Genomic DNA, 115,343 nt, shown 5'->3' on the forward strand with positions numbered 1-115,343 from the left:
CTGCAATCCAGCAGGGCTTCTGCGCGTCTGTATGACGCCCCTAATCGGGCCGAAGGCGGTACATCTGCTGTGGGGGCCCAGACGTCTTAGGGCTGCCCGCGAGCAGACACAATTACAGAAGGGGATGCGGGAAGGCTCATAGTCAGCTTGCCAAGAGCCACACCAGCAAACACATGCCGCCTATCTCGGCTCAATGATGATGTTACGTTGAAGACCAGCTTTGCGAGGTCTGGCGCTGTTTGCGTCATCGCGATTGCCTTCTCGACTTCTGCCTTAAGCCCACCTCTCACAATCTTGGGAGTCGCATTCAGTCTGTAAATGAGCGAGTGGTTATTGCGGCTCAACAACAGACAAGCATTCTGGAAGCGCTGTAACCTCGACAGAGAAACACGATCGAAAGGTACATCATACGGCCATCCTCGCATGTTGTGTCAGGTCCAACGTGTTTCGCGCAAAAGCGGAACTGCCACTTTTTCGATGGCCGGCTTTAGCCTTAATGGAATTGTTGTGAGTAACTCGAACGTTCTGGCCGCCGTTGCGGATCTCATTGGCTCAAGTGAAGCGCTTTGAGAGAGTTCCCCCTTCAGCTCCGCTAATTGGCTACGTCCGACGAAGGTCTGCTCGGAAAAAGAGTGCAAAAAGTGAAGATTTCTTCCATTCAAAAGCGAGCAGAAGCTTCCGCATTCCATAACAAGGCTACCTCCGTCGAAAGCCTCTTTGTGCAATTGCGCCGTAAGACCGCATTTTTTCTCCGCCGTCCGGCATCCAGCCTAGCCCTCCGCGTTTTCATCATGAATGCGGCAGAGCCCTTCGCAAATAGATGCTGCGGGAATTACGACGGACTGGTTTCGTCCGAACTGGCAGGATCGTCTAGCTCCAGCTCCTGCGATGTCGCCATCGGCGTTGTGCGCGGCAGGTTCTGAAAGGCCTGCTGGTCTTCTGCCGGAACCGCTTGGGCAATGAACAAACGCCAGAAGCCGAAAGCCGTCACAAAGAACGCGACCAGGCCAATGGCGCCGAACAATCCGCCAGCGCCGAAGCTTCCGATTCCGATTGAGCCGACAACCGGCCCCACCATCGCGCCTGCCGAATAGGCCAGCACCAATCCGCCGGTTGCCCCAACGCGCTCGCTTTCCTTTATGTGATCGTTGGTGTGCGCGACACATAGGGGGTAAAGTGCGAAGGTCATTCCGCCGAAAAGCGCGCCGAGTGGAAACAGCAGCAGACGGCTGTCCAAGCTGCATACGATCGCAGTGCACACCAACACCGCACCTACGAACGTCCCGACAATCACGCGCCGTCTGTCGAACCGGTCGGACAACATGCCAAGCGGCCATTGCAGCGCCACGCCGCCCGCGATGACGCATGAGGTGAAAAACGCCACGTCAGACAGGTCCATCCCCAAACGCCGGATGAAAACTGCACCCAGTGCATAGAATGCGCCGAGCATCAGGCCTGTCGCGGTGACCCCGACGACACCAAGCGGGGATATTCGGTAGAGCTTCTTTACCGCCAGAGGCTTCAAATCCTCGATCGTCGGCTGCACATCCTTGGTCAGGACCACCGGCAGCACCGCGATTGAAAGCAGGATCGCCGAATACATGAAGGGCAGGGCGGGCGATTCCTCCCCAAGATTGAGCAGGAACTGGCCGATCGCCTGCCCGGAATACAGCGCCACCATGTACCCGGCCAGAACGCTGCTGCGATTGGCTGGCTCGGCCTTTTCGTTCAGCCAGCTTTCAAGGCAGATATAGATGCCGGCAATTACCAAGCCGTCTATGAACCGCAGCACCAGCCAGATTGCTGCGCTCTCGTGCAAGGCATAGGCAAGGCTGCTGGCGGAAAATACCGAAACGAATGCCGCAAACGAGCGGATATGGCCAACATTGCCGATCAGTTTCGACACGGTCAGCGATCCGGCAAACAGACCAGTAAAATACGCTGTCGCTGCGAGGCCGATCACCAGCGCGCTGGCACCGGCAGCCTCCAGCCGGACTGCAATCAGAGTGGACAGGAAACCGCTGCCCGCCATGATCAGGAAGATTGCGAGCAGGAAGGTCCTGACATTGAGTAGCGAAGCGAGCATAATTCGCGCGCTTATCAGCGAAGGTCAGGGTTTGACCAGCGGCAAGTCTTCAGTCTGTGTAACCCAGTGCAGAACGCAGCGGCCCCAGCCACGGCTCAAACGGTTTCCACGCAGCTACACCGTCCCGGTTGATCGGCCGCCTCACCTGTTCAGAACTGGCAGTTCGAACCGCGCGCTTGCTCTTGTGGAACTCCAGGCAGGATTGTTCGAAAGGCAAGCCAAGATAGTCGAGCATCCGGCTGACCTGGCCTTCCAGATCGTCGAGAACATCCTCGTGCTGAACCCGCAAGACCGCGCCCGGCAAAACCGTGTCCCAATGGTCCATCAGGGAAACATAGTCGCTGTAATACCGCCCGATTTCTTCGAGCCCGTAGGTGAATTCCTGTCCCTCTGCGAACAGCTGTTTGAAGCCGGAGAAGCAGCAATCCATCGGATCGCGGCGGGCATCGATGATCCGGGCATTCGGCAGGATGAGCTTGATAAGGCCGATATGGCGAAAATTGTTCGGCATCTTGTCGATGAACATCGGCGCGCCCTGCCGGTGGATGCGGGTGTTCTCGAGAAAGTTCTCGCCCATTTCAGCCAGCTGCTCCGAGCTTAAATCATGCAGGACCGCAGGATAAAGCGTTTCGCCAGCTTTCCGCCCGCGCAGCCGGTGGGCAAGGGCAAGGATGTTGGGCAATTCAAGCGTCCCGTCGATCTGGCTGTGCGAAGCCAGTATCTGTTCGAGCAAGGTTGAACCTGCACGCGGGAGGCCAAGGATGAAGATCGGGTCGGGTGCGGGATGCCCGGCGCCGTCGTGCTTCTCGAACAGATCGGGAGTGCAGATTTGCGCCTGTAGGGCGAGTTCTGCGCTCATTGTATCAGCATCATATCGTGTCTGGCGGCGTTTCAGCGTGTTACCGGCATCGTAATGGCGGAATGATGCCTCGTATTCTTCGCGGTCCTCGAACGCTTTGCCCAGCGCGAAGGACATGTGCACCCGGTCCATGAACGCAAGCTCATGGCGGTCGATCTGCGCGAGCATCGCGGCAATCTCATCATCTGCGAACCGATAGGTCTTCAGATTGGCAAGTGCGTAATATGCATCCCCATGGTCCGGCTTCGCGGCTAATGCGCTGCGGTAGGATGCGATCGCATCATCCTGAGCGCCCGTGGTTTTCAGTGCATGGCCTCGCGAAGTCAGCGTGGCCGGGTCGTTGGGCAGCTTTTCCAGAACCTGATCAAACAGTTCGAAAGCGCGGTCGTATTCGCCGGTTTGCATGGCCTCGATCGCAAGGTGCGACTGGAAGAGCGGGCTTTCCGGATCGCGCGCGTACAGGGCTTCCGCCTGGGCCTTCGCTTCGGCAAATTTCTGCCGCCTGCGCAGGGCATCGATGTAATCGAGGCGAACCTGGATATTGTCGGGCTCGAACTCCGCGGCGCTTTCCAGCAGAAATTCCGCATCGTCGAGGATGCCCAGCTTGATCCCGATCTGCGCCAGAAGGCGCATACCCTCGGTGCTGCGCGGGCTGTGGCGCAGATAGTGCCGGCAGAATTCCTCTGCCTTCAACAGCCGGCCCTCTGCCAGATGGTTAGTCACTGCCAGCAATTCGCGCGGCATCAAACGGATGCGGTCTGCCTGCGCCTGCGAAGATGCGGCCTCAGCAGTGTTGCCGGCTGCTGCCTGCAATTCTGCCAGCGTCCGCCAGCTTGCCTCCAGCGCGGGGTTGAACTGTACCGCGCGCGTGAACGCAGCGATCGCGCCATTCTGATTGCCTTCCGCGCGGGCGAGATGACCGGCTTCCTGCCAGGCGCGCCCGAATTCGGGTGAGGCGGCTTGCAACTGGCTCAAATAACCCTGCGCAGCGGCAAAGTCGGACAGGTAGCGGCTGGCAACAGCGGCCAGATACAGGCTTTCGGCATCCTCGGGCCCGCTTTGGATCAGTGTCTGGGCAATCGCCAAGGCGGAACCGAAATCACCCGAACGAAGGGCATCCTGCCCCGATTTGAGCTGCGCTGAACGTTCATCGCGTGTGTCTGCCATGACGATGCCTTTGCCAGAAAAGAGAAACGGCGGGCAAGGCAGTTAAGCCCTGTCCGCCGTTTCGATCAATGTGAGGTCAGACGATCAGTAATCGAAGCTGACGCGCATACCCACGGTCAGTGGGCGGTTTGTGGTGATCCGCTCGCGATCGTTGATGTAATTGCCTGCGATTTCCGCACGCGTATCGGTCAGGTTCTCACCGAAGATTTCAAGCGACCACTGGTTGGTCTTGACCCCTGCGCTGAGCGCGAAGGTTGTGTAGCTTTCCAGTTTGAACTTGTTGATTTCGATGATGTCGGTGAACTTCGAACCGGAATGGACGAGCTGCGGCTGGATGTGCGCGCTGAGATCGTCGTTGAGATCCCATTCGTAACGAACGCGCAGGTTGCCCTGGAATTCCGGAGCATAAGCAAGCGGTTCGCCCTTGATCACATCGTTGGTCGGCGTGAGGACCTTGGTGATTTCCGTATCGAGGAATGAAAACGCCCCGGAAACCGTCAGGCCTTCAATGCTGTACGGTGCCCACGTGATCTCGCCTTCGACGCCCTTGATCTCTGCATCCGCGGCATTGTCCGAGAAGAACAGATTGGTGATGCTAGGATCGAAGATCGTCGTTTGCAGACGGCTGATGTCGACGAAGAACGCACTGCCGTTCAGTCGCAGCTGGCCGTCGATCAGGTCCATCTTCCAGCCGAGTTCGTAGTTCTTCACTTCATCGGTTTCGAGTTCGAATGGAACCGTGAAGCCTGCACCGTTTCCGGCACCGCCGGGGCGGTTCAGCAGGCCAGGGCGGAAGCCCTCCGAATAGGTCGCGTAGAACAGCAGGTCCTCGCTTGGCGTCAGGGTTACGGTGCCTTTTAGGATCGTGCCCTTGGCCTTGGCGACGTCAGGTGCGTTCAGCGAATTGAACACCTGCTGTGCCTGTGCAGCGGTCAGGCCGGCAGCCTGAATATCTGCCAGCGTATCGCCCTGGCTGAATGTCTGGCGAAGTGCCGCATTACAGCTTCCAACGAAGGTGAACTGGCCATCGCCATCATACAGGTCGGAAACATTGGTGCCGAACGCGTCGGCATCCTGCGCAGCGCCCGAGTTGCAGAACGAGCTGTTGGCATCGCCTTCAAAGTCGACTTCGATGTTGTAGTAACGCGCGCCGAGCGTGACGGTCAGCAGATCGGGCACGACGTCGAAGCTGGCTTCGCCAAACAGGCCGAACTGTTCATCGGTCCGCTTGATGTCGTTCCGGAAAATCACGCCAGCCGGGAACGGTCCGGCATCACTCTGGAAACCGCCCGGGAACGGGAAGTTCGGAGCGAAGGCGCCAAATGGTGCAGCGGCGACGCTACCCGGATAGGTGAAGTCGTTACGCTCCTGAAGTTCCAGATCGGAATAGAACGCACCCAGAGTTGCGCGAATACGCTCTTCCTGAGGAGTGTTGACCCGGAATTCCTGCGTGAAGACCTTGGTCTTGGAAGACGAGGTCACAAACAGGTTTGGTGCCTGACAGGTGCCGCTCGGCACCGCTGCACCCGGATAGCTGACGGAGCCGTCGCAGATGTAATAAGGCAGGTATTGGCCGACAAACAGATAGTCGGTGTAATCGACCCGCTGTTCGGTTTCGCGGTCGGTATATGCACCGGTGTAGACCACATCGAGCATCGCCAGGCGGCCTTCGACCGTCCAACTGGTGTTGGAGAAATCGTCTTCGATCCGGTCCTGTTCGTAACGCTGGATTTCCAGATCATCGAGGTCGAGATCGGGATCGGCGAAGAACACACCGTCAGATTCAATTGACTGGCGTGCATGCGAAACGGTCAGGCGCCAGTCGGGTGTGAATTCGTACAAAGCCGATGCGCGGAAACCAGAATACTGGGTGTCGTTGAAATCTTCTTCCACAAGACCCGAATTGTCGGCGGCGATGAAGTTCACGTTGGCATCGATTTGTGCCAGCGTTGCCGGGTCGGACTGGAAACCGGCGCGCTGCGTGTTCACCGGCACACCGTTTGAACGGACGGTTCCGGCCGGACGGAAGCGGGCGCTGTCACGTGCGGTGATCGTGCCTGCAACATTGTCGATATAACCGCCCTGGCTGTCGAGATAGAATACCCCGCGAACGGCGAAATTGTCGGTGACCGGGATGTTGAGCATCGCTTCAGCGTTGTAGCTGGCTTCGCCGCCCTTGGTGAAGGAAACACCGGCCTTTGCGCCAGCGTCAAAGCCGCTCAGCGAAGGCTTGTTGGTGATCAGGCGGACAACACCTGCCTGCGAGCTTGCGCCGAACAGCGTGCCCTGTGGTCCTGCGAGAACCTCGATACGTTCAAGGTCGGCAGCATAGACGTCGAGGTTGCGGCCCGGCTGTGCGAGCGGCTGATCGTCGAGATAAAGCGCAACGTTGGGCGCGAGGCCAGCCACACCGGCGGTGGTCAGGTTGGGCGTGGTCGAGGCGAGGCCGCGAATATAGATCGTGCTCTGGCCCGGACCGCTGCCGCCTGCAGTAACGGTGGGAAGCTGATCAAGGTAATCGGAGAACGTGTCGATCGCGAGCTCGTCCAGCGCTTCCTCGCCAATTGCGTTTACCGAGATCGGAACGTCCTGCAGGTTTTCGGAAACCTTGGTTGCAGTTACCACGATTTCACCGACGCCCCCGGTGCGCGGCTGAGCGTCCTGCGCGGAGGCTGCTGTTGCCGTAAAGGCGGCGATCGCCACGATCGACGTGCCGCTTGTAAATTTGATCATCTGGATTTTTTCCCTGTCGACTTCGAAGGTCTGGCTTTGGATCTCGCCGCAATAAATCACGCCTGAGCGGATTGATTTTGCGCACGGTGGCGGGCGAATAACAAAGTCACCCAGAGCTGGCCACCGCAGGAGGCCAATAATTACGAAGCGAAAAGAGTCTGTGATATTATCATCACAGGAAAACAATAAATCAAATAAAGGCAAATATATATATCTTCGAGCCGATATACATTGCACTTTTACTGGTTCATTATTTCAATCTTACCATGTAATCGGGCAGTATTTATAGTTAACTCAAATAGGCGTCATAAAATACTTGTCACGCGCAAGTCGAAATCAAGTTGCTATCGGACGTTCCCGGCGATCGCCGGGGTCGCTATACTGAACTTGCTGCGGCTGGGTTCTCGATCACTTCGCTGGCGTGGGCGGTGCATGCAACGCCCTGACGTTTGCGGATGAGATCGTAGATCACTGCCTTTATGATCGAAATGCCCATAAGGGCGACAACGAACGAGAATGGCAGTGCGCCGATGATCATGGTGATGCGGATCGCCTCTATCCCGCCCAGCAGCAACATGCTGCCGACCACAAATGCGATGGCGGCGCCCCAGAAAATAATATGGTGACGGCGGTCAGATGCGCTGCTGTCTTCTCCGGCCCCGTTGATCGTGTTGACGATCAGGATCGCGCTGTCGGCCGATGTGATTAGATAGGTCATCAGCAGGATCACCACGAGGCCCGACATAACCAGCGCAATTGCCGGATCGAACATCACGGCCAGCGTGGCATAGAGTTGGTCGGAAATGCCGGATGAGAGAATTGTGCCTTGCGCAGCTCCGCTCAGTTCCAGATCGATCGCGGTTCCGCCGACAATCGCCATCCAGACAAAGCACATCAGCGAAGGGACAAGGATTACGCCCAGAACGTATTCGCGCACTGTCCGTCCGCGCGACACGCGCGCAATGAACATGCCGACGAAGGGGGCGAAGGCGATCCACCAGGCCCAATAGAAAACCGACCAGTCGAGTTGCCACTGTGCCAGCGCGTCACCGGACGTAGTTCCATCGGCGGACCAGAGGGTAAGCGCCAGTCCGGGCAAATTCACGATGTAATCATATATGCCGGTCAGCAGGAGCTCAAATCCGAGCAGACCCGATCCGAGGATGACGAAGACTGCCAGCAACAGGAAAGACAGGCCCATATTCAGATTGGACAGCCATTTGATACCGCGGCCGACACCGGAAAGCGCGGATATCGTCGATGCGCCGACCAGCAGGATCAGCGCGACAACAATGGCCGCAGACGAAGCGGTGCCTTCTGGACCGATCAACCAGTCGCCAAGGCCAAGCCGGTGCAACCCGGTCACGAATTGTTCGACCCCCAGGCCCATCGTTACGGCAACGCCCAAAACCGTTGCAACAACCGCAACGATATCGACAATGTGACCGGCAGGGCCGGACATTGCCTTGCCAAACAGCGGAGCGAGTGCCGACCGGATCGTCAGCGGCAAGTTGCGGCGATAGGCGACATAGCCGACTGCCAGGCCGACCAGCGCATAGGTGGCCCATGCGGCGAAGCCCCAATGCAGGAAAGTGTAAATATAGGCCGGGCGGATAGCCTCGGCAGAAACCGGTTCGATCATCCCGCGGATGATGTCCGGATTGTTCTGAAAATGGGCCAAAGGCTCACCGGTGGAATAGGTCAGCATGCCGATCCCGATCCCAGCCCCGAACAGCATAGCAAACCACGAGAAGCGCGAGAATTCCGGTTTCTCGCCATGAGAACCGAGGCGCAGTGTTCCGGTTTTTGGGATCACCGCAAGAATGAATGCAATGAGCATGAGGAATGCCACCAGGTAAACATACCAACCAGCGAAATCGCGAATGATCGTATCGTTGGCGAGCGCCAGTACTTCGTTTGCCTGCACCGGGAACAGTATGGCCCACAGGATCAGAAGGGTGACGATCACCTTGGACGGAACAGTCACAATCGTGCTGAAACCGTTGTAAAACCCCTTACTCGCAGTCTTGATGGGCAGATGCACCAATGGCGGATCAATCGAATTTCCGTCAGCGGTGTCACTCATAGATTTGCTCTGCTTTCCATCGGGTACGGTTTTCCCGCGATGCCGAAGCACATTTTGCAAGGCACGGTTTGTCAGGGAAAAAGGTGTGCCACATGCCTAAAGCCTACGGCGAGCATTGCAAGGGTAGCAGGGGAGATGATCGCCGGAGGAAGTAATGGCCCCGTTGCTCAACCCTGCGCGCGGAAAGGCGCCTTGTGGTCCGGCATCGCTGCAACGATGGCGCCCAGATCGCTGGCGATCCGCCCGAGGACCGGCACCAGTTTCTGCATATCCAGTGTCAGCGCCAGCGGGTCGCACCGATCCGGTATCAGTCCAAATCCAATGAACAGGTCTATCCATTCCTGTTCGTCGGTGATTTCATGCTCGAAAGTCACCAGCCGCCCTCTGGCAGCAAACTGATCCATCCTGATGCGCAGGCTTCCCGGCACATCCACCTCTCGGCAAGCGGTCCACGCCGCGTCGGTTCTGTGGTTCAGCAAAAACGGCGCAAGCACGCGATCTCGAACTTGACTGAATGAGGCTGCTTGCCGCGCATTATATGCCTGCGCTTCTGCAGCCATGTTGGCCGAGGCGGGTAACAGTTCGGCGAAATGCAAAGCTTGTTCCAGCAGCAGCAGCCGGTCTGCCGAATGGTACGGACCGAGCGCGCACGCCGCTGTGCCCATGCGGACCAAATTGCCGCTCCACGGATCAGCGGTCGAAAACATCCGGAAATCTGCGCACGTCATGTCGCTGGCGGGAAGATTGCCAATGCCGGCAGCCTCGTGACCGGTTTCGCTAACGAGCGCTTCTATGATGGTGCCGGATGGAAGTGTCGTACGCATTATGAGGCCGCCTTCGATCGCCTCCGCGGCAGGATTGAAGCTACGCTGCCCTTCCGCCGCCGGAATGAAGCCCGAACGCAGCTGACTGAATGGGAATTCAAATACCGACTGCTTCGGCTGCGTACCCTGCTCCAGCACCGCAAAATCTGAAATCTCGCCGGATAAGTCGATGAAAATGTCTGCAGCAATTTCGCGGCCGTCTTCCAGCAAGACGGAGCGGACAGTATTCTCACCGCCAGTCGCGACTGCAGAGGCTATTCCTTGTAAAGTTTCGAACCGGTCGCGAGTGGATCGCCCGCGCAGGTATTCGGCAAACGCGGCCACCCCGATCTGGATCTGCGGACCGAGCATTTGCTTGGGCGAGCCGGCCTCTCCGGCGGGCCAACTGAGTTTTCCTGCGGCTGCGGCGCGCGAAGGCAGGCGGAATGGTTCGAGCAGATGTGCCAGCCGCCTTCGATCATCATGCAGCATCGCTGCGCGGAGCATGATCTGGTGAAGCGGCACTCCGTTAATCTTTGGCATTGAACCGGACGGTCCGAGAAACAGTTCACTTCCCGCACCGAGCCAGCCGAGATGCGTGATGCCGATACCGACCGACGCGTCGGAGCGTTTGAGGAGGTCAGCTATGTCTATCTGCGACCGCTCGAAATATCGGTGTGCCGCAGGGACTACCATTGCACCATTGGTGCCGCTGCCGCTTCCGGATGTCTCGACGATCGTCAGCTTTGTCTGTTCGGGCAGGCTGCACGCCAGCAATGCGGCTACCGGCCAGACATCAGCGGAAGTGCCGAATAGAGCGATTTTTGCAAGATGCGGATGATCGGTCATTGGCGCTGACCTGCCTCTGGCGGCTGGAAAGCGGCACCGGATTCGGCGATGAACCGGGAGTGGGTTCTCATCGCGTCCACGCCTTTGCGGATAGTTGCGGAAACCTGGCCCAGTTTTGTTTCAAGCTCTTGTTTGGGCAGGATGCCGGCGCGCGGGTCCCACGTTTCGGGCATCACGTTCTGGCCGATAAAGACGGATAGCCAGCTGGGCGCCAGAAACAGCCCTTGCGTGAAATCCGGAACCAGCCCGCGCGATTTGAACGCGTCGATTTTCGCAGCAAGGCTATCTGGCATCTGGCTCTCGCGAAAATCACGCCACATAGGCGAATCCTCGCGCTGGTTTGCGACATAATGGAGCATCAGGAAATCGCGGATCCGGGCATACTCGGCATCCATCAGGCGGTTGTATTCATCCGCGTCGCTGACAGCGCATTCCTGTTCCGGGAACAGCGCCACGAGATTGTCGATACCGCTCTGAATCAAATCGATGCTGGTCGATTCCAGCGGCTCCAGAAAACCGCCGGACAAACCGATTGCGACGCAATTCCTGCTCCACATCTTGCGCCTCTTGCCAGTCGCGAAGAACAGCTGCTTGGGTTCAGCCAGAGGCTTCCCTTCCAGCGTGGTCATCAGCTGGTCGAGCGCGTCCTGGTCGCTGATATAGCTGTCGCAATAGACATGGCCGTTGCCAACCCGGTGCTGCAGCGGGATACGCCACTGCCATCCGGCTTCGCGCGCTGTCGCGCGTGTATATGGCGATAGTGGTCCCATCATTTCGCAGGGCACTGCATAGGCGCGGTTATTGGGGAGGAATTCGCTCCAGTCTTCATACCCGGTCTTCAGTTCCTGTTCGATCAAAACGCCGCGAAAACCGGAGCAGTCGATAAACAGGTCCGCCCCGAAAGTTTCGCCAGACTCAAGGCTGACAGAACGGATAAAACCGTTTTCACCGTCCAATGCTGCGGACACGATCTTGCCCTCTACGCGCCGGACGCCGCGCTGCTGTGCAAAGCGGCCCAGAAATGCGGCATAGAGGCTCGCATCGAACTGGAAGGCATAGGAATAGGCGGTCGGCCCGTCTTCATTCTGCGGACCTGGGAGGTCGAACTTTCCCGCTTCGGCAGCGACAATCGGGAAGCTGAAATTTCCGAACGGTTCGCAGCCGGAGCGGCCAGCCTGCCTGACCCAGTAGTGATGAAAATCTGCTGGGCCGATGGTGTCACCATACGCGCCGAAAGGATGGAAATAGCTGTCCCCTATCCGGCCCCAATCGCAGAACTGGATGCCCAGCTTGATCGTGGCGCTGGTGGCGGTCATCAACTCGGTTTCGTCAATGCCGAGCGCTTGATTGAAATATCGGATCTGCGGCAGCGTCGCCTCGCCCACACCAACTGTGCCGATTTCGGCGGATTCGATTAGCGTTATGTCCAAGCCGAGCCCGCACAGGCGGTGCGACAAGGCGGCTGCAGTCATCCAGCCAGCCGTGCCGCCGCCAACGATCACGATTTTGCGGACTAGCCTGTCAGACCGATCTTTCAACGTTCACTCCCAATTGATGGGAGCATTCGCAGATTGTCATGGAAGATCAACCGGACGCGGCAATCGCGATGCGGTGCTGATCGGCAGCGTGGCGGAAATGAAACGGGCGGACACGCCGAAGCCTGCCCGCCCACATAGAACATAGGCTGTCTTCGGTCAGGCAGGCTTGCGGGCGAAAATCCCGAAGCCGGCAATCACCGCATAGCAGATCGCAGGAATGACCAGCGAAAATGCCAATGTGGTCGCATCGGCAACAGCTCCGACAAGCAGCGGAACAACCGCGCCGCCGCAGATCGCGACATTGATGATGCCCGATCCGTCCGCTGCGCGGGTACCCAGCTTCTCGCATGCGAGCGAGAAGATCGTCGGGAACATGATCGCGTTCATCAGGCCGATTGCGAGCAGGCTATAGGCAGAAAGCTCGCCGGTGGTGTTGGCGGAAATCACGATCAATGTGATTGCCCCCGCGGCCACGGTTGCCAGCAGGAGCCCCGGGCTGACGATCCGCAGCAAGCCCGAACCGATCAGTCGGCCAACCATTGCACCGCCCCAATACAATGCGACCATCCAGCCGATCACGCTTTCAGGCTGCCCCAGAACGAAGTCCTGCGACAGGTAATTGATGATGATCGAACCGATGGCGACTTCACCGCCGACATAGAGGAAGATCGATAGCGCGCCGAAACGGAAGCGGGGCCGCGTCAGCAGATCCAGTCCGGCAAGGCCAGCGCTCGCTTCGTGCTTTTCTGACTTCAGGCGGTTGCGGAACATCCATACGACCGCGGCCACGATCGCCAGCGCAATCGCCAGACCGACATAGGTGTTCACGATCACTGCCGATTCCAGCGAGCGGTAGGCGTCGAGTTCAGCACCCGAGAGGTCTTCTGCGCTGACATTGGCCAGACTGCCGAGGATCAGGCCAGCACCAACCAGCGGGAAAATGAAAGTACCGAAGGAATTGAATGCCTGCGCGAAAGTCAGCCGGCTGTGGGTGGTTTTCGCCGGGCCAAGCAGGCTGATCAGCGGGTTGGCCACGACCTGCACCACCACGACCCCGCTGGCGAGGACGAACAGGGCAAACAGAAACAGGCTGTATGTCGCGGTCTGCGATGCGGGGATGAACAGCAGGCAGCCGGTCATCATGATCAACAGGCCAGCAACCGCGCCGCGCATGTATCCGATCCGTTTCACCAGCTTTGCGCCGGGTATTCCGATCACGAAATAGGCCGCGAAGAAGCAGAACTGAACCAGCATCGCCTGCGTGTAATTGAGGGTGAACAGTTCCTTCAGCTTCGGAATGATCACGTCATTGAGCGAAGTGATACCGCCGAAAATGAAAAACAGCGCGAACACGAACCATTGCAGACCCGGCTCGTTTACATGGATGTCTTCTGCCTCGATCGGATTCGGATCGGTGCTCGACGCAACGTCTGGCGCTAGAGCCATGGTGTATTCCCTCCCTTGTCCAGCCTTAGAACGGGCCGGTACATTTCTGATCATTCGCTTGCGGCACAATTCCGGCGATTTCCATCTCGAACTCGTATGCGGATGAAGATTCCAGTGTGAAACCGGCCAGTTCGCCGTCCGACAAGCAGCTCAGCGGTATCTGCATTGTCCGCCAGCCAAGGTTCGCCGCGAGTGCGACGGTCGATGTCAGGTCGATCGCATCGTCGCATCCTTCGCATTGCGGCTTCAGCAGCAATTGCCCCTGCGGCCGTGCGCCGACCTTGTAGGTCAGGTTGAGTGCGCCAGCTTCAGGCAACGCCTGCTGTTTCCAGTCGAAAACGACCGTTCCCGGCGCGCTCCATGTAATCCGGCGCGCATCTTCCTGAGCATCCTTATCGAAGGCTGCGATGCTAACTGCATTTTCCGGGCTTTTGCCGACCAGGTTGGTCAAGTCCGCTTGCCCGCCTCTATCGGCTGCGCTGGCGGTGATTGCCTGGTTGAGGCCGCGTTCGAAAATGCGCAGTCCATTTGAGAAGTCCTGATTCAGCAACGCGCATTCAAGATCGAGCGCCGGCAAGGCGGGTGAAGCGGCATAGCTGCCGCCTTGTCCGAATTCGAACAGGTTGCCGCTGTTGGGGGCGCAGTTTGACGGCCAGCCAAAGGCGAGCTTTCCGGTAAAGTCATAGCGCGGCGACCCGTCAGTGTTTCCGACCAGGACATCGGCGATGCCGGCGCCCTCGGTCCCGGGGAGCCATGCGGCAACAAACGCGTCGGCAAGCGATATCTCGCGGTTCACCCATAGCGGTCTGCCGGACAGGAATACGGCGACAGTAGGGACGCCGCGTTCCTTGTATTCGCGCAGCAGTTCCAGCCCCTCTTCATCGCGGAAGGCCAGATCTTCGCGGTCGCCCACGAATTCGGCATAAGGTTCTTCGCCAAACACGACGATTGCTGCATCGGGCTTTGCGCCTGCCGCAGAATCGGAGACTAGCCGGGCAGTGCCGCCGGCCTCCGCCATCGCCTTCGCCAGTCCGGCAAAGATCGAAGTCGCGCCGGGGAAATCGCTGTTGGTCAGTTCGCCGCCGCCCTGCCAGGTGATCGACCAGCCGCCCGATTGAATGGCAATTGAGTCCGCGCCCGCCCCGGCAACTTCGATCGCCGCGTTCGGTTTCAGCGGCAGGACACCGTTATTCTTCAGCAGTACAAGCGATTTTCGCACGGCTTCGCGGGCGACGGCGCGGTGCGCATCAGCCCCGATCACCGAATAATCACCGGCAAGGCTGCGTTCCGAAGGCCTGGGTCTGCTGAACAGGCCGTAATTCTGTTTGACCTTGAGAATGCGGATAACCGCTTCATCGAGGCGTTCCATCGGAATGGTGCCATCGTTCACTTGCGACAGGAGCGACTGGTAAAGACCCTTCCAGTCTTCCGGAACCATGAAGATGTCGAGCCCGGCCATCAGCGATTGCGGGCAATCGGTATTCGTGCAGCCGTCCAGTTCCCCGTGACCGTTCCAGTCACCAACCACGAGCCCGCCAAAGCCGAGCTCGCCGCGAAGAACATCGGTCAGCAAACGCTTGCTGCCGTGCATCTTTTCTCCGTTAACGGAGGAGAATGATGCCATGACCGTTTGTGCGCCTGCGCCGATTGCCGGCTTGTAAGGTGCAAGGTGCACGCTGCGCAGGAATTCATCGGAACCGGCAGTATTACCGCGATCGATGCCGCCCGTCCCGCCGTCGCCGTAGAAATGCTTGGCAGTCGCGATTACCCGCGTCTGGTCGAGAAAACCCTCGCTTCCAGGCCGGCCTTGCAGACCCCAAATGGTGCTTTCGCCCAGTTTGCTGACCAACTGCGGATCTTCAGAGAAACTCTCATAGGTGCGGCCCCAGCGATCGTCAGTTGCGACCGCCAGTGTCGGGGCAAACGTCCAGTCGATTCCAGTTGCGGCGATTTCAGCTGCCGTCGCCTCGCCGATCCGCTCCATCAGCTCTGCATCGCGCGTCGCGCCAAGGGCAATATTGTGCGGGAAGATCGTTGCGCCGGGAATGTTGCTGTGACCATGCACTGCATCGGTGGCCCATAGTGCGGGGACCGCCGGTTCACCGTTCGCAAGCGGCGCGGAAGAAGCCTCCCAGACAGCGTCGGCCAGCGCCAGCCATTCAGGCGCCGGCGCCAGATCATCGCCGCCGGGCCCGCTATTGCCGCCATTCAGGATCGATCCGAAGCGATAGGTGCGCACATCGTCCGGCGTAATCGTTGAAATGTCGGGCATGATAAGCTGCGCGACTTTCCGTTCGACCGACATCGCCTGAACTATCTGTTCTGCAGACATTGCGGAAAGCGGCACCGCCGATTGTTCGGCGGCTGGCGGCGCATCGGACGCGGCGCTCTGCACCGGCCCCGTATTGCTGCAAGCCGAAAGGGCGACTGCCCCTGCAAGTGTAAGAAATCGCACCCTCATCCCATCCTCTTTAACGTACTGACGCCGTGTTCTTTGAAACCGTCTGGCGCATTGTGTGAACGTTCTCAAAAAGGGGTTTTACAGAGGCGAGATTCAAAAGCAAGCGGCTATCTGGGGCGGGGCAGACTGGCGAGCAGGAACGCGGCCAGCAGGGCTAGGCCGGCAAGCAGGTAAAACAGTCCGGAAAATCCGAACACCGGAACGAGTGCAATCGCCATCCACGGCACAATCAGCGAAGGGCCGGTATTGGTCAGGTTGAAAATCCCCAGATCACGCCCGCGCGTTTGCGGTTTCGGCAAAACGCGCAGTGTCTGCCCGGTGTGCAGCGAGAGGAATACGGATGTTGCTATGCCGAACAGCACATAACCGGCAATGGCAGTTTCGAGGCTGAACGATAGCGCCATAGCGACCAGTCCTGCACTGCCGAGCGCGGCGGTCACGGGCAGGGGCAGGATGGGCCGCCCGGTCCTGTCGGCCCACCGGCCGGTCCACAATGCGACCGGTATCGATGCGATGAGAATCACGCTGAAGATGCGCGCAACCGAACTGTCGGTCATCGATCCATCGACCGAACGGAACCAGAAATACAGATAGGCAAACAGCGCGGCTTCGGAAATCTGGATCAGCAGCCGCGCGAGCCACATCCTGACCACGACAGAGCGGGCGGTTTCGGTGGTCTGGATCAGTTTTTCATCGCTCGCGGTGGGCCGGTTGAGTTCGGGAAACTCAGTCGGGGCACCAAACAGGATTGCCGGCAATACGCATGCCGCAACGATCACCGCCACGATGACCAACCGTGCATCGGGCCCAGCCAGTCCGGGATAGGTCACAATTGCTGCGGCAAGTGCACCTGCAGCTGGCGAAAATGCCAGTAACCCGCCCAATATGCCCTTCTGCCCGTCGGGCACACAGTCACCCGCCCATGCGGCAAGCGGAGCCAGCATCATGTTCAGGAAAACCTGCCACAGCACGATCAGGCCGATCAGCGTTTCCATATCGCGCGCGTGGGACATGGACACCAGCACTGCGCTGGACAGCCCCAGACCGGCGAGCATCCATGATTTCCGGTTGCGGGTGGCATCGCTGAACCAGCCGAACGCGATGTTGGCGATGCTTGCGGCTACCGCCCCGGCAAAGGCGCAATAGGCGAGCCATTCGACATCCGCAGAACCGACCAGCGAGGTTACCTGCATAGGCAGCAGGATCGTTAAAAAAGGGACGTAAGCGATCGCCCCTCCGGCTGCCGCAAGCGCGTAGAGGATCAGGAACCGCGGCGACTGGAAGCGGGGGCGGTCCACCCGTTAGTTGCTGTTGGCAGCCGACCGGTCTGCTGCCGGTCCGGTGGAATCGCGCTCGATCAGTTCTGCCGGGATCACCGTGGGGGCATCGGGCAGGTCTTCGCCGCGTTTGGCGGAGATGATCAGTTCGACCGCACGCGATGATGTGGCGGCGATGGGCTGGTCGATTGCAGTGATCGGCGGCTGCGCGAACCGGGTTGCCGGAGTGTTGTCGAAACTGATGATCGAAAGGTCAGCGGGGACACCGAGGCCAAGTTCCTTCGCAACTTTCAGCACAGCCAGAGCCATTTGATCATTGCTGGCGATGATCGCGGTGGGGCGGGCTGGCTGATCCAGCAATTTACGCGCCGCTTCTAGACCGGACTTGAAAGTGAAATTGCCTTCCGCGCATAGTCCGTCGGTGGGAAGACCGGCGTTATCCATCGCCCCGCGCCACCCGTCTTCGCGCCATTTGCTCAGGAGGTATTCTGCCGATCCGGTGATGAAACCGATCTTTTTGTGCCCAAGCCGCACCAAATGGTTTGTTGCCAGATGCGCTGCGCCTTCATCGCCCATGATCAGCGGTATTCCGCCGCCCGCGCCTTCCGAACCGATCTGGGCGAATGGAATATTGTGCTCGCGCAGAACGCCGGTGATCAGCGGATTGTCGGAATGGGGCGGGGTCAGGATCACACCGTCTGGTTGCAGCGCGGCAATCGCGGCCTGAAGTTCGCGCTCGACATGATCATTGTGCGTGTCGACCAGTTCGAAAATCAGGCGATAGCCGTATTCGGCGCATTTCAGCATGCCACCATACAGCATCTGGTCGACCCAGTCCGAACCCTGACGCGAACGCCAGTCTTCGATTGTCCGCTCGCGGTCGTTCAGCGCAAGAATCAGGTATGACCGCGACCCGCTCATCCGCTGTGCCGCGATCGAGGGGATGTAACCCAGCTTGTCGATTGATGCCTGCACACGCTCCTTCATCTGGGGCCGCACATTGGCTTCGTTATTGATGACACGGCTGACGGTTTGCAGGGAAACGCCCGCATCCGCAGCTACGTGTTTGATCGTTACCGACTGACGTCGCCGCGCCATGTCATTCCTCCGCTGCTTGGGAACACGTGCCTTCCACGCCAGGGGAGGCATCACATTCCCATACGCGCACCCAGTCAATTTCGAAGCGTTTTGGAAAATCGCTCTCCGACACGCCGCCGACGCCCCTTCTTTCCGGCAGTCCGCCGCCAATCGCAAGGTTCAATATCAAATGAAAGGGCTTGTCGAAGGGGGCGTTCGCTTTATCCGAATTGGCGCTCCACCAGCTTTCCGCTTCCTTCACCGCGAATACCGCCCCGTCAAAAGTCCATTCGATCCGGCCCGGCGTCCACACAATGCCATAGGTGTGAAATCCGTCCAGCACGGCGGGCGCGTGCATTTCGGAACTGTTGAGGGAATTGTTCGGCCACAGTCCGCCGAAGTGCAGCGTGCCCAGGATGGTGTCTTCCCTGCCGTCCGGACATTCGGCGCATTCCACACCGAGATTGACGGCTTCCATGATGTCGATTTCGCCCGATGCGGCCCACGAACCATAGGCGCTGTCTTCTGGCAGCATCCAGATGGCGGGCCAGGTTCCCTGACCCTGCGGCAATTTCGCTCGCACTTCGATCCGGCCATATTGCCATGCGGCCTTGCCCCGGGTTGCGAGCCGCGCCGATGTGAACGGCTTTGTCGCCAGCGCGTCGGGATCTTCCATCGAACCCCGGATATGCGGTGGATATGCAGGGCCAGTATGCTCCTGCTTGCGGGCCGTGATCACCAGCTTGCCGTCTTCGATCGAGGCATTTGCCGGATCATCCACATAGCATTGGCGCTCTTCATTTCCGCCGCCCCAGCAATCCACATCGAACGCCCAATTGCCGCGGTCGATCGCTACGCCGTCGAATTCGTCCGACCAGACCATTTGCCAGCCGCTTTCGTCCCCGGGAATGCGCGCGGTGGAGCGGTCAGGCAGTTGGACGGACGAGATCACTTCGCTCTTCTGCGGCCCGGCCGCACTGCAGGCGGCTAATGAAGCACCGAGGATTCCCGCGGCGAGACAGGTCAGTTTGTTGTTCATCAGACGGGCATCCCTTAAATTCGCTGCAAATGGAAGCGGGCCCCAGTCATCAAGACAGGGGCCCGCAGGATAGATCACAACATTGGCAGGATTTTTAAAAGTCGAAACGTGCCAGGAAGGTGAAGCGGCGGTCGTTCCGGAACGCCGAACGGGTTACGCGGGTACCGTCAAAGTCGACCACCTGCGTGGTTTCCGTAACTTCGTCGAGCAGGTTAACGCCCTGGATGCCCAGTTTGATGTTGTCGGTCACCGAATAGAAGATCGACGCGTCAAGCTGCCCGGTAGATTCCTGCCAGATTGGCGAGAACGGGAAGATATCGTCACGCGGGGTGATCAGGAAGTCGGAGCGCCAGTTGTATGCCGCACGCAATGCCAGTGAACCCTTCTCGTAGAAGACCGTGGCATTGATCGTGTGTTCGGACAGTCCGGCCACTGGCTGCGCCCCGGTAAAGGCACCGCCGCCGAGTTCGTTGATGCCCGTCGTTACAGAGGACTGACCAACTGCTGCGAGGTTCGGGTTCGAGAAGTCCCCGCCGTCGACGTAGGTATAAGTCAACTGCGTGCCCAGACCGCTGAGCAATCCTGGCAGGAAGTCATACGTCTGCTGATAGGCAAGTTCGAAGCCCTTCAGATCGCCGCCCTGGTCGTTGACCGGGCCTTTGACCTGAACATCGGTCGATGCACCGCTTGGGCTGGTGTAGTTCACCACTTCAAAGCCGTCATTAACGATGCCCTGAATATCTTTCAGGAAGACCGAGAATGTCAGCGAGCCCACTTCGTCGAAATACCATTCCGCCGAGAGGTCGTAGTTCCACGACGTGATCGGCTTCAGGTTGCGGTTGCCTGTCTCCAGGGCAAACAGCGGGCCTGACTCCAAATTGTTTGCCGCATTCAGAGCAACAGTGTTGTCACTGATGCCGCCACCCGCGCGGAACAATTGCAGGTCAGGGCGCGAGATGCCCTTGGAAACTGCTGCACGGAACAGCAGGCCGCCGCCGACATCAAGCTTTGCATTGAAGCTGGGCAGCCAGTTGTCGAAGCGGATCTTGCGGCTATCGTCGAGGATTTCACCGGTGAAGGCAGCGGCAAATTCAGCCAATCTTGCATCGGACAATTGACAGATACCGACGAGGCTTACCGGGACCACAGCGTTCGGGTTGCTTGGATCGGGGCAGCCGACAGTCAGTTCTGAAACCTGGACAACGCCGTCGCCGTTTCCGCCGCCAACCTGAACGCCATTTTCGATCACAGGCGTGTCGAAACGGCCCGCGTCAGGGAAGCCGATCCGGCCGCCGCTGGTGACGGAAGTTTCAACATAGCGAAGACCGAAATTGCCGACCAAGCTCATGCCGTTGTCAAAATCGTGTCCAAAATCGACCCGGGCATAGGCTGCCTTGGTAGTCTCGGAAACGGTCGAAACTTCGCCGGGGCAATAGACGCCTTCGATGTCACACGGGATAACTTCACCGGTGAGTTCGTCGACCCGGGTCCGGCCGTTCACGCCATAGTTGAAGCGTTCTGGCGACTGGCCGAAGGTCTGAATTTCGTCGAATTGCTGGTCAGTGATTCCATCCAGATATTCGCCGAGGAAATCGTCACCGCCGAAGAACCAGCCGGCACCGTTTTCAATCGGCAGCGGGGTGTTGCCGCGCTGGAAACCGTCATTGAAGGGTGCGCGGTACTGCGAATAATCAGGGAATTCGTCGGTGAAGGCACCGCCTGCAATGGCGAAGTCCTGGCCCGGAAGGCCGGTGAACCAGCGCCCCGGAACGAAGCCGCCGGTTGCTGCGCAGCCAGGGCCATCATTCCATGGCGCACAGCCCGCACGGCCAGCCCACGGAGCGGACAGATTGCCCCATGTGCTGAAGTTCGTGTTGCGCGTAGTACGGTCACGTTCTGCCCAGCGTGCGCCGAAACGTGCCTGGCGGAAAAAGCCGTCATCGCTGATGTCGTATTCGGCATCGAAGCGCAGGCTGTCGAGATCGCCTTCGTTCTTCTCACGGCTGTCGAGGCCGAACCAGTAATAGGTGCTTTCACCCGAGGAGAAATAATCCGCTGGTGAGCCCGGAGGCGCGAGGAACTGCACGCTCGGCGTTTTGCCGGACAGGTCGAGGTCGATATTGGCAAAGGTGCTGAGTGCACCGAACACCGAATCCCGGCTGAGCTTGGAATCGATATGCTGTGCTTCGAAGTTGAAGCGCAGGCGATCGGTCGCCTCGAATTTCAGATCGAGCGAGAAGTCTTCGGTTACCGATTTTGCGCTGCGCAGGAAGCGGAGCGAGTCAATCGGAATGCCGCCGCGACCGAACGGGGTTGCGTAGGCATCGCCGAAACGCTGGGTCAGTACGCCGCTTTCGAACACGCCGTTTTCGTCGAACTGCCAGGTGCTGCCATCTGCCGGTGTCGGGAACAGCAGTTCGTCGTCCACACGGGCGATCAGGGCAAATTCTTCGGTGTCGAAATTGGTTTCGGAACGAAGCCATTCAACAGTCGCAAGGAACCGGCCATCGGCGCTTTCATACTGGCCGACCGCAGAGAACGCTTCGCGGTCACGATCAAGATCGGTCGTGCGAACGCCTGCGCCCTTGGGCACGACCAGCGAGCCTGCTGGCGGGAAATTGGCTTCATCGAAGTTCGGATCACCGACAAAGCCGCCCGATCCGACAGTCAGTGCACGAAGGCACGGCCCATCGAATGTGTCAGCGCGGTAGCAAGGGTCTGCGACTTGCGATGCGTCGGTGCGGCTCTTCAGTTCCGAGTAGGCATAGCCGAGCTGAAGGCCGAAGGAACCACCGTCTGTATTCCAGCTGTTCGAGATCAGTCCGGAAAACTCTGGCGACCATTCTTCGCGAAGGTCGCCGTAATTGGCGCCGATCGTTCCCGCGACCTTGAGGCCGTTTGTATCCAGCGGCTTGCGGGTAACCAGATTGACCGTACCGGCAATCGCGCCTTCGACCATGTCTGCAGTGACGTTCTTGAACACTTCGACGCGGCCCAGAAGTTCCGGCGAAATGTCGTTGAAGCTGAGAACGCGGCCACCCGTGGCGGAGAAAATCTCGCGGCCATTCAGTTCCGACCGGACATAGGGGAGGCCGCGGATGATGACGCCGGTGCCTTCGACCGAGAAACGGTCAGGGTCAGTGGTTTTTTCGAAACGGCCGATATTGACACCAGGTACGCGCTGCAAAGCCTCTGCGACCGAACGGTCAGGGAGAGCGCCAATGTCTTCTGCACTAATGGCATCGACAAAAGTGTCTGCGTCGCGCTTGACCGTTTGCGCTGTTCCAAGCGATGCACGGTAGCCGCTGACGACAATGACGGTATCGTCATCCGCCTGAGCCGTTGCTTCTGCTTCGTCAGCTGGAGCGGTGTCCTGCGCCATGGCAGTTCCGGTCATCGCCAGAGTCATGGCGAGCGAAGATGCAGTCCCCAACGCAAAATTACGCAAGGTGGAATTCTTCCGGTCGATCAGGATTTCGCTAGACAATTTTCTCTCCCCAAATGTCATTGCGACGCAATTCATGCGCTCTTGTGGCAGTATGACTAGGCTCAAATGTGAGCGTTCACAAGTAATAAAATGAACGTTCACAAGCGGGCATTCGAATGCTAACACTCAAGCGTTTCTGCGGACTTGCAGCCTGTCCAGACACGGCGCTTTGGATTTCAGTGCTCCGGGTGTTGTGCAATTGCAACAGCGAGGTGGCCGTCACCTTGCCGTCTGCTAGATCATGGATAGAGCCATCGATTCGCAGAAGCGGACCGGCATTGAGGGCGATTGGGAGAGGGACTGGAAATGGCGATCAAACGGATCGTAATCGTTGGCGGCGGAACAGCAGGCTGGATGGCCGCTGCTGCGCTTTCGCGGCTCAAGACCGGACATGATCTGGATATCGTCCTGATCGAATCCGAGGCCATCGGGACAGTAGGCGTCGGCGAGGCCACGATCCCGCCATTTGTCGAATTCAACCAGTTGATCGGCGTCGACGAGCAGGATTTGCTCGCTGCATCGCAAGGGTCGTTCAAGCTCGGCATCCAGTTCGAGAACTGGGGCAGGAAGGGCGACAGCTACATCCACCCGTTCGGTGCATATGGTTACCAAATGGGCGGCATCGCCTTTCACCAGGTGTGGCACAAGTTTCGCGGTGATGGCGACAAGCGCCCTATCCAGGTCTTCAACGTCGAAACCATGGCTGCCTATTTCGGCAAGTTCGCGCGCAGTGCCGATTTCCAGCGCGACGATGTCCCGCCCATTAATTATGCCTATCACCTTGATGCAGGGCGCTATGCCGCGCTGCTGCGGCGGGTTTCGGAAGGGCGCGGCGTGGTCCGCAAGGAAGGCCGGATCGGCGACGTAAAGCTGGACGGCGAAACGGGCCATGTCGCCTCTGTCGTTATGGAAAGCGGCGAAGACGTGTCCGGCGACCTCTTCATCGACTGTTCGGGTTTCCGCGGATTGCTGATCGAGCAGGCGCTGGAAACAGGGTACGAAGAATGGGCCCACTGGCTGCCTTGCAACCGGGCGGTTGCGCTGCCTTGCGGCCGTGACGACGGGGCCCCGCCGCCGCCTTTCACGAAGGCAACGGCGCATGATGCGGGTTGGCAGTGGCAGGTTCCGCTGCAGCACCGCAACGGCAATGGGCACGTCTATTGCAGCGATTATATGAGCGATGATCAGGCGCTCGATATTCTGGTCGGCAATCTGGCGGGCAAGCCTGCCGCCGATCCCAATTTCCTTCGGTTCGTGACCGGCCGGCGCAAGAAGTTCTGGAACAAGAACGTGATCGCTCTGGGCCTGTCAGCCGGATTTATGGAGCCGCTTGAATCCACATCGATCCACCTGATCCATACCGGGATCAACAAAATGATGGCGCTGCTTTCGCTGGACGGGATCAGCCAGACGCAGGAAGATTCCTTCAACCGTCTGACTGCGAAGGAATATGCGCGTATTCGCGACTTCCTGATCCTGCATTACAACGCGACGGAACGCGACGACACCGAGTTCTGGAATTATTGCCGCACGATGGACGTGCCTGACTCGCTGACGGAGAAGGTCGAGCTCTTCCGCCTGAATGGCCAGATTTTCCGCGAGGAAGACGAACTGTTCACGGAAACCAGCTGGGCTGCGGTGATGATGGGGCAGCGCATCGGCATGGGCGGCAACAATGCCATCGCCAACACTCTGGATGTTGCAGACACGCGCAAGGAACTCGACGAAATGGAAAAGTCGATCAAATTCCTGGTCCAGAAAATGCCTGGCCACGGCGAATACCTGCAACGCTATTGCCCCGCGCCCGCCTGATCACTGCGGCAGAAAGCAGGGGGAGGGCTTGCATTCGCCTGAACGCCGAGCAATGACCGCGGCGAATGGGTGTGGAGAGAACATGACACGTACCGCGAGCCGTCACCGCGTGACGTCGTTCGACGTTGCCGAGAAAGCCGGTGTGAGCCAGTCGACCGTGTCGCGCGCCCTTGCGGGTTCCAGCGCGATAACGGAACCAACGCGGGCGAAAGTCATGCAAGCAGCCGAAGAACTCGGCTATGTGGTTGACGAACGGGCTGCGCGGCTGCGCCGGGGTAAAACCGGCACTATCGCGGTAGTGGTCATTGGTCGGCCCGACGAAGCGGCAAGCGATGTGAACCCGTTCTATTTCTCGCTGCTCGGCAGTGTGTGCGCGGCGGCAGCAGCGCAGGGGTATGAAACACTCGTTTCGTTCCAGTCCGAGGCAGAGCAAATATTCGGCCGGTATGAAGAACGCGGCCAGGCGGATGCGGTTATCGTGATCGGCACGACGATCAACGAGGCGGCCTGGGAATATTTTCACGATCTTGCCGGTGATGGCCGGGCTGTCGCTTTCTGGGGCTCTCCGTTCGATGATCTCGAATGGGTGCGGTCGGACAATTACGAAGGCGGCATGCTTGCGACACGCGAATTGATCAATGCCGGGTGCCGCAAGATTGTCCATATCGGGGCGATAGATTCGCCCCAGCAGCAATTCCGCGAGCGATACGAGGGATACTTGGCCGCGATGAAGGAAAGCGGGCTTGAACCGGTCCTGCAGTCGGTCGACGACACGCTGGAACGCGAAGATCAGGGCCGCCGCGCTGCTTCGCTGCTGGCCGATAGCGATACCGAATTCGACGCGTTGTTTATCGCCTGCGATTCCATCGCGCTTGGCGCGCTGGATGAATTGAATGATCGAGGCATCTCGGTTCCGGGTGACTGCTCGCTGATCGGTTTCGACGGCATCCGGGCCGGTCAGCACAGCAACCCGCCGCTAACCTCGATCGAACCCGATTTCGACGTAGCCGGTGCAATGCTGGTGCGCACCGCACTGGGTGAAGACCAGGCGGCCGAACGCCGCGTGCCGGTGCGTCTCGTCCATCGCAGCAGCGTTCGCCGCGGCTGAATTCGGCCTTTCGCCGTCAGCCCTTAACGGTCAGCTTCATTTCCGCCTGCGGCATCCCGAAAATGCCCATCACCGGGTGCGGTTCATAGGCCGCCTCGAGCCGCTTGATCTCGTCTTTGGACAACGAAACGTCGAGCGCCGCAACCGCATCTTCGATATGTTTAGGCTTCGTCGCGCCGATGATCGGGCTGGTGACCTCTGGTTTGTGCAGCACCCATGCCAGCGCGATCTGGGCCATGGGCAGCCCGCGTTCCTTCGCAAGAGCCTCCACCGCCTCCACAACCTTGCGGTCGTTTTCCTGCCTACGCGCATACAGCGCCTTGCCGACCAGGTCGCTTTCGCTGCGATTGGTGGTGCTGTCCCACGGCCGGGTCAGCTTGCCGCGCGCCATCGGGCTCCACGGCATCACCGCAGTTCCCCTGTCGGCGCACAGGGGCAGCATTTCTCGCTCCTCCTCGCGGTAGATCAGGTTCACGTAATTCTGCATCGAAACGAACTGCTTCAGCCCCGCCTGTTCGGCAATGTGCAGCATTTTCTGGAACTGCCAGGCGTACATGGATGACGCTCCGACATAGCGGACCTTGCCAGAACGGACGATTGCGTCGAGCGTCTCGACAATCTCTTCCATCGGTGTGTTCGGGTCCAGCCGGTGGATCTGATAAAGATCGATGTAGTCGGTCCCCAGCCGGCGCAGGCTGTCATCCACTGCATGCATCAGCGCCTTGGCAGACAGGCCGCCAGTGTTGGGTGCCTGACGCCAGCGGAAGAACCCCTTGGTCGCGATAACCACTTCATCGCGGTTGGCCATTTCCTTCAGCAGTTTGCCGACATATTCTTCCGACGTGCCGCCAGAATAGGCATTGGCGGTGTCGAAGAAATTGATCCCGGCTTCCAGCGCCTGCCGGATGAATGGGCGCGAACTGTCCAGATCCATCGCCCAGTCATGCCCTTCGGCCGCTGCATCGCCAAAGCTCATGCAGCCGAGGCACAGGCGTGAAACGGTAAGGCCGGTGTTTCCGAACTGGACGTATTTCATGGTGGTCTCTCTCTAGATTGTTCGCACAGCCTAGCACGCGGTGCCAGACATCCAAGCGCATTGAATCGGACTTGCGGATATAACAATATCTTTATATGCGCTGATCCATGCAGATTGAAACGACCATGCGCGCGCTTGCCGATCCGACCAGACTACGGGTGATGCGGCTGCTATCCGCGATGGAGCTTGCAGTCGGTGAACTGGCGCAGGTCCTGGGTCAGAGTCAGCCGCGCGTTTCACGCCACGTTGCGATTCTGTGCGATGCTGGCCTGGCGGAACGTCACCGGGAAGGCAGCTGGGTGTTCTTGCGCGCAGCGGTCGGCAATGAACGCGGCAATCCGGTGGGCGAAGCGGTGTCGCGCCTGCTGGCCACGGCGGAGCGGGAAGACCCGGATTTCGCTGCGGTGTGTGCGGACGACAGGCGCCAGCTTTCCAGCATACGCGGCGCGCGCGAGTTGAACGCTGCCAACTATTTCGCCAAACATGCCGATGACTGGGACGAATTGCGGCAATTGCACAGCCCCGACAAATTGGTCGAGGATAGCCTGGTCGAGGCGCTGGGCACTCATTCGCTGGGCCAATTGCTGGATATCGGAACCGGCAGCGGCCGCATGGCTGAACTGTTTGCACCCAATGCGGACCATATCGTAGCGCTCGACAAGAGCCTCGACATGCTGCGTGTTGCCCGTGCGAAGCTGCAAAACCTGCCCGCCGACGCGGTGGAACTGGTGCAGGGCGATTTTGTATCTCTGCCGTTTGCAGCGCACCGTTTCGATACCATCCTGCTGCATCAGGTGCTTCATTTCGCGCAGGATCCGGCTGCCGCATTGGCGGAAGCGGCGCGTGTCACCCGCCCCGCCGGGCGCATCGCGATCGTCGATTTCGCTGCGCATGACCGCGAGGAATTGCGTGACCGTCATGCCCATGCGCGGCTTGGTTTCACCGACAAGGCCATTCGCGAATTGCTGAAAGAGGCAGGCTTTACGCCGGCCAAGCCGATCTCCCTCGACGAGGGCGAGCTTACCGTGAAGATCTGGCTCGGTACCCGCCAGGGCGGGCCTTCCTCTACCGATCTGCAAAAGGTTGCCTCATGACCGACACGCTCGATCCAATCCACGAGGCGCAGACCGCTGCCGACACCCCTCTGTTTTCAGGGTTGCCGGGAGATATCGAGGCGTCGTTCGAATTCTTTCCGCCCAAGACCGAAAAGATGGAGATCAAGCTGTGGGACGCGGTGCAGGAACTTGCCCCGCTTGAACCGAGCTTTGTTTCCGTAACCTATGGTGCTGGCGGCTCCACCCGCGAGCGGACGCATAACACCGTTGCCCGGATCATCCGCGAGGCTCACCTTCCCGCAGCAGCGCACCTGACCTGCGTCGCCGCGAGCAAGGATGAAATTCGCGAGGTTGCAGAACAATATTGGGAAGCCGGCGTTCGCCATATCGTTGCCTTGCGCGGCGATGCGGGCGAGCCAGGTGCGCCGTTCGAACCGCATCCGGAAGGATATCGGAACGCGGCCGAACTGGTGGCCGGACTGAAGGGTATTGCAGACTTTGAAATTTCGGTCGCTGCCTATCCAGAAACCCACCCCGATGCCGACTGTCCGCAGGCTGATCTCGACAACCTCAAGCGCAAGTTGGATGCCGGCGCAACCCGCGCCATCAGCCAGTTCTTCTTCTCCGCCGACACGTTCTTCCGGTTTCGCGACGAAGCGGCGAAAAACGGTATCGATGCGCCGATCTTGCCGGGCATATTGCCGGTGACCAACGTGGCCCAGGCGCGCAAGTTCGCCGGTGCGTGCGGCGCCGAAATTCCCCAATGGATGGACGGCCTGTTCGAAGGGCTTGATGAACGGCCAGCTGCCCGGCAACTGGTCGCGGCGACCGTCGCGGCGGAACTGTGCCGCAGGCTGTACGCTGGCGGCGTACGCAATTTTCACTTCTACACGCTGAACCGTGCGGACCTCGCCTATGCGATCTGCCACATGCTCGGCATGCGTCCGAAAGGAGATGTCCGATGACACCGCGTGAAAGCCTGAAGGCACAGGCCGCAGAACGTATCCTGATTTTCGACGGTGCGTTCGGAACCCAGATTCAGAACCGCAAGCTGGATGAGAGCGATTATGCTGGCGATCTGGGGCTGAAGGCCGACCAGAAGGGCAATAACGATATCCTCGCGCTGACCCGCCCCGATGTGATCGGCGACATCACCCGCGCCTATCTCGATTCCGGGGCCGACGTCGTCTCCACCAACACGTTTTCAGCCAACCGGATCAGCCAGGCCGATTACGCGGCAGAGCATCTTGTCCGGGACATCAATCTGGCATCGGCCAAGATCGCGCGCGAACTGGCCGATGAGTATGCACGGCGAGATGGCAGACCCCGTTTCGTAGCGGGTGCGATCGGGCCGACCAACAAGACGCTATCGCTTTCGCCGGATGTCGAAGACCCCGGTTTCCGCGAGATCGATTTCGACTTTCTGACAGAGGTGTATCACGAACAGGCCGCCGCATTGGTGGAAGGCGGGGCGGATTTCATCCTGATCGAGACAATCTTCGACACGCTGAACGCCAAGGCCGGCATCATGGCGGTCAAGCAGCTGGAGCGGGAACTTGGCCGCGATGTGCCGATCATGCTGTCCATGACGCTCACCGATCTTTCCGGACGGAACCTGTCGGGTCACACGGTGGAGGCATTCTGGTATGCGGTGCGCCATGCGAACCCGGTCACGATTGGTCTCAACTGCAGCTTCGGCGCGGAACAGCTGCGCCCGCATGTTCAAATGTTGAGCAAGATCGCTGATACGCTCATCCTCGCCTATCCCAATGCCGGGCTGCCCAATGAACTGGGCGAATATGATGAAGCCCCGGCCACCACGGCATCGCTGGTGCAGGAATGGGCGGAGCATGGACAGGCCAATATTCTGGGCGGATGCTGCGGCTCCACCCCGGATCACATCGCTGAAATAGCCAAGGCGGTGCAGGGTCTTTCCCCGCGAAGAATCCCCCGGCGCGACACGCAGATGCAACTTGCCGGCCTCGAACCCTTTACGATTGCAGCGTAAACGATGGACATGAATATTTTTGCCGACGTTGTTCAGGTTGTGACCGCGATCGGGGCGCTTTTTGTCGCAGGTTGGTCATTTCTTACTTCGAGAAAAATGGCCAGCATCCAGAGAACACATAATCACCAGAGCTTTCGCCCAATCCCCTATCTTCGACAGGGAAATTTCAAGAGTGGATTTTCCCTTGAACTGGCAAACGAGGGGGTGGGGCCGCTCATAATCGACAGAGTAATGGTAAGGCTTGCTGCCGAAAACCTGAACGTCCCGGATTTTGTCTCGCTGCTCGAGCCTGAAAAGGATCCGGTTTTTTGGGATCGATACGCCCAAAAGCTAAAGGGTCGGACGGTCCCACCCCAGAAAGCCATCACCTTGCTGTCTTTGTTCAATGAAGGACGGGAAAACGATCCGGAATATGATGCCCAATTTAATGCGGTATCCAAAGCCGCGAGAACCAGATTGTCGAAAACGCTATTCCGTCTTGAATATAGCGACATCTACGGAAACCCTTTCACATACCATGTCGCGCTGGACTGGATGGCACCGGAAAATGCCGGCTTGGTCGATCAAGGCGCGCTCGAAGCGGATCGCGACGAGCTTGGCAGCGACATAAGAACAAAGACCGCTTCAGTCGTACAGCCCCGTGACAAAGCCTAGATATATGAACGACACCTCAACAGCCCGCTTCGTTAATATCGGCGAACGCACCAATGTGACCGGATCGGCCCGTTTCAAGAAGCTGATCATGGCCGACGATTACGATGCGGCAGTCGAAGTTGCCCGCCAGCAGGTGGAGAACGGCGCGCAGGTGATCGACGTCAACATGGATGAAGGGCTGCTCGATGCTGTCCATGCCATGACGACGTTTCTGAAACTGATCGCCGCGGAACCCGATATTGCCCGCGTTCCGGTGATGATCGACAGTTCCAAATGGAACGTGATCGAGGCAGGTCTGAAATGCGTTTCGGGCAAGCCGATCGTCAATTCAATTTCCATGAAAGAGGGGGAGGACCAGTTCCTCGAACAAGCCCGCAAATGCATGGATTATGGCGCCGCCGTGGTGGTGATGGCCTTCGATGAAGCGGGTCAGGCTGACACCAAGGCGCGCAAGGTCGAGATATGCAAACGCGCCTATGATTTGCTGACCGGGATCGGTTTCCCGGCAGAAGACATTATCTTCGATCCGAACGTCTTCGCGGTCGCCACAGGGATTGAGGAACACGACCGTTACGGGCTGGATTTCATAGAGGCGGTGCGCGAAATCAAGGCCGCCTGTCCGCTTGCCAAGACCAGCGGCGGCCTGTCCAACCTGTCGTTCAGTTTCCGCGGGAACGAGACTGTTCGACGCGCGATGCACTCCGTCTTTCTGTATCACGCGATACCGGCGGGCCTCGACATGGCCATCGTAAATGCGGGTCAGCTGGATGTTTACGACCAGATCGATCCGGTGCTGCGCGAGGCGTGCGAAGATGTGATCCTGATGCGCGACGTTGCCGGAGGCGAAGAGACCGCGACAGAACGGCTGATCAACCTTGCGGAAAGCTACAAGGGCAAGAGCAAGGAAGATGAAAAGGCGACTGCCGAATGGCGGGGGTGGCCGGTCGCAAAGCGGCTGGAGCACGCACTGGTCAAAGGCATCGATGCCGATATCGTAGCCGACACAGAGGAAATGCGTGCCGCGACGCAAGCCGCTGGCGGGCGCCCGATCGAAGTTATCGAAGGCCCGCTGATGGACGGCATGAACGTGGTCGGCGACCTGTTCGGCAGCGGCAAGATGTTCTTGCCCCAGGTTGTTAAATCCGCCCGCGTTATGAAAAAGGCGGTGGCGCACCTGATCCCCTATATCGAGGCGGAAAAGGCGGATGGCGCAAAAGCCAAGGGCAAGATCGTAATGGCGACCGTCAAGGGCGACGTGCACGATATCGGCAAGAACATCGTCGGCGTCGTTCTGCAATGCAACGGTTATGAAGTGATCGACCTCGGCGTGATGGTTCCGTGGTCGAAAATCATCGAGACTGCGAAATCCGAAGGTGCGGACATGATTGGATTGTCCGGTCTGATCACCCCGTCGCTGGATGAAATGGTGACGGTTGCGGAAGAAATGCAGCGCGCCGGAATGGACATACCGCTGCTGATCGGCGGCGCGACCACCAGCAAGGTTCACACGGCGCTGCGGATTGATGAGGCGTATGACGGTCCGGTGATCCACGTGCTCGATGCCAGCCGCGCGGTCGGTGTGGCCAGCAAGCTGTTGTCCGACACGCTGCGCGATGATTTCGTAACCGAAACGGCTGCGGAATATGAACGGGTGCGCGATGTGCGTGCAGGCAAGGGTCAGAGTGAGCTGCTCAGCATCGAGGATGCGCGCGCGAATTACTACGACGCCTATCTCAGCGACAAGGCCGCTCCGCCGCTGCAGCCCGGAGTTCACGTGTTCGATGACTGGTCGCTCGAGGATTTGCGCGGCTGCATCGACTGGACCCCGTTCTTCCGCGCGTGGGAATTGCACGGCACCTATCCCGCGATCCTGCAGGATGACGTGGTCGGCGAAAGCGCCCGCTCGCTGTGGGACGATGCGCAGGCGATGCTCGAGCAGATCATTAGCGATAAATGGCTGACGGCCAGGGGCGTATGCGGTTTCTGGCCCTGCGCGCGCGATGGCGACGACGTGACCATTCACCGGGTAAACCGGGAGGAACACGTGGTCCTGCCGTTCCTGCGCCAGCAAGTGAAGAAAAGCCGTGACCGGGCAAATATGTGTCTTGCCGATTTTATCGATCCGGCGGGCGACTGGATCGGCGGTTTCGCGGTCGGCATCCACGGGATCGAGAGCCACCTTGCCCGCTTCAGGGCCGACAATGACGACTATTCGGACATTCTGCTGAAGGCGCTGGCAGACCGGTTTGCTGAGGCATTCGCAGAGCGGCTTCACCAGCATGTCCGCACCGATCTGTGGGGTTATGCGCCGGGCGAACAGCTGACCAACGAAGCGCTGATCAAGGAAAAGTATCGCGGCATCCGTCCGGCACCCGGATATCCCGCATGCCCCGATCACAGCCTGAAACCGATCCTGTTCGACCTGCTCGATGCGCCGGAAAATGCAGGCCTGACTCTGACGGAAAGCTTTGCCATGTGGCCGACAGCCGCCGTCAGCGGGTTCTATTTCGGACACCCGGAAAGCCAGTATTTCGGCGTTGCCCGGATTGGACGTGATCAGTTGGAGGAATACGCGCAGCGTCGCGGCGTGGATTTGCAGACGGCAGAGCGCTGGCTACGCCCCAATCTCGACTGATGACGCTTCCCGCCGGACGACTGGTGTGGATTGGCGGGCTGGTGCTGCTGACCTGCTATGCTGCTTTGTGGGCCGTGGTTCCTACGGGGCCGGCATGGCCTGAAGTGTTGTTTGCCCTGCCGATTGTCGGTGTGATCGGTGCAATCATCGCCAACACCTCGGGCACTGGCGGCGGGGTTGTATTCGTACCGGTGTTCAATGCGCTGAGCGATCATGGCGTGATGCAAATCGATCCGCTGCGGGTGACCGCTGTTTCGATGATGATCCAGGCATTCGGCATGACCATGGGCGCGCTGCGCTGGACCGACCGTCTGTTGCATCAGCCCCGGCCGCTCGACAACGAAGCCGCCGTTCGCCCGCGCGATTACTGGTTACTGGCGGTGCTTGTGCTGGGGTTGTCCCTGCCCGCGATGCTGGCGGTGCAGCGGCTTGCCGTGTTCGATCCGCAAATGGTGCTGCTGGGGTATAAGGGTTTTTCAATCGTACTGGGACTGGCGCTGATTGCGGCCACATGGACCATCAACCGCGATTTGCCGGAGCGCGGCAGTCTGGCACCGATCGATCTCGCGGTATTGCTGATGATTGCGGTGCCCGGCGGCGCGATTACTGCGCTGTTTTCGGTCGGAATTGGCGAACTTGTCGCGTTCTACCTGTTCCTGCGGCACTATCCGGTGTTGCTGTGCGTCGGAACAGCGTGCGTGATTTCGTCGGTCAGCATGATTGCGGGCAGCGTCTGGCATATCCAGCAAGGTACGCTGATCTGGGAGGTCGCGCTGCTCGCCATACCCGGTGCGGTGCTGGGCGGGTTTCTGGCCCGGCCAATTGCCATCCGGCTGGGCGCACGGCGACTGAAAACACTGGGCGGTGCGTGGATCCTGCTTTCGGCGTGCTATTTATTGTGGCTCAATTGGCGCTGAAGCGCTTCTTGGGATTGACGCACGCACGGGGTTGAGCGAATGCCGACCGGTCGCCGGGCGTCTACCGATTCCCGGCCATTACGCGGGAGAGACCGCCGGCTATCGGACTTGCTCCGTGGCTGTCGGCACCGAAGGAGCAACCGCCCCGGAAACTCTCAGGTACCAGGGACCGCGTATTGGCAGACACTCTGGAAAGCGTCTCATGCAAATGGGGCCACCGAAGGGGTAAGCGTTGGGCCGAGTTATTGGCCTGCGTAAAAACTCTCAGGTCTTCCCGACAGAGGGGGTGCAGGAACGACGCCTTGTTTTGAGGCGTATGCACTCGTGTCAGGAATTTTTGATGAGCGAAGATACCGAAATCCATCCAGACGACATGCCGGAAGAGCAAGTGCTCCCGCTGGATGCCTGGCACCGCGAGCAGGGCGGCCGGATGGTGCCGTTTGCCGGTTACGAAATGCCGATCCAGTACGAAGGCATCGTGGCCGAACACGAGTGGACCCGTGGTTCGACCAGCCTGTTCGACGTAAGCCATATGGGCCAGCTTTCGGTCGAAGGTCCGGACGGCGATATGACCGCCGCCGCACAAGCGCTTGAGGCGCTGCTGCCGGGCGATATTTCCAGCCTTGGCGAAGGGCGGATGCGCTATTCGCTGCTGATCAATGAAGAAGGCGGCATTCTGGACGATCTGATCGTGACCAATGCCGGTTCGCACTATGCCCTGGTCGTCAACGGTGCGTGCAAATGGGACGACATCGCCCATCTGCGCGAACATTTGCCGGACGAGATTACGCTGACCCACTATCAGGATCAGGCCCTGCTGGCGCTGCAAGGGCCGAAGGCGGGCGCGGTGCTGGATGAATTGATTCCGGGCACGGGGAAGCTGGTGTTCATGACCGCCGGAATGTTTGAATGGAACGGCATTCCGCTTTGGGTCAGCCGCGCAGGCTATACCGGCGAAGACGGGTTCGAAATCTCCATTCCTGCGGACCATGCCGGAGCGTTGGCCAATGCGCTTGTGGCAGACGAACGGGTTAAGCCGGCCGGTCTAGGCGCGCGCGACAGCCTGCGGCTTGAGGCCGGGCTGCCGCTATACGGACATGATCTGGACGATGTGACCGATCCGGTATCTGCGGGCCTGCTGTTCGCGCTGACCAAATCGCGTCGGGAAAGCGGCGGCTGGATGGGTCATGGACCGGTTGCCGAGAAACTGGCTGGCGGCACGCAGAGCAAGCGGGTCGGCCTGAAAATCGATGGCCGGCTCCCCGCGCGCGAGGGTTCGCTGGTGTTCGTCGGCGATACAGAGGTTGGCCGCGTGACCAGTGGCGGATTTTCGCCCACGCTGGGTCACCCGATTGCGATGGCATACATCCAGAAAGAACATGCCAGCAAAGATACCGCGTTGCAGGTGGAGGTTCGCGGCAAGCGTCTCGATGCCACCGTGACGCCGATGCCCTTCGTTCCGCAGAATTATTACCGAGGAGAATGAACCGATGGCCCGTTACTTCACCGATGAGCATGAATGGATCGACGTAGAAGGCGATACCGCCACCGTCGGCATTACCGATTACGCACAGGAACAGCTGGGCGATATCGTATTCGTGGAACTGCCCGAAGTGGGTGCCATGGTCGACAAGGGCGGCGATGCGGCTGTCGTTGAATCGGTGAAGGCTGCCAGCGATGTGTACGCGCCGATTACCGGCGAAGTGGTTGAAGGCAACCCGGCGCTGGAAGAAGATCCCGCGCTGGTCAACACTTCGCCCGAAGAAGACGGCTGGTTCTTCAAAATGACGATTGGCGACAAGTCAGAGCTGGAAGGCCTGATGGATGCCAAGGCATACCAGGCTTTCGTCGACGGACTTTAAGCACCGACCCTTCGCAGGCGCGGAGGAAGAAGGATTTTTGCAATGCGCTATCTGCCACTGACCGACACTGACCGTTCGGCAATGCTTGAAACTATCGGTGCCGCTTCGGTCGACGATCTGTTCGTCGATGTACCCGAAGTGGCGCGGCTCGACGGGCCTATTCGCGACCTGCCGATGCACGCCAGCGAAATGGCGGTTGAAAAGCATATGCGCGGCCTGTCGAAGCAGAATCTGGCGGCGGCAGATGCAGCCTTCTTCCTCGGTGCGGGCGCATATCGACACCATGTTCCGGCCAGCGTCGATCACATCATCCAGCGCGGCGAATTCCTGACAGCTTACACACCGTACCAGCCCGAAATCGCGCAAGGCACGCTTCAGATGCTGTTCGAGTTTCAGAGCCAGGTCGCGCGTCTTTATGGCTGCGCGGTGGCCAATGCCTCGATGTATGACGGATCGACCGCGTGCTGGGAAGCGGTCGCGATGGCGGGGCGCGTCACCAGGCGCAAGCGGGTGGTAATGTCGGGCGCGCTGCACCCGCATTATGCCGAAGTCGTCAAGACAATGGCCAAGTTCACCGAAGATGTGATCGCGGACGCGAAGCCTGCAATCCAGGCGGAGCCGGACAATGACGGGCTGATTTCCCGGATCGACGATGAAACGTCCTGCGTCGTGGTGCAGTATCCCGATATCCTGGGCCGTCTGCCCAATCTGGAGGAAATTGCCGAGGCAGCCCATGCCAAGGGCGCGCTGTTGATTGCAGTCAACACGGAACCGGTAGCGCTGGGCGCGATCAAGTCACCCGGCGAACTGGGCGCCGATATCGTCGTTGGCGAAGGCCAGTCGATCGGTGTCGGTCTACAATTCGGCGGGCCGTATCTTGGCCTGTTCGCAGTGCGCGACAAGAAACATGTCCGCCAGATGCCGGGCCGGCTGTGCGGCGAAACCGTGGATGCAGATGGCAAGCGCGGCTTTGTCCTGACCCTGTCGACGCGCGAACAGCATATTCGCCGCGAGAAGGCGACTTCCAACATCTGCACCAATTCGGGCCTGTGCGCGCTGGCGTTCAGCGTCCACATGACCCTGCTCGGCGAGAAGGGGCTGCGCCAACTGGCGGCGGAAAATCACCGTCTGGCGTGCATTGCCGCTGACAAGCTGTCTGCGGTGCCGGGCGTGACATTGCTGAACAACAGCTTCTTCAACGAGTTCACTCTCCTGCTGGACGGCGATGCGCGGCAGATTGTGCGCGACCTGTCGCAGCAGAACATCCTGGCCGGTGTTTCGCTGGCCCGGCTCTATCCTGACGTAGAGGAATTTTCGGGCGGGTTGCTGGTCGCGCTGACCGAAACGACGACAGAGGAAGATATTGAAACACTCTGCTCCGCTCTGAAGGAGAAACTGTCATGAACGCCCCGAACAAGAGCGGATGGAAGCCAACCTCACCGGCACAGGGTGCGCCCAAACATGGCGGCCCTGCCACCACCACCGGCAATTATGCGCTGATGCTGGAGGAGGACCTGATCTTCGATATCGGCACGTCCGACACGACCGGAGTCGATCTGCCCGATGCGGTTATTGGCGAAGGTAACCGGCTGGCGGGCATGATCCGTGATGACGCGATCGACCTGCCCGGCCTGTCTGAACCGGAGGCGGTGCGTCACTACACCCGCCTCAGTCGCCAGAATTACGGGATCGATCTAGGGTTCTTCCCGCTCGGTTCGTGCACCATGAAACACAACCCGCGGCTCAACGAAAAAGTCGCCCGGATGCCGGGTTTCGCTGACGTCCATCCCCTGCAACCAGTCGATACGGTGCGCGGAGCGTTGGGCGTGATCAATGAACTGGCCCATTGGCTGATTAAGCTGACCGGCATGCATGGCGTGGCGATGAGCCCCAAGGCGGGCGCGCATGGCGAGCTGTGCGGTATTCTCTGCATTCGCGCCGCTCTGGAAGCCCGCGGCGATGCGCGTGAAGTCGTTCTTGTGCCGGAAAGTGCGCATGGCACCAATCCGGCCACCGCTGCCTTTGCCGGTTATCGCGTAGAGAACATCCCTGCCACATCTGGTGGCCGCGTTGATCTGGAAGCGCTGAAAACACGGTTGGGACCCGACGTTGCAGCGGTGATGATCACCAACCCCAACACCTGCGGCCTGTTCGAGCCCGATATGCGCGCCATTTCGGATGCGGTGCATGAGGCTGGCGGTTTCGTCTATTGCGATGGCGCGAACTTCAACGCGATTGTTGGCCGTGTGCGTCCGGGCGATCTCGGCGTTGATGCGATGCATATCAATCTGCACAAGACATTCTCCACCCCGCATGGTGGTGGCGGTCCGGGTTCAGGCCCCGTTGTCCTGTCCGAAGCGCTCAGCCCGTTCGGCCCGCTGCCTTATACAGCGCGCACAGCAGACGGCGTTGTGCATCTGGTCGAGGAGGAAGATGCCGAATCTTTCGCCAAGGAACATTTCGGCGGACCCCTCCAGCACTTTGGCCGGATGACCGCGTTCCACGGCCAGATGGGTATGTATACGCGCGCTCTGACTTACATGCTCAGCCATGGCGCAGACGGTTTGAAGCAGGTATCCGAAGATGCCGTGCTTAACGCCAATTACATCCTGCGCGCGATGGAGGATGTGTTGCACGCACCCTATGCCCACAGCGGGCCGTGCATGCATGAGGCGCTGTTCGGGGATAAGGGTTTTGCCGAAGGTATTTCGACGCTGGACCTTGCGAAGGGGCTGATTGACGAAGGGTATCATCCGATGACGATGTATTTCCCGCTGGTCGTCCACGGCGCGATGCTGGTCGAACCGACCGAGACTGAAAGCAAGGCTACCATTGACCAGTTCATCACCGCATTTCGCAGTGTGGCGGAACGGGCAAAGGCTGGCGATGACAGTCTGAAAACCGCGCCGCATTACGCGCCGCGCAGCAGGCTGGATGAAACGATGGCCGCGCGCAAGCCGCTGCTCAGCTACACCGGGTTGGACGCAGAGTAATACAGGAGCTGGGCGGGCTGCGCTCCTACCGCGCGCCTGCCGCTTTTTTACAAGCGGATCGCTCTGGCTTAGGCTACCACTCTGTCAGTCCGGCGTAAGGTCCAGACTGGCAGAGGGGGGTACTCTTGTCCGAAAGCGGCAGTGAAAGTTTCATCGTACGCGGCTGGCGCAATGTCCGCGAGGCGGGGCCGCGCCGACTTGCGCTGACGGTTTTGCTCGTCGTGATCGCGCTGATCATCGCCCGGTTTGGCTGGTCGATGCCGATCATCGCGCAGGCAGAGACCGGAATGTACGATTTGCGCGCTTACGAAGTCGCCGGGCGCAATGCGGTGGAACAGGACGACCGGATCATCATGGTCGTCTATGACGAACAGACGCTGATCAAGGCCCGCAAGCGGTCCCCTCTTGACCGGGGGATCCTGATCCAGACACTGCAAAATCTGGATGCCATGGGTGCGAAGGCGATCGGGATTGATATCTTGTTCGACCAGCCGCAGGATGAAGATGCGCAATTGATTGAAACCCTGCGGGCGATGCAGACCCCGCTATCGGTTGCCTACGTTCTGCAGGATGCGAACGAAGGCGATATCGTTTACGATCAGCAGCAATATCTGGAAGAATTCCTGGCCCAATTGGAAGGCAGCAATGCCCGCCCGGCCAGCATCCAGTTAAGCGATGAATTCGGGGTTACGCGCCTCTGGCCGACTGCAGATGAACGCCTGCCGCCCACTCTGACCCGCTCGATGCTGGCTGCCGCCGGGCAGCAGGCGGCGTTGATGCCTGGCTATGAAGGCGCGATACGGTACCGTCTTGGCCTGCGCAGCGGGCAGAACGACGAAGTTTCCGGCGGGCAGAATGCAGTGAGAGAGGACCTCTTCCCGAAATTCCCGATCGATTTCTTTGCCGACCCCGAAACTGCCGAGTTCGCCAGCGAATTGGTTGCCGGCAAATACATTCTGATCGGCGGCGATCTGGTCGATTATGACCGCGTCGCAACCACCATGACCGAAGCGACCGGCTTTGAACCGCCGGGTTTGCAGGTTCATGCGGAAATGATGGCGCAGATGCTCGACGGGGCGAAGCTTCCCAAACCATTGCCTGCAACTCTGTGGGCTTTCGCAATCCTGTTCGTCAGCACCGCCGTTCTGACCGGGCTGCTGGAATGGGGCAGCTGGCGCATCTACGCCTTGCTCGGGGTGCAATTCCTGATCATGCTCGGAATCCCGTTCGTAATGCACTTCCGAGGGGCCGATACTTACGGGCTGCCAGCGGTCGGCTGGCTGGCCGGATGGATCATCGCATTCACCGCCGTAACTTCCGCAGCGCGTGCCGCCGGCGCAGTCCAGCGCAATTTTGCGCAAGGCGCGCTAGGCAAATACCTGCCGCGCGAAATGGCGAAAGAGATCATCGACAACCCCAAGCTGCTTGCCTTGCACGGCGAGAAAAAGTCGATCTTCGTGCTGTTCAGCGATCTCGAAGGGTTCACCAAGATGAGCCATGCAATCTCGCCGGAAATGGTCGCCAAACTGCTCAACCGTTATCTTGAAATGCTTAGCCAGGTGGTGCTCGATCATGGCGGCGTGATTGATAAATTCGTGGGCGATGCGGTGGTCGCGTTCTGGGGTGCGCCGATTGCGCGTCCGGACGATGCTGAACGCGCGGCCAGGGCCGGGTATGCAATCTGGCAAGCGGGGGAGGCGTTCCGGGCGGAAGTGGCGGCAATGGACCCTAACCTGCCCAAGATCGGCAAGACGCGCGTGGGCCTGCATTATGGAGAGGCGGTTGTCGGCAATTTCGGCGGCGAAACGCGTATCCAGTATACTGCGCTGGGCGATAGCATGAATACAGCGGCCCGGCTCGAAGCAGCCAATAAGGCGCTGGGGTCGAGCGTCATGGCAAGCCGTGAGTTCGCACAGAAGTCCGGACTCGACTGGTGGCGCCCCATGGGACGGGTGGTTTTGCGCGGGCGGGCAAGGCCGGTCGACATCATGGAACCGGCTCCCGACTTCCCCGAGGAAGACCGGAAGAAACTGCATCAGGCAGAAATTTTGTCGGAAACTAACAATACCGAGGCTGCGGCGGTGATAGAAGAAGTGCTTCAGAACCACCCGGATGACGCGGCCTTGCGTAATCTGCTACATAGAATGAATAATCTGAACGAGGGGAGGGCTTATGTTCTCGGTTAAATCACGAACGATCTCAGCTGCGCTGCTTGCTTCGGCGGCATTCATGGGGCTTTCGGGCACCGCCAATGCCGGCGTGGTGATCAAATCCAGCGGGCCGTCTGCCAGCGCATATCCGGTGGGCAAGAAACTGCCGGACAGCAGCACCGTGACCCTCAGAGAAGGTGATACGATCACCATCATGGCCGATGGCGGCACGCGGGTAATCCGCGGCCCGGGCACCCACCGCGTTGCCGCGCGGGGGTCCAGCAAACGTTCGACGTTTGCTGCGCTGACCCGGCAAAGGTCGAAGGCCCGGGTGCGTACAGGTGCGACGCGGGCGCCATCAATGTCGCGCCCCAATATCTGGATGGTCGATGTTTCGCGGTCGGGAACCATGTGTGTCCCTGATTTCGGCTCGGTCCAGATATGGCGGCCCGGATTCGATCAGGGCGCGACCTATGTTCTGGCCAATTCCAGCTCGGCAGCACATGTGCACGTCAGTTTCGAACCAAAGCAGATGGTTGCGGATTGGGACAATGCCCGGATGCCGCTGGCTGACGGGGCGAGTTACCAGATTACCGGTCCTGGCGGCGGCGACCCTGCAACGGTGACGTTTGCTGAAATGGGCGAGATGCCGCAATCACCTGAAGCCCTGGCAGAATTGCTGCTGGAAAAGGGATGCAGCGGCCAGTTGGACCTGTTGGCTGACACGATGATGTAACGATGTAATAAACTTGGTGCCAAACCGGGTCGCAAGATCGGCGGACAAGTCACAAGGCTGCCTCCGATACGTGGTTTGAATGCCCTCAAGGGGGGCGGCGGGTCCATACGGTTCCGGCGGTCGGGGAAGGCAGAAGCGATGATCGCATCTTTGCGGTATTTTCAATGCTTTGGCGGCGGGCTGCGCGCGCAAGCACGGCCATGCCGCGCCATTGTACACAATCTGCCTGCCATTCGCCTCTTGCACCCGCCCCGCGAAGCCGTAGGTTGTTTTGCAGGGGAGGGGCTTTCGTGATGGAGCTGCGCAAGAATTCATGGGGCGGCCGGGCGATGGCATTGCTGGCCATTCCGGCACTGGCTGTCGCGGCGCAGTGGGCCGGGATATTCGCCTCTACCGGTGCGCAGGCCGCAAGCAGCGGCGCTCGTTTCGAAGGGGTCGCCACTTGCGCAGGCTCGACCTGTCACGGCCGGGCAGAAGGTAATGGCGAAGCCGTCCGCCAGGATGAGATCGCCACTTGGCAGGAGCCTTCTTCGTCCACCGGCGCGCACAGCAGGGCCTACGCCGTTCTCGCATCTCCGCGCGGCAGGCAAATTGCATCCAGCCTTGGCCTGGGCGCTGCAACGTCTGCGCCCGCCTGCCTCGGTTGCCATGCGACCTACGTTCCGCAAAACAAGCGCGGCCCGCGTTTCCAGACGTCCGACGGGGTCGGTTGCGAGACGTGTCATGGCGCGTCGAGCGGCTGGCTCGCCGTTCACTATGCGAAACCGGCAACCCATGCCTCAAATGTCGCGAATGGCCTGATCCCGCTGGAGAAGCCGCAGGTTCGGGCGAAGGTGTGCCTCGATTGCCATTTCGGCAGCGCTGACGGCAACCAGTTCGTCAGTCATTCGATGATGGCGGCCGGCCATCCGCGTGTCGCGTTTGAACTCGACCTGTTTTCCGCCCTCCAGCAGCATCACGACGAGGATGCCGATTATGCCGCCCGTAAGGGCAAGACGGATTCGGTGCGCCTTTGGGCAGTCGGTCAGGCAGAGGCGGTGCGCCGTTCAACCGATCTTTTCGCCCGGCCCAAGTTCGGCATGGAGGGGGTTTTCCCGGAATATTATTTCTATGACTGCCACAGTTGCCACCGCCAGATCACGGACGGGCCGCAGCGCAAGCTGACCTTCGAGACAAATCCGGGGCGCCCGATCCCGTTCGGTCTTGCGCCCTACAACGACGAAAACATCATCATGCTGTCAGCAGTTTCACGGGCGCTCGCGCCTGGCCGGGCCGCTGCATTCGATGGTGCGAGCAAGGATTTCCACCGCGCAATGGGACAGGGCCGGACCGAGGCAGTGGCCGCCGCCCAGCGGCTGAGGGGGGAAGCTGCGGCTTTGTCTGATTCACTGGCTGCGCGCGGATATTCCGGCAGCGATGCGTTTACCGTTGTCCAGAAAATCACCGACACGGCCACGAGCCCTCGCTTTACCGATTATGCCGGTTCTGCGCAGGCGGTTATGGCAGTTGATACCTTGCTGAACGCCATGGTGCGCGAAGGGCGCGTGACGATGGGGGCTGCTGCTGGCATCCGCGCGAATATCAATCGTGCATACGCCGCGGTGCGTAGCCCGCAGGGTTATAATCCGGCGCAGTTCCGCAGTGCCCTTGGCCAGGCGGCGCGTGCCATCGGGGCGCTCCGCTGATGCGCGGCGCTTTCGGCAATTCATCCTGTCTGGCGGCTGCGCTGGCATTGGCACTGGCCGGGTGCGGCGGCGGTGATGGTGGATCGGCCCCGTCGCCCATCGGTGGAACGCCGACCCCAACGCCGGTTCCGCCGCCATCTGGCCGCGTCTTTGCCGACCCTGCTGCAGAATCGCTGTCGGTTGCCGACGTTCAGCAAATCATCGCTCAGGCGGTGGGCGAGGCGCAGGCACGCGGCCTTCCATCTACGGTGGCGGTGACCGACCGCGTCGGCAATGTGCTGGCGGTATTCAATATGACCGGGGCCCCTGCGCAGGCGGCGCTCAGCACCAGAACGATCGCAGGCAATGCCGCGCCGGGTGACGAAGTCGGCTTGCAAGGTGCGATGGTGCCCAACGCTGCAGCCGCGATCGCAAAGGCGATAACCGGGGCTTATCTGTCGAGCGGGGGCAACGCATTTTCATCCCGCACGGCGAGCCAGATCGTGCAGGAACATTTCCCGCCTGCACCGACCACGGTGGGGCTGGAAAGCGGCCCGTTGTTCGGCGTCCAGTTCAGCCAGCTGCCATGTTCAGACTTGTCTGCCCGCTTTTCAGCAGCAGGGCCGGGCGCGTTGATTGGCCCCAAACGTTCGCCGCTGGGATTGGCAGCCGATCCTGGCGGGTTTCCGCTATATAAAAACGGCGTGGTCGTCGGCGGCATAGGGATCGCCGGCGATGGCGATTATGGTTTCGACCCGAATATTCTGGACGTCGATGTCGATGACGAGGAAGCGATAGCGCTGGCGGGTATCCAGGGCTTTACCCCGCCCACTGCGATCGCTGCTGATCGGATACCGGTCGACGGTACAACGCTGCGTTTCAGTGATATGACTGTCAATGATCTGTCGCCGCTGCAGACCAGCTTTGGCGCTATCAATGGCCCGGCAGGCGGGCTGGTCGCGGTGACCGGTTATGCTGCCGCAGTGGTCCGGGCAGGCACCACTTACGGCAGTGAAGCGTCGGGCATCCGCCGCAGCACCAATGCGGAATTCGCCAATCCCGATGCCTATATTCTGACCGATGGAGACGGCGCGGGCCGCTATCCGATCCGCGCAGGTACGGACGGCGCGAGCGTTACCCAGCCGCTTAGCGCGGCAGAAGCGCAGGCCATTCTCGAAGAGGCGTTCAACGTGCTGTCGCGCGCGCGCGCGCAGATCAGGCGCCCGCTCGACAGCCGGATGCAGGCGACCATCAGTCTGGTGGATACGCATGGGCAGGTTCTCGGCATCGTCCGTTCGCCGGACGGTCCGATCTTCGGGACCGATGTCTCACTGCAGAAAGCCCGCACGGCGGCATTTTTCTCCAACCCGGCAGCTGCGCAGCAATTGCTGGGAACGCCGGTGGTCCCGGGCCTCACTAATGTGCCGGCCTATGTTCAGCGCGTACGCGCCTTTCTGGGCGATCCAAATGCGCTGACAGGCACGTTCGCGTTTGCCGACCGGTCTGGCGGCAACCTTTCGCGGCCCTATTTCCCAGATGGACAAGTCGGCCCGATTGCCGGCCCTTTATCGGTTGAAACGCCTGGTGATTTCAGCCCGTTTGCGGTTGGATTGCAGACTGATCTGATTGTCCCGAATGTCGGTGCGCATCTGGCTTTCGTGGCCAGCAATGGCGCCAGTGCCGACACGCCGCAGCAATGCACACAGGTGCCCGACGCACCGGGCGGTAGCAAACGCATCGCAAACGGCATCCAGATTTTCCCCGGATCCGTGCCGGTTTACAGAGGCAATCAACTGATCGGGGGTATCGGAGTTTCCGGGGACGGTATCGATCAGGATGACATGGTCAGCTTCCTCGGGCTGCACAATGCAGGCTTGCGGATCGGCGGCATCGGGAATGCGCCAAACGATATTAGGGCTGATCGTATACAGGTGGCTGTTGGCGGCAGAACGGTCCGCCTGCGCTATGTCAGTTGCCCGTTCGCGCCGTTCCTTGATGACCCTGCGCAGAATGTTTGCGAGGGTCTGTGAGCGCGTTTTACGCCATTCCTCTTGTTCTCCAATCGGCCCCTGTGGCGGACAATCTGCCGCTCGGCCCGGCTGAGTTTGCTGCTCTGAATGGCGTAGAGGCTATAAGCCTCACGAGTGCTTCGCTGCAGCAGCCGGCGGCCGGGCGGCAAAGGCCGGGTGCGGATGCTGCGGAAACGGAAGCTGAACAAACGATCGAGGTGGAGCCGCCAGAACCGCCGGCGGTGGACAATGAATCGATCGATGGGCGCAGGCGGCCAGGTTACAATGATCCGCTGCCTGACCTGGTGACGCAGGAGAACGAGGGCGCTTTCAGGGCACCCCCGCCAGAGGCGTTTCCGACGGACCAATTGCCGATCCCTGACCGCTGGAGATTGATCGAATCTCTGGGGCTGGTGACGGAAAAATGGTGGGACCCGTATAACCAGAACACCTACAAGGGCGATCGACCGATCAACCGTGACAAGGTTCCGTGGCTGCCGATCAAGGGCGATGACTGGTTCTTCGTCGCTAACGCAATCAGCGATACGGTGGTGGAGGCACGCACATTCCCGATCCCTGTCGGTGTCCAGACCACACAGGACCCGGACCGGCTCGACGTGTTCGGCGATCCTGCCAGCCTTGTTCTGTCGCAGACTTTCATCACCGGCTTCGCCTTGCTCAAGGGCAATACCGCGTACAAGCCGCCAGATGTCGAATACCGTGCGACGCTGGCCTTCAACGTAAACTATGTCGACGTGCCGGAACGCCGGGTGCTGTTCGTTGAGCCGACCAAGCCGACCCACCGGCTGGACCATTTCGTCGGCGTGCAGGAACTGTTTTTCGATTACCACATCCGCAACACTTCCGACCGGTACGATTTCGACAGTTTCCGCATCGGCATCCAGCCGTTTCAGGCGGATTTCCGCGGCTTTCTGTTTCAGGATCAGCAATTGGGGCTGCGCTTTTTCGGGACGCGGGACAATAATCGTTTCCAGTATAACGTCGCGGCGTTCTGGCGGCTTGAGAAAGACACCAATAGCGGGCTGAATGCGGTTACGCAGACACCGCGTGACGACTTTCTGTTTATCGCCAACGCATATCGGCAGGATTTCCTGATCCCTGCGCTGACCAGCCAGATCACGCTGGCATACAACCGCAACCGCGAAGCTGATGATGTTGAAATCGACGATAACGGGTTTCCTGTTCGACCCGCCTTGCTCGGCACCTTGCGAGGGCGCGAATATGATGTGCTTTATGTCGGATACAATGCCGATGGCCGCATTGGCCGGATTAACCTGACGGCATCCGCCTATGGCGCGTTCGGCGAAGACCGGAACAGTTTCTTCACCGATCGGCCTGCCGATATTCGCGCCTTCTTCGCCGCAGCTGAGGCAAGCTATGATCGCGACTGGATGCGGTTCCGTCTGTCGGGTGCCTATGCCAGCGGCGATGGCGATCCTTATGACGACGTTGAAACAGGCTATGATGCGGTGTTCGAAAACCCGATCTTTGCCGGTGCCGACACGTCGTACTGGATCAGACAGACGATCCCCTTTGCTGGCGGGGGGCGCGCGATCAGCGTGAATGGCCGCAACGGTATTCTCAACTCCCTGCGCAGTTCGAAGGAACAGGGGCAGTCGAACTTCAACAATCCCGGCCTGATCCTGGCGGGTGCCGGGGCGGATTTCGACCTGACCCCAGAGTTTCGCCTGTCTGCAAATGCCAACCATTTATGGTTCGAAAACACCGCCACGATCGAAGCGCTGCGGAATGAAGGTTCGATCCCCAAGGACATCGGTTGGGACCTTTCGGCCGCAGCTATCTGGCGGCCAAAGGCAACACAGAACATCGTCCTGCGCCTGTCAGGTGCGGCGCTGCTATCGGGGGACGGATTCGATGATCTGTTCGACCGGCTTGGCGATAGCGGCACCTATTATTCCCTGCTTGCAAATGTGGTGCTGACTTACTGATGCGTATTATCCGCCTTCTCGCCTTGTGGTCAGCGATCCTGTGTGCCGGGGCGGCGATGCTGCTGGGCGACCAGACATATGCCGCATCGGGTGAGAAACCGGTCAAACGCGATTACAGCCGGGTGACTGCGCCGCCTGCACCTGCCAGGCAGACGCTGGAAGAAATGATGGCCAAATCGGATGGCTGCTATTCCTGTCATGTGCAGACAGATGCGCCAACCATGCATGAAACCCCGGCTGTCCGGCTGGGCTGTGTCGATTGCCATGGCGGCGACCCAAGCGTGACCGGCAACAGCGAGCTGGCGCATGACGACCCCGCCTATATCGCGGCCCGCGAACTGGCGCATGTGCTGCCGAAATATCCAGAAAGCTGGCACTATCCGTCATCCGCCAATCCCAAGCGGACCTACACCTTGCTTAACAAGGAATCGCCCGAGTTCGTCCGTTTCGTGAACCCCAGCGATTACCGCGTCGCACGCGAAAGCTGCGGCGCCTGCCACATGGATGTGATCGAGGCGGGCGAACGTTCGATCATGGCGACCGGAGCGATGCTGTGGGGCGGTGCGTCGTATAATAACGGGATCGCCCCCTACAAGAATTACGTGTTTGGCGAAGCGTTTACCCGCGATGGCCAGCCGGCGAAGATACTTTCACCGGGTGCGCCCCCCGGTACGGTGACGGAGAACCAGCGCAAGCGCGGCGCGCTGGCGGAAATGTACCCGCTGCCGACATGGCAGGTTATTCCGCCGGGTGATGTTTTCCGCGTATTCGAGCGCGGCGGTCGCACCATCAATACCCAGTTCCCAGAGATCGGCCTGCCCAGCCCGACCGGCAGCATTCAGCGGCTGGAGGAGCCGGGACGTCCCGATATCAAGCAATCGAACCGGGGCATGGGAACGGGGCTGCGTGTCGCGATCCCAGTGCTCAATATTCACAAGACGCGGCTCAATGATCCTTTCATGTGGTACATGGGCACGAACGATCAGCCGGGCGACTATCGCCATTCAGGCTGCGCGGCGTGCCACGTGGTATATGCCAATGACCGGGAACCGAGGCACAGCCTGACCTACGCCAAATACGGGCGTGACGGGCAGACGATTACCGTTGACCCGACGATCGCGAACAAACTGGAACCTGACCACGGCGATGGTCATGGCCATGATGGCGAAAGCGATGACAGCAGCGGCCATGGCGCTTTGAAACAGCCCGGCGATGACCACGCTGATGGTCACGGTGAAGATCAAAACGGGGACGATGCGCCGATGAAGGAGAAAGGGCATCCGCTGCGCCACGTCTTCACCCGTTCCATCCCCACGGCGCAATGCATGAATTGCCATATGCACCAGCCCAATATCTTCCTGAACTCCTATCTCGGCTACACCATGTGGGATTACGAATCCGACGCGCCAGCCATGTGGCCCAAGGAACAGAAATACCCGACGGCAGAGGAGGTCCGGAAGGTGCTGGACCGCAATCCAGAAGGTGCATCGCCCAAGGGCAAATGGGCGGACCTGGATTTTCTGCGGAATGTCTACGATCTCAACAAGGATCTGAACGACACCCAGTTCGCCGATTATCACGGCCATGGCTGGAATTTCCGCGGCATCTTCAAGCGGGACCGCGAGGGCAATCTGCTGGATGCAGAGGGGGAAATCGTCGCCAATGATGATCCCGAAAAGTGGCGCAAGGAAGGCGAAGGCAAGTTCGTTGAACCGGGCGTCAATCCGGGCAAGGCGGTGCACCTCATGTCGATCCATGCTGAGGTCGGGATGCAATGCGCAGACTGCCACTATGCGCAGGACAGCCACGGCAACGGAATGATTTATGGCGAGGTCGCCAATGCGATCGAAATCGGGTGCAAGGATTGCCACGGCACCGCCGATGCCTATCCCACCCTACGCACCAGCGGCCCGGCTGCACCGCCCAAAGGCAACAATCTGGCGCTGCTGCGTAACCCCGATGGTAAGCGCCGCTTTGAATGGTCGTGGGATAATATGGGGCGGCAGAAACTGATCCAGCGGTCCATCGTCGATCCGGAACTGGAATGGGAAGTCAGCCTGGTAAAAGACAGCGTCGACAACACCTCCCCGCATTTCAATGCCAAGTCTGCCCGGGCGAAGCTGATGGCCAAAACGGGTGCGGAAACGGGCAAGTTCGAATTTGGCGCCGGTATCGCGGCAGGTGACCGAGCGCATGAAGAAGGCGAGATGGCCTGTTTCACCTGTCACCTTAGCTGGACCACCAGTTGCGGTGGGTGCCATTTGCCGATCGAAGCGAACTGGAAGACAGAGGATCACCACTACGAAAACGGAACGACGCGTAACTTTGCGACCTACAATCCGCAGGTCGCGCGCGATCAGATGTTCCAGCTGGGCAAGCACCAGACGACCAAGGGCAATCAGGTTGCGCCGGTTCGTTCGACTTCAGCGCTGGTGCTTTCCTCGACCAACATCAACCGCGAACGGATTTACGTGCAGCAGCCGCCGGTTTCCGCGATCGGTTTCAGCTCTCAGGCGTTCGCGCCGCATTTCCCGCACACCGTCCGCACGACCGAGACGAAACAGTGTTCGGACTGCCACCTGTCCGAGGCTGACGACAACAATGCAATCATGGCGCAGCTGCTGCTACTTGGCACGAATTACGTCAATTTCGTCGGCCTGAATGCGTGGACCGGGCTGGAAGGCGGGTTCGAGGCGGTGCGCGTGACTGAATGGGACGAACCGCAGGCAGTGCTCGGTTCCTATCTGCACAAATATGCCTATCCGGATTATTACAGGCAGTTCGTGGAGGACAACGAACGCGAACTGAAAGACTGGGTGCGCGGCAAGGCATTTGATGATGACCTTTCGGGGGAAACAAAGGCATTCGAAGAATTTGCCAATGTCCACGAGGGAACCAGCGACCGGGTCGGCTGCCTGCAATTGCGCGGGGAATACATGTATGTGGCAGAGGGCAAGGGCGGCTTCCGCGTCTATGACGTGGCCAGCATAGCCAATAAGGGCGTAAGCGAACGCATCATCACTGCGCCATTCAGTTCGCTCGGTCATGATACGATTGTCGACACCAAGAACGCGACCTGCATGGCGCTGCCAACCAATCAGCCGATCAATCCGCTACGCAACACACAGCAGATGCGCGATGAAAATGAAGAGCAGCCCTTCCTGCCGATCTACAATTATGCGGCCATCACCGACAGCGAAGAGGGGCTGATCCTCGTCAACGTCAACACGATGAATGACGGCGAATTTCGCAACAACAAGCTGAAGCGAGCGCTGACCTGGAATGAAGGCGGTGTGCTCGACGGCGCGCGGCACATCCAGCTGGCCGGTGAATTGGCCTTCATCACCGCGAAGCGCGGGCTGGTGGTGGTTGATCTGGCTGACCCGATGGCACCGCAGGTGGCTGCCGTGCGCGAGCTCACCGATGCCCGCTCCAGCACGATCCAGTTCCGTTATCTGTGGGTTACCGATGCAGACGGTGTGAAGCTGTTCGATGTCACCAATATGCGCAATCCGGTGCCGCTGCCGCATGCGACGGTGCCGCTGGCCAATGCGCAGCGCGTCTATGTCGCGCGCACCTATGCCTATGTCGCGGCGAAGCAGGACGGGCTGGTGATCCTCGATGTTACGCGGCCCGAAGCGCCGTCGATCTACAAGCGCGAAACATTGGGCGGCACGCTCAACGATGCGGAGGATGTGATCGTCGGATCGACCAACGCCTCGCTATTCGCCTATGTCGCAGACGGCGTGAACGGGATGAAAGTGCTGCAATTGACCAGCCCGGACAGCCAGCCCAATTTTTACGGCTTCAGCCCCAAACCAGTGCCCGAACTGATCGCTTGGGCGAAGACCAAATCGCCCGCCATTTCGCTCAGCAAAGGCCTCGATCGTGATCGCGCGGTGGACGAAACGGGCGGCCAAATGGCGGTGTTCGGCCGCCTCGGCTCGCGCCCCTTTACCCGCGCCGAAATGGAGCGCCTGTTCCTGACCAGCGGCGGCGTCCCGTGGAAGGTCAGCGACGAACCCGATATGAGTGCATGGGTGGATGGGCCGTTCAGGCGAGATGCGGTGATGCTGGGTGAGTGATGAGCCTCTCACGCGAGCCTTTGCCTGCGGACAAAGTAGTGATTGCCTTGCGTGTGGAAGCGGCAAAACTAGCTAGGAGAGGCTAGCCTACTCCCGCTCGGCAAACATCTCTTGGATCATGCCCTGCAAGTTCGGATCGTACCGCGCCAGCACCATCCAGTCGCTGACCTTTTCGTAATGCGTCAGCAGTTCGCCGCCCGACCAGCGGTGGACCGCGTAGGTCGGCGGTTCGGTGGTGATCAGATCGCGGTGATCGGGATTTTCCGGGTCGATCGGGCGCAAGTCCATTGCCACCAGCGGCGCGACCGAGGGGGTTACGCTCAGCGGCACCCCGCGGAAAGTCGTGGTGATCGGGCGGTGCAGATGGCCGCAATGGATTGCGCGGATCTGGCTATGCCCCTCTATCGCCTCACCGAAGCGCAGCATCCATCCTTCGTCGGGTCCCGGGTCCATCCATCCGATGCCTGAGATAACCGGTGGGTGATGCATGAATATCAGGGTCGGCGTGTCAGGGTGCGCGTTAAGTTCTGCGCTTAACCATGCCGCGCGCTGTTCGCAGAAAGCACCACCGTGCCTCCCTATTTCCAGCGTATCAAGAAACAGGATGCGCAGCCCCTCTTGCTCGACCGCATATTGGATAAATCCGTTTGTATCGACCGGAGTATCGGGGAAGGCGTGCAGCAACCCCTCGCGCGTGTCGTGATTGCCGACGATTGAATAAATCGGAACCGGGCATTTTTCGAGCAGGGCTGCGGTCTTCTCGAAGCTCGCCTTGTCGCCGTGGTCGGTCAAATCGCCGGTCAGCACCAGCATATCGATCGCGTTCGGCCCTTCGAGCAATCGGTCCAGCGTCGCTCGAAAGCGAATCCGGTTCAGCTCCTCCGGCTTGGCGTCCGGATCGAAGCCGATATGGATATCGGTCATCTGCGCTATCAGCATTGCGATACGCTCAATTTCGCCCCCTCGTCCCCCACGCCTATTCAGCTCTCCGGCTGATCAGCGCAACGCGGTCTGTTGTGCCCTGCTTATCCTTCTCAGGCAATCCCGCGGGCGAGGGGTGGTAGGAATGGCACATTGCGCAGCTTGATGGCACCTCCGCCTGCTTCGCCTTTTCCCCAAGATGGCAATCGCGGCAGATTGCGATGCCCGGCATCAGCAGGTCCTCCGAAGTCTTCGATGTCTCTGCTGCATGGCAGGTCGTGCAATCCTCCTGCTCGTGCGCCTTGTGATCGAACCAGCCATTGACGATGTAGTGGTCCTGCAAATGCACCGGCATCACGTCCGGCTTACCGTCGGTGGTGGTCGGAATATGGCATTCGCCGCACACACCGTCGCTGGCCAATGCGCGGTTTACAGCGATGTATGACCGCGCCGGCCGCCCGAAATTCTGATAATACAGTCCGCCCCGCGCATATTCGCCGGGCCGCCTGCGTCCGGTGGTGATGGGCCGCCGGGGTGCACGATCCATCGCCCGAAGATCGGCTTGCATCTGCGATACATCGCCGTGCCGCAGGGTCCGGAATGTGCTGCCGACCTTGTCGTAGACCAGGCTGTGGCAGCTCTCGCAATTCTCCTCCATATTGACCGGGAGGAAGCTCGATCTGTCCGCTGTCGGCGTGTGGCAATCCGAACAGACCAGCGTGTCCCCATACCCCTGTTTGGCCCCGATATTGCCAGCCATCCGGGCTACACCGCCGCGCGGGTCCATATGCAGTTCGTGCGGAAATTTCAGGCCATGCTGTTCGCGCGGATTGTCGGCCAGAGACATGCGCTTTGTTTTGTCACTACCAAGATCAGGGTGAAACACTGCCTTGAACTGCGGGTGAGCGTCACCGAAATCGGCGGCATTTTCCAGCTTGGTATCGGTCAGGCGGGTGTCCATCCCATCGTGGCATTCGGCGCAGAATTTCTGGGCTGTCGGCTCCATCCGTCCGGCACCTTCGTGTTCGGTGTGGCAGGTGGTGCATGATCCCGGGCCTTCCTTGCCGAACATGTCAGCAACCGCCCACTGGATTTCGTCGCCAGCCGACATCGGGCCGCGCCCGGTCAGCTGCCGGTCGATAGCGGCATGATCGCCGATGCTTTCGTGGCAGGTGAGGCAGGTTTCATCGCGAACGGATTCGAACGGTTCGACGTGGCAAGCCTCGCAATTGTTCTCCAGCCCGTGATGCGCCAGACTGAGCGCGCCAGTGCTCCAGCTGGCATCCATCGCAACCTGACCCTTGGAATCGTAGTCCGGCTCGACCCGTTCGCGGGTGAGGTGGCTGTATATCGGCACCATGAGGAACGCGATCAGGATCGCACCAAGGCCGATCCATGCCATGACGCGCTTCGATGGCAGGGCGGCCGCCAGTTCGAAGCCTGAGGTCTCCTCGCCAGCACCAGCCTGTTCTTCGATCTGGTTGATGGTGATGAGAACGGGGCCGTCCGGCTCTCTGGAAAATGAAAGCCGGTAACTGCCAAAACCCAGTTCACCGCCGCTGGCTGGATCGAAATTCGCGGCGGTCGACTTGCGCCCGTCATGGGTGAAGGCGAGTGTGCTGAGCGCGCTAGCCTCAATACTTCCGGTCTCGGTCAGTTCCAGCCGGGCATGGTGTTGTTCGACCGCCAGGTCGGGCAGGTGAATATCGTTCTCGGCTGCACGGCCCACTGTAAGAACAGTGCCGTCAACCTGGCGGTCGCGAATGATCTCTCGCCCGCTCGAGGTGTAGTCAATGGTGCGGATCAGGAACTTGGTCATCGCCGCCTCACCAATAGTAGAACACGCTGATGACATGCGCCAACAGGGCGGCAATCAACGCGATTGTTGCTGGAATGTGGATGTAGAGCCAGACTTGCAAAAGCGCCTTGTAGCGCATCTGCCGGCGGATCTGGCTGAGCTGGGATTTGCGACGGGATAGCAGCGAAGCAACCTTTTGTTCGGCTTTGTTCAGCGACCCTTCCGGGAATGCCCGCAAAGCCCGCGCCGTGGCGCAGCGCGGATAGCTGCCGGTCAGGCGGGCGAGGAGGCCGGCCTTGAAAACGTCCTGGTCCAGCGCGGCGATGACTGCATCGGATTCGCTTCTGCCAAGCGGCTGCGCTGCGGCTTCGAGCTGCCGGTCGATCGCCGCCAATGCTTCGATCATCTGGCCCCTAGTCATTTCCCGGCGATTGGTGCTGAGCGAACGGGGCAGGGCGGCGTAAACCGAGATGCCGTAAATGCCTGACACGATCACCAGCATCATCAGCGCCCAGGCAAGCGTGTGCACGTTCCAGCCTAGCTGGAAACCGGTATGCATTGTGCCGACAACAGTTAGTGCCAACCCCAGATAGACATGGGCGCTGGTCCATGCCTTCAGGCTCCACCGGCCATCGGTGATGTTGCGTTTGCGGATACCAAGCAGTGATAACCACACGATCAGCCCGGCACCGATCGTGCCCAGCGTATATCCATACCAGCTGCCGCCATTGTGACGCGGTTCGACATCGACGAGGAAATAACTGACGATTACGATCAGGCAGATTGCGGACGAAACTTTCAGCCACCGCATCCGCGCATGAGAGAGGAAGCTTTCATGATCGGTATCACGGCGTTTTTCAGCGAATGCAAAGTCGACCTTGCTGGAATCTCTCGGCGTGGAGGCCATCAGTCGACGTCCTCCGCCAGCTTGGTGAAGGTCAGGAATTTTTCCGGAGCGACGCGAATGGCTGCGCCGGTCGGGCAGGCGCGAACACAGGCGGGACCGCCTTCGATCCCGGCGCACATGTCGCATTTGATCGCGAGTTTTGCCTGCTCGAGACCGCGTTTTTCAGCAGTCGTTTTGCGCCAGCTGTAACTCGCCTCTCCCGGGCCGGGGCCAGCGCCGAACAACAGCCAGGAAAACAGTGACGGCTTTTTCGGCGGCTTGGGGTCCATGCGGATCACGCCGTAAGGGCAATTGCGCTGGCAATTCCCGCAGCCAATGCAGGTGTCGTCGATGAATACTTCGCCGTCGGGGCCGCGCTTGATCGCATTTGGCGGGCAGTCGGCCATGCAATGCGGGTGTTCGCAGTGGCGGCATGACGTTGGCACGTGAATATGCGCGTAGGTGCGCCCTGCTTCGCGGTCGAGCCTGCTCAATCCTTCGTGGCTGTCGGCGCATGCCTTCTCGCAATTGTCGCAGCCCACGCACAGGGTCTCGTCGATCAGGAGAACATCGGTTGCCTCGCCAATCCCGTTGTCGATCAAGAATTTTGCGGTTTCCGAATACATGTCGACAGCGCTGGAGAAACTTTCCTTGCGTTCTTCGACGAAGGAATTGACCTTGCGGCGCGAAGCCATGTCAGCCTTCGCACGTTCACGCAGTTTGGGATTGCGGTCGAGCAGGCGGGTGAATGCTTCGCCCGGAAATTTCACCACTTCAGACTTGATCGCGGCCTTAACCGTAGCGGTGCGTTTGCTGTGGTCGATGACCGCCATTTCCCCGAAATAGGACCCCGCCGGCAGGTAAGAGAGGAAGATCGGCTTGCCGCCCAGGCTCTTCTCCACGATCATGGAGCCTTGCTGGATAACGTATATATCCTTGTCGTCGCCGCCTTCCTCGATAACGTTCTGACCCGCGCGTACTTCCACCGTTTCGGCAGACTGGACCAGTTCGGCCACGTCCTGCGATGTCAGGCCGGCGCCGAACATTTGCAGCAATTGGCGCTCAATCGTGATCTGGTTCACAGCCCGATTGGCGCTGGGCACGGTAGCCAGCAGTTTTAGCGCGGCATTGCGGGTGAGTTCCAGCGTGACGACAGGTTCCGCCGCACGGATTGTCGACCCGCGGCGGCGCCCCGATATCAGGCCGACCTCGCCAAAGATCGATCCTTGCTCAATCGGGACGGTGACAGATGGATCGTCTGGGTTAACCTCCACCAGAACGGACCCTTCGGCGATCGCGAACATTGAAGAGCCCGGATCGTTGCGGACGAAGATAATTTCGCCCGCGCTGAATGCGGCAACATCGCTGTCGAGCATCAATTCGCGCATCTGTAGCGGCGACAATTCGCGCAGGATGGTGATGTTGTTGCGGAAAATTTCCAGCCATTCGTCAACCGAACGATTGCCGGGCAGGGCAGCGAACTTGTCCGCCAGGATTGGCTCGTCAGCGGGTTTGAGTTCCTGATTGCCGTTCAGGAATTCGATAACATCGTACCCCTGATTCATGCAGTGTTTGATCAGCGGATACCCTGCCAGAGCCCCGATAACGTGGATGCCCGACTGGGTGGTTTCAAAACTCGGCGACAATTTCGGAAAAGCGCCGCGATCCTCTCCGGTAAATTCGATTCCGCACCCTTCGACGAACCCGCGGGGCGGCTGCGAACCGGTGCGTGCGATTATCCGGTCGCACTTTATGGTTTCCTGCCCGTCGCGGGTTTCCAGAACCAGTTCGTTTTCGCGCACCTCCGCAGGGCTGGTTTCGCGGCGCACGGAAATGCGGCCATCCTTCTCGGCTTCTTCCAGAAGCGCAACATTGGCGGCCTTGGCGCGGGCGAAATCTGCCCGCCGGTTCAAAATGGTAACAACATTGCGCTGTGCCGGATCGGCGGCAAGGCCGAGGGCGTTCTCGATTCCGGCATCGCCTGAACCAACCACGGTGATGTGTTCGTCGAAATACTCGCCCGGATCATCCAGCTGATACTGGATCAACGGCAAATCCGCGCCGGGGCAACGCAATTTGTTGGGATTGCCCTGCGTGCCGATGGCCATGACTACGGCTTCGGCCTGAATTGTCTCTCCATCCTTCAACTCGATCTGGAAACTTCCCGTTTCCCCGGAAATGGCGGTAACTTCCGAATTGAGACGCACATTCACCTTGTTGTCGGCGATCTGGGTGTCCCATGTGTCGAGAATGAATTCGCGCTTGCCCGCGTCGAAGTCGATGTCGCTGCGCAGCACTAAGTTGCTGGGCGTCGCCATCACGTGCTTGCCCTTTTGGTATTTGTAGATCGTGTCGGAAAGGTGATCGGTCTTTTCGAGCAGGATGTGGCTCATGCCCAAGGCAGCCGCGCGCGCAGCGGCAGACAGGCCTGCGGGTCCGGATCCGACAATTGCTACGCGATACTGATCCGGCATCTTTCCCCCCGAATGACGCTCGCGACCCTAACTATGTTATGCGGGGATCATAGGCAAATCGCGACAAACCGCCAGAGCCAATTGCCGCTTATGCTCACCGATGCTAGCCAGTCCGCATGGCAGAACCAACTGACAGCGGGCAAAAGGCCGGCGGCATCTCTCGAATTGGACTGGTTGCGCTCGTCGTCGGGGCGATCATTGTGGCGGCGGCCGTCGGATACCGTGCGTTTGGTGAAGGCGAAGCAGACCAAGACGCGATCATAGCTGACGGCGGACCGCCGAGCATCGAACAGTTGAAAGCTGCGGCTGAAAAAGACCCGCTGAACGCCGGGGCGTGGCAGGAATTGGGCTTCGCCTATTACGAGACTGGCCAGTTTTCCGAAGCGGTCAGGGCGTATCGTCAGGCGGTAGAAGGCGATGACAAGAATGCTGTCCTGTGGTCCTCACTTGGTGAGGCGAGGCTGATGGCCAGCGAGACCGACCCCATGCCGTCTGCTGCAATCACGGCATTCGAAAAGGCAATAGCGCTGGACCCTACCGATGCCCGGGCGCGGTATTTCCTCGCCGTGCGCAAGGATCTGAGCGGTGATCATCAGGGGGCGATCAATGATTGGCTTGCCTTGCTGAAAGACACCCCGCCCGGCGCGCCGTGGGAGCAGAATTTGCGCCAAACGATCGAACAGGTCGGAAAAATCAACAACATCGCTACCGATACGCAGCTGGCGGCTGCCGACAGCGCGCGGCCCAAGGCCCCGCAGCTGACTGCAGGCAATGCCATCCCGGGCCCCTCGCGCGAACAGATCGCGGCGGCGGGTGCAATGGCCCCGGGTGAACAGCGCGAAATGGCGGAGGGGATGGTTGGTAGCCTGGCAGAAAAGCTACGCGCAAATCCGGCAAACCCGGATGGATGGGTCATGCTGATGCGCAGCCGGATGACGCTGGGTCAGCCGGATCAGGCGGCGCAGGCGCTGAAAGATGCGATTGCGGCCAATCCGGGCGAGGCCGAGCGGCTGACGCGCGAAGCAGCCGCTCTGGGCGTGCCCAACTGAATTTCGCCGCTAGGGTGTATCGTTCTGCTTGCCGGTTTCCGGCTTCGCTGGCTCCAGCACGATGCGTATCTGCTGCAGCGAAAGGATTGCCACCCAGAAACCGATCACGGCCACCGCGCTTGATCCCAGCATGGCAAAAGCCGCGCCTTTCACGCCCTGCCAGTTCATCGCGGATTCGAGCAACGCAAACGCCACCGCCATCGGGATCGCCCTGACAATGAACGCGGTGCCTGCATTGCCCGCACTAACCAGCAGCGATTCCAGGCTCGCCCCTACCAGTTCGATCGCCCCGGCAATCGCCAGAATAACCATCGCCCAGTAAAACGCGCCGAAATCTTCGCCGGCCACTGTTTCAAGGCCCCAACGGCCGAACATCAGCGCAAACAGAACGGCAGCGACACCGGCGATCAAAGCGATATTGGCCATCTTTCGGGCCATTTCGACTGCATCGTCTTTCGCATGGACCAGTTCGGGATAAATCGCCTTGGACACCGTCTGCGCCAGTTGGACGAGTGCCTGCCCCAGCTGCGATGCAACCCGGAAGCCCCCTGCAAACGCTTCCCCGCCAATTGCGCCGACCAGCAGGATCATTACCTGTTTTCCGGCTACGATCAGGCTGCCCGACATATTGGTGGACAGTACGAAACGCCATGCATCGGAATGGTCCCGCGGGATCCGGCGCAGGCTGATGCGGGACAGGTCGATCCGCTCCATCCGGGCTGCGGCAATCCACAGTGCCAGCGCGATAGCCACCTCTGAAGCTGCCCAGGCGAGAATGAACCCGGTCACGGTCGGCATGAAGAACACGGCAAGCAATGCACCGATCGTTCTCACGATTGGCTGGACGGCTTCTGCCGCTGTTGCGCGGGCAAACTGGAACCGCAAGCGCAGCAGGCCGGTCGGGGTGGTGCGAATGGCAAGCAGGGACACCACGCAATAGCCGAAGGTCAGCCACAGCAATTCGCTGGGCAAAGGCAGCCAAAGCTGCGCGGTATAGACGAGCACAGCCGCAATCACCGTTCCGGCCGCCACCGAAAGCATATCCAGCGCGATGGCAAATCCGGTTGCATCCGCCGGGCCATCCTTTCCGGCGCCCCATCGGACCACGAACTGCCATGTCTGGAAATTGGCAATGCCGGTCACCGTCTGACCCAGCGCGACGATGATTGCGAAAAAGCCGAAGCCATCAAGGCCCAGCGTCCGCGTCGCCAGCGCGAGGTAAACCAGGCTCAGAACGGCGTTCAAACCGCGTCCGGTCAGAAGCCAGCCGATGTTCTGGATGAGCCGTTTCATGGGTTCGTGCCGGCCAGCCTGATCAGGCGGCGGCACCTTCTTTTTTGGCCAGTAGCCGTTCGGTCACGTCGAAAGTGCGCTGGTTGTCCACGTCGATGGCGAATTCGCCGTTCGACATCACGATCGGGCACATCTTGAAGCCGAACCGCTTGGAAACCTGCTCGAAAATCTTTTCCTTGGTGCCCCAGCCGAAATAAAACCGGATCAGGTTCATGATCCCGAATGCCTGCGCGATGCGCTTGGGGAATTTCACGAATTGCCCGCCATTGCGCATGATTTCCGCAGCGGAGAGCGCCTCTCGCGAACCCATCCAGTAGGTGTTGCAGTTGGAATATCCGCCATCGCGGAATTCGTAGAATTTCTTCTGCCCTTCCGGGTCGGCGGCGCGGACATCTTCCTTGCGGGCCAGCGCGGCAGCAGCGCCTGCTTCTGCGGCCAGTGCCTTGTCGATAAACTCGGCATATCCGTCGCTGGTCACCAGGCAATTGTCCGCCGTGGTAATCATGATCGGGAACAGAGCATCGTCGGCACCGGAAAACACGCTATCAACCAGATTGAACGCGCCGGGCCGCATCACCAGCCGGCCTTCTGCAATCAATTTGGCAACCGTTGGCAATTGCTCGATCTCGTCGGGCTCATGGGCGACGATACGGATTTCGCCGATCCGGTCGCATCCGGCGACTTCGCGGACAACGCGCTCCACCATCGGGACGCCGCGCACGGGAACTACGCATTTCTGCGCAACGCCTGCATTTGCAGCAAGGGGGTCGAGAACGCCGGAACGCTTGCCGGCCATTATGAGTGCAGTTACTTTCACGGTTTGGTCCCTAGTGTCTGGTGCATATTGCGCAAGTCTTGCCATAGTTGGGGATGGAAGGCACGGCTGGCCAGATATGCGGATAATTTTCAGCAGAAAAGGTTTCGACAGCGCGGCTGGCGGCGGACCATCGCCGATTGTTGGCGGCAGGCCGATCAGCTTGCCGATCCCGAGCGGCGGCCATTCGGCGACGACCTATGCCGATCTGGGGCTTGGCGAATTGGCCGGGGCGGCAAGCCGGGGCAAGGTTTCGCCTGCCGACTACTGTCATCATGATCCCATGTTTCGCAGCGATGGCGTGTGCCTGTTCGGCCAATGCGGCGCAGCGCAAACCCATCTAGCCAATCAGGGTGTAGGTATCGGCGATGTGTTCGTGTTTTTCGGGCTGTTCCGCGCGGGTAAATCGGGAGAGCCGCATCACCGAATATTCGGATATCAGAGGATCGAGAAGATCGTCGATCTGACCGCTTGCGGCGAAGCGCAGCGGGCCGAATATGCCGAAATGGGCCACCCGCACGCGCTTGGGCTTCATGCGAAGAATGATGTGATTTACGTGGGCGATGGCAGGACCGCTGGATCGGCCGGCGATGATCTCAGGCTGACGGTAGCGGGCGGCCCGCCCAGCCTGTGGAACCGGCCCGCATGGCTGCGGCGCGGGGAACTGACCTATCATGACCGCGCTGATCGCTGGTTACGCGGCCAGCGGCTTAGGAGCGTTGCGCGGGGGCAGGAATTTGTCGCCGATATCGGCCGCCGCTGCGCCCCGCGCGAATGGCTGGATCAGATTATCTCGGCAATCAGTAAGTCTTGATGATCGACGAGAAATCGAGCGCCCCGTTTCCGGCACCGCTGTAATCTTCGTAAAGCGATGCGGCCCTTGAACTCAACGGAACGGCGCTGTCGGAATTTTCCGCCGCCTCCATCGCCAGACGCAAATCCTTCAGCATCAGCGCAGTGGCAAACCCGCCCTGATACTCATTGTCAGCCGGGCTTTGCACACCGACACCGGGCAGTGGGGTATAGGTGTTGAGTGACCAGTTCGAACCCGAGGATTGCGAGCTGATCTCATAGAACTTCTGCGGGTCGAGGCCGAGTTTTTCCGCCATTTTCATGGCTTCGCAGGTACCGATCATATGAACCGCCAGCAGCATGTTGTTGCAGATTTTTGCGGTTTGGCCTGCACCGGCATCGCCTGCGCGGATCACGGCCTTACCCATGCCCTGCAGGATCGGCTCTGCGCGGGCGAACGCGCTTTCGGTGCCGCCAACCATAAACGTCAACGTGCCGCCATTGGCTGCCGCAATCCCGCCGGAAACAGGCGCATCGACCATTTCGTATCCCGCCTTGGTCGCGGCTTCGGTCACTTCCTTCGCGGTGGCAACATCGATGGTCGAACAATCAAGCAGGATTGCGCCTGCTGGTGCATGACCGACCACATCGTTTTCATAGACCGCTTTCACGATACCGCCATTTGGCAGCATGGAGACCACAGCCTCGACGCCTTGAACGGCTTCTTTCAGGTCGTGAAACACTTCGCAGCCCGCGTCCTTCGCTGCGCCGCGCGCCTGTTCGGCAAGATCGAATGCGTTGACCTGATGCCCGGCCTTCACGAGGTTTGCGGCCATGCCGCCGCCCATATTGCCGAGGCCGATAAATGCGATTTTCATGTCACTCTCCCAGAAGTGAAAGCACCGCTAGTCCACCAAGGATCATCAACGGGCCAAAAATTAACATCAGGACTGGCCGCACGTAAGCTGCAAACCGGTCCCAATTATTGCGGGCCAGCGGCTCTTCTTCACCGCCTGCCTTGAGTATTGCCGCCTCGATCAGACTGATACGCTCTTCGCGGCGATGCTTCCAACCGGTTGCCCCAAGCCAGACGAAAAGCAGGCCGAACAGCAGCAGGCCAAGACCTTCGAGGATTATCTCCCAGTCCACTTGCCTTCACGCTTTTCAACGAAGGCTGCCATGCCCTCTTTCTTGTCTTCACTCGCGGTCAGAATCTGGAACAGGCGGCGTTCCTGAACGATGCCCTGTTCGAGCGTCATCTCGTAAGCCGAATTGACCATTTCCTTGTTCGCGATCGCAGCCATTGGCGGCATCGATGCGATGAGCGCGGCGGTTTTCTTTGCTTCGGTCATCAGTTCGTCATGCGGCACGACTTTTGCGACCAGATTGCTGCGTTCTGCCTCTTCTGCGCCCATCATGCGGCCCGTCAGGCACATTTCCATCGCTTTCGACTTGCCGACTGCGCGGGTGAGGCGCTGGCTGCCGCCCATGCCGGGGGCTACACCCAGCTTGATCTCGGGTTGGCCGAATTTCGCGTTGTCGCTGGCGATGATGAAATCGGCCATCATCGCAAGCTCGCACCCGCCGCCCAGTGCAAAGCCGTTGACCGCTGCAATCCACGGTTTACGCGTGGTTTTCACGATCTCGCTGGTCCACCGGCTGAAGAAATCGTCGAGATAGAAATCGGCGGCTGCCTTGTCCGACATTTCCTTGATGTCGGCACCTGCGGCAAATGCCTTGTCGCCCGACCCGGTGATGATCGCACACAGCTGGCTGTCATCGGCCTGATACCCGGCGAAGGCTGTGATCAGTTCCTCCAGAACCACGCTGGAAAGCGCATTCAACGCTTTCGGCCGGTTGAGCGTGATGATGGTGACGGCACCGTCAGTTTCGGTGAGGATGGTTTCGTAGCTTGCGCTGGTGTCGGTCATAGTGGTTTCCATTCTTCATCGGCGGGGAGAGGGGCAAAGATGCTGTCCAGCAATTCCTCGCTCACTTCCTCCGGGGTCGCCGGGGTCCATTTGGGATCGTGCGTCTTGTCGACGATCACGGCGCGCACGCCTTCTGCAAAATCGGGACGCAGCAATACGCGCGAACCGATGCGGTATTCCATCCGCATATTGTCTTCAAAACTGTTTAGTTTCGCGCTTTCCGCCAGCAGCCGAAGGGCGACTTTCAGCGTTTGCGGGCTCTTTGTGCCTAGTGTGTCGCGTTCCTTGGCGGCCCATTCGCTGCCATTGTTTTCTACATCGGCTTCCAGACTGGCGAGGATGTCTTCCAGCCGATCCGATGCGAAATGCTTCGCGATCTTGTCTGCATTTTCCTCGATACGTGCTTTGGGCGGGCTGCCTGGCATCTCCGCCATCACGCCGGAAATCCGCCCGGGCTTTTCAATGATCCGCGCCTTCGCATCGGCGAGCATTTCGCTCGGCAAGTAATGCGTTGCGAGTCCGGCCCACAGACATTCAGCCCCGTCGAGCCGTGCACCGGTGAGCGCGAGGAATTGCCCAAGGCGGCCGCCAAGCCGCGACAGGTGCCAGCCGCCGCCAACATCGGGGAACAGGCCAATGCCCGTCTCTGGCATCGCAAACCGCGTGTTTTCGGTCGCGACACGGAATTTCGCGGGCAGGGCAATCCCGACGCCGCCGCCCATGGTGATGCCGTCCATGAACGCCACGATTGGTTTCGGATAGGTCATCATCTGGTGATTCAGCTGATACTCGTCATGGAAGAACTGCCGGCCTTTCACACCGCCATCTTCCAACGCCGATTTTCGCAGCAGGTTGATATCGCCGCCAGCGCAGAACCCGCGCCCCTCGGCATGATCGAGGATAACCGCCTCGATCGCATCGTCATCTGCCCATTTGGCCAATGCCGCGCTCATCGCGTGGCACATGTCCAGCGTCAGCGCGTGGATTGCCTTCGGACGGTTGAGCGAGATGTGGCCGACCCGGCCATGGGTGTGGATCAAAATATCGTCTGTCACGATGCAGCTTTCTTCGGTTCTATCAGGTCCCACCGGTTTCCGAACGGGTCACTGAAAACGGCCACTTTGCCATATGCTTCATGGCGCGGCTCTTCATGGAATAATACGCCCTTTGCCACAAAAGCGGCATGGGATGCAGCGAAATCATCCGTGTGCAAAAAGAACCCAACGCGCCCGCCGGCCTGATTTCCGATGGCCTCTCGCTGGCGGTCGCTGGACGCCGCCGCAAGCAGCAGACGGCCGCCCGAACCGGGCGCGGCCACGACCCAGCGCTTGCCGCCGCCCAGATCAATGTCTTCCGCCAGTTCGAACCCCAGCGTTCCGCAATAGAAATCGATGCCGGCATCATAATCCGGCACCACGATCGCGGTCATGTCGAAATGCAGGCTTGGCACGAATGGTTACTGGCGCAGCAAGTCGCGGCCAACGATCATTCGCATCACCTGGTTTGTGCCTTCCAGAATCGAATGCACGCGCAGATCGCGCCAGAAGCGTTCGATCGGGTATTCACGCAGATAGCCATAGCCGCCGAAAAGCTGCAGCGCATTGTTTACCACATTGCTGCCGCTGTCGGTCGCAAGCCGTTTGGCCATCGCGGAAAAGCGCGATTTGTCCGGCGCATTGTCGGTCACCTTGGCTGCGGCGAGATACAGCAAGGCCCGTGCAGCCTCCAGTTCGGTCGCCATGTCTGCGAGCATGAACTGGGTGTTCTGGAAATCGGCGATCGGTTGCCCGAACTGCTGGCGTTCCTTGGTGTATCCAATCGCCTCGTCGAGGCAGCGCTGCGCACCGCCCAGCGAACACGCGCCGATGTTAAGGCGCCCGCCATCAAGACCCATCATTGCGAAACGGAAACCTTCGCCTTCGTCGCCGACGCGGTTGGATACCGGAACGCGACAATCTTCGAAAATCAGCTGCGCGGTCGGGCTCGCATTCCAACCCAGTTTCTTTTCAGGTTTGCCAAAGCTGAGGCCCGGCGTGTCCTTGTCCACCACCAGGCAGGTAATGCCCTTAGACTTGTGCTCACCCGTGCGCACCATCACGACATAGACATCGTTGAAACCGCTGCCGGAAATGAACTGTTTTGTACCGTTCAGCACATAATGGTCGCCGTCGAGTGTGGCGGCAGCTTTCAGGCCCGCAGCATCGGACCCGCTGCCGGGCTCGGTCAGGGCATAGCTGGCAATCTTGTCGAGCGTGACGAGGTCGGGGAGGTATTTCTCCTTGAGCGCAGCAGATCCAAACTGGTCGATCATCCATGCGGCCATGTTGTGGATGGAGATGTAGGCGCTGGTTGCCGGGCAGCCGTAAGCCATTGCCTCCATGATCAAGGCGGCTTCCAGCCGGCCAAGCGCAATACCGCCCGATTCTTCGGACACGTAAATCGCGCCGAAACCGAGTTCACCGGTCCGCTGGATCACATCACGCGGGAAATGATGGTTCTCGTCCCACTCCGCAGCGAAGGGGGTGATGTTGTCGGCGGTAAAACGCTGCGCCATTTCCTGGATCGCAAGCTGGTCTTCATTGAGTTGGAATTGGTTTGTCATGACCGCGCCCCTAGCACCTGTGAACGGCCGGTTGAAGGGCGATCAGCGGGCCAGAGAGAGTTTGTTCCCCGGGGTCTGTCCGAACAGGTTGGCAAAAAGAAAATGGCTGACGCGGATTGCCCGTGCCAGCCATTTCCTCGGTCAACGAACTGCGTAGCAGCTCGATGCCCCCTGTCTTTAACAGAGCCTGTCAGTCAGCCAAGCGGCAGTGGCGATATGAACGGTACTGGCCGCCCGGCGTCGCGGTTTCAGTGGTTGTGCATTCATAGTTGCCGATCATCGAATCCTCGCGGAAATTGAACGCGGTGTCGATTTCCTGACCCGGCTGAAGCGTACCCTTGTCGCGGTAGACCTGGTAAACCAACACGCCGTCCTGATTGCGCTTGTTCGTGATCTTTGCATCGCAGTTTGCGTCCAGCTGATAAGGCTGGTCTTCTGCGCCGCGCACGATGCAATTGTCGTTGCGGATCTGCTCAGCAGCATTCACCGGCTTGTTTTCCGGTGCTGCGGAAAGCGGTCCGGCCATGATTGCGGCTGCGCCGGCGGCGAGTAATACATATTTACGCATATTAAAGTCCTCCCAAGTATCAGTTCGCGCCCTCTGCGACCAGTTTGAGGCGAGGTGTCCCACAAAGTGGATGCCCGCTGTCTAAGGCTGGGTCGGCCAGGGTGATTGGACAAATGCGTCTTTTCAAAAAGGCAGCAGAACGGCTGCCAAAACGGTGCGTGCTTTGCCCCAGGTTGCAGGCAAGCAAAAGGGCCAGCCCAGCCATCGCCGCGCCGACCCCTTCCAATTCTTATACAACCGTATCGTCGTTACCGGCGAGATGCCGGGGATGCGGTTATTCGCCCAGACGGCAGTGGCGGAAAGAGCTGGTTTTACCGCTCGGTTGTGCCGTTTCGACCAGCTTGCACTCATAGTCTCCGATCATGAATTCTTCCCGGTTCACGAAAGCTGTATCGATTTCCTGGCCCGGTTGCAGAGTGCCCTTGTCGCGGTAGGCCTGATAGATCAGTCGCCCGTCCTTGTTGCGTTTTACGACGTATGTCGCCTCGCATTCCGGGTCGGCCTGAAATGGTTGGTCAAGCGTGCCGCGCACGATGCATCCCGTCACCTGCGTTTGCGTTGCGGCGTGGATGGGTTTGTTATCCGGTGCAGCTGAAACGCTGCTGGCAATCGCAGCTACAAGCGATCCAGTTGCCAAAAGTGTGAGTGTGCGCATGATATGTCCCCTCAATTCTACATTCGCGGCCTCTACCCACAAGGCTGAGTGCTGATGGCACGCAGCTTGTCGGCAGGATGGAACTAGCTGCGCTCAAACTTCACTGATTGGACAAATACGTCTTTTCAGCCTCAGTGCTCGACGACTGCTTCAGCCTCGATTTCAACCAGCCATTCGGGGCGGCACAGGGCGGCCACACCCATCATGGTGGCGGCTGGGCGAGCGGCACCAAAGAAGTGCGAATGAACTTCGCCCACTTCGGCCTGTTGATCGATATCGGTCAGCAGCATTCGCGTGCGCACGACATCAGCGGCGGTTCCGCCAAGTTTTTCGATAGCTTTCACGATCAGCGCGCAGCAGCGTTCCGCCTGCTCGGCCGCTCCGCCTTCGGTTGTTTCGCCGTCATCCTCGATAGGGCCGGTGCCCGCGACGATGATGCGATCCGCGCCGTGGCCGGGAATGCGGATGGCCCGGCAAAATCCGAACTGATCCTCGAACGGAGAACCCGATGATGTGCGCGTCCGGTTTGGCATCAGGCAGGGCAGCGCTTGCGCGGGTATTCGTCTTTCACCTTGGGCTTCGTGCCATCGCTCACGCTCAGCGTTTTACCGTCGGCGGACAGTGACAGGCGGGAGACCTGCACCCATTGTTCACCTTCGCCCTCCATCACCAGATCGACCAGCGCATCGCTGCCTTCCGAACCAACGCCGGCAACTAGACCGAGAGATTCGTAATACAGAATCTGCCGAGGCTTGATTTCCGTTCGCATGTCGGACGCCGGATTGCAGGTTCCGCCAACATAATCCCATACGCCTTGGAAACGCGCCGGAATATTGCCTGCTAATTCGTCAAGCGGGGGTGCGCCGTCGCCGATCCCGCCATCGGGTTCGACCGGAATTGCCTGATCGGGTTCGATCGTCGTCACAGGCTCGGTCGGTTCGCCGCCGCGGTCGCAGGCTGCGAGCAGTGCGACCATGGCGAGAGGGATCAGGCGTCGTCGCATAATGGTTACCCCATGGTTGGAATGACAAAGGCGTTTGACCCGTCGCCGGCGCCGTCTGGCCAGCGCTGAGTGACCTTCTTGGCCTTGGTCCAGAATTTCAGGCCTTCCATGCCATATTGATCGATGTCGCCAAAGCCGCTGCGTTTCCACCCGCCGAAGCTGTGGTAGCTGACCGGGACGGGAATTGGCACGTTGATGCCAACCATCCCGACATTCACGCGGCTGGCAAACTCGCGGGCCGCGTGGCCGTTTCGGGTGAAGATAGCCACGCCGTTGCCGTATTGATGCTCGCTCGGCAGGCGGACTGCGTCTTCAAAGTCCCGCGCCCGTACGATCTGCAGCACCGGCCCGAAGATTTCTTCCTTGTAGCTTTCCATGTCCGTTGTGACCCGGTCGAGCAGGGTCGGGCCGACAAAGAAACCGTCCTCGTGACCCTGCAGGGAGAACCCGCGTCCGTCGATCACGACTTCGGCGCCTTCCTTTTCCGCCGTATCGATCCAGCCTTCGACGCGCGCCTTATGTTCCGGTGTGACGACTGGGCCGTAATGCGCGTCGGGATCGTTGGATACGCCCACGCGCAAGGCGTTGATCGCCGGAATCAGTTTTTCGCGAAGCCGGTCTGCGGTGTCTTCGCCAACCGGGACAACAACCGGCAGCGCCATGCAGCGTTCGCCTGCTGATCCGAAAGCAGCGCCCGCAAGATCGTTGACGACCTGGTCCAGATCCGCATCGGGCATCACGATACCGTGGTTTTTCGCCCCGCCGAACGCCTGAACGCGCTTCGCATTGGCGGCTCCGCGCTGGTAGATGTACTGCGCGATGTCGGATGATCCGACGAAGCTGATCGCCGGAATATCCGGGTGGTCGAGGATCGCATCCACCATTTCCTTGTCGCCGTGAACCACTTGCAGCAGCCCTTCTGGCGCGCCGGCTTCTACGAACAGTTCTGCCAGACGAACGGGCACGCTCGGGTCGCGTTCGCTGGGCTTCAGGATGAATGCGTTGCCCACCGCGATCGCCATGCCGAACATCCACATCGGGATCATCGCAGGGAAGTTGAACGGGGTGATACCCGCACAAATACCCAGCGGCTGGCGCATCGAATAGACATCGATACCCGGGCCTGCGCCCTGGGTATATTCGCCCTTCAGCGCCTGGGGGATGCCGCAAGCGAATTCGATGACTTCAAGCCCGCGCTGCACGTCGCCATGCGCGTCATCCACCACCTTGCCGTGTTCGCTGGAGAGCAATTCTGCCAATTCCTGTTTGTGCAGTTCGACCAGCCGTTTGAATTCGAACATCACGCGGGCACGTTTCTGCGGATTGGTCGCGGCCCATTCAGGCTGCACTTTCTTCGCTTCTGCAACCGCCTTTTCCAAAAGCGTCTCATCGCCCAAGCCGACTTCGGCCTGCACTTCGCCGGTCGACGGGTTCCAGATTTTGTGTGTGCGGCCGGTGCTGGTGCCAGCTCCGCCTGCAATGAAGTGATCAACCTGACGCATCGCGCATCTCCTGCAAAGTCTTTTGAATTATTGTTGCGCGCTCCATAGCGCGTTCAAGCTGCCAATGCGACCCCGCAGATATGCATTCAGCGTTTGGCGGATGCGCCTAGCCGACCTGCGCCATCATCGCTGCGCACAGGATCGCGGCGTATGTGCCCACGGCATAACCCAGCACCGCCAGCAGCACCCCGACCGGTGCCAGGGCGGGATGGAATGCAGCTGCAACCACGGGGGCGGATGCTGCCCCGCCGACATTCGCCTTGCTGCCCACAGCGACAAAGAAGAACGGTGCGCGGATGATCCGGGCGACTGTCAGCAGCAGGATCGTGTGGATCAGCATCCAGATCAGTCCGATGACCATGAATGAAGGCGCATCGGCGATTTTCAGAATGTTCATCTTGGTGCCGATTACCGCCACCAGCAGGAAGATGAACACGGTGCCGAATTTGCTCGCCCCGACTCCTTCGAGGTTGCGCGCTTTGGTGAAGCTGGCGGCCAGTCCCAGAGTGGTGGAAATCACCACGACCCAGAAAAAGCTGCTCGCTAGAGTCGCTTCTTCTCCCCACAGCCCGGCGAAAAAGCTGCCCAGTGCCGATCCGCCCAGATGGCATAGTCCGACCACGGCGAAGGTCGCGCCGAACAGCAGGACATAGTCATTTGCGCTGGCCACGCGTTCGACCGAAGCGGTGTAACTGGCCATCTTGTCGCGCAGCGCATCGATCGACGAACTGTCCGCCTTGAGCCAACCGTCGACCCGCTTACTGTCACCGGCACCGTAAAGCAGGAACGCCATCCAGATATTCGCGACGATAATGTCGACGGCGATCAGCGCGGAGTAATTTTCGATATTGTAGCCATAAACTTCCAGCATCGCGGTCTGGTTGGCGCCCCCGCCGATCCAGCTGCCCGCCAAGGTGGCAAGCCCGCGCCATGCGGCGTCTGCTCCACTGCCGACGATGGCAGGATCGAACTGAGCGACGATCCACAGCGCAATCGGTCCCCCGATCACGATGCCGATGGTGGCGGTGAAGAACATGATCAGCGCCTTGGGACCCAGCCCGAGGATACCCCGCATATCGATGCTAAGTGTCATCAGGAACAACGCGGCGGGCAGGAAATAATCCTTCGCAATTGGCCAAAGATTGCTGTCATCGACATTGATCAGGCCGAAGGTCACCATCAGCGACGGAACGAGATAACAGACCAGGATGATCGGCACGAAAATGTAGAATTTCTGCCAACCCTCACGGTCGCGCGTGAAAAACACAAAGGCAAGCACTGCCGCCAGCAGGCCGAGGATCACCCGGTCGTCCGTAATCATTGAAATCGCTCTCCCATCAGGTCGTTGATCCGCCTGTAGCGGGGCCAGTGCGGAAAAACCATGTTGACGGATAAACGAGCCGGTGCAATCGCCGCGAATGGACCTTGCGGGTGTAGCTCAATGGTAGAGCAGCAGCTTCCCAAGCTGACGACGAGGGTTCGATTCCCTTCACCCGCTCCAGCGCCGCTTTCCCAAGACATCCCGGAAACGCTTTCGAACCTTTGGAAACCATAGGGTTTCTGGTGTTCGGTTGTCCTGCATTTGCCCGCACAGTCTCGCCAAATTTCCCAATTTGGCAGCTCGTCAGGGCTCGTCCTTTTGGCTCAGGAGACCTTCTAGGCGCTGTCACGCACAATCAAGTGCGGAGGCAGGACCAGGCTTTCTGTATCTTCTCCAGCGAGGCGCCGAAGCAAAAGGTCCGCGAGCCCCTTGGCACCTGCGGCGATATCCTGCCTGACAGTTGTCAGGGGAGGGACGGTCTGGCTTGAGATTGGCAGATCGTCGAAACCCACGATCTTGAGTTGAGCCGGCACATTGATGTTGCGGTCCCTGAGTTCCTTCAGGCACGTGACAGCAATCGTGTCTGTTGCCGCGAAGATGCCGTCGATCTCGCCTTCGATATTGCTCAAATGCTCTGCGATTTCCTCGCTGGTTTGATCCCGTGACAAGTGTGTGGGAAGCGCGCGAATAGATACGCCCATCTTTTCGGCGACTTCCTTTGCGCCTGCAAAACGGGCGGCAAATTCGATTGGCTGTGTATCTCCCAGAAATGCGAGACGCCTGGCTCCGGCTGCAATAAGCTTTTCCGCCGCGAGCTTTCCGCCCAAACGGTTGTTGGTACCGACAACGCAATGCCGCTGACCCTCCTGATGGTTGCCCCAGACCACCATCGGCAGATAGCCATCCGCAACGTCTTCGATCCGGTCAAACTGGTCGGACTGGCCGACCACGATGACGCCATCGATCATGCCTGAACCGATGAACCGGTCGAGCCAATCCTGGTCCTGTGCAGGGATGACCCGCCTCAACATGATGTCAAAACCCCTCTCGGTCAGCTCGTCTGCCAAATGACCGAGCAACGTCATGAAGAAGGTGTCAGAGATTTGCTGTCTGACGTCATGGCCCAGTGGAATGGCGACCCCGATGACCCCTGTTTTTTGCCTGCGCAGCTTGCTCGCCATCTGGTTCGGCCGAAATCCGTGCTCGCGCGCGATGGCTTCAATCTTTTCGCGCGTCTTGGTGTTGACCAGACTGTTTCCGGAAAGCGCTCGGGAGACGGTTCCGGGCGAGACACCGGCAATCTTTGCCAGGTCCGTGATGGTGCGGACGCGGTTTGGCTTGTCTACGGAAGGTTGAGTGTCTGAATCGGCCATTATCGCCCCTTAGCCTGCCACAATCTTTTGTTCACGCGGCACTCTGTGCCCAGCATCGACAAAAAGAGTTGCAATGGCACCCACAAACATGAGCGCACCGCCAAGCATCAATACATTACGCGGATCTCCGCCTAGCACCGGATTGTAGATCAGCGGCATCGTCAGCGTTTGGAAAAGCATCGGGATCACGATGAACATATTGAAGATGCCCATGTAAATGCCGTTGCGGTTAGCCGGGATTGAATCTGCCAGCATCACGTAAGTATTGCCCATCATTCCGGCCCATCCGATACCAATGCCGAGCATCAGAACGAACAACGCCATCGGGGTCTCGACACCCGGGATGAGCAGCATGGCCGTGCCCGAGGCCGACAAGCAAACTGCATGCACCAATCTTGCGCCAAGCCGCGCCACGATTGGTATGAGCAACAAGGCCCCTAGAAAAGCGATGAAGTTGTAGAGCGCGCCCGCCTGCTGTGTCGTCAGCGTGGCTTCGCGGAACGCGGCGGTGGAGGGATCGGAAGTGTCGTAAAGTGAGCGGCCGACTGCGAAGGTAATGTACTGCCAGTATGCGAACATCGCGTACCACTGGCAAAGCATTGCAAGCGCGAGCTGGCGCATCGGTTTTGGCATGTCGCGGATCGCATCCACGATCTCTACGAACGTGTCCTTCACGGTCAAAGGCTTCTTTTCCAGAGCGGCCTTCTCATCATCGGTCATCGGCAGTTCGGGAACCCGCCATACCGACCAGGCGATGGTAGAGATCGATAGGATCGCACCAATGATGAACGCGATGCGGACGATTACCGGGATGCCATTGTCGTCAAGTACGTCCTGCGCAATGAAAGCGGTCAGCAAAGTTGGAGCGAGATAGGACAGGGTTTGCGCGAGCCCGGTAAACGCGCTCTGCGTCAGGAACCCGACTGACCGTTGGCCCGGCACGAGGCGGTCTGCGACATAGGCGCGATATGGCTCCATAGTGATGTTGTTGCCAGCATCGAGAATCCACAGGAGTGATGCCGCCATCCAGAGCGTGGATGAATATGGCATAAGGAAAAGGCTGATCGTGCAGATGATTGCGCCGATCAGGAAATAGGGTGTGCGGCGCCCGAAGCGGGTGTTGGTGCGGTCGCTCATTGCGCCAACGATTGGCTGGATGATGAGACCGGTCATTGGGCCGGCAAGCCACAAAAGCGGCATCGTCGCCTCGTCAGCACCGAGGAAGCCGTAGATTGGCCCCATATTGGCCTGCTGCAGGCCGAAACTGAACTGCAGGCCAAAAAAGCCAATGTTCATTTCAATGATTCGCAACAAAGAAAGCCGTGGTTTTACCGCGGTTTGCATGGTTCAACATCCTCTCACGTGCCGTTATTCTCTCGGCCTTGTTGCATTTTCGTGACATAGTTTGCGCATGATTGCAATCGTTTGCAATTTCGCTGTTGCAATCGTTTGCAATGGAGTTATGCCTTACTGCGAATCGCGCAATATAGTGCGAGGGATTAAGGAGAGATCGACATGAAGTTTTGTCACGCTTTGGCTTTCGGCGTCGCGCTGGGCGCCTTTTCGACCCCGGTTTTTGCGCAGGCTCAGGATGCCGCCTCGGATGAGGCTGCCAATGATGGCGGAGAAATTATCGTTACCGCTGTCGCCCGCGGCCAAAACCGGCTTGAAAGCTCGGTCTCGGTCAGCGCCGTAAGCGCGGAGCAGATCGCCGATCTTGCTCCGCCGTCATCGGCTGACCTTATCCGTCAGATCCCCGGCATTCGTGCCGAAGCATCGGGTGGTGAAGGCAATGCAAACATCGCCGTGCGCGGTATCCCGGTTTCAACCGGCGGTGCACGCTACCTCCAGCTCCAGGAAGACGGTCTGCCCGTCCTCGAGTTTGGTGACATTATCTTCGGCAACGCCGACAATTTCCTGCGCGCTGACCGCAACGTCGCGCGCGTCGAAGCGGTTCGCGGTGGTTCGGCATCGACTTTCGCATCCAATGCCCCGGGCGGTGTGGTCAACTTCATCTCTAAAACTGGCGCGCAAGAAGGGGGCGCGATCCAGGGAACAATAGGCGTCGATTTCGAGACCTACCGGGTCGATTTCGATTACGGTAGCAGCCTTGGCGAAGACCTCTATTTCCACGTCGGCGGTTTCTACCGCACTGGCGAAGGTCCGCGCGACATCGGCTATAACGGCTATGACGGCGGTCAGGTCAAAGCGAACCTCACGAAAGAATTCGACGGCGGCTATGTTCGTTTTCATGCCAAGTATTTGAACGATACGACGCCGACCATTCTGCCGCAGCCAGTGTTCGTTGGCGGGACCAATTCTGATCCCAGCTATACATCTATCGCCGGTTTCGACGCTCGCACGGACTCGCTTTACAGCCCGTTCATTACCACCATCACGACACTTGATGGCGGCAACAATCCGACCACCTACAATTTCCGTGATGGTCTCTCGGTTAAATCGCAGGCATTTGGCGTGGAAGCAGAGATTGATGTTGGCTCTGGCTGGACGCTGACCAATCGTTTCCGTTACGCCAACAATTCGGGAAGCTTCGTTTCGCCGTTCCCGGCAAGCGTAGGTGCTGCTCAGGAAATCGCGGATGGTATCGGCGGCGCTGGTTCAAGCATCGTCCTTGCCACCGGACCGAACTCCGGCGACGTGGCAACCGCATCCACCATTGGCGGAAACGGCCTGCTGACCAACATCGTGAACTTCAATGTCCGGTTGAACAGCCTCGACAACATCACCAACGATTTCCGCATCAGCAAGGATTTCGACTTTGGCGGCGGTTCGGCAACCTTCACCTCGGGCTTCTATCTGTCGCGTCAGGACGTTGACACTGACTGGCTCTGGACCTCGCATGTCCAGACTGTTCAGGGTGACGGGCAGGCCGTGCTTGTCGACATCGTTGATGCAGGCGGAAACACGGTAACCCAGAATGGTGTGGTTGGCTTTGGTGCGAACTTCTTCGGCAATTGCTGCCGTCGTAATTACGACGTGGCTTACAGCACCTATGCACCGTTTGCCTCGCTCGCACTCGAATTCGACCGTCTGACATTGGATGCCAGCATCCGATACGATTATGGCGATGCCAGCGGCACGGTCACCGGTGACGGGCCGGTTACCAGCTTCGATTTCGACAATGACGGCACCATCAGCACCCCGGAATCGCTAACCAGCGTTCTGCCACTGGGTAGCCCTGCTCCGGTCAATTATGACTTCGACTATTTCTCATGGTCGATCGGCGCGAACTACCTTGTGACTGATGATCTGGGCGTCTTTGCGCGTTACAGTCAGGGCGGTCGCCACACCGCTGACCGCAGCTTGCTCTCGCCAGCTGTTAGCACTGTCGATGGCGGTCTGCCGGGCGGAGACAATGGCGTGATCGCTGACGTCAACCAGCTTGAATTGGGCTTGAAGTATCAGGCGAACGGCCTGTCGCTCTACGCCACTGGCTTTTATGCCGAGACGAGCGAAACGAACGTCGAAATCGCTCCGCTGCTGCTGACCGACACCGACTACGAGGCCTTGGGCATTGAGCTTGAAGGCGCCTATTCGGTTGGTCCGTTCTCGCTTTCTGCAGGTGTAACATGGACCGATTCTGAAATCGTCCGCTCGCTCAACGCTGGCGTGATCGGCAACACGCCGCGTCGTCAGGCGGACTTCGTCTATCAGGCAACTGCACAGTATGATGACGGCTTCTTCAAAGCAGGCGCCAACATCATCGGCACCACCGACAGCTTCACGCAGGATAACAACCAGCTGGAACTGCCGGGCTATAGCCAAGTCAATGCCTTCCTGGCCATTCGCCCAATTGACCGTGTCGAGTTGGCGCTGAATGCAACCAACCTGTTCAATCAGTCTGGCTATACAGAAGCAGAAGAAGGGGCGATCCCGGGCAACAACCTTGTCCGCGCACGCTCAATTGCTGGTCGTACGATCGCAGCATCAATCCGCTTCGACTTCTGAAGCAAAAGAGAGTTGGCGGCCGGTCGGGACAAAACTGTTTCGATCGGCCAAAGACACTCAAGTAGTAATCAATCGCTGCTTCTCTACTTTGGCAAGGCGACAAGGCGGGCTGCGCGTCTTTCGACAAGTTGGCACGCTTTTGCAAAACGACGATGGGACCTATGACTGCTATCGATGGTAAACTTGCGGATATGAAACCCTCGGCAACGTGCTGGACACCTGATGTTCTCGCGGGTCTCGCGGAAGCCAAGTTCGATCAGGCAGCGATCATTGATGCCACCGCTGCCAAGCCGATGTCGCCATCACTTGATGTCTGGGACGCTTGGCCTCTTGCCGATCCTCACGGAAATCCCGTGGCCTGGTGCGGCGGCGAGTTGTGGTTTGCGTTGACTGTGGAGAGAGCCGCAGACCCTGAACAACGTCATCATCTCGCTCGGATCCATCACTTTCACCGGCTTGGTGATCAATTCAGACATATCGGCCTGACGTTGCCGGAAGAAATTTCGCCCGCCGCGCGGCAATGGTCCGGCTCGGCTCGGCTCGAAAACGGGGAAGTCACGCTGTTCTTTACCGCCACAGGGCACAAGGGCGATGCGACACTTTCCTATCACCAGCGCCTGTTTCTGACGCGCGCGCCGATGCCTGCAGACGGTGAGTTTGGCGCATGGTCAGAGCCGGTGGAATTCGTTCAGGCCGATGGACATTTCTATCGCCCCGCCAACGAGAACGAAGGTGAACCGGGCAAGATCAAGGCGTTTCGCGATCCCTCGCATTATCGTAGCCGCGAGGGTCAGGATTATGTCCTGTTTACCGGCTCATCGGGCACGCAGCCCAGTCTGCATGACGGTGTCATTGGCGCAGCGATTGCCGAGGGCGATGGTTACAGCTTGCTCCCTCCGCTGATCACCGCATCCGGCGTAAGTAACGAGCTCGAACGGCCTCATATCGTTGAGCATGGGGGGCGGATATATCTGTTCTGGTCCACCCAGCGTGGTGTGTTCGCGCCGGGCATCGTCGCCCCAACAGGACTTTACGGAGCAGTCGCCGAATCGATCGATGGCCCGTGGACCTTTTTGAACGGACACGGACTGGTGATCGGCAATCCGATCGAACGGCCGACACAGGCATATAGCTGGTGGGTCTTGCCCGATCTAAGCGTGACCAGCTTCGTCGACTATTGGGGACCGGACGACGACACTCTGCCGGAAGCAGAAACGCGCAGGGCGCGCTTTGGTGGAACCTTCGCTCCATTCGTGCAGCTCGAACTTGATGGCGCGACGTCGCGAGTGGTCGGCTGAGAATGGACCTTGCGGGAAAAACGGGCCTGATCGGCGGTATCGAGGCTGGCGGAACCAAGTTCGTGCTTGCTGTCGGTCATTCACCGACCGAGATCATAGCGCGGCACGAAATTCCCACCGAATCTCCCGCAAATACGCTGGCGCAGGCAGCGGCATGGCTTGAAAGCCATGGCCAAATAGACGCGATCGGCATTGCCAGTTTCGGACCTGTCGAGCTGGACCAATCATCGCCACGCTGGGGATACATCACCAACACGCCCAAACCGGGCTGGGCGAATTGCGATATCGCCGGATTTTTTGCCGAGCGATTTGGAGTGCCGATTGGCTTCGACACTGACGTAAACGGCGCGGCGCTTGCCGAACATCAGCATGGTGCTGGCCGGGATGCATCGTCACTTGCTTACATCACGGTGGGCACCGGTATTGGCGGAGGCCTGATACTGGGCGGCAAGCCGGTTCATGGGGCCGCGCATCCGGAGATGGGGCACATTTACCCGCGCCGTCACTCGCACGATATGAATTTCGAAGGGACATGCCCTCATCACCGCGATTGCCTCGAAGGGTTGGCTAGTGGTCCGGCTATCAAGGCGCGTTGGGGAGCGTCGCTATCCGAGCTGCCGTCTGATCACATCGCGCATGAGATCATTGCTGACTATTTGGCTCAGATTGCCCATTCGCTGATTGCTATGACTGCGGCGGAAGCCATCGTCATGGGGGGTGGCGTCATGAAGACGCCTCGTTTGCTCGACCGCGTTAGGAAAAGAGCATCGGAACTGAGCGCAGCGTATTTTCCTGGGCAAGCTAAACACAAGATCGTTGCGCCGGGCTTGGGTGACCAGGCGGGTATTACCGGAGCGATGCTGCTCGCGCCATCGGTATGAGGTCAGCTTTTGGGCTGATGCTGCCCCTTATTCGATGACCGCCATCGGGGCGCAAATTGACAAGTCGCCGCGCCCAATCGCCGGGCACCATTCACATACGAGTTCCCAGTGGCACCGGTGACAAGCGACAGCTAGCAAGCTAGTCAGGTCGCGCTGCAGCGGGCGCAAATGTCCCTCACAATCCCGTGTTTTTTCACAGAAGCGCGGGTAAGTGGAGAGCGGATAGCGGCTTTTTCGTTTCTCGGGTTTTATAAAACAAAGTAAGTTCAGTTGTTTACTTGACCTATTGGTCTCCCTCCACCGTTCCAGCCCTCTTTCCGGGTTTGCGGTGGCGGCAACAGATACAGGGAGCCTTCATTGACACAGGACCGGCGTGAAGCTTTCTGGATGGCTGATCTCTACGGAGAGATGCAGCTGGCCGAGCACACGCAGCGGCCCAGCCTGCTTGGCTATATCCCCGGTCTTGCGTTGGTCGGCGTGGCTGCACTCGCTTCGCTTTGGCTGAGTGATCAATATGGCGCGCCATCGGTCCTGATGGGGCTGTTGATCGGTTTTGCTCTCAATTTCACCAATGCGGACCGCAGGCTGGCACCGGGGCTGGATCTGTCGTCGCAGACGTTGCTGCGGATCGGCATCGTTCTGATCGGGATGCGGATCAGCTTTGCCGAAATTGCTGCACTTGGCATTATCCCGTTTCTGTCACTCGTGGGCATCATGGCAGCGGTAATCGCCGCGGGGGTGATTGCTGCAAAACTTCTCAAGCTGGATCTGCTGTTCGGACTGCTTGCGGGCGGGGCGACGGCAATTTGCGGGGCCTCCGCCGCGCTTGCACTGTGGAGCATCATCGGAGAGCGCCGCATTAGCCAGGAGCGGTTTACGATTGTCCTGCTCGGGACAACGCTGGCGAGTGCATTTGCCCTGACATTCTATCCGGCTCTCGCAGCGATGCTGTCGCTGAACGACACGCAGGCGGGTTTCCTGACCGGGGCGTCGATCCACGACGTCGCCCAGGCGCTGGCCGGCGGGTTCGCGTTTTCGGAACAGGCGGGCGAAGTGGCGACCGTGGTCAAACTATCGCGCGTGGCCTTGCTGGTGCCGATCCTGGTGCTGGTATCATTGGCGCTGCAGCGCTTCTCGCCCGGCGGCGAAGAGGCTGGAGGGCGCAAGTTCAGTATCAAACAGGGGCTGCCATGGTTCATTCTTGGCTTCATTGCGCTGGTTGCGGTGAACAGCCTGATGCCAATCCCGCAGCCGGTGGTAGATTTCGGGTCCAGAAGCGCAAGCACCCTGTTGCTGTTCGCCGTAATCGCAGCGGCCATCAAATCGGATCTGTCGGGCATGCTCGCGCATGGCTTGCGCAGTTTTGGGCCGGTCATTATTACGACGTTGACCGCGTTCGGCCTGTCCCTGCTGACGGTTCAATTCCTTTAATGCCGGAGTGCACATGAATATCTTCACAGACCATCCGCGTTCAGTCGGCGAAAGCTATGGCGAGCACTTCGTTGCTGCGACCAGCTTCGGTTTGCCGATGATCACTGCCGGTCTGGCATGTGTGCTGCACGGCTTCTTCCCGTTCCTGTTCGAAAAGACAGGCAGCAATCTGGTGCGCAAACTGTATGACCGTATGGTCCTGAACAGGAAGAAGATGGTTCAGGAAACCAGCGCCGGGCAGCAAATGGACTGGTGTATCTAGCGAAAGCGCGGTCGGCTCAGCCCAGGGTCTCCATGTCGATGACGAAGCGGTATTTCACGTCGCTTTCTTCCATCCGGTCGTAAGCTTCGTTGACTTCATCCATCCGGATCATCTCGATTTCCGGAGTGATGCCTTTCTCGGCACAGAATTCGAGCATTTTCTGCGTTTCCTCGATCCCGCCGATTCCGCTTCCGGTCAGGATCTTGCGGCCCAGCAGCAGGCCGGTGTGAAGTTCGGGCATCATGTCGATCATCCCCACCAGCACCTGCGCACCGTCGACTTTCAGCAGGTGCAGATACGGCGCGACATTGTGGCGCACGGGGATGGTGTTGAGGACCATGTCGAAATAGCCTGACTTCGCCTTCATCGCGTCTTTATCGGTCGTGATCAGGAAGTCGTGAGCGCCCAGTGCTGCGGCGTCTTCGCGTTTGCTTTCGGTGCGGCTGAGAACGGTCACCTCGGCACCCATCGCTGCGGCGAATTTCACGCCCATATGGCCAAGCCCGCCAAGCCCGGCGACAGCAACCTTGCTGCCCGGCCCGACTTTCCAGTTCCTGAGCGGTGAGTATGTGGTGATCCCTGCGCACAGCAGGGGGGCGGCATCGGCCATGTCCAGCGCGGCTGGAACTTTCAGGACGAATTCTTCGCGGCAAACGATGCGGTTGGAATAGCCGCCTTGCGTTTTGCTGCCATCATGCCGGTCGGTCCCGCCATAGGTGCCGACCATGCCGTTCTTGCAATATTGTTCGAGGCCCTGCTTGCAATGATCGCACTGCTTGCAGCTATCGACCATGCAGCCGATTGCCACGCGGTCGCCAACCTGATGGCGGGTAACTGCCTCGCCAACTGCGGCAACCTTGCCGGTAATTTCATGGCCCGGCACGATGGGATAGGTTGTGCGGCCCCAGTCATTTCGGGCAGTGTGCAGGTCTGAATGGCAGATGCCGCAATGCGTAATGTCGATCAGCACGTCGTCATCACGCAGCCCGCGCCGGGTAAAATCGAAAGGTGCCATGCCGCTATCGGGCGATGTCGCAGCATATCCGGTAACGGGATATTCGTTGGTAGCCTGGGTCATTGCATAGGGTCCTTTAACGCGGCGGCATCCGGATCGCCCCGTCGAGACGGAACTGATGGCCATTGATGTAGCTGTTGCTGGCGATTTCCACGATCAGGCTGGCAAATTCCTCTGGATGACCGAGCCGTTTCGGAAACGGGACGCTGGCATTCAGTTGATCCCACATTTGCGGGTTGCGATCCTTCATGCCCAGCATCAGCGGTGTGGCAAAGATCCCGGGCATGACCGAGTTTACGCGAATTCCCATATCCATCAGGTCACGCGCCAACGGCAGCACAAGCCCGTTCACACCGGCTTTGCAGGAGCCGTAAATTACTTGGCCGATCTGCCCGTCTTGCGCGGCGACGGAGGCTGTCAGCGTGATCGATCCACGCTCGCCATCTTCGTTCACGGCCTCTGAATTGGCCATGCCGAGGGCAGAAAGCGAAGCGACACGGTAGCTGGCAATAAGTATGCCCTGCGCGCCGAATTCATAATCTTCGGTTGGCAGGCGCTTGTATCCGCCTTTCTCCTTGTCCCAGCCCAGCGTCTTCCCGCGCTTGCTGGCCATGGCGCAGTGCACGGTGACGCGTTCCTGGCCATTGGCGGCCCGTGCTGCAGCGAAACCATCGACAACCGATTGTTCGTCCATGATATCGACTTGGTGAAAAGTCCCGCCGATTTCCGCAGCGTATTTTTCCCCGTCCTCGTCATTGATGTCGAATATTGCGACTTTCAGGCCCTGCGCGGCGAGCGCTTTTGCGCTTGCATGGCCAAGGCCCGATGCCCCGCCGGTGACCACTGCGGCCATTCCGCTTTCGAGTTTCATTGCATCACTCTCCCTCGATGTTCTTATCTTTGCACCTGTCATGGGGGATTCATGGTGCTATCGCAATTGCGATTCAGATTCCGGGAGAGACTCGATGACCAATACCGCCGCACCATTCGCTGCCCCCAGCCGCCGCCAATTCTTGGGCGCGACAGGCACCGCCTTTGCCGCCTTGCTCGCCAGCGGGTGCACTGCGGGGCCAGCAGCGCGCAACGCGGTATCCGGCGGCAAGGCTTTCGCGGGTTATGGCCCGCTCGTTTCCGACCCGGCGGGACTGCTCGATCTGCCGGCCGGCTTTTCTTACCGGATCATCTCCAAACTCGGCGATCGCATGGCAGACGGACTCACCGTGCCCGACCGCGCTGACGGGATGGGCTGTTTCGATCTCGGCAATGGCAAGCTGGCACTGGTGCGCAACCACGAATTGATGCCCGACAACGATCCGGGCGGCGATATTCCGATGGGTTATGACCGGATCGAAGGCAAGGTTATGCCCGGCGGGACGACCACCATCGTGCTTGATGCGAAAACGCTGGAGGTCGAACAGGAATATCGCTCGCTCGCCGGAACGGTGCGCAATTGCGCTGGCGGGGTGACCCCGTGGGGCAGCTGGCTGACCTGCGAGGAAGCTGTCTTCGGAGTCACGGAAAAGAACCAGAAAGACCATGGTTGGGTGTTCGAAGTGCCTGCCAATGCTGGCACATTGGTCAATCCCGAACCACTGAAGGCGATGGGCCGTTTCAACCACGAGGCTGCCTGTGTCGATCCGGAAACCGGCATTGTTTACATGACCGAAGACCGGCAGGACAGCCTGCTCTACCGTTTCATTCCCAACGTGCGCGGCAAGCTGGAGCAGGGCGGCAAGCTTCAGGCACTGGCACTGGCCAATAACATCACCGACAGCCGTAACTGGTCCGACGCGGCAGTCAGCACCGGCGACATGCACGAAGTGCGCTGGATCGACCTCGACAATGTTGAAGCCCCCGAAGATGACCTGCGCAAACGCGGCGCGGCGCAGGGCGGGTTGCTGTTCGCAAGAGGGGAAGGCATCCATATGGGCGAGGGCGAGCTTTACTTCGCCTGTACCAATGGCGGCGCGGCGAAACTGGGCCAGATATTCAAGCTGGTACCTGGACGCGGCAAGCGCGCCGATGGGCTGGCGCTGTTTTTCGAAAGCACATCGCCCGATCAGTTCAATTACGGCGACAATTTGACCGTACAGGGCAATGGACACCTGATCGTCTGCGAAGACCAGTATACAGATGTGGTAAACAACCACCTTCGCGGCATCACGCCAGATGGCCAGGCTTATCCGCTGGCGTTGCTGCGGGTGCAGAGCGAACCGGCTGGTGCGTGCTTCTCTCCTGATGGTAAGGTGCTGTTCGTGAACAGTTACAGCCCGACCGCCACACTGGCGATCACCGGTCCCTGGTTCGGTTGAGCCGCAGCGCGGGGCTGATCGCCGGTGTCGGCTTTCCTGTTCTCGCTGGTTGCGGTTTTCCTGACTTCGCTCGGCAGCCGTGATCAGGTCCTGATTGCGCGCCTTTCGGGCGTACTTGGGCGCAATTATGCGCTGTTGGTACTTGGCTGCCTGATTGCTGCCGGCACCGCCGCATTGATGACAGCGGCGGGCGCGCATATCGGCGCGATGTTGCCCGGGCCTGCCAAAACGATGCTGGCCGCATTTGCCCTGATTATGGCCAGCGCCGAACTGGCGTGGCCGAACCGCGTCAGGAAACCGGTGGAACCAACCCGCTCTCTCGGCGCAATCGGCATTGTGCTGCTTGCACGGCAATTCGGCGATGCCTCGCGCTTCCTTATTTTTGCGTTTGCTGCGGGGGCGGGCCTGTCGTGGTTTGCCGGTGCAGGCGGGGCAATCGGGGGAATGGCAGCGGTCGCTCTCGGCTGGGTTCTGCGCGGTGATCTGGAGGCTGTCTTGCCGCTCAGAACGATCCGTACCGTGCTGGCGGTCGTGGTTGGCATCGCGGCAGCTGTGATCGCACTTTCCGCACGTGGTCTTATTTAGTAATCGAGATATCCGATTAGTCTAAAAGGGACAAACTGGGAAACCCAAGCGCGTTCCGCCCGTTGATCTTGCATATGCACTTGATCCGAAGGGGACTATGAAATGGCCAACACTGGCGACAACTCGAAAATGGCACTGGTCGGCGAACTTAACGGCCTGCTGGCAGACCACTTTGCACTGTATCTGAAGACCAAGAATTTTCACTGGCACGTGGCTGGACCGCGTTTTCGCGATCTGCACCTGATGTTCGACGAGCATGCCATCGAAATTCGTGACCAGATCGATGTGATCGGCGAACGGGTCCGCAAGCTAGGCGAGAATACGTTGACCGGCATCGCCTCGGTATCGAAAAACACGCAGGTCAAGGATCAGGACGACACCAGCCTCTCGGCCGAGAAAATGGTCGAAGAGCTCCGCGACGACAACGCTGCGATGGTCAAGCGCCTCAAAGACATGAAGCCGCTTGCCGAACAGGCAGGCGACAATGCGACCGACGGTCTGCTGGATGACTGGACCGACATGGCAGAAGAGCGCGTGTGGTTCCTCAGCCAGACTTTGAAATAAGGAATAGTCTTTCCCCCCGAAAAGCCCGTCGGAGCATTATGCCCCGGCGGGCTTTTTGTTATGGTGCGCTACATGGCCAATGTGACCCTTGTCGAAAATGCTGACGACCACGCGATCGCCGCGTGGCTGGAACAAAAACTGCTTGCAGAACTGCGGGATAGCGATGGGCGCATTGCGATCACGGTTCCCGGCGGATCGACCCCGTTTCCGATATTCGAGCGGTTAAAAGACAGCGCAATCGATTGGTCGCGGATTGATGTGTGGCCTGGCGATGACCGGATTGTTCCGGAAGATCATGCGGCGAGCAACACCGGCAAGATCCGCAGCCTGCTTGAACCTGTCGGCGCACGGATCGTCCCGCTTTCCCCCGATGCACAGCCGCCGCGTTTCGCTCTGGCGTGGCTTGGCATGGGGGCCGATGGGCATATCGCGTCCCTATTCCCGAATACGGATCCGAAGGCAGACGATCCGCAGCCTGTGCGAACCTTGACCCCCGATCCACTCCCTCCGGAGGCGCCGTTTGAGCGGATCACACTGACCATTCCGGCGCTGCTGAACAGCAATACGCTGGTGTTTGTCATCCGCGGCGAAGACAAGCACGCCGTGTTTGATGCGGCTGCTGGCGGCGAACATGATCTGCCGATTGCCCGTTTGCTATCGGCTGCCGGTCAGGACGTACAATGCTTCGCCTGATACCACCGGCCATGCACCGGTTGCTTTACCGTGCGGCTGACCGGGGCAGAACGGCGTGGTGGCGGCTGACGAAACCGGCCTTGCAAGGTGTGGCAGTGATTGCCACCGATCTGCAGGGGCAGTTGCTGCTGCTCCGGCTTAGCTATGGTTCAGGCGGCTGGAACGTGCCCACAGGCGGGGTTGGTAAAAACGAACAGCCGGATGTTGCCGCGCGACGGGAACTTCAGGAAGAAACGGGCTGCGATGCTCACTCGCTCAAACTGATCGGCATTCAGGAAGACGTGCTGTTCGGCGCTGAAAACACCGTGCATGTTTTTGCAGCCAAGGTTTCGGGAATGCCCCGGGCCGACATGCGTGAAGTTATCGATGCGCGGTTTTTCCCGATGCATTCACTGCCCGAACCGCTGACCAAGACCACGCGGCGCAGGCTGGCCTTGTGGGCGGAACATTCAAAGCAGGGATAGCTGCGCCGTATCTGGCTTGCGCTCATCCTGCCCTTCGCGCTCCAGATTGGATAGTGTCAGCCCCATGAGGCGGATCGGCATCGGCAGGGGCAGCATCTCCTCCAGCAATTCGTGCCCGATACGGGCGAATTCCGCTTTGTCCTGAACATTACCAGTCAGCGAGCGCGCACGCGAGACGATCTGGAAATCGGTGTATTTCATTTTCAGGGTGACGGTTCGCCCTTTAGCTTCGGATCGCTCAATCCGCTCCCACACGATGTCGACAATATTGTCCATTGTCTCCCGCAAGGCAGAACCGCTGGAGATGTCGTCGCTGAAGGTCCGTTCCCCGCCGACGGATTTCCGAATCCGGTTTGCACGGACCGGGCGCAGGTCAATCCCCCGCGCGGCGCGGTAGAGATAATCGGCGAAACTGCCGAAATTGGCCCGCATGAATTCAATGTCCTTCGCCGCAAGGTCTGCGCCTGTTTCGATGCCGAGACGGGCCATTTTCTCGGCACCTTTCGGACCAACGCCGTGAAACCTGCGAACAGGCAAAGTTGCCACGAACTGCGCGCCATGACCCGGCTTGATCACGCACAGGCCGTCGGGCTTGTTCTGGTCGCTGGCCAACTTGGCGATGAATTTGTTGTAGCTGACCCCCGCGCTGGCAGTCAGCCCAGTTTGTTCGTGGATTCGCGTGCGGATCAGTTCGGCGATCCGGGTCGCGCTGCCGATCCCGCGAATGTCGTCGGTCACGTCGAGATATGCCTCGTCCAGACTGAGCGGTTCAACATGAGGAGTGAAATAGAGGAATATCTCGCGGATTTTGCCCGATGCCTCGCGGTAGGCGTCAAACCGGCTTTTCACGAATATGAGGTCGGGACACAGCCGCTTTGCAGTGACAGACGGCATCGCGGAACGGACCCCGAATTTCCGCGCTTCATAACTTGCCGCGGCCACCACGCCGCGGCCTCCGCTGCCCCCGACGGCCACCGGTTTTCCCCGCAGGTCGGGATTGTCGCGCTGCTCTACGCTGGCGAAAAACGCATCCATGTCGACATGGATGATCTTGCGCAGGCCGCTGGCTTCATCGCCGTCGCTGTCAGAGCCTGCATCCTGTCGATTCTCGTTCGTCACACTGCAGGAATAGGCGCGTTCGGGTTTGCGGGGAACCGCCTGCGGCCCTGCTGATTTAAGTTGCAAGGTAAAACGTGCTGGCCTTTCGCACGGCCAGCAGCCAAGGAAAACCAATGACAACGCAGCCGATCAATCCGAGGCCCGCATTGGGCGAGCGCGAAATGATCGTGCTGATGGCTTTGCTGATGAGCCTGCAGGCCTTCGGGATCGATGCCATGCTCCCTGCGCTTGGCCAGATGGCCAGCGAAATGGGTGCGTCGGGAAATGACCGCCAGTTCGTGATCGGCGCTTACTTCCTTGGTTCCGGTATCGGCGCCTTCTTCCCCGGCGCATTTGCGGACCGTTTCGGCAGGCGCCCGGTGCTCGCAATCGGGCTGGTGTCTTACATCGTCCTTTCGCTCGCCTGTGCTTTGGTAACGGATTACGATGTGCTGCTGGCTTTGCGCCTTGTGCAGGGAATATCCTGCGCGGGTCTCAGCGTGGTCCCCGCTGCCATAGTGCGCGATCAGGTCGGCGGCGACCGCATGGCCCGATTGATGAGCCTGATCATGATGATTTTCCTGCTGGTGCCCATTCTCGCCCCGGCGGTCGGGCAGGGGATCATGTATCTGGCCGGTTGGCGCGCGATCTTCGGGGCCATGGCGGTGGTTGGTCTGCTGGTCAGCATCTGGGTATGGGCGCGGCTGCCAGAGACGCTGCAGGAAGGCAACAAACAGGACATCAAGGTGGGCACCATCCTGCGCAATATGGGCACCGCGCTGACGGATCGCGGCGCGATCGGCTATGTCGTGGGCAGCGCGCTGGTGTTCGGTTCGCTGTTCGGCTTCCTCAATTCCAGCCAGCAATTGATCAGCGAAACATTCGGCATGGGCAACTACTTCGCCCTGATTTTCGGCGGCGCGGTGGTTGGCATGGTGCTGGCCAATTTCACCAATTCGCGGATCGTTGAACGCTTTGGCGCGCGCCGTGTCAGCCACACGGCCTTGATCGCATTCATCGCCATCAGCGTGGTGCAATTCATCAGTGCCAGTCAGGCGCAGCAGCCCTTGGCACAGTTCATCGTCTTGATGAGCCTGTCGATGGCAATGCTCGGTTTTATTGGCGCAAACTTCAGTTCGATCGCGATGCAACCGTTCTTTCATATCGCCGGTGCCGCCAGTTCAGCGCAGACCGCGCTGCGCATGAGCACAGGCGCGGTTCTGGGTGCGGTAATCGGCGGGCTATACGATGGAACGGCGCGGCCGCTGGCGGTTTCGATGCTCAGCTGCGCGCTACTGGCGCTGGCCATCGTGCTGTTCAGCGAACACGGCAAGCTGTTCCGCCGGGTGAGTAACTGAGTAACGACAGGGCGCGTCAGATCGTGCTCGGGGCCGCGCAGAGCCTATTCGCTTTCCAGTCTACGCCAAGCCAGTTCGGCGAATTCGCACAGCAAGGGACGCGTGTCGCGCGGGTCGATAATATCTTCGACATTAAACCGTTCTGCGCTGCGGAATGGTGACGTGACCTTGTTCAGCCGCGCCTTGATCTCTTCCAATTCGGCGGCAGGATCTTCGGCGGCTTCCAATTCCGATTTATAGGCAACCTCCAGCCCGCCTGCGATGGGCAGGCTGCCCCAGTCCCCGCTGGGCCAGCAGAAGCGGTATTGATAGGTTTCCGCATTGCTCATCGCGCTGCCTGCGATGCCGTATGCGCGCCGCAGTACTACGGAAGCAAGCGGCACGGTGGCCTTGTAAATCGCATTCATCGCGTTGACGCCGTAACGAATGGTGCCCGCCATTTCCGCCTCGCGACCGATCATGAAACCTGGATTGTCGACCAGGTGAATGATCGGCAGGCGGAACTGGTCGGCCAGTTTCACGAACCGCTCGACCTTCTCGCTGGTCTTGGCTTCCCACGATCCGCCAAGGAAGCTCGGGTCGCTGGCGACCACGGCCACCGGATATCCGTTCAGCCGGGCCAGCGCGGTGATCGCCGCGCGGCCCCAATTGCGGCCCATTTCGAACACTGTGCCCTGATCCAGCACCATCTCCAGGCATCGGCGCATGGAATAGACCTGCTTGGGATCGCGTGGGACCAGGCTCAGCAAGGCGTCTTCGCGCCTGTGGACAGGGTCGGTGCAATTGGAACGCCGCGCCAGCTGGCCGACATGTTCGGGCATGAATGAAAGGAAATGCCGTGCGCGGGCAAACGCCTCGGCCTCGCTTGCCACTTCGTCATCGACCACGCCGTTGCGCGTGTGGATTTCGCTGCCGCCGAGGTCTTCTTTTGCCTGTTGGTGATCGGCGGCGCTTTTGTAGCTCGCGCCCAGGCCATCGACCACGGCGGGGCCGGCGGCGAAAATCTGGCTCAGCCCGCGAACCATGATTGAATAATGGCTGGCAACGGTGCGCGCTGCGCCCAGTCCTGCAGTCGGGCCCAGCGCCAGCGCCACAACGGGCACCGTATCGAGATTCTTCACCACTTCGCCCCAGCCGGGCACTGCGGGAATATAGGTTGCGCCGATCGCCTCCAGCGTCTTCACGCTGCCGCCGCCGCCGGTGCCGTCGATCATGCGGATGATGGGGAGCTTCATCTCGTGCGCCATCTTTTCCGCCTGTACCATCTTGCGGCTGATCCCGGCATCTGCCGCGCCGCCGCGAATGGTGAAATCGTCTGCCGTGGCGACAACCGGTCGCCCCTCGATCAGAGCCTTGCCGAACAGGAACGGGGCGGGGAGGACACTCTCCAGATCGCCGTTTTCATCGTAGCTGGCCTTGCCCGCGATCTTGCCGATTTCGCGGAACGACCCGTCATCGACCAGAGCGGCAAGGCGCGCGCGTGCATCCATTTTGCCGCGGCCATGCTGGCGGGCGAGTTTTTCTTCCCCGCCCATGCGTTCCGCCAGTTCCTCGCGGCGGCGTAGTTCCTCGAGTTCGCTCTTCCAGGTCATTTTTGTTTTCCGCACGCCATTCGGCGTGCGATTTCCTCGCTCATTCCTTCAAGGATCGCGTCGCTGCGGGCGGGCGCTAAAGAACATCGGCGAGCTTGCGGTTGCTGCGCAACCATTTGGTGCTGAGCAGCAAGCCTCACTCCGTAGGCTCCACCACGCACAGCACCGCCTCGACCTGAACCTGGCCGCCAGTGCTGGCGGATAGCTCGGATACGGTCCCGTCGAATGGCGCGGTGAGCGCGTGCTCCATCTTCATCGCCTCGAGTACCATCAGCCGCTGGCCCGCGGTGACCGCATCGCCCTCGGCCACATCGACCGCGATGACCTTGCCCGGCATGGGGGCGAGGATGGCTCCGTCGACGGCGGAGGCGTGGCCGGTGCCGCGTGAAGTCCGCGCGAATTGTATCGCACGCCCATTCGCAAACAGCACGATCTGTTCGTCATCGATTAGCGCTGTGTAGGCAGTTGCTTCGGTAGCACCTCCGGCGAGCACCATCGGGCTACCGAAGTCCGAGGTAATGAGATGGGCGCTGTCGTCGATGTCGACTGGACGAGTTTCTCCACCATGAGAAAGAGTAGTCCGATTGATGTCCGCTGCATTGAGACGGAATCCTTGAGGCAGGTAAGCTGCTTCTTGTGGAAAGTCTGAAAGCGCAAAACGTGCGGCAGCTTGCCATTCGGCATTCCCGATTTCTTCAGATGGGACCAAATCGCTCTCGAATTGCGCGATGAAACCGGTGTCCAGATTTGCTTCGCGGAAATCTGGATGATCTGCGGCCCTTCGAAGGAATGCGGCATTGGTTTTGATCGGCCAGACTTCGAGACTGTCGAGCGACTGCACAAGCGCGTCGATGGCTTCGTAGCGCTCAAAACCGGTAGTTATGATCTTGGCGATCATGGGGTCGTAGAATGGAGTGACTTCGCCGCCCTGATAAACACCAGTATCGATTCGAAAAGCCAAACCGAGATCAAGCCTCTCCAACGGCCCCGTGCTCGGCAAAAACCCCTTCGCCGGGTCTTCCGCATAGAGCCGCGCTTCCATCGCCCAACCGTTGATGCTCAGCTCTTCCTGCTTTAGCGGGATCGGCTCGCCGCTTGCCACCCTTAGCTGCCATTCGACCAAATCCACCCCGGTGATCTCCTCGGTCACCGGGTGTTCGACCTGCAGGCGGGTGTTCATCTCCATGAAGAAGATGCGGTCGGCGCGCAGGCCTTCGCTGGCGTCGGCGATGAATTCGATGGTGCCAGCGCCTTCGTAATCGACCGCCTTGGCAGCGCGCACGGCGGCGGCGCAGATGTCCTCGCGCGTGGCCTCGTCCATGCCGGGGGCGGGGGCTTCCTCGATCACCTTCTGGTGGCGGCGCTGGAGCGAGCAGTCGCGTTCGAACAGGTGGACGACATTGCCGTGGCTGTCGCCGAACACCTGCACCTCGATATGGCGCGGCGAGGTGATCCACTTTTCCAGCAGGACTTCGTCGTTGGAGAAGCTGGCCTTGGCTTCGCGGCGGCAGCTTTCGAGCGATGCGACGAAATCCTCCGGCACGTCGACCTTGCGCATTCCCTTGCCGCCGCCGCCTGCGACGGCCTTGATCAGCACGGGATAGCCAATTGCGTCGGCCTCTTTCTTCAAGCGGTCCACCGACTGGTCTGCGCCAAGATAGCCTGGGGTTACGGGCACTCCGGCGGCGATCATGCGTTCCTTGGCCGCATCCTTGAGGCCCATCGCCCGGATACTCTCCGGCTTAGGGCCAACCCAGATCAGGCCAGCGTCGATCACGGCCTGAGCGAAATCGGCGTTCTCGGACAGGAAGCCATAACCCGGATGGATCGCCTCCGCGCCGGTCTGCTTGGCCGCTGCGATAATCTTTGCGCCCACCAGATAGCTTTCCGCAGCGGGGGAAGGGCCGATGTGCACGGCCTCGTCGGCCTGGCGCACGTGCAGCGCCTTGGCATCGGCATCGGAATAGACCGCAACGGTGGCGACGCCCATTTCGCGGGCGGTGCGGATAATACGGCAGGCAATCTCGCCGCGATTGGCGATCAGAAGCTTTGAAATCATGCCAACCGATTAGAACCCTGCGCCGCCCATGTCGAGCGCAGAGGGCAGCAGATCACAGTTCGTCGGGCAGCGGGTCCATCGGCGGCGGGGCGATGGGGCCGGCCATCCGCACGGCCAGCAGGATATCGCCCCGATCCAGCGGCGGTTCATCGTCCGGGCCGACCGGATCGTTTTTCAGCGCTTCAAAGAAAGCGGCGGTTACATGGCCCATCTTGCCAAGGTTGCTGGTATGCACGCGGTGGTCCCACGCAGCCTTGCCGCGCCGGCGCACCTCGTAACCGATATCGGTGTAGATGCGGGCGGCAGACAGGATGGCCCAGCGGCTACGGAACGGCAGGCCCACCGTCCCCAGCCGGGCGCGCTTTGCGTATTTGTCCATCAGCAGGACCAGTTTTTCGGCCATGTCGGCCAGTTCAGCGCGGTGGTGCGGTTTGGTATGCTGGCCGGGTTCGATGTCTTCTTCCACCAGCCATTCCATCGGCAGATAACACCGCCCGGCGGCGTCATCTTCCAGCAAATCTCGGGCGATATTGGCAAGCTGGAACGCGATGCCCAGATCGCAGGCCCGGTCCATCACTTCGTCATCGTCAGGATCGACGCCCATGACCGCGGCCATCATCACTCCGACCGCACCGGCGACGTGATAGCAATAGCGCAGCAGGTCTGCCTCGCTGCGCGGACGCCAGTCGCGTGCATCCAGTGCAAAACCTTCGATGACGTCTTCCGCCATTTGCGCGGACAGGCGGCTTTCCTGCGCGACCAGGCCGAAGGCGTCGAACGCAATATCGGCCGTGGGCAGTCCGTCGAACGCGCGCTGTGTCAGCACGCGGATCGATTTCAGCCTGCTTTCCGCGCCCGCCTGATCTCCCAGTTCGCCGCCCATTTCCTGTGCATCGGCGATGTCGTCGCACCGGCGGCACCAAGCGTAGAGCAGCCAGACGCGTTCGCGCGTGTCGATGTCGAACAGGGTGGATGCTGCGGTAAAGCTTTTGGAGCCTTCCTCGATCGACTGGCGCGCCTTTTCAACCAGTGCAAACCGGTCCCTGCCGCCACCCGCCTGGTGCGGCGTGCCGCGCAGGATGCGCGAAGGCGCGAGCATCCGGGCAGAGATCCGGATCGGGCTCAAAGATCGTCGGCCTTCATCTGGAAAATCGGTTTGTGCGGCTCGTAAGCGGCCATCTTGCCCAGCAGGCCTTCGATGTCGCCGTCCCAGATCATGATGCTGTGGTGCGCAGGCCGAACGAAGCCGACCGATGCCATGTGCGAGTTGAAAGCAATCAACTGGTCATAGAAACCGAACGCGTTAAGCAGGCCGACCGGATTGCTGTGATAACCAAGCTGTGCCCAGCTCATCGCTTCCCACAATTCGTCCATTGTGCCCACGCCGCCGGGGATGGTGACGAACCCGTCCGACAGATCGGTGAACAGTTTCTTGCGTTCGTGCATGCCGGATACGGTATGCAATTCGGTGCAGTCGTGGTTGGCGACCTCGGAATTGGCAAGCGCTTCGGGAATTACGCCGATAACTTCGCCGCCAGCTTCCAGCGCGCCGGTTGCAACTGCGCCCATCAGACCCAGCCTGCCGCCGCCATAGACAACGCCGATCCCGTGCTGTGCAAGTGCAGCGCCAACCTGCGCGGCAAGTTCCATATAGCGCGGATCGTCCGGCGTGGCGGAGCCGCAATAGACGGCAAGACGTTTCATCGGGTGGCTCATTTCTTCAAATCCTCGATCATCAGGCCGGCGGTCGCCTTAGCACTTCCCACGACACCGGGAATACCTGCGCCCGGATGCGTCCCGGCACCGACCAGGTAGAAATTGTCGATAACATCATCGCGGTTGTGTCCGCGGAACCATGCGCTTTGCGTCAGGATCGGCTCAAGGCTGAAAGCGCTGCCGAGATGCGCGTTCAGATCTTCTGCAAAATCGCTGGGCGCATAATGGAATTTGGTCACAATGCGATCATGGATGTCCGGGATCAAACGCCGGCCGACTTCGTCCAGAATCCGTTTTTCAAGGATTGGTCCGACTTCGTCCCAGTTGACCGGCAGCTTGCCCATGTGGGCAACGGGCACGAGTGCATAGAAAGTGCTTTTGCCCTTCGGGGCCATGCTGGGGTCGGTCACGGTCGGGTGGTGCAGATAAATGCTGAAATCCTGCGGCAGCACGCCGTTGTCGTAAATATCGTCCAGCAGCCCCTTATACCGCGGGCCGAACAGGATCATGTGGTGCGGGATACCCGGCCATGTCCCTTCCAGCCCGAAATGGACGACGAACAGGCCGGGGCTGAACTTCTTGCGTGACAGAGATTTCGCCTGATCCTTGCCGCGTTTGCTGCCTGACAGCAGGTCGCGGTAGGAATGCATGATGTCGCCATTGCTGGCGACCGCATCGAAACGCTGTTTGAAACCGCTCTTTGTTTCGACCTCGGTCGCCTTGTTGCCAGTGGTGTGGACCTGGATCACCGGATCACCGATCATCATGGTCCCGCCCAGCCGTTCGAAGTGGCGTATCATCCCGGCAATAAGGCGGTTGGTGCCGCCGCGCGTCCACCAGACGCCGCCATCTTTTTCCAGCTTGTGGATCAAAGTGTAGATTGCGCTGGTCTTGAACGGGTTTCCGCCCACCAGCAGCGTGTGGAAGCTCAGCGCCTCGCGGATTTTCTCGTTCTTGATGAAGCTCGAAACGATCGAATAGACACTGCGCCATGCCTGTTTCTTGGCCAGCGCGGGTGCAGCTTTCAGCATCGATTTGAAATCGAGAAACGGGACCGTGCCCAACTTCACATAGCCTTCTTCGTAAACCCCGGCAGAATATTCGAGAAACCGCTGATACCCGGCGACGTCTTCCGGTTCCAGCTTGGCGATTTCCTCGTTCAGTTCTTCTTGCCGGTTTGAATAATTGAAATTGTGACCGTCGGGCCAGTTGAGCCGGTAGAAGGGGTGGACCTTCATCAGCTCGACATCTTTTTTCATGTCATGGCCGGATATCGACCACAATTCTTCCAGACAGGGCGGATCGGTTACAACGGTCGGGCCGCCATCGAAAATGAAGCCGTCCTTCTCCCAGAAATAGGCCCGGCCGCCGGGCTTGTCGCGGGCTTCGATAACGGTTGTCTGGATGCCGGCCGATTGCAGACGCATGGCTAGCGCCATACCGCCAAAGCCGGAACCGATCACACAGGCGGTTTTGCCGGTTCCCGTATCCATCGGTGCAGCTTCCACTTGGGAAAGCAGGTCAGGTTCAGCGCTGGCAGTCTTGCTGCTCATCCAATTTTCTCCTCGCGCGCAATCAATGGCGCGCCTTTTCCGGCCAGGGCGGAAATTGCCCTGCCGACAGGTACGGGCGGCTTGCCCATCAGGACGCGCGCCTTGTCTTTCAGGCGCGATTCCCCGGCATAGAACCTTTCGATCAATCCCTCGTTCAAGCGATAGAAGCGCTCGAACACCCGGTAGCGTTCCCGCGGCCGAGCCGCACCGAACAGCATCGAACCAAGCATCCGGTAAAAGCCGGTGCGCGACCAATGCCTGCGTGCGCGTGTTTCAAGCAGAGCGGCCAACTGCTGTCCGGGCAATTCTGCGTCCTGTGCAATCGCCAGTGCAGTGCTGACTGCAAAGGGCAAGGTGTAACTGGTCAGCGGGTGGACCAATCCGGCACGCGCGCCAGCAAGGCTGACGCCATCGACGCGCTGCTGCGCCTGAAACGCGCTGAAATCGCCGCCGGTAATGACCGGCAGGATGCCCGTTTCACCGCCCAATATCTGGCCGTCCCAGCCCTGCGCGGCATGATATCGGTCGAGGCGGGATGATAATGCGCTGCGGTCCAGATCGGGTGTGTCCGTGTAATAGGTGTCTTCGACGAACAGCTCGTTCGCGCCCAGCGGCAGGACATAGACGAAACGGTAGGCCCCATCATCGCTGCCGGGCGAAAACTGTTCGACATTCGCGTCCATGATCACCGGCAGCTTGATGCCGTGCGGCCGATCGGTCCGTGTCAGACGGCCCATGAAAACCTGCCAGCCGCCGGTCAGGTGCCGGCTGGGCTCAGGACCCCGGCAATCGATGACGGAGCGCGCGGAAATACGGTGGCCGTTTGCCAGCGTGACGCCGCCTGCATCGATTGATGCCGCAGAATGGCCGGTGTGGATCGTGTCCTGCCCCAGTTCGCGGCGCAGCGCGGCATCAAAATCTTCCGAAGTCAGCGATCTGTAGCGTGAGCCTAGCCTGCGCCGGTAAGCCGGGAATTGGACCTGATATCCATCCCACTCGGATTTGCGGAAACTCGCCATCAGCGCGGTTCCTTCGGGGCCAAGATCGCTCTCGAACCAGCTCCACCGGTGATTTCCGCCCAGCGTTTCGCCGGCCTCGATCAGCGTGACATGCATTTCCGGATGGTGGCGGCGCAGCGCGAGCGCAATCAGCCCGCCGGAAAGTCCGCCGCCGACAATGGCAATTTCGGTTCTGGTCTGACTAGCGCGCCCGTTCATTACCTGCATTCCCCTAGGCTGCGCCGCGCCGGGGAGCAATGTGTTTGCTTCCGTCGTCCCCCGTGTCACAAGGCGGCATGACCAGTCATCTGTTGCCGCATCGCAAAGCCGCATTGGCGACGATCATTCTCCTGCTTGTCGTTCTGGCGATCCTGTTCGCGATGGGACGGCCTGCGATCTGTGACTGCGGAACGGTAAAGCTGTGGCACGGCGTGGTGCAATCTTCCGAAAACAGCCAGCATATCGCAGACTGGTACAGCCCCAGCCATTTTACCCATGGCCTGATCATGTATGCGGCGGCGTTCCTGCTCTGGAAAAAATGGGCGCTGCTTGGCGGGCGACCGGCGAAATGGGCGCTGCCCATCGCAGTTATCGTCGAGGCTGCTTGGGAAATTTCCGAAAACACCGAGGCGGTTATCAACCGTTACCGGGAGGCGACGATCAGCCTGGGCTATGCGGGCGATTCCATTGTGAATTCGATGGCCGATATCGGCTGGATGATCGCCGGCTTCTATGTCGCGGCGCGCATCCCGTGGCAGGCGAGCCTGTTGCTGGCGGTATTCTTCGAATTGTTCACCTTGTGGGCGATCCGCGACAATCTGAGCCTCAACATCGTCATGCTGGTCTGGCCGATAGAGGCGATCAAGCAGTGGCAGGGCATGGGATAATTGCGCGCCGCACAGGAACGACATTTCTGCAATCCCGTTAGTGATCCAAACAGGGGTTCAAGAATGTCATTCACCAAAACATCGCTTTTCATCGCTGCATCCGCGGCAATCGCAGGTCAGCCATTGATGGCGCAGACTTATCAAGACACCGGCGAAACCGCTGAAGTCTCCGGCCCGGCAGAGCGCCCGGAAACCGTTTTCGACGGTGACTGGGTCAGTGTTGGCATCGGCGCCGCGTATTCGCCAAGCTATGACGGTTCGGACGACTACGTCGTTTCCGTCCTGCCGATTGTGCAAGGCTCGGTTGGCGGGGTCGATTTCAATCCGCGCCCCGGCGGTTTGGCCGTTGATTTCATTCCTGATGCAGAGGAAGGGCCCGGTCTGGATCTCGGCGTAGCGGCGCGTATTCGCCGCTCGCGTGCCTCACAGATCAAAGACCCGGTGGTAAAAAGCCTGGGCAAACTCGATACGGCAATCGAAGTCGGTCCGACAGCGGGCATCAGCCTGCCTGCATTGCTCAACCCGTATGACAGCCTGAGCTTCAACGTCGATATGCGCTGGGATGTCGCGGGCGCGCATGACGGGATGGTAATCGATCCGTCGGTCACATATTTCACGCCGCTCAGCCGCGGTGCAGTTGCCTCGCTCACACTAGGCGCGGAATATGCCGATGATAGCTATGCCGACTATTATTTCAGCGTCGATGCTGCGGGCAGCACCGTCAGCGGCTTGCCGCAGTTTCAGGCCGATGGCGGATTTACCAAGGCAAGCGCCACGATGTTGCTGGGTTATGACCTGGACGGGGATGCCACCAATGGCGGCCTCGCGCTGGTCGGTATCGGCGGATATTCGCGCATGCTGGGCGATGCAAAGAATACGCCTCTCACCAGCATTCGCGGCGATGCGGACCAGTGGTTCGTGGCAGTTGGCGTGGGTTACACCTTCTAAGCGCCAAACGATGCGCCGCGTCTGAGGCCAAGCTATTAAAGAAAAGCCCGCCGCCGGTTCGATCCGGCGGCGGGCTTTCTTGTGCAGGCCAGCGGGGCCAGCCCGATGATCAATCTTCTGCGGCAGCCGCGCCCTTGGCACCTTCGGCCAGCTGCGGCCGCGATGGCGGCAGCGGTGCATCACGGTCGCCAGTCTTCAGGTACGTGTCGAACCAGCGCATCATCCGCAGATTGTAGTCATAGCGGCTGGCTGCCTTGCGGTTGCCATGCCCTTCACCGGGGTACAGCACGAGACGCACCGGCGTGTCGGTGCGAACCTTGATGTTGCGGTACAGTTCATAGCTCTGGCTGGGCGCGACACGCGTATCTTCTGCGCCGTGCATGATCAGGATCGGCGTTTCGGCCTTGTCGACGTGATAGATCGGCGAGACTTCCAGCATACCCTGCCAGTTTTCCCACGGCCATTTGCGGCTGTGCACATTGTACATCTCGACCGGAATGTCGGTGGTGCCGAATTTGCTGATCTGGTTGGAAATGCCGACGAACATCACGCTCGCCGCATATTCTGCCGACAGCGCAGTCGCGCCCCATGCAGAGGCATAGCCGCCATAGGAACCGCCAGTGATACCGACGCGGTCTGCATCGGCGATGCCTTCAGAAACAAAGTGACGCTTCGCATCGACGATGTCGTTGAATTCCTTGCCAGCGTAATCGTTCTGGTGCGCTTTGGCGAAATCGACCCCGTAGCCGGTGGAGCCGCGATAGTTTGGCAGGAACACGGCGTAACCCTGACCGGCGGCAACCTGGCCGGGCTTGCTATAGGCAGTCTGCCAGCCATTGCTTTCATGTGCTTCCGGCCCGCCATGAACATTCATGATCATCGGCGCGCCGCCGCTGGGGATGCCGCCGACAGGTTCGATCAGAATGCCTTCGACATCCTGTCCGTCGCGCGCCTTGTAGGTAACCGTACGCTGAGTGCCGAAGTCGATTTCCGAGAGCCAGTCATTGTGGTTGGTCCAACGGGTCAGCGTGCCGTCATCTTCCAGCGCGAAAAGCTCGCTTGGGTGCATGGCACTATCGCCGCGCACAACGATACGGTCGCCGCCAGCCTTGATGCCCGAGATTGCAATGCCGCCAGTGCCGTATTCGGCCAGCTGGTTGCCGTTCGCATCATACATGCGCAGGATACTGGTCGCGCCCTTGTCGATGACAGTCGCGAGGCGTCCATCGGCGAGGAATTCGGCGTCCACCGCAGCCTCTGCTGCTCCGCCGTTGACGGCTGAAAATGCGCCGGTCGCGATATCGACCAGGTGCAGCGTAGTCGGGGCGGGGTCGTTCTCGTCGATCCCGGCGATCATCGAAAGCTTGCTGCCGTCCGGCGAAATTTCGACATCGTCGATCTTGCCGGGTGTTTCGACGATTGCGGTAATGTCGCCGCTCGACAGGTCGAGGATATTGACCCGCTTGAGCGTATAGCTGTCGTCGACATTGGGAGTGGGGGATGTTTCGATCACTGCGGTCGTGCCGTTCGGCGCAACCTGGAATGCGCTGACATATCCGGGGATGGTGACCTCCGCCGGATCAGCATCCACATCGGTGCCGTACCGTCCGGAGAACAGCCGGTTCAGGCGGGCTTCTTCTTCATATACGATCGCGTCGAAACCGGCATCGCTCTGTTCTTCGCGCTGTTCGTCAGCATCGGCGCTGGCCAGCATGTAAATGGTGGTTCCGTCGGGGCTCCACACGTGGGAACTGACATTGGCACCGTCCACTGCGGCCAGCTTCCGCTGCGCGCCGCCATCAACGGGGATGCCCCAGACCGCGCGCTTTTCCTTGTCCTGCGACCAGATGAAGCTGATCGTGCGGCCATCAGGCGAAAACTTGATGTTGGAAGGGCTGACATCGGCGGGAAGGAAAACGCGTGCGTTATCCGGACCGTAGGCAACGCTCAGTTCCTGCTTGAAAGAGCCATTGTCTTCGCCCTCTGTCACATCGGGCAAGCTGGAAGTGGTGTAGGCGACCCGCGAACCGTCGGGCGAAACCGCGATAGCTCCGACGCTTTCCAGCTTGGCAACATCTTCCGGGGTCATCGGGCGGGCTGCTGCGGTTGCGGCGATTGAAACCGAACCAAGCAGAGTGGCTGCGAGCAAGAGCTTGCGTGTCATCTGGTGTTTTCCTCTCGTGACGTACGTTTGCGACGGTAATACCCAAACTGGTTACCAGTGCAACCGGATGGCTGGTGCGAAGTTCCGCACAGCCCGCTTGCCTCGCCGGGACATCATAGGCATCACCTGCGCAACGAGGGAGATTTTCAAATGCGTTCGACACGATTGATTGCCGCAGCACTTGCCGCCAGCACTGCCCTGTTCGCAGGCACTGCTTTTGCCCAAACAACCATCATCCACGCAGGATCGGTGGTCACCGACGCAGCCGGAACCGCATCCGGCCCGGCAACCATCACCGTGACCGATGGCAAGATCGTGAGCATCGATGACGGTTTCCTACCTACGCCCGAAGGTGCAACGATGGTGCACATGCCCGACAAGACAGTCCTTCCCGGGCTGATCGATTTGCATGTCCATCTGACCGGCGATCCTGGCGGCGATTTCTGGAAAGAAGCGATCGAGGCAGAAGAATGGGGCGTTGTGGTCGGCGCAAAGAATGCAGAAACAACGCTGCGGGCAGGTTTCACCACAGTGCGCGAAGCGGGCAGTGCGCAGCATACCTCGTTTGCTCTGCGCCGCGGCACTGCCGAGGGTATGATCCTTGGGCCGCGGATTGTCGCGGCGGGTCCGGCATTGGCGATTGTCGGCGGGCACGGCGATGTTTCCGGCTTCAAGCCCGAGGTGAACGAAGTGCTGACCAGTGGATACACCTGCACTGGCGCTGTCGAATGCGCCGAGAAAGTGCGCCGCGCGGGCCAGAACGGGGCTGATGTGATCAAGATTACTGCCACCGGCGGTGTGCTCAGCCAGCAGGGCGCGGGTCTGGAGGCGCACTTCACCGCCGACGAGATGAAGAGCATCGCCGACACCGCCCGCTCGCTGGGGCTAAAGGTCATGGCGCATGCGCATGGCGCGCGCGGAATCGAGGCGGCGAGCAAGGCGGGCATTTACACGATCGAACACGGCACTTTCATCGACCAGCAGGCGGCGCGAACCATGAAAGCGAACGGGACGATCCTGGTCCCTACCTTGATGGCGTTCAAAGGTATCAGCGAAGGGCTGGGCAAGGGTGTCTACACGCCGGTGGTTGAGGAGAAGATCCGATCAACCGTTGATGTGGCGCTTTCGCTGGTCACGCGTGCCCGCAAGGAAGGGGTCGAGATCGCTTTCGGGACCGATGCCGGCGTCTTCACGCACGGCCGCAATGCAGAGGAATTCGGCCTGCTGAAGGATCAGGGGATGAGCGACCGCGAGGCGCTTGCCAGTGCGACCACGGTCGCCGCGAAGGTGCTCGGTATGGAAGGCCAGATTGGCCGCCTTGCACCGGGATACTCGGCAGATATCATTGCGGTGGCAGGCAATCCGCTGACCGACGTAACCGTGCTGGAAAACGTCGACTGGGTAATGGTGCGGGGCAAGATCGCGGACTGATCATGGCCCGCCAGGCGGCGTGCCGCTAATCGACCGGCAAATGCCTTTGGTCGATAGGGGCATGCCTTGACCTGCCTTGCCTGACTAATACACTTCGCACGATATCATTTAGGGGACTAACACGATGAAAACTCTACGCCTTGCCTTGTTGGCAACCGCCGCACTTGCACTTCCGGCAGCCCCAGCGCTGGCCGATCACCACGCTGAAACAGCTGCAACAGAGACTGCCCAGACCGAAGGCGAGAAGCTGACCGCGCTGTTCGCCGAATCCGATGCGCGCAGCCTGCAGCTCAACCCGCTTGGCCGCCTGTTCCGCGGCGATGACAGCGACGCCGACAAGCTTGGCGATTACCTGACCGATTCCAGCTTTTACGCCAGCCGTCTCGATACGCAGCTCAACCTTGCCCTGCTTGCGCAGATCGACCGCAGCAAGCTGAGCGAAACCGATCAGCTGGCCTATGACGTGTTCAAATATAATCAGGAACAGTCGCTGGCCGGTCAGACCGATGAAATCCGTGCGCTGACCGAAGTGCGCCCGGTAAACCATTTCAGCGGCTTCCACACTTTCTATCCTACATTTGCCAGCGGCAAGGGCGCCGCGCCGTTCAAGACGCTTGCGAACTACGAAGACAACCTGTCGCGCCACGATGATTACATCGCCATCACCGACCGCGCGATCGACAAGTTCCGTGACGGGATGGAAAGCGGCGTCGTCGAAACCAAGCTGACGATCAACAATGTGATCCAGCAATTCGATACGCAGCTGGCAATCCCGATTGCGGATTCGCAGTTCATGGGCCCGGTTGCTGCATTCCCGGAAGATTTTTCCGACGAAGACAAGGCGCGCCTGACCGCAGCCTATGAAGCCAAGACTGCGGAAATCTATGCAGCGCACGCCCGGATGCGTGATTTCCTGCGTGATGAATACATGGCGGCTGCCCGCGACACCGTCGGCCTGAGCGACATGAAAGGCGGCGACAAGCTTTACGCCCAGTTGATCGAGAACACGACCACGCTGCCTCTGTCGGCCGACTATCTGCACAATCTCGGCCTGAGCGAAGTCGAGCGGATCAAGACCGGCCTGGAAGAAATCAAGGCCGAGGTCGGGTTCGAGGGAACACTCAACGAATTCTTCGACTATGTCCGCACCGATGATCAGTTCAAGCCGGAAAGCCGCGAAGCGCTGACGCAGAGCTATTACGACATCGGCAAGCAGGTAGACGAAAAAATCGGCGATTATTTCAGCCTGCTGCCGAAATCCGAACTGCGCATTCAGCCCTACGATCCTGCGATCGAACAGTTCAGTGCGGGCGGTTCGTACCAGTCCGGAACGCCAGACGGTTCGCGCCCCGGCACATTCTATTTCAATGCCTATGACCTGCCCAGCCGCCTGACGACGGGCAACGTCACACTGTATCTGCACGAAGGCGCGCCGGGCCATCACTTCCAGATCAGCCTGGCACAAGAAAACGACGCGCTGCCTGCGTTCATGCGCTTTGGCGGGACCACGGCATTCGTTGAAGGCTGGGCGCTTTATTCGGAGACACTCGGTTACGAAATGGGCTTCTTCGATGATCCATGGAACCGTTACGGCACATTGCAGGACGAGCAGCTGCGCGCCATGCGGCTGGTGGTCGATACCGGCCTCCATGCGAAGGGCTGGACCCGCGATCAGGCGATCGACTTCATGCTCGCCAATTCGGGTATGACCCGTACCGAAGTGGTTTCCGAGGTCGAACGCTACATCGCAATCCCGAGCCAGGCGCTTGCCTACAAGGTCGGTGCCCTGAAAATTCAGGAACTGCGCCAGAAGGCAGAGACAGAGCTTGGTGATGATTTCGACATCAAGGAATTCCACGCTCAGGTTCTGGGTACGGGCGGCCTTCCGCTGCCGGTTCTCGAAGCCAAGATCGATCGCTGGATCGCCAGCAAGTAAGATTGGGTGACATGCAGGCCCGGTACACGGGCCTGCTGCCGGGGAATGACACATGGATATTGCTAGCAACCGTGCGGTGAAGTTCGTCTCCATCGCCTTGATCGCAACGGTCGTACTGCAATTGGTCTATATGGCATTCCTCGGCGGCCCTCAGCCTGCCGAAGCGGGGGCTGCACTGACGAGCGCAGACGTCATTCGCTATTTCGACGAGCGTGGCACAGAGATTACAGCGGTCTGGGCGATAGAGGCCGCCGCATTCATAATCATTGCGCTGTCCGCCTTTGTAACGCTCGCACGCGGTGCAGCGATGCCTGTCGCTTGGTGCGCACTGGGGCTGTTCGGGGTCTTCAACCTGGTCCAGATCGGGATCGGCCTTGCAATGTTTGAACCGGCGGCGCGCGCCGGTGGGGATGAAACCGGCCTGTTTTTCGTTATTGTCTCAGGCGCGTTTTTCTTCTTCTATCTGGCCAAGCTCTTTCTGGGCATCGCCGCGACCGTCTTCGGTCTGCGCATAGTCAGCGGCAATTCGGCGGGTCTGAAGGTTTTGGGCGGCCTAACACTTATTGCCGGTCTGGCTGCAATTGGTGCGAATTTTGCCGCCATGGCGGCGGGCAACTCGGTGCTGTTCATCGCCGGGGCAACCGGTACCGCCGCAGCGCTGTTCACGGCGGTCGCAGCCGGTTTTGCGATGCGTCTAACCCGCTAAACCGTATGCCCTGATCGAAATATCCGCCGGGTTGGTTTCATTTGCGCCGCTGGCGTGCTTTCACTGGGCCCGAGGGCTGGGGTGCTGCTGCGAAGGGGCGATGCTGCGCTGCGGCGAATTTATGCTGCAATGCAGTGAATAGGTTTGCATGACAGGTTCCAAGCGGCGCCGATGCAAGGTAGACCCCTTGCAATGACCGCGCCTGCGCCCGATTCCACGCTCCCCCCGCCGCCTGCTTTTCAGCAACTGGCGGAAAGCCGGGCGGTCGCGCTGTTTCTCGACTTTGACGGCACTTTGGTGGAAATCGCGCCGGGCCCCGATGCGATCGAAGTGCCTGCGGACCTTTCCTCGCGATTAGAGGAGCTCGGCCAGCGTCTGGACGGACGCCTTGCTCTCGTTAGTGGGCGCGGGCTGGACAATATCGCCGATCACGTGGGCGACCTTGCCATTGCCCGCGGCGGATCGCACGGGGCGGAGCGGGTTGCCGCAGATGGCACCAGCCTTGGCAGCAATCCCGCACCACTGGCAGTTTCCATCGTCGAGGAAATACAGGAAGTGGCGGCAGCCAATGGCGCGCTGTTTGAACGCAAGCGTTTTGGTGCAGCGCTGCATTACCGCGCTGCACCTGAAACCGGACCGGAGATAGAGGCGGCGGCCCGGCAAATTGCCTCGGCCAACAATCTGCGCGCCAAAAGCGGGAAATGCGTAATCGAACTGGTCCATCCCGGTGCAGACAAGGGCTCTGCAGTTGCAGCATTCATGGAAACCGATCCGTTTGCGGGCAGCCTGCCGATCTTCATCGGTGACGATGTGACCGACGAAGATGGATTTGCCCAGGCGAGCAGACTGGGCGGGTTCGGCATCGCCGTTGGTGATCGCCCCTCGCAAAACGCGGCATACCGCATCAACACTGTGAAAGAGGTCTATGAATGGCTGAAGCTGTAAGCCCCCACACTCCAGATCTCGAGCTTTGGCCGGTTGGCAACTGCCAGGTCAGCGGTTTGATCGACAAACGCGGCGGTCTGGTGTGGGGCTGTGTTCCCCGCGTAGATGGCGATCCCGTTTTCTGCGCGTTGCTGAACGGCGAAAAACAGGATGCGGGCGTCTGGCGGTTCGAGCTCGATGGGCAGGTTTCAGCGTCGCAGGAATACATCCGCAACACGCCCATCCTGGTCACCCGCCTCACCGCAGAAGACGGCAGCGCAGTGGAGGTACTGGATTTCTGCCCCCGTTATGAAGGTAAGGGACGGATGTACCGCCCGGTTGCTTTCGGCCGTATCGTGCGCCCAGTGGCCGGCAATCCGCGGATCAAGGTTATCCTCCGGCCGATGAAAAATTACGGCGCGCACACCGTCGAAACCACCAACGGTACCAATCACATACGCTATCTGGTCGGTCCGCAGGCGATGCGGCTCAGTACCGATGCGCCGATTGGCTACATCATGGAAGGGCGCACTTTCCGGATCGAGGAAGACACGCATTTCTTCCTCGGCCCGGACGAACCATTTGCCGGAAATCTGCGCGAGGAAATCCGCCGGATGGAACAGTCGACGCGCAAATACTGGCAGCAATGGGTGCGCGGCCTTGCCACGCCGTTCGAATTTCAGGACGAGGTGATCCGCTGCGCGATTACGCTGAAGCTGTGCCAGCATGAAGAAACCGGCGCGATTGTCGCGGCGCTGACAACCTCAATTCCGGAGGCACCGGGCAGCGAACGCAACTGGGATTACCGGTTCTGCTGGATTCGCGATTCCTACTACACCGTGCAGGCGCTGAACCGGCTTGGCGCGCTGGATGTGCTGGAAAAATATCTCGGCTATCTGCGCAATATCGTCGACACAGCAAAGGGCGGCCAGATCCAGCCGCTCTATTCGGTGATGGGCGAAAGCGAACTGAACGAGACGACCGCCGCGCATCTGTCCGGATATCGCGGGATGGGGCCGGTGCGTGTCGGCAACGCTGCCTACAAACAGATCCAGCACGATTGCTATGGCCAGATCGTCTTGCCGACGGTGCAGGGCTTTATCGACAAGCGTCTGATGCGGATTGCGGACGACACAGATTTTGCCAGTCTCGAAGAGGTGGGCGAAATGGCGTGGAAGATGCACGACCAGCCTGACGCCGGTCTATGGGAATTCCGCACGAGGCAGGAAGTGCACACCTATTCGGCTGTCATGAGCTGGGCCGCGTGCGACCGGCTGGCCAACACCGCCGGTTGGATCGGCAAACCCGAGCGCGAGAAATTGTGGCGCGAGCGGGCTGACGCGATCCGCCAGACGATCGAGAAAGAGGCCTGGGTCGAAGGTGACGGCAACGGCAGTCGGGGGCATTACAAGGCTAGTTTCGAGACAGACTATCTCGATGCCAGCCTGCTGCAAATGATTGATCTGCGGTTTCTGAAACCTGACGATCCGCGATTCCAGTCGACTTTCGCAGCGATCGAAAAAGAACTGCGGCGCGGCGAACACATGCTGCGCTATGCGACCGAAGATGATTTCGGTGCCCCTGAAACCGCCTTCAACGTATGCACATTCTGGCTGATCGAGGCGTTACATCTGGCTGGCCGAAGCGAAGAAGCGCACGGCCTCTTCTCGACCATGCTGGGGCACACCACCGGGTCGGGTATGCTGAGCGAGGATCTGGACTGGGAAACGGGCGAATTGTGGGGCAATTTCCCGCAGACCTATTCGCTGGTTGGCATCATCAATTGCGCCGGGCTGCTGTCCAAACCGTGGAGCGAGGTACGCTGATATCATGAGCAGGCTGGTAATCATTTCGAACCGCGTCGCAGTTGCCAAGGGGCGCGGCGCTGCGGGCGCGCAAGGGGGCCTCGCCGGGGCGCTCAATTCGGCGCTCAAGAAATTCGGCGGCGTCTGGTTCGGCTGGTCGGGGCAGGAGGCGGACGAGACCACCGGCCATATCCAGCTGCATACCAATGACGGCGTGACCACCGCGACGATCGATCTCAGCCACCACGATGTGGAGGAATATTACAACGGCTATGCCAATTCGACCCTGTGGCCCCTGTTTCATTACCGGATCGACCTGACCGAATATGAGAACGAAACCGGCAGAGGTTACGAGCGGGTCAACGAAGCTTTCGCGCAGAGTGTCTCGCCGCTGATCGACCCTGACGATCTGGTTTGGGTTCACGATTACCACCTGCTCCCGCTGGGGGAACGGCTGCGTTCGAAGGGGCTGAAAAACCGCATCGGGTTCTTCCTGCACACGCCGTGGCCGCCGGCCCGGCTGTTCGTGTCGCTGCCGTATCACGAGCGGTTGGTGCGCACGATGCTGGAATATGACCTGATCGGCTTCCAGACCGATGAGTGGCTAGGCAGTTTCCTGCATTATTGCGAAAAAGAACTGGGCGCTGAAGTGGACGAGGCGACCGGCAGGATCAGTTTCGAAGGGCGCACGACCTATGCCCGCGCATATCCCATCGGCGTCGACTGGGATCATATCCAGGCGCAGGCGAAATTGCCCGAAGCGCGGCAGGCGGCCCAGCGGATGCTTTCCAGCACCCGGCACCGTACCGCGATGATCGGCGTGGATCGGCTCGATTATTCAAAAGGTCTGCCTGAACGGATCGACGGTATATCTCGCTTTTTCGATCAGAACCCTGACCGGGTGCGCGATCTGGTGTTCATCCAGATCGCGCCGCCCAGCCGGGAAGACGTCGACAGCTATCAGAAAATCCGCGCCGAACTGGAACAGAAGACGGGGCAGATCAACGGTGCGCGCAGCGAAGTGGACATCGTGCCGATCCGATATGTCAACAAGGGGCACAGCCTGGCGGAACTGTGCGGTTTCTATTCAACTGCCAAAATCGGCCTGGTCACACCGCTGCGCGACGGAATGAATCTGGTGGCGAAGGAATATGTCGCGGTGCAGGACCCGGAAGATCCCGGCGTGCTGATCCTGTCGCAATTCGCCGGCGCCGCGCACCAGTTGAAAGACGCGGTACTGGTCAATCCGCACAGCCCGGACAATCTGGCGCGCGCGATCCGATTGGCGCTTGATATGCCGCTGGAGGAACGCAAGCGGCGCTATCAGTCGATGGTGAAATCAGTCCGCGAGGAAGATATTCACGGGTGGACCGACAATTTCGTCGGCGATCTGCGCAGCGTCGGCGCTGACTGAGGCGATTACCGCGCGGGCGCGCTGTCCAGTTCGCGCATCAGCGATGATGGATAGGGTTGCAGCAAGGTGCTGGCACGGTCCCAGCTGCCATACAGCCAGATATGGCGCGCACGTTCGTCAGACGGCAGGATCACCGGCATACTGTCCTTGCCCATTGCCTTGTATGCCGCGTTAGGCTCGCACGTCATCATCGCGAAGCTGGGCACTTCGCTGTCTTTCCAGACCCCAGCAAACGCAAACAAAGGCTGATCGCCCGGCGCGATCCAATGCTGCGGGCGCCGGCCGTCGCTGCCGTTTGGTTTTCCCCATTCCATGAAACTGGTCGCCGGAATCAGGCAGCGGAATTCGCTGTTGCGCAAATTGCCGATCCAGAACGGGCTGGCTGGATTGCGGACTGTCGCCACACCGCGCGTGCTGGCTTGGGCGGATGGCGGCGGCGGAACGCCCCACAGCCGCGGGGTGATGCGCGGCTTGGTGTGTTCCTTGCGCGGGCCAGCGATAAATTCGCGGCCGCCGGTCACGATGGGGGCGAAACTGCCGGGCGCGGCATATCCGCCCGCCCACGGGTCATCGCCAGCCGCCGCGCCGAAAGCGTCCGTAATTGCGGCAGATCTGGTATCAAGGCGGTAGAGCAGGGTCATGGAGAGAACAGGTCAATGCCATATGCTTGCCCGCTAAGCCATGCAGGATAAACTCCCCACCGGACATTGAACCGGCGGGGAGTTCGCCCAGCGCATGCGCTAGAAAGGCTATGGGGGTAGCCTTGTCAGAAACCGAAGGCTACGCCGACACGTCCGCCGGTAGTATCCTTGGCTGTTGATCCAGCAACTCCAGCAGAAACGTAGATACGCTCGCTTACTCTCGCTGAAATGGCCCCGGAGAAACCCTGCTCGCCTTGATAGGTCGAGGCGTTCAGGCTTACCGAGAACGTGCTGTCCGGTACTACCATCGTGCCGCCAAAAGCCATCGCCGCTGCAACTCCGCCGCTGAGGCGTTGGTCGAGCCGTCCGAGTTCGAATTCAATCGCATCAACGCGAGTTTCCAAACTCGAAACTCTGCCGGTCAGCGCACTGAACTGGGCATCGGTTACGACTGATAAGGGCGGGGCGGCGACCGAGCTGAGGCTGGCGGTGTTCAGGCCATTGGCAGTACGCTGGGTGCCGGCGTCCCACGCGTAGTCTGAAGGTGGTTCGGCCACAGTCGCTTCTTCGTCAAATGTCACAGCCTTCACCAGAGTTGTAGACGGATCTTGAACGGTTTCGGGCTGCGGTGCTTCCACAGGGAACACTGCCAAAGCTGCTTGGTCATCTGAAGTGAAGTTCTTGATGGAATCCGAGCCTGTGCGCGCAATTACGGATTGGCCGGCAGCAGATTGCGGCGCAGCATCCACGGGTGCTACTTGTGATCCAGGTGACGGATGTGAAGGAGTAGGCTGGGCAGTAGTGCCTTCAACCGGATTGTCAGCGGGTCCTGCAACAGGCGATGGCGCGGCTTCAGGTGCAATGGGGCTGGTGGCGGTGCTTCCTGATGTGGTGGCAGCGGCGCTGGCTTCCGGTATCGCCGCATAGCCGAGGTTCCCGCTGTCATCAACGGTGACATAATAGACCGAGCCGCTCTGAAGATTGTTAGATGCGACCCGCGGAAGTCCGGGCATAGTATAAGTATAGTTTATCGTTCCCAGCATCATCTGGTTGGCACGGCTTGCCTGCGCGAGATAGCCAATTGCAACGGCATTGTTGAATGCAGCCATCGACTGACCGCCAAGAGCAACGGAGAAACTGCCAAGAGCCTCTGCTTCGAAACCGATGCCTATTGACCTGGTGGCACCGGCTCTCGCGCGGTTACCTACTGCCACCGACTGCGTGCCTTCCGACATCGCTTGGTATCCAATTGCAGCCGAGCTCGTCCCTGACGCGACCGCGACGGACCCGATTGATGTCGCGTCCAAACCGCTCGCATTGCCGAGATACCCGACAGACGTGCTCCGGATGCCTGTCGCACGGGCTCCCGAGCCGATGGCGGCGCTGTTTTGGCCAGATGCGTTTGTGCCAAAACCGATCGCGGCAGCACGAAGCCCATCTGCCTTGCTGCGCATTCCGATTGCTGTCGCCGCCTCTCCCGTTGTTGCCGCATCCTTACCAATGGCGGTTGAATCATTCCCGCCACCTGATGCGTTCACTCCCAAAGCGACCGCATCAACGCCACTTGCTACCGCATCTGCGCCTGTTCCGTTGATTTTAAGGTATGGCTGGTCGAGCGCCTGACCCAAATTCGTAATTGCGGTGTTCAATTGCGTGACATTGACCGCATCCGTGCCATCAACGCCCTGCGCCAGATTGACGAGACGGCGCTCGGCCCCGATTGCGCCGACAGACACTGTATTGGCCTGATCGGCGATCGACCCTGCCCCGAGCGCAATGGCATTCGATGCGCTCGCAAGGGCGCGGTTGCCAAGCGCTACTGCGTCAGTATTGCTGCTGACCGAATCCGCGCCCAGCGCCACAGAATCGGTGCCTGATGCAGCGGCGTCAGCGCCTACTGCAGTTCCGGCACCAAGCGTCGCAGCTGCCTGGAACCCTATTGCGGTTGCGCGTGTCGATGCAGCATTTGCCATGCTGCCAAGAGCGGTCGCGTTGGAAACTGCCGAGGATTGCGCGCCGACTGCCGTGCCCATTGCGCCAGCTGCGGTTGCACGAGTTCCGATTGCAGTAGCATTTTCTCCATCAGCCATAGAGTCGGAGCCAGCGGCGAGGGCATAGTCTTGCAAGGCTTGAGCGCCGAGGCTGTCGCCATCCGTGCCGCTATCGCCGCCAATCGCAACACTTCCAAGACCATCCGCGATGGATGCGTGACCCATTGCAGTTGATGCCATGCCGCTCGATTGGGCTTCAAAGCCCGTGGCTGTAGCATAATCACCGAGAGCGTCAGTGAACGCACCGAGGGCGGTAGAAGCAAGCCCCGCTGCATTTGCCTGGTTGCCAAGCGCGGTCGAATTTTCGTCCTGAGCTTGCGCTGAATTCCCAATTGCGATGCTCGTTGCGCCGGTTGCGATTGCGGTGTCCCCGATCGCAATGTTGCCAGCCAAAGCTGCCAGAGCGCCATCTCCAAGTGCGATCGCGCCAACGCCGCCTGCCTGAGCCAGCGAACCTATCACTATGGAATCTTCGAACCCGGCAAAAGTGTCTTGTCCTATCGCGATTGCGCCAGCTGCGATTGCTTGCGCACCATTGGTATCTATATCCGACCCGTCACCGCCAATTGCGATAGCGCCAGTCGCAGATGCGAGTGTTTCTGAACCAATTGCGACGGCGCTGTCACCAGTTGCGGTTGCTGCAGTGCCAAGTGCGGTGGATGCAGCTCCGGTTGCAACCGCGCCCGCTCCGCATGCAACACTGGCATCAACTTCGATGGCCCCGGCAATTCCGTCAAGTAACAATGAAATTAGTCCATCACCATTTACGTCGAGCAAGCAGGCTTCTGCTTTGGCCTCCGGGGCGGTGGCGATGCTTCCTACAAGTGCGACCAAAGCGCATCCAGTAATAAGGTTGGTTTTATTCATCATCATTCCTTTCGAGAAAACTCTGCAGTGAACGAATCAGAGAATTGGCAAGTCTGATGAAGATTACGTAAACACTCGTAACAAGTGTAAGTTTTTCATTGATTTTATAGATGTCGATCGCCGAGTTGCAAAACTCGCAACTCAGTTACCTTCAAGTAAAGAATGTGAATAATATGGATGGTTAGCGAATTATAAATCGGCCCTACAAAGCGTCTGTAAAAAGCGGGTGTTGGTAAGATCTCCGCGATCCCCTTTAGTTTCAGAATCTATTGGGCGAAGCAATTCGCTGGCTGCGATGAAAGCGTCATGGGGCCGCCATGTGGGCCAAGGGTGATCATCGAATGGAGTTGGGGAACCATGCGGCTCTAATCAAAATTCGCAGCCAGATTTTCGAATCCGGCGGCGAAATCTGTCTTGAAGTCCTGAACGATGGTTCCGACCCCGCGCTGATCGTTGACCAGCCCCAGACCCTGTCCGACCCAATAGGTTGCCAGCTGGCGTGCCTCGGGATTGCCTGCAACTGCCGCTGCATCGATTGCGCGCAGGACCGGCTCTGCCAGCAGGCTCATCAACGGCATCGGCAATGCGGGCAGGCCTGCCGCATCCCATCGTTCATGCCAGGCGGTGCGCAGCTGGCGGCTGTATTTGCCGGTCCGGTGTTTTGACCGGATGGTATCGCGCGATCCTGCCTCGACCATTTTCTGGCGGAACACCTCGCTGGTTTCCGCTTCGGGCGATGCCAGCCATACGCTGCCGCACCACGCCCCTGCGGCCCCCATTGCCATCATGCCGGCCATCTGCCGCCCGTTCATGATGCCGCCTGCGGCAAGCACCGGGATGTCAGCGCCCGCCTGCTCTATGGCTTCGATGACCTCGGGGACCAGAATGATAGTCGACACATCGCCGCAATGGCCGCCGCCTTCGCCGCCCTGGGCAACGATGATATCGACGCCTGCCTCCACTTGTTTCAGCGCGTGTTCTTTCGCCCCGACCAGCGCAGCCACCGGGATACCGTGTTTCTTGCCCGCCTCGATCATTGCGGGCGGGGCGGTGCCCAGCGCGTTGGCGATCAGGCGGACTGGATGGTTGAAGCTGACTTCCAGCAGTTCCTGACCCAGCGAAGTGTTCGGTGCCTGCGATCCGCCCTGCGGCGCGCCCGTATCGTCCCCGATCCCGCATTCGCGCAGCAAATTGCGGGTGAAGTCGCGGTATTCAGCCGGGATCTGCGCGATGATCGCATCGGCGCTGACCGAATTGTCGACCGCCTGCACCTCGGGGATCAGCACATCCACGCCGTATGGCTTGCCTTCGACGTTGTCGTCGATCCAGGCGAGTTCGTGTTCCAGCTGCTCAGGGGTGTAGCTTACCGCGCCCAGCACACCGAAACCGCCCGCGCGGCTGGCTGCCGCAACGACATCGCGGCAATGCGAAAACGCGAACAGCGGAAATTCGCATCCCACCATCTCTGTCATCCGGAACGGCATTTCTCTCTCCCTTTGGTCTGCTGCGCAGTGATCCGTTCGAATTGGCCCCGCGTCAAGGATGACGGGCCGCCGCGCATTTCGCGGACGTTGAATCCTGTGCTGGACTGGATGAACGCAAGCCCCTACCATTGCTGGCATCCCCGGGGAGCCAGCTTTGTTGATTGGCTGAGAGGGGCAGGTTGCGCTGCCCGACCCGTTGAACCTGAACCGATTAGCATCGGCGGAGGGAGCGGAAGGCCTTTCCTGCGCCAGGCGGAGGGAACCGGGCATCCGTTCTCCCGCAATGGAGAGCACTGACATGGCCGACATCAACTCGCACATCGAAATTGGCGTAACCACCGGGCCGATCCGCGGCAGCCGCAAGGTGTATGTGGAAAGCCCCCGCAACCCCGACGTGAAAGTCGCCATGCGCGAGATCGAACTGGAACCGACCAGCGGCGAACCGCCGGTGAAGGTCTATGACACCTCCGGCCCCTACAGCGATCCCAATGCGCAGATCGACATCAATAAGGGCCTGCCCCAGCTGCGCCGCGACTGGATCATGGGCCGCGGTGATGTGGAGGAATACGACGCGCGCGAAGTTAAGCCCGAAGATAACGGCCAGCTCGGCCCTGATCGCAGCGGCGGCGTTCCCGGATATCCGAACGTCGTCAAACGTCCCCTTCGCGCCAAGGCCGGCAACAATGTCAGCCAGATGCACTATGCCCGCAAAGGCATCATCACGCCCGAAATGGAATATGTCGCAGTGCGCGAAAACCTCGGGCGTGAAATGGCGCGCGAGGCGGCGAGCGGCGGCGAGAGCTGGGGCGCCAGCATCCCCGGCCTGATCACCCCCGAATTCGTGCGGGACGAGGTTGCCCGCGGCCGTGCGATCATCCCCAACAACATCAACCACCCGGAAACCGAACCGATGGCCATCGGGCGCAATTTCCTGGTCAAGATCAACGCCAATATCGGCAACAGCGCAGTCGCATCGGATGTCGCATCCGAAGTGGACAAGATGGTCTGGGCCACCCGCTGGGGCGCGGATACGGTGATGGACCTTTCCACTGGCCGCAACATCCACGACACCCGCGAATGGATCATCCGCAATTCATCCGTCCCCATCGGCACCGTGCCGATCTATCAGGCGCTGGAGAAAGTCGGCGGGGTGGCCGAAGACCTTACGTGGGAAATCTTCCGCGACACGTTGATCGAACAGGCCGAACAGGGCGTCGATTACTTCACCATCCACGCGGGCGTGCGCCTGCCATACGTGCCGATGGCGGCAAAACGCGTCACCGGCATCGTATCGCGCGGCGGCAGCATCATGGCGAAATGGTGCCTCGCGCATCACAAGGAAAGCTTCCTCTACGAACATTTCGACGACATCACCGAAATCATGAAGGCGTATGACATCGCCTATTCGCTGGGTGACGGCCTGCGCCCCGGCAGCATCGCCGATGCCAATGACGAGGCGCAGTTTGCAGAACTGTATACGTTGGGCGAACTGACCCACCGTGCTTGGAAAGAAGACGTGCAGGTCATGATCGAAGGGCCGGGCCACGTGCCCATGCACAAGATCAAGGAAAACATGGAAAAACAGCTGAGCGTGTGCGGCGAAGCGCCGTTCTACACCCTCGGCCCCCTCGTCACCGATATCGCGCCGGGTTA

The 115,343-nt window shown here is 59.7% G+C and carries 86 protein-coding genes, 1 tRNA gene and 2 riboswitches (1 of these 89 running past the window's edge); of the genes, 41 read left to right on the plus strand and 46 right to left on the minus strand.

Annotated features, from left to right (window positions below):
• Nucleotides 1–832: 832 nt before the first annotated feature.
• From PO778_RS00005 to PO778_RS00060, 12 genes are all read right to left on the minus strand, one after another.
• On the minus strand, nt 833–2,086 hold the full coding sequence (locus PO778_RS00005; protein ID WP_271438143.1) for an MFS transporter: 1,254 nt from the start codon (nt 2,084–2,086) through the stop codon (nt 833–835).
• A 49-nt stretch (nt 2,087–2,135) separates the two neighbouring features.
• Nucleotides 2,136–4,112 (minus strand): tetratricopeptide repeat-containing sulfotransferase family protein, encoded by a 1,977-nt coding sequence (locus PO778_RS00010; protein ID WP_271438144.1) that lies wholly within the window; start codon nt 4,110–4,112, stop codon nt 2,136–2,138.
• 84 nt (nt 4,113–4,196) lie between these two features.
• Complete coding sequence (locus PO778_RS00015; protein ID WP_160729094.1) at nt 4,197–6,845, minus strand: TonB-dependent receptor; 2,649 nt, start codon at nt 6,843–6,845, stop codon at nt 4,197–4,199.
• Between the two features lie 376 nt (nt 6,846–7,221).
• Nucleotides 7,222–8,931: a BCCT family transporter gene (locus PO778_RS00020; RefSeq protein WP_271438145.1), complete on the minus strand. Its 1,710-nt coding sequence runs from the start codon at nt 8,929–8,931 to the stop codon at nt 7,222–7,224.
• 167 nt (nt 8,932–9,098) lie between these two features.
• Nucleotides 9,099–10,583, minus strand: coding sequence for a tryptophan 7-halogenase (locus tag PO778_RS00025; RefSeq protein ID WP_271438146.1), 1,485 nt, complete (start codon nt 10,581–10,583; stop codon nt 9,099–9,101).
• Nucleotides 10,580–12,121 (minus strand): tryptophan halogenase family protein, encoded by a 1,542-nt coding sequence (locus tag PO778_RS00030; protein ID WP_271438147.1) that lies wholly within the window; start codon nt 12,119–12,121, stop codon nt 10,580–10,582. Before PO778_RS00030 ends, PO778_RS00025 begins: the two co-directional genes overlap by 4 nt.
• Before the next feature lie 156 nt (nt 12,122–12,277).
• Nucleotides 12,278–13,567 carry a sugar MFS transporter gene (locus tag PO778_RS00035; RefSeq protein WP_160729097.1) on the minus strand — a complete coding sequence of 430 codons (1,290 nt, stop codon included), beginning with the start codon at nt 13,565–13,567 and terminating at the stop codon, nt 12,278–12,280.
• A 25-nt stretch (nt 13,568–13,592) separates the two neighbouring features.
• Nucleotides 13,593–16,028 (minus strand): glycoside hydrolase family 3 protein, encoded by a 2,436-nt coding sequence (locus tag PO778_RS00040; protein WP_271438148.1) that lies wholly within the window; start codon nt 16,026–16,028, stop codon nt 13,593–13,595.
• A gap of 107 nt (nt 16,029–16,135) precedes the next feature.
• Nucleotides 16,136–17,326 carry an MFS transporter gene (locus PO778_RS00045; RefSeq protein ID WP_271438149.1) on the minus strand — a complete coding sequence of 397 codons (1,191 nt, stop codon included), beginning with the start codon at nt 17,324–17,326 and terminating at the stop codon, nt 16,136–16,138.
• 3 nt (nt 17,327–17,329) lie between these two features.
• On the minus strand, nt 17,330–18,403 hold the full coding sequence (locus PO778_RS00050) for a LacI family DNA-binding transcriptional regulator (RefSeq protein WP_160729099.1): 1,074 nt from the start codon (nt 18,401–18,403) through the stop codon (nt 17,330–17,332).
• A gap of 1 nt (nt 18,404) precedes the next feature.
• Complete coding sequence (locus tag PO778_RS00055; RefSeq protein WP_271438150.1) at nt 18,405–19,421, minus strand: glycoside hydrolase family 16 protein; 1,017 nt, start codon at nt 19,419–19,421, stop codon at nt 18,405–18,407.
• Between the two features lie 94 nt (nt 19,422–19,515).
• Entirely contained in the window at nt 19,516–22,908 is a 3,393-nt protein-coding gene (locus PO778_RS00060; RefSeq protein ID WP_271438151.1) for a TonB-dependent receptor, read from the minus strand.
• Between the two features lie 306 nt (nt 22,909–23,214).
• Here PO778_RS00060 and PO778_RS00065 point away from each other — a divergent pair, with 306 nt between their 5' ends.
• The gene (locus PO778_RS00065) at nt 23,215–24,720 is read left to right on the plus strand and encodes a tryptophan halogenase family protein (RefSeq protein WP_271438152.1); all 1,506 of its coding nucleotides are present in this window, start codon (nt 23,215–23,217) and stop codon (nt 24,718–24,720) included.
• 82 nt (nt 24,721–24,802) lie between these two features.
• Entirely contained in the window at nt 24,803–25,828 is a 1,026-nt protein-coding gene (locus PO778_RS00070; RefSeq protein ID WP_271438153.1) for a LacI family DNA-binding transcriptional regulator, read from the plus strand.
• Between the two features lie 16 nt (nt 25,829–25,844).
• Here PO778_RS00070 and PO778_RS00075 read toward each other — a convergent pair whose 3' ends face one another.
• Complete coding sequence (locus tag PO778_RS00075; protein ID WP_271438154.1) at nt 25,845–26,864, minus strand: aldo/keto reductase; 1,020 nt, start codon at nt 26,862–26,864, stop codon at nt 25,845–25,847.
• A 107-nt stretch (nt 26,865–26,971) separates the two neighbouring features.
• Between PO778_RS00075 and PO778_RS00080 the strand changes: the two genes are divergently transcribed.
• The 16 genes from PO778_RS00080 to PO778_RS00155 all read left to right on the plus strand — a co-directional run bounded on the left by PO778_RS00080 (nt 26,972) and on the right by PO778_RS00155 (nt 51,602).
• Complete coding sequence (locus PO778_RS00080; protein ID WP_160729105.1) at nt 26,972–27,958, plus strand: ArsR/SmtB family transcription factor; 987 nt, start codon at nt 26,972–26,974, stop codon at nt 27,956–27,958.
• On the plus strand, nt 27,955–28,884 hold the full coding sequence (metF, locus tag PO778_RS00085) for a methylenetetrahydrofolate reductase [NAD(P)H] (RefSeq protein ID WP_271438155.1): 930 nt from the start codon (nt 27,955–27,957) through the stop codon (nt 28,882–28,884). The genes PO778_RS00080 and metF overlap by 4 nt, the downstream gene beginning before the upstream one ends.
• Entirely contained in the window at nt 28,881–29,927 is a 1,047-nt protein-coding gene (locus tag PO778_RS00090; RefSeq protein ID WP_271438156.1) for a homocysteine S-methyltransferase family protein, read from the plus strand. The genes metF and PO778_RS00090 overlap by 4 nt, the downstream gene beginning before the upstream one ends.
• Before the next feature lie 3 nt (nt 29,928–29,930).
• The gene (locus PO778_RS00095; RefSeq protein ID WP_271438157.1) at nt 29,931–30,581 is read left to right on the plus strand and encodes a hypothetical protein; all 651 of its coding nucleotides are present in this window, start codon (nt 29,931–29,933) and stop codon (nt 30,579–30,581) included.
• 4 nt (nt 30,582–30,585) lie between these two features.
• Complete coding sequence (gene metH, locus PO778_RS00100; RefSeq protein ID WP_271438158.1) at nt 30,586–33,216, plus strand: methionine synthase; 2,631 nt, start codon at nt 30,586–30,588, stop codon at nt 33,214–33,216.
• Nucleotides 33,216–34,133, plus strand: coding sequence for a sulfite exporter TauE/SafE family protein (locus tag PO778_RS00105; protein WP_271438159.1), 918 nt, complete (start codon nt 33,216–33,218; stop codon nt 34,131–34,133). The genes metH and PO778_RS00105 overlap by 1 nt, the downstream gene beginning before the upstream one ends.
• A 73-nt stretch (nt 34,134–34,206) precedes the next feature.
• Nucleotides 34,207–34,315, plus strand: a riboswitch (glycine riboswitch).
• A 158-nt stretch (nt 34,316–34,473) separates the two neighbouring features.
• A complete protein-coding gene (gcvT, locus tag PO778_RS00110; protein ID WP_271438160.1) occupies nt 34,474–35,619 on the plus strand; it encodes a glycine cleavage system aminomethyltransferase GcvT in 1,146 nt (381 codons plus the stop codon).
• Between the two features lie 4 nt (nt 35,620–35,623).
• On the plus strand, nt 35,624–35,995 hold the full coding sequence (gene gcvH, locus PO778_RS00115; RefSeq protein WP_160729111.1) for a glycine cleavage system protein GcvH: 372 nt from the start codon (nt 35,624–35,626) through the stop codon (nt 35,993–35,995).
• A gap of 42 nt (nt 35,996–36,037) precedes the next feature.
• On the plus strand, nt 36,038–37,399 hold the full coding sequence (gene gcvPA / locus PO778_RS00120; RefSeq protein ID WP_160729112.1) for an aminomethyl-transferring glycine dehydrogenase subunit GcvPA: 1,362 nt from the start codon (nt 36,038–36,040) through the stop codon (nt 37,397–37,399).
• A complete protein-coding gene (gene gcvPB, locus PO778_RS00125; RefSeq protein WP_160729113.1) occupies nt 37,396–38,988 on the plus strand; it encodes an aminomethyl-transferring glycine dehydrogenase subunit GcvPB in 1,593 nt (530 codons plus the stop codon). The genes gcvPA and gcvPB overlap by 4 nt, the downstream gene beginning before the upstream one ends.
• 125 nt (nt 38,989–39,113) lie before the next feature.
• Complete coding sequence (locus tag PO778_RS00130; protein ID WP_271438161.1) at nt 39,114–41,174, plus strand: adenylate/guanylate cyclase domain-containing protein; 2,061 nt, start codon at nt 39,114–39,116, stop codon at nt 41,172–41,174.
• Nucleotides 41,161–41,874, plus strand: a complete 714-nt coding sequence (locus PO778_RS00135) for a hypothetical protein (RefSeq protein ID WP_271438162.1) — start codon at nt 41,161–41,163, stop codon at nt 41,872–41,874. Before PO778_RS00130 ends, PO778_RS00135 begins: the two co-directional genes overlap by 14 nt.
• Before the next feature lie 293 nt (nt 41,875–42,167).
• A complete protein-coding gene (locus PO778_RS00140) occupies nt 42,168–43,559 on the plus strand; it encodes a multiheme c-type cytochrome (protein ID WP_271438163.1) in 1,392 nt (463 codons plus the stop codon).
• Nucleotides 43,559–45,568, plus strand: coding sequence for a heme-binding protein (locus PO778_RS00145; protein WP_271438164.1), 2,010 nt, complete (start codon nt 43,559–43,561; stop codon nt 45,566–45,568). Before PO778_RS00140 ends, PO778_RS00145 begins: the two co-directional genes overlap by 1 nt.
• A gap of 191 nt (nt 45,569–45,759) precedes the next feature.
• Entirely contained in the window at nt 45,760–47,517 is a 1,758-nt protein-coding gene (locus PO778_RS00150) for a hypothetical protein (protein ID WP_438944384.1), read from the plus strand.
• Complete coding sequence (locus PO778_RS00155) at nt 47,517–51,602, plus strand: LVIVD repeat-containing protein (RefSeq protein ID WP_438944367.1); 4,086 nt, start codon at nt 47,517–47,519, stop codon at nt 51,600–51,602. Before PO778_RS00150 ends, PO778_RS00155 begins: the two co-directional genes overlap by 1 nt.
• An 87-nt stretch (nt 51,603–51,689) precedes the next feature.
• Here PO778_RS00155 and PO778_RS00160 read toward each other — a convergent pair whose 3' ends face one another.
• The 4 genes from PO778_RS00160 to PO778_RS00175 are packed head-to-tail and all read right to left on the minus strand — an operon-like array spanning nt 51,690 to nt 57,681.
• Entirely contained in the window at nt 51,690–52,541 is an 852-nt protein-coding gene (locus tag PO778_RS00160) for a phosphodiesterase (RefSeq protein ID WP_333908168.1), read from the minus strand.
• 37 nt (nt 52,542–52,578) lie between these two features.
• Nucleotides 52,579–54,342, minus strand: a complete 1,764-nt coding sequence (locus tag PO778_RS00165) for a cytochrome c3 family protein (protein WP_271438167.1) — start codon at nt 54,340–54,342, stop codon at nt 52,579–52,581.
• A gap of 7 nt (nt 54,343–54,349) precedes the next feature.
• A complete protein-coding gene (locus PO778_RS00170) occupies nt 54,350–55,228 on the minus strand; it encodes a hypothetical protein (protein WP_438944368.1) in 879 nt (292 codons plus the stop codon).
• A complete protein-coding gene (locus PO778_RS00175; protein ID WP_160729121.1) occupies nt 55,228–57,681 on the minus strand; it encodes an NAD(P)-binding domain-containing protein in 2,454 nt (817 codons plus the stop codon). Before PO778_RS00175 ends, PO778_RS00170 begins: the two co-directional genes overlap by 1 nt.
• Nucleotides 57,682–57,797: 116 nt before the next feature.
• Between PO778_RS00175 and PO778_RS00180 the strand changes: the two genes are divergently transcribed.
• Complete coding sequence (locus tag PO778_RS00180; RefSeq protein WP_271438168.1) at nt 57,798–58,730, plus strand: tetratricopeptide repeat protein; 933 nt, start codon at nt 57,798–57,800, stop codon at nt 58,728–58,730.
• A gap of 9 nt (nt 58,731–58,739) precedes the next feature.
• Here the strand turns inward: PO778_RS00180 and PO778_RS00185 are convergent, their stop codons facing one another.
• Together PO778_RS00185 and PO778_RS00190 are read right to left on the minus strand one after the other, a co-directional pair.
• Nucleotides 58,740–60,023, minus strand: coding sequence for a lipopolysaccharide biosynthesis protein (locus tag PO778_RS00185; protein ID WP_271438169.1), 1,284 nt, complete (start codon nt 60,021–60,023; stop codon nt 58,740–58,742).
• Nucleotides 60,024–60,045: 22 nt separating this feature from the next.
• Entirely contained in the window at nt 60,046–60,840 is a 795-nt protein-coding gene (locus PO778_RS00190) for an NTP transferase domain-containing protein (protein WP_271438170.1), read from the minus strand.
• A gap of 76 nt (nt 60,841–60,916) precedes the next feature.
• Between PO778_RS00190 and PO778_RS00195 the strand changes: the two genes are divergently transcribed.
• Nucleotides 60,917–61,651 (plus strand): Nmad3 family putative nucleotide modification protein, encoded by a 735-nt coding sequence (locus PO778_RS00195; RefSeq protein ID WP_271438171.1) that lies wholly within the window; start codon nt 60,917–60,919, stop codon nt 61,649–61,651.
• Here the strand turns inward: PO778_RS00195 and mmsB are convergent.
• The 12 genes from mmsB to PO778_RS00255 form a co-directional block, all read right to left on the minus strand.
• Nucleotides 61,638–62,507, minus strand: a complete 870-nt coding sequence (mmsB, locus tag PO778_RS00200; protein WP_271438172.1) for a 3-hydroxyisobutyrate dehydrogenase — start codon at nt 62,505–62,507, stop codon at nt 61,638–61,640. The genes PO778_RS00195 and mmsB overlap by 14 nt on opposite strands.
• 1 nt (nt 62,508) lies before the next feature.
• On the minus strand, nt 62,509–62,778 hold the full coding sequence (locus PO778_RS00205; protein ID WP_271438173.1) for a hypothetical protein: 270 nt from the start codon (nt 62,776–62,778) through the stop codon (nt 62,509–62,511).
• Nucleotides 62,763–63,560: an enoyl-CoA hydratase-related protein gene (locus PO778_RS00210; RefSeq protein ID WP_271438174.1), complete on the minus strand. Its 798-nt coding sequence runs from the start codon at nt 63,558–63,560 to the stop codon at nt 62,763–62,765. The genes PO778_RS00205 and PO778_RS00210 overlap by 16 nt, the downstream gene beginning before the upstream one ends.
• Nucleotides 63,557–64,615, minus strand: coding sequence for an enoyl-CoA hydratase/isomerase family protein (locus PO778_RS00215; RefSeq protein ID WP_271438175.1), 1,059 nt, complete (start codon nt 64,613–64,615; stop codon nt 63,557–63,559). Before PO778_RS00215 ends, PO778_RS00210 begins: the two co-directional genes overlap by 4 nt.
• A complete protein-coding gene (locus PO778_RS00220; RefSeq protein ID WP_333908169.1) occupies nt 64,612–65,010 on the minus strand; it encodes a VOC family protein in 399 nt (132 codons plus the stop codon). Before PO778_RS00220 ends, PO778_RS00215 begins: the two co-directional genes overlap by 4 nt.
• A 6-nt stretch (nt 65,011–65,016) precedes the next feature.
• A complete protein-coding gene (locus tag PO778_RS00225) occupies nt 65,017–66,162 on the minus strand; it encodes an acyl-CoA dehydrogenase family protein (RefSeq protein ID WP_160729130.1) in 1,146 nt (381 codons plus the stop codon).
• Nucleotides 66,163–66,352: 190 nt separating this feature from the next.
• Nucleotides 66,353–66,730 (minus strand): hypothetical protein, encoded by a 378-nt coding sequence (locus PO778_RS00230; RefSeq protein WP_271438176.1) that lies wholly within the window; start codon nt 66,728–66,730, stop codon nt 66,353–66,355.
• A 274-nt stretch (nt 66,731–67,004) separates the two neighbouring features.
• Nucleotides 67,005–67,385: a hypothetical protein gene (locus PO778_RS00235; RefSeq protein ID WP_271438177.1), complete on the minus strand. Its 381-nt coding sequence runs from the start codon at nt 67,383–67,385 to the stop codon at nt 67,005–67,007.
• A 131-nt stretch (nt 67,386–67,516) separates the two neighbouring features.
• The gene (locus PO778_RS00240; protein WP_271438178.1) at nt 67,517–67,918 is read right to left on the minus strand and encodes a RidA family protein; all 402 of its coding nucleotides are present in this window, start codon (nt 67,916–67,918) and stop codon (nt 67,517–67,519) included.
• Nucleotides 67,918–68,388 (minus strand): hypothetical protein, encoded by a 471-nt coding sequence (locus tag PO778_RS00245; protein WP_271438179.1) that lies wholly within the window; start codon nt 68,386–68,388, stop codon nt 67,918–67,920. The genes PO778_RS00240 and PO778_RS00245 overlap by 1 nt, the downstream gene beginning before the upstream one ends.
• Before the next feature lie 5 nt (nt 68,389–68,393).
• Complete coding sequence (locus tag PO778_RS00250) at nt 68,394–69,890, minus strand: CoA-acylating methylmalonate-semialdehyde dehydrogenase (RefSeq protein WP_271438180.1); 1,497 nt, start codon at nt 69,888–69,890, stop codon at nt 68,394–68,396.
• A 106-nt stretch (nt 69,891–69,996) separates the two neighbouring features.
• Nucleotides 69,997–71,211: a DUF819 family protein gene (locus tag PO778_RS00255; protein ID WP_271438181.1), complete on the minus strand. Its 1,215-nt coding sequence runs from the start codon at nt 71,209–71,211 to the stop codon at nt 69,997–69,999.
• Nucleotides 71,212–71,317: 106 nt separating this feature from the next.
• Between PO778_RS00255 and PO778_RS00260 the strand changes: the two genes are divergently transcribed.
• Nucleotides 71,318–71,391: transfer RNA gene (locus PO778_RS00260), tRNA-Gly, on the plus strand.
• Between the two features lie 155 nt (nt 71,392–71,546).
• Here the strand turns inward: PO778_RS00260 and PO778_RS00265 are convergent.
• Together PO778_RS00265 and PO778_RS00270 are read right to left on the minus strand one after the other, a co-directional pair.
• On the minus strand, nt 71,547–72,584 hold the full coding sequence (locus PO778_RS00265) for a LacI family DNA-binding transcriptional regulator (RefSeq protein ID WP_271438182.1): 1,038 nt from the start codon (nt 72,582–72,584) through the stop codon (nt 71,547–71,549).
• A 9-nt stretch (nt 72,585–72,593) separates the two neighbouring features.
• Nucleotides 72,594–73,928 carry an MFS transporter gene (locus PO778_RS00270; protein ID WP_271438183.1) on the minus strand — a complete coding sequence of 445 codons (1,335 nt, stop codon included), beginning with the start codon at nt 73,926–73,928 and terminating at the stop codon, nt 72,594–72,596.
• 171 nt (nt 73,929–74,099) lie between these two features.
• Between PO778_RS00270 and PO778_RS00275 the strand changes: the two genes are divergently transcribed.
• From PO778_RS00275 to PO778_RS00295, 5 genes are all read left to right on the plus strand, one after another.
• Nucleotides 74,100–76,553 carry a TonB-dependent receptor domain-containing protein gene (locus PO778_RS00275; RefSeq protein WP_271438184.1) on the plus strand — a complete coding sequence of 818 codons (2,454 nt, stop codon included), beginning with the start codon at nt 74,100–74,102 and terminating at the stop codon, nt 76,551–76,553.
• 161 nt (nt 76,554–76,714) lie between these two features.
• Nucleotides 76,715–77,851: a glycoside hydrolase family 68 protein gene (locus tag PO778_RS00280; RefSeq protein WP_271438185.1), complete on the plus strand. Its 1,137-nt coding sequence runs from the start codon at nt 76,715–76,717 to the stop codon at nt 77,849–77,851.
• A gap of 2 nt (nt 77,852–77,853) precedes the next feature.
• On the plus strand, nt 77,854–78,732 hold the full coding sequence (locus PO778_RS00285; protein WP_271438186.1) for an ROK family protein: 879 nt from the start codon (nt 77,854–77,856) through the stop codon (nt 78,730–78,732).
• A gap of 357 nt (nt 78,733–79,089) precedes the next feature.
• Nucleotides 79,090–80,163, plus strand: a complete 1,074-nt coding sequence (locus tag PO778_RS00290) for a YeiH family protein (protein WP_271438187.1) — start codon at nt 79,090–79,092, stop codon at nt 80,161–80,163.
• Between the two features lie 13 nt (nt 80,164–80,176).
• Nucleotides 80,177–80,425: a DUF6356 family protein gene (locus tag PO778_RS00295; protein WP_271438188.1), complete on the plus strand. Its 249-nt coding sequence runs from the start codon at nt 80,177–80,179 to the stop codon at nt 80,423–80,425.
• A 16-nt stretch (nt 80,426–80,441) separates the two neighbouring features.
• On the opposite strand, the gene PO778_RS00300 is transcribed toward PO778_RS00295, so the two are convergent.
• Nucleotides 80,442–81,503 carry an NAD(P)-dependent alcohol dehydrogenase gene (locus PO778_RS00300; protein WP_271438189.1) on the minus strand — a complete coding sequence of 354 codons (1,062 nt, stop codon included), beginning with the start codon at nt 81,501–81,503 and terminating at the stop codon, nt 80,442–80,444.
• A 13-nt stretch (nt 81,504–81,516) separates the two neighbouring features.
• On the minus strand, nt 81,517–82,311 hold the full coding sequence (locus PO778_RS00305; protein WP_271438190.1) for an SDR family oxidoreductase: 795 nt from the start codon (nt 82,309–82,311) through the stop codon (nt 81,517–81,519).
• Between the two features lie 94 nt (nt 82,312–82,405).
• On the opposite strand from PO778_RS00305, the gene PO778_RS00310 reads away from it, so the two are divergent.
• The 5 genes from PO778_RS00310 to PO778_RS00330 all read left to right on the plus strand — a co-directional run bounded on the left by PO778_RS00310 (nt 82,406) and on the right by PO778_RS00330 (nt 86,058).
• Nucleotides 82,406–83,752: an alkaline phosphatase PhoX gene (locus PO778_RS00310; RefSeq protein ID WP_271438191.1), complete on the plus strand. Its 1,347-nt coding sequence runs from the start codon at nt 82,406–82,408 to the stop codon at nt 83,750–83,752.
• A 24-nt stretch (nt 83,753–83,776) separates the two neighbouring features.
• The gene (locus tag PO778_RS00315) at nt 83,777–84,337 is read left to right on the plus strand and encodes a hypothetical protein (protein WP_271438192.1); all 561 of its coding nucleotides are present in this window, start codon (nt 83,777–83,779) and stop codon (nt 84,335–84,337) included.
• Between the two features lie 102 nt (nt 84,338–84,439).
• Nucleotides 84,440–84,901, plus strand: coding sequence for a Dps family protein (locus tag PO778_RS00320; RefSeq protein ID WP_271438193.1), 462 nt, complete (start codon nt 84,440–84,442; stop codon nt 84,899–84,901).
• Between the two features lie 72 nt (nt 84,902–84,973).
• The gene (locus tag PO778_RS00325; protein ID WP_271438194.1) at nt 84,974–85,594 is read left to right on the plus strand and encodes a 6-phosphogluconolactonase; all 621 of its coding nucleotides are present in this window, start codon (nt 84,974–84,976) and stop codon (nt 85,592–85,594) included.
• Nucleotides 85,582–86,058, plus strand: a complete 477-nt coding sequence (locus PO778_RS00330; protein ID WP_271438195.1) for an NUDIX domain-containing protein — start codon at nt 85,582–85,584, stop codon at nt 86,056–86,058. The genes PO778_RS00325 and PO778_RS00330 overlap by 13 nt, the downstream gene beginning before the upstream one ends.
• Here PO778_RS00330 and dinB read toward each other — a convergent pair.
• Nucleotides 86,044–87,177 carry a DNA polymerase IV gene (gene dinB, locus PO778_RS00335; RefSeq protein WP_271438196.1) on the minus strand — a complete coding sequence of 378 codons (1,134 nt, stop codon included), beginning with the start codon at nt 87,175–87,177 and terminating at the stop codon, nt 86,044–86,046. The genes PO778_RS00330 and dinB overlap by 15 nt on opposite strands.
• 113 nt (nt 87,178–87,290) lie before the next feature.
• On the opposite strand from dinB, the gene PO778_RS00340 reads away from it, so the two are divergent.
• Nucleotides 87,291–88,514, plus strand: a complete 1,224-nt coding sequence (locus tag PO778_RS00340) for a multidrug effflux MFS transporter (RefSeq protein ID WP_160729149.1) — start codon at nt 87,291–87,293, stop codon at nt 88,512–88,514.
• Between the two features lie 44 nt (nt 88,515–88,558).
• On the opposite strand, the gene PO778_RS00345 is transcribed toward PO778_RS00340, so the two are convergent.
• The 6 genes from PO778_RS00345 to crtY form a co-directional block, all read right to left on the minus strand.
• A complete protein-coding gene (locus tag PO778_RS00345) occupies nt 88,559–90,106 on the minus strand; it encodes an acyl-CoA carboxylase subunit beta (RefSeq protein WP_271438197.1) in 1,548 nt (515 codons plus the stop codon).
• A gap of 136 nt (nt 90,107–90,242) precedes the next feature.
• Entirely contained in the window at nt 90,243–92,165 is a 1,923-nt protein-coding gene (locus tag PO778_RS00350) for an acetyl/propionyl/methylcrotonyl-CoA carboxylase subunit alpha (protein ID WP_271438198.1), read from the minus strand.
• A gap of 52 nt (nt 92,166–92,217) precedes the next feature.
• Nucleotides 92,218–93,264, minus strand: a complete 1,047-nt coding sequence (locus PO778_RS00355) for a phytoene/squalene synthase family protein (protein ID WP_271439311.1) — start codon at nt 93,262–93,264, stop codon at nt 92,218–92,220.
• 23 nt (nt 93,265–93,287) lie between these two features.
• Nucleotides 93,288–93,869: an LOG family protein gene (locus tag PO778_RS00360; protein ID WP_271438199.1), complete on the minus strand. Its 582-nt coding sequence runs from the start codon at nt 93,867–93,869 to the stop codon at nt 93,288–93,290.
• Between the two features lie 8 nt (nt 93,870–93,877).
• Nucleotides 93,878–95,374 (minus strand): phytoene desaturase, encoded by a 1,497-nt coding sequence (locus tag PO778_RS00365; protein WP_160730546.1) that lies wholly within the window; start codon nt 95,372–95,374, stop codon nt 93,878–93,880.
• Between the two features lie 56 nt (nt 95,375–95,430).
• Nucleotides 95,431–96,651: a lycopene beta-cyclase CrtY gene (gene crtY / locus PO778_RS00370; RefSeq protein WP_271438200.1), complete on the minus strand. Its 1,221-nt coding sequence runs from the start codon at nt 96,649–96,651 to the stop codon at nt 95,431–95,433.
• Nucleotides 96,652–96,728: 77 nt separating this feature from the next.
• On the opposite strand from crtY, the gene PO778_RS00375 reads away from it, so the two are divergent.
• On the plus strand, nt 96,729–97,319 hold the full coding sequence (locus PO778_RS00375; RefSeq protein ID WP_271438201.1) for a DUF2585 domain-containing protein: 591 nt from the start codon (nt 96,729–96,731) through the stop codon (nt 97,317–97,319).
• Between the two features lie 63 nt (nt 97,320–97,382).
• Nucleotides 97,383–98,267 (plus strand): MipA/OmpV family protein, encoded by an 885-nt coding sequence (locus PO778_RS00380; protein WP_271438202.1) that lies wholly within the window; start codon nt 97,383–97,385, stop codon nt 98,265–98,267.
• A 109-nt stretch (nt 98,268–98,376) separates the two neighbouring features.
• Here PO778_RS00380 and PO778_RS00385 read toward each other — a convergent pair whose 3' ends face one another.
• Entirely contained in the window at nt 98,377–100,431 is a 2,055-nt protein-coding gene (locus PO778_RS00385) for a S9 family peptidase (protein ID WP_271438203.1), read from the minus strand.
• 150 nt (nt 100,432–100,581) lie between these two features.
• Between PO778_RS00385 and PO778_RS00390 the strand changes: the two genes are divergently transcribed.
• From PO778_RS00390 to PO778_RS00415, 6 genes are all read left to right on the plus strand, one after another.
• The gene (locus tag PO778_RS00390) at nt 100,582–101,862 is read left to right on the plus strand and encodes a metal-dependent hydrolase family protein (RefSeq protein WP_160729156.1); all 1,281 of its coding nucleotides are present in this window, start codon (nt 100,582–100,584) and stop codon (nt 101,860–101,862) included.
• 124 nt (nt 101,863–101,986) lie between these two features.
• Nucleotides 101,987–103,798 carry a DUF885 domain-containing protein gene (locus PO778_RS00395; protein ID WP_160729157.1) on the plus strand — a complete coding sequence of 604 codons (1,812 nt, stop codon included), beginning with the start codon at nt 101,987–101,989 and terminating at the stop codon, nt 103,796–103,798.
• Between the two features lie 52 nt (nt 103,799–103,850).
• Nucleotides 103,851–104,504 carry a hypothetical protein gene (locus PO778_RS00400; RefSeq protein ID WP_271438204.1) on the plus strand — a complete coding sequence of 218 codons (654 nt, stop codon included), beginning with the start codon at nt 103,851–103,853 and terminating at the stop codon, nt 104,502–104,504.
• Between the two features lie 192 nt (nt 104,505–104,696).
• Nucleotides 104,697–105,449 carry a trehalose-phosphatase gene (otsB, locus tag PO778_RS00405; RefSeq protein ID WP_271438205.1) on the plus strand — a complete coding sequence of 251 codons (753 nt, stop codon included), beginning with the start codon at nt 104,697–104,699 and terminating at the stop codon, nt 105,447–105,449.
• Nucleotides 105,434–107,254, plus strand: a complete 1,821-nt coding sequence (locus tag PO778_RS00410) for a glycoside hydrolase family 15 protein (protein ID WP_271438206.1) — start codon at nt 105,434–105,436, stop codon at nt 107,252–107,254. Before otsB ends, PO778_RS00410 begins: the two co-directional genes overlap by 16 nt.
• A 4-nt stretch (nt 107,255–107,258) precedes the next feature.
• Nucleotides 107,259–108,647 (plus strand): alpha,alpha-trehalose-phosphate synthase (UDP-forming), encoded by a 1,389-nt coding sequence (locus PO778_RS00415; RefSeq protein ID WP_160729161.1) that lies wholly within the window; start codon nt 107,259–107,261, stop codon nt 108,645–108,647.
• Between the two features lie 5 nt (nt 108,648–108,652).
• Here PO778_RS00415 and PO778_RS00420 read toward each other — a convergent pair whose 3' ends face one another.
• From PO778_RS00420 to PO778_RS00430, 3 genes are all read right to left on the minus strand, one after another.
• Nucleotides 108,653–109,288, minus strand: a complete 636-nt coding sequence (locus tag PO778_RS00420) for an SOS response-associated peptidase family protein (protein WP_271438207.1) — start codon at nt 109,286–109,288, stop codon at nt 108,653–108,655.
• Between the two features lie 125 nt (nt 109,289–109,413).
• Nucleotides 109,414–112,206 (minus strand): YadA-like family protein, encoded by a 2,793-nt coding sequence (locus PO778_RS00425; RefSeq protein ID WP_271438208.1) that lies wholly within the window; start codon nt 112,204–112,206, stop codon nt 109,414–109,416.
• 365 nt (nt 112,207–112,571) lie between these two features.
• Nucleotides 112,572–113,690, minus strand: a complete 1,119-nt coding sequence (locus PO778_RS00430) for an NAD(P)H-dependent flavin oxidoreductase (protein ID WP_271438209.1) — start codon at nt 113,688–113,690, stop codon at nt 112,572–112,574.
• Nucleotides 113,691–113,821: 131 nt separating this feature from the next.
• A riboswitch (TPP riboswitch) is annotated at nt 113,822–113,936 on the plus strand.
• 52 nt (nt 113,937–113,988) lie between these two features.
• Between PO778_RS00430 and thiC the strand changes: the two genes are divergently transcribed.
• Nucleotides 113,989–115,343, plus strand: the 5' portion of a protein-coding gene (thiC, locus tag PO778_RS00435; protein WP_271438210.1) for a phosphomethylpyrimidine synthase ThiC. 544 nt of this gene lie beyond the right edge of the window; 1,355 of the gene's 1,899 nt are visible here — the first part of the coding sequence; the start codon lies at nt 113,989–113,991; its stop codon lies beyond the right edge, outside the window.

The sequence above is a fragment of the Pontixanthobacter luteolus genome (assembly GCF_947494915.1).
GTDB classification, from domain to species: Bacteria; Pseudomonadota; Alphaproteobacteria; order Sphingomonadales; family Sphingomonadaceae; genus Pontixanthobacter; species Pontixanthobacter luteolus.

Coding starts and splice junctions, on each gene's coding strand:
- PO778_RS00105 (WP_271438159.1), top strand. CDS start 33,216: ATGACGCTTCCCGCCGGACGACTGGTGTGGATTGGCGGGCTGGTGCTG.
- PO778_RS00360 (WP_271438199.1), bottom strand. CDS start 93,869: ATGAAACGTCTTGCCGTCTATTGCGGCTCCGCCACGCCGGACGATCCG.
- PO778_RS00165 (WP_271438167.1), bottom strand. CDS start 54,342: ATGACCAAGTTCCTGATCCGCACCATTGACTACACCTCGAGCGGGCGA.
- PO778_RS00140 (WP_271438163.1), top strand. CDS start 42,168: ATGGAGCTGCGCAAGAATTCATGGGGCGGCCGGGCGATGGCATTGCTG.
- PO778_RS00225 (WP_160729130.1), bottom strand. CDS start 66,162: ATGACAAACCAATTCCAACTCAATGAAGACCAGCTTGCGATCCAGGAA.
- PO778_RS00365 (WP_160730546.1), bottom strand. CDS start 95,374: ATGGATACGGGAACCGGCAAAACCGCCTGTGTGATCGGTTCCGGCTTT.
- PO778_RS00310 (WP_271438191.1), top strand. CDS start 82,406: ATGACCAATACCGCCGCACCATTCGCTGCCCCCAGCCGCCGCCAATTC.
- mmsB (WP_271438172.1), bottom strand. CDS start 62,507: ATGAAAATCGCATTTATCGGCCTCGGCAATATGGGCGGCGGCATGGCC.
- PO778_RS00230 (WP_271438176.1), bottom strand. CDS start 66,730: ATGCGTAAATATGTATTACTCGCCGCCGGCGCAGCCGCAATCATGGCC.
- PO778_RS00090 (WP_271438156.1), top strand. CDS start 28,881: ATGACACCGCGTGAAAGCCTGAAGGCACAGGCCGCAGAACGTATCCTG.
- PO778_RS00145 (WP_271438164.1), top strand. CDS start 43,559: ATGCGCGGCGCTTTCGGCAATTCATCCTGTCTGGCGGCTGCGCTGGCA.
- PO778_RS00040 (WP_271438148.1), bottom strand. CDS start 16,028: ATGAGGGTGCGATTTCTTACACTTGCAGGGGCAGTCGCCCTTTCGGCT.
- PO778_RS00255 (WP_271438181.1), bottom strand. CDS start 71,211: ATGATTACGGACGACCGGGTGATCCTCGGCCTGCTGGCGGCAGTGCTT.
- PO778_RS00340 (WP_160729149.1), top strand. CDS start 87,291: ATGACAACGCAGCCGATCAATCCGAGGCCCGCATTGGGCGAGCGCGAA.
- PO778_RS00395 (WP_160729157.1), top strand. CDS start 101,987: ATGAAAACTCTACGCCTTGCCTTGTTGGCAACCGCCGCACTTGCACTT.
- PO778_RS00245 (WP_271438179.1), bottom strand. CDS start 68,388: ATGCGACGACGCCTGATCCCTCTCGCCATGGTCGCACTGCTCGCAGCC.
- PO778_RS00300 (WP_271438189.1), bottom strand. CDS start 81,503: ATGACCCAGGCTACCAACGAATATCCCGTTACCGGATATGCTGCGACA.
- PO778_RS00010 (WP_271438144.1), bottom strand. CDS start 4,112: ATGGCAGACACACGCGATGAACGTTCAGCGCAGCTCAAATCGGGGCAG.
- PO778_RS00430 (WP_271438209.1), bottom strand. CDS start 113,690: ATGCCGTTCCGGATGACAGAGATGGTGGGATGCGAATTTCCGCTGTTC.
- PO778_RS00320 (WP_271438193.1), top strand. CDS start 84,440: ATGGCCAACACTGGCGACAACTCGAAAATGGCACTGGTCGGCGAACTT.
- PO778_RS00390 (WP_160729156.1), top strand. CDS start 100,582: ATGCGTTCGACACGATTGATTGCCGCAGCACTTGCCGCCAGCACTGCC.
- PO778_RS00355 (WP_271439311.1), bottom strand. CDS start 93,264: ATGCTCGCGCCTTCGCGCATCCTGCGCGGCACGCCGCACCAGGCGGGT.
- metF (WP_271438155.1), top strand. CDS start 27,955: ATGACCGACACGCTCGATCCAATCCACGAGGCGCAGACCGCTGCCGAC.
- PO778_RS00070 (WP_271438153.1), top strand. CDS start 24,803: ATGACACGTACCGCGAGCCGTCACCGCGTGACGTCGTTCGACGTTGCC.
- PO778_RS00240 (WP_271438178.1), bottom strand. CDS start 67,918: ATGCCAAACCGGACGCGCACATCATCGGGTTCTCCGTTCGAGGATCAG.
- PO778_RS00280 (WP_271438185.1), top strand. CDS start 76,715: ATGACTGCTATCGATGGTAAACTTGCGGATATGAAACCCTCGGCAACG.
- otsB (WP_271438205.1), top strand. CDS start 104,697: ATGACCGCGCCTGCGCCCGATTCCACGCTCCCCCCGCCGCCTGCTTTT.
- gcvPA (WP_160729112.1), top strand. CDS start 36,038: ATGCGCTATCTGCCACTGACCGACACTGACCGTTCGGCAATGCTTGAA.
- gcvH (WP_160729111.1), top strand. CDS start 35,624: ATGGCCCGTTACTTCACCGATGAGCATGAATGGATCGACGTAGAAGGC.
- PO778_RS00305 (WP_271438190.1), bottom strand. CDS start 82,311: ATGAAACTCGAAAGCGGAATGGCCGCAGTGGTCACCGGCGGGGCATCG.
- PO778_RS00375 (WP_271438201.1), top strand. CDS start 96,729: ATGACCAGTCATCTGTTGCCGCATCGCAAAGCCGCATTGGCGACGATC.
- PO778_RS00185 (WP_271438169.1), bottom strand. CDS start 60,023: ATGAAACGGCTCATCCAGAACATCGGCTGGCTTCTGACCGGACGCGGT.
- PO778_RS00410 (WP_271438206.1), top strand. CDS start 105,434: ATGGCTGAAGCTGTAAGCCCCCACACTCCAGATCTCGAGCTTTGGCCG.
- PO778_RS00235 (WP_271438177.1), bottom strand. CDS start 67,385: ATGCGCACACTCACACTTTTGGCAACTGGATCGCTTGTAGCTGCGATT.
- PO778_RS00265 (WP_271438182.1), bottom strand. CDS start 72,584: ATGGCCGATTCAGACACTCAACCTTCCGTAGACAAGCCAAACCGCGTC.
- PO778_RS00160 (WP_333908168.1), bottom strand. CDS start 52,541: ATGCTGATAGCGCAGATGACCGATATCCATATCGGCTTCGATCCGGAC.
- PO778_RS00050 (WP_160729099.1), bottom strand. CDS start 18,403: ATGGCGCGGCGACGTCAGTCGGTAACGATCAAACACGTAGCTGCGGAT.
- PO778_RS00080 (WP_160729105.1), top strand. CDS start 26,972: ATGCAGATTGAAACGACCATGCGCGCGCTTGCCGATCCGACCAGACTA.
- PO778_RS00325 (WP_271438194.1), top strand. CDS start 84,974: ATGGCCAATGTGACCCTTGTCGAAAATGCTGACGACCACGCGATCGCC.
- PO778_RS00295 (WP_271438188.1), top strand. CDS start 80,177: ATGAATATCTTCACAGACCATCCGCGTTCAGTCGGCGAAAGCTATGGC.
- PO778_RS00330 (WP_271438195.1), top strand. CDS start 85,582: ATGCTTCGCCTGATACCACCGGCCATGCACCGGTTGCTTTACCGTGCG.
- PO778_RS00065 (WP_271438152.1), top strand. CDS start 23,215: ATGGCGATCAAACGGATCGTAATCGTTGGCGGCGGAACAGCAGGCTGG.
- PO778_RS00180 (WP_271438168.1), top strand. CDS start 57,798: ATGGCAGAACCAACTGACAGCGGGCAAAAGGCCGGCGGCATCTCTCGA.
- PO778_RS00210 (WP_271438174.1), bottom strand. CDS start 63,560: ATGACCGACACCAGCGCAAGCTACGAAACCATCCTCACCGAAACTGAC.
- PO778_RS00005 (WP_271438143.1), bottom strand. CDS start 2,086: ATGCTCGCTTCGCTACTCAATGTCAGGACCTTCCTGCTCGCAATCTTC.
- PO778_RS00095 (WP_271438157.1), top strand. CDS start 29,931: ATGGACATGAATATTTTTGCCGACGTTGTTCAGGTTGTGACCGCGATC.
- gcvPB (WP_160729113.1), top strand. CDS start 37,396: ATGAACGCCCCGAACAAGAGCGGATGGAAGCCAACCTCACCGGCACAG.
- metH (WP_271438158.1), top strand. CDS start 30,586: ATGAACGACACCTCAACAGCCCGCTTCGTTAATATCGGCGAACGCACC.
- PO778_RS00285 (WP_271438186.1), top strand. CDS start 77,854: ATGGACCTTGCGGGAAAAACGGGCCTGATCGGCGGTATCGAGGCTGGC.
- PO778_RS00275 (WP_271438184.1), top strand. CDS start 74,100: ATGAAGTTTTGTCACGCTTTGGCTTTCGGCGTCGCGCTGGGCGCCTTT.
- PO778_RS00020 (WP_271438145.1), bottom strand. CDS start 8,931: ATGAGTGACACCGCTGACGGAAATTCGATTGATCCGCCATTGGTGCAT.
- PO778_RS00250 (WP_271438180.1), bottom strand. CDS start 69,890: ATGCGTCAGGTTGATCACTTCATTGCAGGCGGAGCTGGCACCAGCACC.
- PO778_RS00135 (WP_271438162.1), top strand. CDS start 41,161: ATGTTCTCGGTTAAATCACGAACGATCTCAGCTGCGCTGCTTGCTTCG.
- PO778_RS00270 (WP_271438183.1), bottom strand. CDS start 73,928: ATGCAAACCGCGGTAAAACCACGGCTTTCTTTGTTGCGAATCATTGAA.
- crtY (WP_271438200.1), bottom strand. CDS start 96,651: ATGAACGGGCGCGCTAGTCAGACCAGAACCGAAATTGCCATTGTCGGC.
- PO778_RS00155 (WP_438944367.1), top strand. CDS start 47,517: ATGCGTATTATCCGCCTTCTCGCCTTGTGGTCAGCGATCCTGTGTGCC.
- PO778_RS00015 (WP_160729094.1), bottom strand. CDS start 6,845: ATGATCAAATTTACAAGCGGCACGTCGATCGTGGCGATCGCCGCCTTT.
- PO778_RS00415 (WP_160729161.1), top strand. CDS start 107,259: ATGAGCAGGCTGGTAATCATTTCGAACCGCGTCGCAGTTGCCAAGGGG.
- PO778_RS00400 (WP_271438204.1), top strand. CDS start 103,851: ATGGATATTGCTAGCAACCGTGCGGTGAAGTTCGTCTCCATCGCCTTG.
- PO778_RS00350 (WP_271438198.1), bottom strand. CDS start 92,165: ATGATTTCAAAGCTTCTGATCGCCAATCGCGGCGAGATTGCCTGCCGT.
- PO778_RS00075 (WP_271438154.1), bottom strand. CDS start 26,864: ATGAAATACGTCCAGTTCGGAAACACCGGCCTTACCGTTTCACGCCTG.
- PO778_RS00025 (WP_271438146.1), bottom strand. CDS start 10,583: ATGACCGATCATCCGCATCTTGCAAAAATCGCTCTATTCGGCACTTCC.
- PO778_RS00425 (WP_271438208.1), bottom strand. CDS start 112,206: ATGAATAAAACCAACCTTATTACTGGATGCGCTTTGGTCGCACTTGTA.
- PO778_RS00175 (WP_160729121.1), bottom strand. CDS start 57,681: ATGCCGGATCAGTATCGCGTAGCAATTGTCGGATCCGGACCCGCAGGC.
- PO778_RS00380 (WP_271438202.1), top strand. CDS start 97,383: ATGTCATTCACCAAAACATCGCTTTTCATCGCTGCATCCGCGGCAATC.
- PO778_RS00170 (WP_438944368.1), bottom strand. CDS start 55,228: ATGGCCTCCACGCCGAGAGATTCCAGCAAGGTCGACTTTGCATTCGCT.
- PO778_RS00035 (WP_160729097.1), bottom strand. CDS start 13,567: ATGGCTCTAGCGCCAGACGTTGCGTCGAGCACCGATCCGAATCCGATC.
- PO778_RS00385 (WP_271438203.1), bottom strand. CDS start 100,431: ATGACACGCAAGCTCTTGCTCGCAGCCACTCTGCTTGGTTCGGTTTCA.
- PO778_RS00195 (WP_271438171.1), top strand. CDS start 60,917: ATGCGGATAATTTTCAGCAGAAAAGGTTTCGACAGCGCGGCTGGCGGC.
- PO778_RS00055 (WP_271438150.1), bottom strand. CDS start 19,421: ATGAACAACAAACTGACCTGTCTCGCCGCGGGAATCCTCGGTGCTTCA.
- PO778_RS00345 (WP_271438197.1), bottom strand. CDS start 90,106: ATGACCTGGAAGAGCGAACTCGAGGAACTACGCCGCCGCGAGGAACTG.
- gcvT (WP_271438160.1), top strand. CDS start 34,474: ATGAGCGAAGATACCGAAATCCATCCAGACGACATGCCGGAAGAGCAA.
- PO778_RS00420 (WP_271438207.1), bottom strand. CDS start 109,288: ATGACCCTGCTCTACCGCCTTGATACCAGATCTGCCGCAATTACGGAC.